The organism is Pseudodesulfovibrio sp. lm2024, assembly GCF_051175575.1.
GTDB lineage: Bacteria > Desulfobacterota > Desulfovibrionia > Desulfovibrionales > Desulfovibrionaceae > Pseudodesulfovibrio > Pseudodesulfovibrio caledoniensis.
Genome location: NZ_CP195092.1, coordinates 2,594,038 through 2,709,380 on the forward strand (window position 1 = coordinate 2,594,038; position 115,343 = coordinate 2,709,380).

Consider the following 115,343-nt stretch of genomic DNA (forward strand, 5'->3'; position numbering starts at 1 on the left):
AGGGCCAGGGCGTGGAACAGGACTACGCCAAGGCCGCCGGGCTGCTCGAACAGTCCGCCGCGTTGGGCCAGGAGGACGCACGGCTCATGCTCGGCTTGTTCCATCTCTACGGCGACGGCGTGCCGCGCGACCTTGCGAGGGGAGCGGCCCTGATCGCTACCGCCGCCGAAAACGGCAACGACACGGCTATGTACTACCTCGGCAACCTTTACGCCGCCGGGTTGGGGGTGGAAAAGAATCTCGACAAGGGGCTATACTGGATGCAGGAGGCCAAGAACGCGGGCTTCCCGGTCAAGGACGAGTTGCTGACCCTGGACGGCCTCGCCGCCCTGTACGAATAAGCAGCCACGCGCTTTGATGCGGTCCGTCGACCGGTCCGCGCGACGTCCGCCGCCAATGACAACCTTCCGGAGGAAGCCCATGCATGCCCCAGGACCCTTCGTCCGTCTGGCGCTCGCCCTGTTTCTGACCTGCGCCCTGGCTCCGGTCGCCCTGGCGGCCCAACCGGACAATGGCCCGGACGCCATCGGCACCGTGGCCTACCTGGCCGGAGAGGCCATGGCCGAACGGTCCGGCGGCATCCGCGAGCTGACGCAGGACGCGCCGGTCCGGACCGGGGACATCGTCGTCACGGGCGAGCGCAGCAGCATGGAGATCGTATTCAGGGACGGGTCCGTCCTTTCTCAGGGCGCGAATTCGCGCACGGTCCTCGACGACTTCGTCTATTCCGGCACACCCGCCGCCTCGAAGATACTTCTCGGGACGGCTGTGGGCACGGTGCGCTACGTGACCGGCAAGGTCGTCGAGCAGAATCCCGACGGCTTCGTCTTCGAGACATCGCTGGCGACCATCGGTATCCGGGGCACCGGCGTCTTCGCCGAGGTCGCTCCGGAACGGGAGATCGTCGGGGTGCTCTCCATGACCCCGGGCCACACCGTATCGGTGGCCACCAAGACGCAGTCCAGGACCATCGGCCGGGCCGGATACGCGGTGACCGTCACCCCGGATGGACGGATATCCGTCCCCACGCCCTTGGCCCCCGCGACCCGCTCACGGATCATCCGGTCCGCCCCCCAGACCTCCCAAGGCGAACAACCCGACGAGAGCCTGGTCAGCCGGGACGAAATGCGAAACCGCATCAAGGCGTTCGAGGCGGCCATGGACCGCGCCAAGAGCGAGCTCGGCGGCGTGGACAGCCGCCCCGACTACAACACCCTGCACGAACTCTCGCTGCAAAGGGAAGGCAAGCTGTCCGCCGAGAGCGACCTGAAGGCCCCGTCTGCGGCCATGCCGAACAGGGTCTTGAAGGCCCCGACGGAAGGCACCCTACCGGTTCCGACGAACAAACCTCTGCCGAGGCCCAACCGTTTTTAAGCAATAGGAAAAAAGGGCGGCCGGGATCATCCCGGCCGCCCTTTTCTGATTCATTGGCGAAGATCAGGCGCATGCCACCCAGGCAAGCCCACGGAAGAAACCAGTCCGTGCCAGGTCGGCGAAACGACGGGAACCTGGGCAGAGGCCAGACCAGCCCCTGTGAAACGGGCGGTCGACCACGGCCGCCCTCCTACCGCTTCAGGAACTCGCGGAAGGCCAGGACGCAGGCGTAGATGTCGGCCTTGGCGGACAGCTCGAAGGGGGAGTGCATGGACAGGACGGGTACGCCCACGTCGATGACGTCCATGCCGTACACGGCCAGGAACTTGGCCACGGTGCCGCCGCCGCCCGCGTCCACCTTGCCCAGCTCGGACATGTGCCACGGGATGCCCGCATTATCGAAGATGGAACGCAGCCAGCCGATGAAGTCCGGGTGGGCGTCGTTGGCCCCGACCTTGCCGCGATGGCCGGTGAACTTGTTGAAGCACGGGCCGTACCCCAGGCGGGCGGCGTTGAGCGGCTCGTACACGTCCTTGTGGTCCGGGTCCATGGCCGCGGACACGTCGGCGGACAGGGCCGAGCCGTTCATCAGCACCGAGGACAGGCGCGCGCCCGGCTCCCAGGCGTCCACCAACTCCTCCATGCAGTACTCGAAGAAATAGGACTTGGCGCCCGTGGCCCCCTCGGAGCCGATCTCCTCCTTGTCCCAGAAGAGCACGATCTGGCAGAACTCGGGCTCGGGCTCGGCCAGCAGGGCCTCGAGCGCGCAGAACACGCTGGACCGGTCGTCCTGGCCGTAGCCGCCGATGAGGGCCTCGTCCAGGCCGACATAGCGGGCCGGTCCGGCGGGCACGGCCTGCATCTCGGCGCTGAGGAAGTCGGCCTCCTCGATGCCGTAGCGTTTATTCAGAATCTCCAGGACCTTGCGCTTGACCGGCTCCTTGGCCTTGTCCTTGTCGTCCTTGGGGGCCGGGACCGGGGACTGGCCCAGGATGACGTTGAGCTTCTCGGCCTCGAAGGCGTCCTCCACTTTCTTGGTCACTTCCTTGTAGGCCAGGTGCGGCAGCAGGTCGGTGATGGTGAAAACCGGTTCGTCGGCCGCCTCGCCGATGCACACGGAGACCGCTTCGCCGGATTTCTTGACCACGGTGCCGTGCAGGGCCAACGGGATGGTCAGCCACTGGTACTTACGGATGCCGCCGTAGTAGTGGGTCTTGGCCAGGCAGATGTCCAGGTCCTCGTAGAGCGGGCGCTGCTTGAGGTCCAGGCGCGGGCAGTCGGCGTGGGCCCCGACCAGGCGGAACCCCTCGGACAGGGGGCGCTTGCCCTTGCGGGCCAGGAAACAGGTCTTGTTGCGGTTGAAGCGGTACGCCAGCGGGGCCTTGAGGTCGTCCACGAAACCGGCGGCCTCGACCCGGGCGCGCACGTAGTCCATCACCAGCCGCTCGGTCTTGCATTCGCTTAAGAATTTCAGGTAGTCGGCGGCCATGGCGTCCATGGCCTTGAGGTGCTTCTTGGAGGCGTATGCCTCCCAGGCGGACTTGGGCTCGTATTCCAGTTGCAGCTTGCTCATGATTTCCTTCCTATGCGGTCAGCGCGTCCACGGCCTGCTTGAGGGCATGGGCGGCCAGCTTGAGTTCGGAGGACCCCAGGGTGCGCGGGTCCAGCAGAAATTCGTCGTCCTCGATGCGCGCCACCAGCGGCGGATCGGTGTCCAGCAGAGCGTCGCGCAACTCTTCCACGGCCAGACCGGCCACGGCCACGGTGACCATGGTGCCGGGCAGGTCGTACTCGGGGAAGGCCCCTCCGCCCACGCGGGAGACGCCCTTCTTCAAGCCCACCACGGCCCGCTCGCCCAGCGCCTCGCGCACGGCCTCGGCCAGCCGCCGGGCCTTGGACTTCAACGCCTCGGGGGAGGCCGTAATCATGTTCAGGGTGGGGATTTTGCGCCGGGCCTCGGTCATGTCGAGGTACAGCCGCAGGGTCGCCTCCAGGGCGGCCAGGGTCATCTTGTCGATGCGCACGGCCCGGTTGATGGGGTTCTTCTTGATGCGGTCGATGTATTCCTTGCGGCCCACGATGACGCCCGCTTGGGGCCCGCCCAGGACCTTGTCGCCCGAGAACGAGACCACGTCCGCACCCTGGGCCACCACCTGCTGCACCGTGGGTTCGCCGAGCAGCCCCTCCCCTTCCAGGGAGTAGAGGGAGCCGGAGCCCAGGTCCTCGATGACCGGCAGATTGTAGCGGTCGCCCAGCACGCGCATCTCGGCCAGGGAGACCTCCTTGGTGAAGCCGACCACGCGGAAATTGGAGGTGTGCACGCGCATGAGCGCGCCGGTCTCGTCGCCGATGGCGTTCTCGTAGTCGTGCACGTGGGTCCGGTTGGTGGCCCCAACCTCGCGCAGGGTCGCCCCGGACTTGGCCATCACGTCCGGGATGCGGAAGGAGCCGCCGATCTCGACCAGCTGGCCCCGTGAGACGATGACCTCGCGCCCCTTGGCCAGGGTCTCGAGCATGATGAACACGGCGGCCGCGTTGTTGTTGACCACCAGGGCGGCCTCGGCCCCGGTGATGTCGCACAGGATTTTCTCCACGTGAGAGTAGCGGCTGCCGCGCTTGCCCGTGGCCAGGTCGAACTCGCAGTTGGAGTAATGGCCGCACGCCTCGGCCACGGCCTCGATGGCGGACTTGGCCAGCAGGGAACGGCCCAGGTTGGTGTGCACGACCACGCCCGTGGCGTTGAGCACCCGGCGGAAATGGGGCCGGGCCTTGGAACGGACATAGGCGGTCAGCCGGGGGGCCAGGGCCGCGACCGATAACTCCTCGGGCTTGTCGAACGCGCCCGCGCGGATTTCCTCGCGGCAGATATCCAGAAACTCGTTGACCAGATTCTTGACCAGCGGCCGGGGCAGCTCGCCGATCCCCTCCGCCTTGGTCAGGACGGAAAGTACCTCGTCCACCGAAGGCAGGTGCCTGAAAAGATTGCTCATGCGTATTCCAGTGTTAGGCGGTGAGAAAACGAGGATACAGAATATAGAACTCCGCAAGCAAATACAAGGACCCGCAGACCAGTGTCGGTCCCTCCACATCTGGCCCCTGCCTCAGCGCCGCCTCCATGGATTCCGACGTCACGGCCCGCCCGCCGATGGCCTCGGCTATAGCCCGGTTGTCGGCCGCCCGCTCGCCCTCCATGGCCGGGACCAGGATGGGCCCGTCGGTCAGGGTGCGGATGAGCGGCAACATGTCGGTCAGGTTCTTGTCGCGCAGGCAGGCGAAGATCACCTTGCCCGGCCGGATGTTGTCCGCCCGCAGGGCCGCGTTCAGGGCGGCCAGGGCGTGGGCGTTGTGCGCCCCGTCCAGGATGATCGTACGGCCGTCCAGCTCGACGCTCTGCAACCGGCCCGGCAGGAAGGCGCTCTCCAGGCCGAAGACCTCGGTGGCGTGGTCGGTGCGCAAGGCCCGGCTCGCCGCGAACCAGCGCCACCCGGCCAATGCCAGACGGGCGTTGGCGGTCTGGTGGATGCCCTTGAGCCCCAGCTTGATCCCGTCCACGGGCCCGGCAGCGTCCACGGCATAGACCAACCGCGCCCCGACCTTTTCGGCCCGGTTCTGCAGCTGGATCATGGCCTCTGGATCCTGGGGGCCGGTCAAGGCCACCCCGCCCTCGTGGATGGCGCCCGCCTTGTCCCGGGCGATGTCGGTCAGCGTGGGACCGAGGATCTTCTCATGGTCCAACCCCATGGGCGTGAACAGGGTCAGCCCGGGGCGGAACACGTTGGTCGCGTCGTAGCGTCCGCCCAGCCCCGCCTCCATCACGGCCAGGTCCACCCCGGCGCGCTCAAAAGCGAGCATGGCCAGGCAGGTCTGGAATTCGAAATAGGTCAGTTCTCCGCCGCCGGGCACGGACAGAATCTCGTTGGCCAGGTCCACCCAGTCCTCGCGGGAGAGCATGCGCCGGTTGACCTGAATGCGCTCGCGCGGGGAGACGAAATGGGGCGAGGAGAAAGTGCCGACCTTCTGTCCGTGGGCGCGCGCCAGGGAGGTCAGGAAGGCGGATGTGGAGCCCTTGCCGTTGGTGCCGACCACGTGGACCACGGGCAACGCGGGCAGGCCGTGGGCGTTCCAGAAAGCCTCCATGCGGCCCAGGGTCAGGTCCATGTGGAAAAGGCCCAGCCGGTCCATGTAGGCGGTCAGTTCGGTGTAGTTGCTGAAGCGTGTCACGAGGGGCTTCCTATCAGGAATGCGGCCGGGATGGAACTCCCCTGAGGCCGTCCATCCCGGTATACCCGAGAATCCCCTTTCCGCCAGCGCGTTATAATCTGCAATTCCCCTATGGTGCAAAGGGAAGCAAATATGGTAGTCGCTGTAGCTGTCCACATTGCAAGGAGAAGCAAATGCTCAGAAAAATGACCATCAAGGTACGTATCTTATTGTTGATATGTTGTATCGTCGTCTTCACCGCCGGGTTCACCCTGGCCTTTCTGGACGGCGTGAACAAAGTGAAGGACGTGGGTGTCGACTTCGCCACCAAGGCCATGCTCGAAGGCGAGAACAGCAAGATCGAAGTCGCCACCAAGGCCATGGCCGAGAGCATCAGCGCGGCCATCGCCGATGTACCCGACGAGAACGCCAAGATCGAAATCATCCGCAAGCTGATCGACAAAATCCGCTTCGAAAGCGACCAGTCCGGCTATTTCTTCGTCTACAACAAGACGACCAACGTGTCCCTGCCCCCGAACCATTCGCTGCAAGGCAAGGACCTGGGCCATCTCAAGGACCCCAACGGCGTGCAGCTGGTCGTTGAACTGAACAAGCTGGCCCATAACGGCGGCGGCTTTCTGACCTACATCTGGCCCAAGCCCGGCAAAGGCGACCAGCCCAAGCTCTCCTACGCCACGCTCATCCCCGGCACCGACATGTGGATCGGCACCGGCGTCTACCTCGACAACGTGAACGACAAGAAGCTGGAGATCACCAACCAGATCGAGGAGATCGTCTCCCGCTACGTGTGGATCATCAGCAGCGCCATCCTCGGCGTCTTCGCCCTGCTCATCCTGCCCTTCTGTCTGCTCATTGTCCGGTCCATCATCCAGCCGCTGCACGAAGCCCTGGAGCTGGCCGACCATGTGGCGGCGGGCGACCTGACCCGCGACATCTCCTCCGAGTACAACGACGAACCCGGCAGGCTGACCGCCTCCCTGGGCGTCATGGTCCGCCGCCTGCGCCAGATCGTGGGCCAGGCCAAGGAGGGCGCGGACCAGGTGGCCTCGGGCAGCACCGAGGTGACCAGCTCGGCCACCTCCCTGGCCGACGGCGCCAACCGCCAGGCCGCGTCCGTGGAGGAGGTCTCCGCCTCCATGGAAGAGATGATCGGCCAGATCAGCCGGAACACGGAAAACGCCACCCAGACCGAGCGCATGGCCCACCAGACGGCCCTGGACGCGCAAAAGGGCGGCGACACCGTCATGGAAGCGGTCCACTCCATCAAGAACATCGCCGAGAAGATCTCGATCATCGAGGAGATCGCCAGACAGACCAACCTGCTGGCCCTGAACGCGGCCATCGAGGCGGCCCGCGCGGGCGAGGCGGGCAAGGGATTCGCCGTGGTCGCGGCCGAGGTGCGCAAGCTGGCCGAACGCAGCGGCGCGGCGGCGGCCGAGATCGGCGAGCTGTCCACCACCACCCTGGCCAAGGCGGACGAGGCCGGGGCCATGCTGACCCGCATGGTGCCCGACATCCGCAAGACCGCCGACCTGGTCCAGGAGATTTCGGCGGCCAGCACAGAGCAGAACGCCGGAGCCCAGGAGATCAACCGGGCCATCCAGGAGCTGGACAGCGTCATCCAGCAGAACGCCGGGGCCTCGGAAGAACTGGCGGCCACGGCCAAGGAGTTCACCACCCAGGCTGGCCAGCTCCAGCAGGCCATGCAGTACTTCACCATCGACTCCCGGTCCGTATCCCGGCCCAGGCCCAAGGCCGACCGCCCCAAGACCACCCAGACCAGGGTCTCCCGGCCCGCGCAGGCCCAACTGCCGCCCGCGAAACCGCAGGCGCACGACACGGGGCTCGACCTGGACATGGACTCCATGGAGGACAAGGACTTCGAACGGTTCTAGTCCGCTACGCTGAACAAAACAAAGGGCGCACCGCTACGGCGGCGCGCCCTTTTTCATGATACGGAAGCAGACCGGTTCAGATGAACGTCAGCAGCCAGTACCACAGGGGGCGGGTCAGGATGGAGAGCGGCACGCCTATGCCGAGCATGGTCGCGGCCAGGTTCGGGCGCGCGCCGTAGGTCATGGCGATGATCCCGCCGGAGATCATCGGCCCCATGCCCGCCTCGAAGATCGTCACTTTGGTGGCCGTGTCCGTCTGGCCCAGCACCCAGACGTAGAGGATCAGGATGAGCACCGGGGCCGCGACCAGCTTGTAGCCCAGTCCCACGGCCAGCTCCCGGCCCACGCCCGCTATGGACTTGAAGCGCAGGGTCAGGCCCACGGACAACAGGGCCAGGGGACTCAGGGTGGACCCCAGGCGCGAGAGCATCCCGGTGAGCCACTGCGGATACGGCACGGCGTGCAGGGCGAAGCCCAGGACGATGGCGATGAGCGGGGGAAAGAGCAGGACCTTGCGGACCAGTTCGCGGCGGCTCACGTCCCGGCCCGAGACCCCGGCGGCCAGGACGATGCCGGGCACGGCCAGGACCATGAAGGACCCCGCCGTGTCGCAGAGCATGCCCACGCCGAGATACTCCGGCCCGTAAAAGGCCTCGATCATGGGCAGCCCCACGAAGGAGGTGTTGCCCAACCCGCCGGTCAGGGCCAGGCAGACCACGGTCTTGCGGTCCCAGCCCATGCGCCGGCCGAGGGAGGCGAACAGGGTGTAGCCCACGCCGAAGACGACCCAGGCCATGGCCGCGGGCGGAATCAGCTCCGGCCCGATAGGCAGGTCGTGCGCGTACAGCAGGGCCAGGGCGGGCAGGGACATGTGGATGATGACCGCGTTGAGCGCGGCCGGGCCGTGTTCATCGATAATCCCCGCGACCCGCAGCCCCACGCCCAGCGCGAAACAGATGCCCAACAGCAGAAAATTGTCCATTGATTACTCCGGATGTGCCCCTGTCGATACCGGGATTTAACGGTAATTTCAAGATGTTCGCCCCGCTCCGACAGGCCCGGCCGATTGTTCTCGCATTTCCCCGCAAAAAATGCTTGCCAACCGACCGCAGGGCATATATACCCCTTTTCGCCTGAACGTGCCGAAGTGGTGGAATTGGTAGACACGCATGGTTCAGGACCATGTGGTTTTACGACCGTGGAAGTTCGAGTCTTCTCTTCGGCACCAGTAAAGAACAAGGGTTGCGGCTAACTAGCTGCAACCCTTTTTCTTTTGTATACGGCAAGTTACGTGATCGTCTTCTTCTCGGCGTAATTTGACCCCAAGGGGTTAAAGTGATGGGTCAAAGTACCCGGAATCGTCTGCCGTCGGAGACCTCACATGCCGCAAATCGCACGTTCCCCGAACCACCTCTACCGGAAGGGCTCAATCTATTACTTTCGCCACGTCATCCCGCACGACCTGCGGGACTCGTTGGGCCGCTCCGAAGTCAGGATGTCTCTCCAGACAGGCTATCTGGCCGAAGCAAGGCTCAAGGCCCGAATATTGGCCTCGGGCGTAAAACGAATACTGACCAAGATGAGGAACGGTGAACTCCCCATGGATGATTTCGACCAGATAAAAGTGTTCATGAATGACTGGCTCAAGCGTAAGCCCCCACCTTAGGACCAGCTAGTAGTAGAGACTTCCCGCCGATTTTTGGCAGGGGGGCCCCCTGCCCTCTGGGCTGCAAATTCCATTGGCGTTCAACTGGTTTGCCTCAGGGGTTTCCTGAACACCAAATTGAGCGTAAAAACAGCCCCGCAGGATATGTCCGATGGTAAGGGAAAAGACGAGACCGGGTCGCGATTAAACAGCAAAGGCTAGGGAATCTTTTCGGTTCCAGTCCCTCCATAGCAGATTGATAACGGACTTTCCGCCAAGCAGACGGTCCCAATCGGGCTTTGTCTGCAGTCAGCAGCACTGGGCTCATTCTGCCATTCAATTCAATGATGCGAAGCTGACAAGCTTGCGCTGTTCCTCATCCCACAAATTCAGTTTCAACGACCTCAGACTTTTTAAGAAGGTCAATGCCTGGACCTTCTGCATATCCGGGATAGCGTCATAGCATTCCTGAAGTCTGTAATTCGGGATTCTTGGCAAGACATGATGCACATGATGCAGGCCAATATTCCCCGTGAACCATTGCAGGACCTTGGGAAGCTTGTAATAGGAACTTCCGTCCATGGCGGCTCTCGCAGGATCCCACTCGTCCTGGTGCGCCCAGTAGACACCCTCGAATTGATGCTGCACATAGAACAGCCACACCCCGGCCGCACCCGCAATAAGCATTATTGGAACCTGAATTATCAGATAGGTCTTGAAGCCAATGGTCAGACTGGCCAGGGCAACAATCATCACGATTGCCACATTGGTGACCGTGGCGCTAAAGCGCTCTTGTCTTCCTTCCCAGTTGTACAAGAATCGCTGGGTAATCAAAAATGAATACCCTGGACCAATCCCCAAAAAGATGAGTGGGTTGCGGTAAAGGCGATAGGCCAGGCGCTTGGCCGGAGAGAGTGCCAGATACTCGTTTACGGTCAGCGTCCACAGGTCGCCCACCCCTCTTTTGTCCAGATTCGCATAAGTGCCATGATGAACCATATGGTTGTGCTGCCAATAGGTAAACGGAGTGAACGTCAAAAAGCCTGAAAAATATCCGAGGATGGTATTGGCCCGACGCGAGGCGAAGAACGAACCATGGGTGCAGTCATGGAATATGATGAAAATGCGAACCAACACCAGGGCTGCCAGAATGAGAAGCGGAACGATCACGAAAAAAGACGCTCCACTCTTCAGCAGATATATGAGGAGTCCCCAAATACCGAAATAGGGCAGATAGGTGTCGACAATCTGCCATACGGCCCGGCCGTTATCCGGTTTTGCGTAGGGCTTCAGCAGGCTGCGCAGCTCCGTAATCGAAAGCTCATTGGTATCATTCACGCCACTTCGCCCTCCCCTGAATTAAAGCACTGTTACTATAGTAACCATATACGACGCGGATACTTCCATCAAGAGAGGGCGCACTGTTCGGCCGGTGTGTCCGGTCCGGAACCACTCCTCGACACAAGGCCGCCCGCCAAAACAAATGCGCTTTACACGGACCAACCATGTTTCACGCGGGCGTCAACATCAGCTCTTGCCTATCCCTTCCCTTATCCGTCTTTGCGAGGCACAAGATAAGGCAGCAGGCGGTCGGTCTCTTTCTTGACCACGCTGTAGCACTCGCAAGACAACGCCTCAAGTTGAGGCCGGTCCAGCACCGTGATGCGGCCGCGGCTGTACTCGATGACGCCGAGCTTATGCAGCCTGCCTGCGGCTGCGGTGACGCCTTCACGGCGCACGCCGAGCATGTTGGCGATGAGTTCCTGGGTCATGACCAGGTTGTTGTCCGACAGGCGGTCCAGCGAAAGCAGCAGCCAGCGGCAGAGCTGCTGGTCGATGGAGTGGTGACGATTGCACACCGCCGTCTGGGCCATCTGCGTGATCAGGGATTGGAGGTAGTGCAATACCAGCTCCGTCATCTGGGAATGGCGGTTGCACTCGTCCATGAACCTCTGGCCCGGCAGCTTGAACGCCCATCCGGCGCTCTGAACCACGGACCGGCTCGTGGTACTTCCCCCGCCCATGAACAGGGAGACGCCAACGAACCCTTCGTTGCCCACCACCGATATCTCGGCCGAGCCACCGTCCTCCATCACGTAGAGCAAGGACACGATGGAATCCGTGGGGAAATATACCTGGGTCACGGCTTCCCCGGGCTCGTACAAGACCTCGCCCAAAGCCAACTCCACCAACTCGAGGTCAGGAGACAGACGGTCCTGGACCTTCCCTGGCAAGGCGGCCAAAAGATGATTTTGCTTCAGCGTAGGCGCTGATTGCATGCGTGCCTCCTTTGATATCTTGGGAATTCGCATGGATTATTATGAGTATTACCGCCACCATAGTCTATTGCACAGAGGCTAACAAGCCTTCGGCTCAGATTTATCTCCATCTGAATCTAAAGAATTGTTTAACCCAAATCGAACGAAGATGATCCGGTAAAGCCCGGCTCCGGGGAAAAACGGTCACCGGGTCTTTGCGGTCCCCACTCCACTCCCGAGCTTTCATTGAGAGTATAGGGCCGGTATCTGATACTTTCCGGGACCTAATCCGACGGCTTCTCGACCCGTGGCTTTGCCTGCCAACGCTTTTCCAATTCATTCAAGTGGTTGCTGTGTGTCAGAATCACGATCTCGTCGCCGACTTGCAGTACCGTCTCCTCATTTGCATGGGCAAATTTATCTTCACGATAATAACAAATGACGCGGGCATCCTCAGGCAGTTTCAGCTTTTCGACGACAACGGCTTCTTCTTCCGTGGCCGTGAACATGAAAAATCGGGCCTCGTCCTTGAGAACCGCCGACAACTCAACACTTTCGCTGCCGCCGACCATGTCCTCCAGGTAACGGCTGATGGTTCGAGACGGAATTATCGTGTCCTTCAACCCCAACTCCTGGCAGATGTCCTCAAGTTGTTCATCCCGGATACTCGTCACTACTCGCTTGAATTTCAGTGAACGACCGACAAGGCTGGCAATGACGTTTGCTTGATCGCTATCGGTCAAGCAAAACAGGATGTCGGTCTGTTCCGGATTCACCTCACGCAGGATATCGGGGCGGCTGCCATCACCTAACAGAAAGCTGCAATCCATCTCTTCAGACAAATCGTCAATTTTTGTTTTGTCAGTCTCAATGATGATGACTTCGTGGCCCTTCTCGATGAGCGCCTTTGCTGTTCCGATGCTGACGTCACCGGCTCCAATAAATACAGTTCTCATATTCCCTCCAGTCTTCTGCCAATCCATGTTCCGGGGTACAGCATTACCAGCCACGCTATGATTTCAAGTCTTCCCATCAACATATCGACGCACAAGACTCCCTTGAGCAGGGAGGGTAATGCCGCGCTTGTCAGCCCCACGGAAAGCCCTGCTGTTCCGGTTGCTGAGGCCACTTCGAACAACGAGTCGAGCGGGTCGTAACCCATTGCCACAAACAGCAACCAGGACATCGCTACGATCAAGATGAACAGCAGGATAAGGAGCAGAGCCATACGTATCTCCTTGTCCTGCAATCGGCGACCGGCAAGCCTCGGTTCGATAATGGTGTGTTTCGTCAGGCCGGTTCGAAGGAGAAGCAATCGAAATACACTCACCACAATCAGCAAGCGGAGCAGCTTGAATCCGCCGGAGGTCGACCCTACACCGCCGCCGACGAGCATGGAGAAAATCAAGATTAGCTTCGATCCCGGGTCAAGCTGTTCACATGGCATCGAGGAAAACCCTGCAGTTGTCTGTGCGGAAAAAGCGAGCAGAGGCGCATGCCGGAATACCTCTGACCAATCCATGCCAGCGTTCAGCCGCATGGTAGCGCCCACCATCAGCGAAGCCATTATGGGAATCAGTACAAGGAGTTTGAATTGCAGATAATCCACGGGCACATGTCGTTTTCTCGTTGCCATTCGGTAATAGAGTGCCAATGGAGTCGCTCCGGCAAGGCAGAGCAGGGTGATCCATACCTGTGGAAGCCAGCCGAAGGTCGCAAGACTGCCGTCATATGGGGCAAAGCCTCCGGTTGAGACCGCCGCGAAAGTATACAGGACAGCCTTCCAAAAACCGATTCCAACCATCAGTGATCCGATGATACCCAACGCGGTTAACGCTCCATAGATTTTCAGGATTCGTTGCGCGTAGGCCCGAGTGCCACCGACCAAATCATCAGTTTCGGCCTCTGTAACAGCCAACCCTTTCGCCACCAGACCCGACTGCATAATGAGCGCTAAAGAGAGGACGACAACACCCAGCCCGCCATACCATTGCATCCAGGCACGGGCGAAAAGAAACGTCTTTGATGCCCCGGCGAGCGTGGCCTTCGTGCTCAGACCCGTAGTCGTCACACCTGAAATGGCTTCAAAGAGGGCATCCAGAAATCCGAACCCCGCGCCCATCATCGGGTAGGACATCACGAGCGGAGTGAAGAGAAACATGAGCGCGACCACAACCATGCCTTCATTGGCCTGGATTCGGGATGGAGCCCGCAGCCGGACCTGACCGATCCCAAGGGCTGCAAGCCCGCCGATCACAAGGACATACCGCAGGCTGATGGACGTCTCTCCAAAGTACAGCGAGACCGCCAACGGCACCAACGACAGCGTCGCAAGCACAAGACATAGTTGACCGAAATATTTGAAGACCACACGAAACCGCACGGCATATCTCAGTCCTGTTGCCTGGTTAGCCATAAGAGAATCCTCTCTCCGCGGTGATTGTGATCAGTGGCGTTATTATACCGCTCCTTTCAATTTAATCAAAGAATAGTCGCGATATTCATCTGTTATTACATCCCTGAGCCTCCTAGCTGCCTGTTTCCCAGCTCAAACAGCCCCACTTTCAGCAGATTGAGTTATCTGGCCGTTGAAAAAGTCATAACAAGCAGACCGTTCAAAAATGGTGAGGTGCTAGGCGTGGAAAAAAGTTTAAGGCCGAAGAGTAATTCCGGTACGTGAGGGGTTGAAGTTTTTTAAGCAACGACGCAGATCGTCGTTTTTCAACAGCCTGTTATCAGAAGCGTCACGGCAAGCCTCCCCCTTCTAATAGAACCGGGTAATAGGGGTGAAGTGGATCCCCCCGTGAGAATCGTAATGGAGTGGGGTTTGAGAATGGACAGCAGATCATCGAGGCCCTCCAGCCCGTGCGGCTGAACTCGGCGCTTGAGCTCGTAAAACTGGCAACGGTGCAGGTCTCGCCGCATGCACGTCTCGCTGACATTGCCCTGGCTCTAGGCCAATTCTATGACGCTCAGCCTCTGCTTGGCAACTTTCTTCTGCTGCCTTCATCGGGGGCCTCCCTTGTGGACGGAGCCCCCCGATTCGTGTCCAAAGACGAGACTGGTGAGACTCCTCATTTCTTCCGTGACAAGAAGTCCTCGATCAGGGAAGGGAATTCCCGCGTATTGATGGGTTTGGCGATGTAGCCGTCAAAACCCATCTGGAGCAGCCTTTCCTGATCGCCCTTCATGGCGAAGGAGGTCAGTGCAAGGACCTGCAGAGTCTTTGTACGCGGATTATTCCTCAAAACACTTAACGCCTTTTCGCCGTCCAGCACAGACATTTGAATATCCATGAGAACGAGGTCCGGCATGCTTTCCTGTGCCATGCGTATTCCGGTCATGCCGTCCGGGGCTTCGAGAATGTCGTGCCCATTGTAGCTCAGGATGTCCTTCACCAAAAGCCGATTGTCGGCATTGTCCTCAACAAGCAGAATCTTGGCCATAATAATCAATCCTCACTGCTGATTACAGCGTCAGTCAGGCATTCTCCCGCCTAGACGGGATGCGAAACGAGAACGTGCTGCCCTTGCCGAGTTCGCTGGCGACCTTGATGTGGCCGCCGTGGGCCTGTACCAGCCGCTTGGTCAGCACCAGCCCAAGGCCGGTGCCCTGGTGCTTCTTTTCCAACGGCGACTCAAGTTGCGTGAACTCGCAAAACAATTTTGAAATGTCGGCCTCGGAAATGCCGATGCCGGAATCCTGGACCTCGACCTCCAGCCACCCCGCTTTGGACTGATAAGGCCTGACGTGCAGGGCAACAGAGCCTCCGTCGGCTGTGAATTTCAAGGCATTGGAAAGCAGGTTGAACAGAATTTGCTTGAGCTTGTGCTCATCTGCCTCCATATCATTCGGCGTCTCTGGTGCAACATCCAGGCTGAACTGTATGCTATGTTTGAGAGCCTTCTCGCTCAACATGGACATGCTGTGCGACAGGACATCCTGCAGGCTGAACTCGCTCGGCTCCAGCTCCATCTTCCCGGCCTCGATCTTGGCCAGATCCAAGATGTCGTCAATGAGCACAAGCAGGTGTTGTCCGGCCTTGCGGATGGTTTCCACGTACTTGAGTTGTTTGGAGCCAAGCTCGCCGTAGAGCTGGTCCTGGAGCACCTCGGCAAAACCGATAATTGAATTGAGCGGAGTCCTGAGCTCATGGGACATGTTGGCGAGAAACTCGGACTTGGCTCTGCTGGACGCTTCCGACGCCTTCATGAGTGACTGCTGAAGCTGTTCCGCCTTTTTGCGCTCACCAATGTCGCGCGCATCGGCGAACACTCCCTGCGGCCTCCTATCCCGATCGTAGAAGATGGTAGCATTGATCGACACCTCGGTCTTCCTGCCTTCCAGGTCGAGCACGGTGAGCTCGTAATTGGTGATGCTTCCTTCGGCCAGAACCTTGTTGATGGCAGCATCGGCCAGTGCTGGATCGGTGAAGTAGCTCCTGAACGGCGCGCCGATCAACTCGTCGCGGGTGCGGCCTGTGATCTCTCCCATCTGCTTGTTGACGTCGGTGACGATGCCTTGCGGGTCTGTGGCCATGAGCCCGTCGATATTGGATTCGATGAGCGAACGTGTGTAGAATTGCTGGTCGCGCAGTTTCTGATCCAGTTTCGTCCGCTCATTTTCGATTTGCTTGCGCGAAGTGTTGTCGGTGCAGATCAACAGGTAGCCGATGATGCCCCTCTGGACATCGCGCAACGCGGTAACCGACACCACGGCCGGGAACCGGCTGCCGTCCTTACGGATGTATGTCAGTTCGTAGATATCCTCGATACCGCGCGAGGCTTTGAACACCAAGGCTTCGAAGCCGGGAGAGATCGGCGTGTCGAGCTCCATGGAGAGCGACTCGGCGCGCGCTATTAATTCCTTCGGATCGGAAATTTCGGCAGGAGTGATCTTGGCCACCACCTCTGCGGCGGTATAGCCCAGCATGCGTTCGGCACCGACATTGAAGATTTGGATGACACCCTTGGCGTCGGTGGCGATGCTGGAGAAATTGACGCTGTTGAAAATGGCGTCCTGCAAAGTCTTTGCCGTAAGAATGGCTTCCTGCTGCTGGTCTTCGGAAAGGACGTCTGGCTTGCAGGATCCATCTTTAATTGTTGATAACTTGCTATTTGTATTGGACATGTGCCGCTCCACTGGGGTCGTGCTAAACGTGCTTTATCAGGACGGGTGCGGTGCTTGTCTTCAAAGGATTATTACACATTGAATTATGCAACCACCTGCACTTTATCATAAAAATCGTCACTTAGGCTGTTGAAAGTATCGTCAAATCGCGACGCAATTGACGCAAAGGCCGCGAGCAGGGTTGGACTGAAGTGCTTGGGCTGGGTCCTGCCATCGCCCTTTGTCAGTATTTGCACCGTGGTCGCGTGGTCAAAGGCTGCCTTGTAGACTCTGGCATTGCGCAGAGCGTCATACTGGTCGGCCAGCTTGGTGATGTGACCGGCCAGGGGAATGGCATCACCAACGAGGGCGTTCGGATAGCCTGTGCCGTCCCAGTTCTCGTGGTGAGTGAGAGCGATGGTCTTGGCCATGCGCAGCCGAGGGTGGCCTCCCAGGATCATGGCTCCATACTGTGTGTGCTTCTTCATGAACGAGAACTCGGCCTTGTTGAGTGGTTCCGGCTTGATCAGGATGTTCAGGGGCACATGGAGCTTGCCCACATCGTGGGTCAGGGCGTGCACCTTGATGTCGCGACAGAACGCTTCTGACTGCTTGAGCTCCGTGGCCAGGATCGAAGCATAAGTACCAACCCGCAGAATGTGGTTGCCAGTGTCCTCGTCGTTGGCCTCAGAGGCCCGAGCCAGGGCATGCAAGCTGTAGGTGAATCCCCCCTCAATCTCATGGATATTCTCCAGTGTCGATTTGACGAACAGTGTGTGCATGACCAGTGTGTTCAGGACATCGGCGTCGTGTCTCGTGATCTCCCGGCTATAGTTCATGGTGAAGATGCACAGGCTGGAGCTCAGGTAACATAAAAGATTGTCCACAAGTATGGAGGACATCCGCAGCTGGTTGACAAGATTTTTCATCTTCGAGTTATTATTCAGATTCTCTGCGTCGTAGGAAACGATCCTGGCCTTGTTGTCCGGCGGAAGATGGAGATGAATCTGGAGGTCCATGTCAAGTGGGATGCTCTTGATGCCCGCAGGCTCGTTTTCAAAACGTGTCCACTCCCAGCCATCCTGCTCAAGCGGTATTCCGACAACGCACATGCCCGGGTGGCCGTCACCAGAACCCGGGCCGGGCATGACCTGCTTGATGATCTTGTCGATGGCGAAGCCAAGGTTGAACTGCCCGCTCTCAAAGCTCTTCACCGCCATTTTACCGAAGGTCGTGAGTTTGTTGATGTCGTCGTAGGCGCGGGCGAGATTGACGTTCAATTCCCTCACCTTCAGAAGCATCTTGATCCTGGCCAGCACTTCGGTCTGGTCAAAGGGCTTGGAGATGAAGTCCTCGGCTCCGGCTTCAATGCTTTTGATCCGGTCGTCCTTTGATTTCAGAGAGGTGATCATAACCACGGGGATGAGCATGAACCGCTTATCAGCCTTGATGGTTCGGCACACGTTGTAGCCGTCGAGCCCGGGCATCATGACATCGAGAAGCACCAAGTCTACCGGGTGTTTTGCCAATAGCTCCAGCGCCTTGTGTCCGCTTTCGCACAGAAGCACATCATACCCTCTGGGCGAGAGAGTGGCGTCGAGGAGATCAAGGTTCATGTCCTCGTCATCAACGCATAAAATTAGCTTTTTGGTGCGCATGATACCCTGCCCAATTAGTTGACCAAGAGGCTGACCGGTTGTTTTTCCTGACCAGCAAAAACGTAGGGACCCGGCATGATGACAATGAGGGAAAAAGCTTGTGACGTCCGTGCGCTGTCGCACATAGGTCTTGCCGTATTTGTGCCGTGGCGGAGCGCAAGGAAGTGATTATCGCCGTATTTTAAACCCCTTGTTCATATATCAGCATCAGGACGTCAAAAAGAAATATTTCAGTGCATAGCCGTTGTGGGCGCGGTATCGGCGGGAATCCGGGAACACCTTCCTAGTCTTCCTGATATCTCCCTCGGCTTTGCCGGGAGTGTTATGGCTATGTTGGTTTTATAGTCGCTCAGATTAGATAAAGAAATGCCCCTACGTGCACTATCGCACAGACCGATTCCTGCCATCGAGGTATATCTCGTATCGTGAAGGTCTCACCCCAACAACAGGGAGGTCAAAACATGCTTGAGATTATCGCGATAGTATTGCTGGTCCTTTGGGCGCTCGGTCTGATTTCCTCCTATACCATAGGCGGGTTTATCCACATTTTGTTGGTTGTGGCCGTGATCATGATCCTGATCCGCCTGGTCCGTGGGCGTCGGCCGTAATTGTTTTGAATCCAAGGCAGTCCGACTGCCCGTGCGGAAACACTCCGCCATAACATCCTTAACCCTGTGACAATGAAACAACAGGAGCAATATTATGTCATATGGCGCAATATCATTGCTGATCATCATCCTGATGATTCTCAGCACCATACCGGCCTGGTCGTTCATCATGGGAATACTCTAGCGCATCAATTTCCCGTCAACGTCCACTGTGGCTTGGCAATGACCAAGCATGGCGCGCGAACACCTTGTACAACAACCTACGAAGCACACCCTCCCCCTTTGAAGCAATCGGTTGCACGGGAGATTTGCCTTCGTCAGACCTCTGGAGAGTATCGTCATGACAAAACGTAACCGCATTATCACCTTCATTCTTGTAGCCCTGATGGCCCTTACCCTGGGTTGCGCCTCCACACGGACGCACGAAGGGACGGGAGAGTATGTTGATGACAGCGTCATCACCACCAAGGTCAAGGCCATGATCTTTGATGAGCCGACCCTGAAGTCCAGCGAGATCAACGTGGAAACCTTCAAGGGTGTGGTCCAGCTCAGCGGCTTCGTCAGTTCCCAGGCCAACATCGACAAGGCCGTGGAAGTAGCTCGCAAGGTTAATGGTGTGAAGTCAGTCGATCAGAAAATGCGGGTCAAATAACGAAGGCCTGCATGCACGGCGGTCATGTTGCGGTGGCGGAATTCCAATCCGCTCCGCACCGTAACCACACATCCAATCTCCCACAGGAGGGATACTATGATCGACAAGGTTTCTTCCGGCAATACACTGGATTCTTTGATGAATACATTGGGCAGCAAGGACGGCATGGCCCGCAAAAGCGCTCGGGAATCGCTGGTAGCCATGGGCGCGCCTGCCGTCCCCTCTCTCATGAAGGCTCTGCAGGACTCCCCTTCAGACAAGGTTCGCTGGGAAGCTGCAAAGTCCCTCGGCGTCATGGGCGACAGACGGGCCATCCCCACCCTGGTGAAGGCGCTTCGCGGCGACGATGATGACGTGGTCTGGCTGGCCGCCGAGGGCTTGAAAACCTTCGGTATGGCGGCCTGGCCGGAGCTACTGGGCGCGCTGGTCGAAGAGGGCATAGAGTCGGTGGCTCTGCGCAAGGGCGCGCACCACGTCTTTCTCAATCAGCAAGAAAGCGGCTACGACGACCTGCTTGTGCCCCTTATGTCGGCCCTGGAATTGATAGCGCTGCCTGAGTCCGCGTCCCTGCTTGCGCAGAAGCTCCTGGCCCGTATGAGCGAGAATTCCTGGAGTGCTGGCTAGCATAAACCCGGCACATGAACCGGAGACGGGTTCGCGTTCCTCAACTTTTCTGTGTTCCGGCGGTCTTGATATATATCGTATCAAATAAACGTATCTACCTGGCTTTTTAACCGTAAGGGGAATTTCAAATGAAAAAAGCATTATATCTGTTGAGCCTGACTCTAGTCCTTTCGTTCGCTATCCTGGGGACTGCCACCGTGTACGCCGCATCGACGGACACGCGCATCGAGTCCGCCGCCAAGGATTCCTATGTGTTCAAAACCTACCTCAAGGACGACAACGTCAAGGTGACGTCCAAGGACGGCGCCGTGACGCTGACCGGGACCGTTGCCGAGGAATCCCACCGCTCCCTGGCCAATGACACCGTTGCAGGCCTGCCCGGTGTGAAAAGCGTGGATAACCAGCTGACCATGAAGGGCAAGCCCCCTGCTCCCGGTTCGGACGCGTGGCTCATCACCAAGGTCAAGTTCAACCTTCTGTTCAGTAAGAACGTGAATGCCGTCGGGACCAACGTCACCAGCGAAAAGGGCGTCGTCACCCTGCGCGGCGAGGCCGAGAGCCTGGCCCAGAAGGACCTGACCACCGAGTATGCCGGCGACGTCGATGGCGTCAAAAGGGTCATCAACGAGATGACTGTGCCCGGTGAAGCCAAGAAAACGTCCAAGGCCGCCGACAAGATGGAAGCCGTCGGCGACTCCGTTGACGACGCGTCCATCACCGCCATGGTCAAGGGCACCCTGTTGTACCATCGCTCGACCAGCGCCCTGAACACCAGCGTCACGACCAAGGACGGCATCGTCACCCTGAGCGGCACGGCCAAGAATGGTGCCGAAAAGAACCTGGCCGAAAAGTACGTGAGCGAAGTGCATGGCGTGAAGGGTGTGGTCAACAACATCAAGATCAGCTGAAAAGCCCAAGAGAAAGAGAATCAGGAGCAGGCCGAACGGCAGCCCACCGACCCTTCCCCCAACGGGGCGGCGTCGCAAGATAACGGGTGGATGGTCATGTTGCTCCAGATTCTCATGGGTTCGGCCGGTAAAGGCGGTGGAGTTTAGATCGGGATGACGCCCGAGCACTCCACCGCCCCGTTCCCGCCAACACTTTAACAAAGGAGAGATCATGTCTCTTGGATTGATAGTCCTCATCATTTTGGTGCTTGCATTGTTGGGAATCATCCCTGTCTGGCCGCACAGCCGCTCCTGGGGCTATTGGCCCAGCAGCGGGCTGGGGCTCATCGCGATCATCCTCGTCGTCCTGCTGCTGACCGGCAGATTGTAGACGGCGCCATCATCTTTAATCGACGGGAGAAAATCATGAAACCGAGTACGAAAGATAAAGTTGAAGGCAAGCTGCACCAGGCTTCCGGCAAGGTGAAGGAAGTCATCGGCAAGGCCATCGACAACCACGAGATGCAGATCAAGGGCAAGGCGGAGAAGCTTGCCGGAAAGATTCAGGCCGGAGTGGGCGAGGTCGAAGAGACCGCGGGCAACTAGGATAAACTCCGCTAGTGGAATTTGATCAGGGGCCGGGATGGAAATGCTCTGTCATTTCACCCAGGGGTCTCGGCTTTCCCCTCTGTCTTCCGCGCCGGTGCTTGTGTCGGTTGAGAACATGAAAAAATATATCGGTCCCTGCCAGGATCGGTCGTAATCATTCAAACTAGGAGAAGTCTATGTCTTCCGAAAAAGGTGAAATCTATAAATGTAACGTCTGTGGTGCAGAGATTAAAGTGAAGGAAGGCGGCGAAGGCGATCTCGTCTGCTGTGATCAACCCATGGAGAAACAATAACCGCTCAATTATCAGCCAATAAAAAAGGGGCTCGTGACCTGGCACAGCCCCTTTTCTGACAAGCAGCATGATTCAGGTCTTTGTGACCCGCAAACGGATGAAACAGGGCATGGACGGGACCTCGGCGTCCAGTGTGGGCCTGGGTACGATCTTCGGCTTCAATTTCCAGTTCGTGCAGCTTTGCCGCCCTATCCACCGCGCGTTCACTCTTTGCGAAGGGTGCTGGTCTGGTGCCCGCCCTAGCGTTCATACCGGCCTCCACTCATCTGGTTGTGGAACTCGGTATCATCAGTCTTTTCCTTTCCTGGCAGTTCGTGGTCGGTGATTATATCGGCGGCGTCCTGCTCATCCTGTTTATGAAGATTGTGGTACGTTGACCCTGCCGAAAGGATTCGAGGAGCAGTGGGACTACTCCTATGGCTACAGGTCGGCATCCGGCGGTTGTTCGGGCCTTCCCCCATTCATGAAAGACTCTGCCGCCGGCGTGCTTGCCCCTGAAACCGGCACCCGCACCTCGGCCCAGTGCTCCTTGCGATCATCCGTCAGGGGAATGCAGCCATCCTGCTGCTGGATGCGGTCCAGGCTCACGCTCAACTCTCCCTTCTCTTCCAAGACCTGCACAACCTGGATGTGGAATACCGTTTCCCGATAGCGGTAATGCAGAGTGAACCCCTTCCAATCGGGCGGTAAACAGGGAGAAAAATGCAGTCGGTCCACCTCAAGGCTGAGGCCGAGAAGCGATTCCAGCATCAACCGATACATCCAGGCCGCAGAGCCGGTGTACCAAGTCCACCCGCCCCGACCGACATGGGGGGATACCGCGTAGACATCCGCCGCCATGACGTAGGGTTCGACCTTGTAAACCGATGCCTGTTTGGCCGTGAGTGCATGGTTCAAGGGGTTGATGATGCCGAACAAATCCCAGGCACGACGATTGTCGCCCAGCCGCGCAAAGGCCATGGCCGCCCAGATGGCTGCGTGCGTGTACTGGCCGCCGTTTTCCCGTAACCCCGGAGCATAGCCTTTAATGTAGCCGGGATTGAGCGGGGAGGTGTCGAAAGGAGGATCCAGCAACTGCACCAGCCCTTGCTCGCGGCGGACCAGGTGCTGGTCCACAGCCTCCATGGCCTGATGTGAACGTTCCGACTCTCCGGCCCCGGAGAGCACTGACCAGCTTTGGGCAATGGAGTCGATCCGGCACTCGGGGTTCGTCGAGGAACCGAGCGGCGCGCCATCGTCGAAGTAGGCGCGGCGATACCACTCGCCGTCCCAGCCATTGGCCTCGATACTGCCGCGCAGTCCCGCGGCCTCGGTGTCGCAGCGTTCGGCAAAGGGGGCGTCGCCATGGGAACGGGCAATTGCGGCAAACTCGTTGAGTACGTCGAAAAGGAAGAAGCCCAACCACACGCTCTCGCCCCTGCCGTTCCGGCCCACAAGGTCCATACCGTCGTTCCAATCGCCTGACCCCATGAGCGGCAGGCCGTGTACGCCGTAGCGAAGGCCGTGTTCGATGGCCCTGGTGCAATGCCCGTACAGGCTGGCCATCTCTTCGGATTGTCCCGGCAGGTCATAGTAGGAGTCCTCGTCCGCTTTCAGCCTCCGGCCTTGCAGGAAACCCACGGGTTCGTGCAGCACGCCGGTGTCTCCGGTGGCGCGCACATAGCGGGTCACGGCGTACGGCAGCCAGAGATAGTCGTCGGAGCAATTGGTGCGCACGCCCCGGCCCGTCGGAGGATGCCACCAGTGCTGCACGTCCCCTTCCTCGAACTGACGGCTGGCGCAGCGCAGCAAATGCTCGCGCACGAGCTCCGGCCGGGCGTGAATGAGGGCCATGACATCCTGCAACTGATCGCGAAAACCGAACGCGCCGCCGGACTGATAGGTTGCGCAACGCGCCCAGAGGCGACAGGACAGGGTCTGATACAGGATCCAACCGTTTGCCAATATATTGAACGCATGGTCCGGGGTCTCAACATGCACTGCCCCCAGGGTGTGCGTCCAGTGCTGCCAGACCTTGTCCAGGGCCATGCGCGCGGCGGTCGGTCCACGGTAGCGCTCGACCAGGCTCCTGGCGTCGGCGACGTCGCGCCCCATGCCGAGCCGGAAGACGATCTCTCGCTCCTGCCCGGCCTCCAGGTCAAAAGCCACTTGAATGGCCGCACAGGGATCAAGGGCGGCTCCCACCCTGCCGGAAAGCCGGGTACGCGTCATGGCGGCAGGGGCCTCCAACGTGCCCCCCCGGCCTATGAATTCCGCACGGTCGCCGCTCACGGTGCGTGTGGTTTCGTCAACATCGAAGAAGGCCGTCCGGCCGCTGAATTCGGTGTTGTAGGCGTTGCGGGCAAAAAGCGCCCCGCTGTTCAGATCGATTTCAGTGACCACGTGTTCGGCGGCCTTGCTGCGCAAATCTCCCAGCACCCATTCGGCATAGCCGGTGGCCGAAAGCCTGCGCGCTCTGTCCGACTCGTTGCGGACTTTCAGCACAGCGAATTTGACGGCGTCATCAAGAGCCACGTAGACCCACAGTTCACTAACGACACCGCGCTCGGTGTGCTCGAAGACACTGTATCCGAAGCCGTGACGGGTGACGTAGGACGTGGTCCCGCGGCAGGGCAACGGCGTGGGCGACCAGAAATGGCCCCGCTCCTCGTCACGGATATAAAAGGCCTCCCCCCGCGAATCGCTGACCGGATCGTTGCTCCAAGGGGTCAGGCGAAATTCATGGGCGTTCTCGCTCCAGGTGCAGCCCATGCCGCTTTCGGAGATAACGGTACCGAAATCCGAGTTGGCCAGCACGTTGATCCATGGTGTGGGCGTCCGTTGTCCGTGGGCCGTGGTGATGACGTATTCCCTGCCGTCCGTGGTAAAGCCGCCCAGGCCGTTGGAGAAGCTCAGGTCCTCTCGCGGCAGCGGCGCAACGGCGGGGAGCGCTGCACGCAGGGGGCGTGTCGGGACGAGTCGAGGCATTGTTATTCCCGCCAGGCTGTGACCACCGATTTGTTCAGCCAAGGTCCCCCGGGCGTCGGAGAGGGCGACTCGGGCCACGGCCTTGAACAGGATACGATCCTCCTCCGCTATGCGGTCCGCGGGCCGGACGAATATTCCCCCGGGCCGGTCCGTCTGGTTTGCCGTGGGGCCTCCGGCGATGAGCCCCATGATCTGGTCGTGGAGAATCTGCCGGTATCCGGCATGGTCCTCATTCCAGATCACCAGATCCACCGCCAGTCCCTTGAGCTGCCAATAGGCGTGGGCCTGCACCAGTTGGCGCACCAACTCGATGTTGGCCGCGTCCTCGATCTGCAACAGCACGATGGGCAGGTCCCCGGAAATGGAGTAGCCCCAGAGTCCGGACTGCCCACGGGTATTTTTGATGAGTACTTCCGCTTCGACCCGGAGCGCGGAATTGGCGTACAGGATCGAACCGGCCAGCCTCCCATAGAGCTGCGCCTCGGCCTCCGTGGCATTCAACTGGCGCAGCTGGACCTGGCTGTGGGTCCAGGCCAGGTCGAAAACGCGGTCGGCCATGCGCGGGTCCTGGTATTTCTCCATCAGGCCAAGGGCCCCTTGGCGGGTTTCCGAAATGCCGAAGATCATATCGACGATCACGGACTCGCCCGGATCGAGGGTGACGCGTTGACGGATGGCGGCAATGGGGTCAAGCACCGTCCCTTCACTGTTCGAGAGCGAGTCCGCGTACCCGTCGTCATCCGCTTGCAGCGCCAGGGGGGCGGCGGTGGTATTGCCGCGGCCGATGAAGCGCATGCGGTCGGTCTCGCAGGAGGCGCCCGTGTCTCCGGGGCCGCGCACGGCCATCATGTGCAGCATGAACGGCGGATTCTCGTCCTGCGAACGGGGCCTGCGGGTACAGAGGATGGCCCGGTTCCCGGGGATGATTTCGGTCTGCGCGAAGAGACTGCTGAAGCCCGGATGCAGGGCGTCCGACGCCTGCGGCGCCAGAACCACTTCCGTGTAGCTGGTCACGTCGATGGCCCGGCGCGTGCGGGCGCGGTTGGTGATGCGCAGGCGGCGCAACTCGATGTCGTCCTCGGGTGAGACGGCGATCTCGGTATGCGCGTCATAGTTCTGCTCGCGGCACTGGAATTCGGCCTTGCCTTCAGAGAAGATCGCCCCGAAATGCTTCGAGCGCCTGAGCGTCGGCTGATGGGTGGTGGCCCAGTATTCACGACTGTCCACGTCGCGCAGGTAGCAGAATGTCCCCCAGTTGTCGCGGGTGGGGTCCTCGCGCCAGCGGGTCACGGCGATGTCACCCCAGCGGCTGTAACCACCGCCGGCGTTGGTGATCATGACATGGTAACGGCCGTTGGAGAGCAGTTGCACCTCCGGGCTCGGCGTGTCGGGAGTGTCGTAGACACGCATGGGCGTGGCTGCGGCCCCGGCCGCATGGTGATGCTCGGCAAGTTCCGTGGTGTGGGCGAAAAAAGCCGCCGATTGGGGGATGCGCTCCTGAAGCAGAGGAAGTGTGGCCAGGAACCGGACGTCGGATTCGAAACGCCGCTGCATCGGACCCTCAAGCAGTGCCCCGGCCAGGGCCAGGAGAGTCATGCCCTGGTGGTGGGCCATGAAGGACCGAACCATGGCGCTTTTCTGGCCGCGCGGCAGACGGGACGGTGTGTAGTCGACAGCCTCGTACAGGCCATAACGGGCTTCGAGCCCCTCTTTCGCCAGGCGCTCCAGATTCTTGCAGGCCTTCTCCGGGGCAACAAGAAGCGCCAGAGCCGTGGCATAAGGCGCGATGACAAGATCTTCGGCCAGGCCGCGCTTGAGCCCCAGGCCGGGCACGCCAAAAGCGCGGTACTGGTAGTTCCGGTGCGCGTCTATGGCGTAGTAGCCGCATTCGGAAATTCCCCAGGGTACACCGTTTTTCCGGCCATAGTCGATCTGCCGGGCCACTGCCGCCTTGCAGGTCTGGTCAAGCAGCGTGTTCGCATAACTGGGCATGACCAGGTTGGGCATCAGGTATTCGAACATGGAACCGCTCCAGGAGAGCAGAATCGGCTCTCCTCCGGCGGAGGTCAGCAACCGCCCGAAGGCGAACCAACTCTCCTGCGGCAACTGCCCCTGGGCGATGGCCACAAAGGTGGCGAGCCGCGCCTCCGAGGCCAGCAGATCGTAGAAGCTCTGGTCCCTGCGACGTTCGTCCACATTGTAGCCGATGGCCAGCAGGTGCCGCGTCTTGTCATACAGAAATCCGTATTCCATCCGGGCCAGGGCATCACAATGCCGGGCGAGCGCGTTCAGGCGTCCCATTCTGGATTTGGCCTGCCGGCAGGCAGCACTGATCATGTCCCCCATTTCCGCTGTCTGCGCCGCTGTTGCGGCGGACCCGAACCGGGTTTCCAGCACAGCCAACCCACCCAACGTCGGAATCTCGTCCAGAAAAGCCAATTCTTCGGGGAATTCGCGGGAAGACGCCGCCCACGGGGTCAGCAGGTCCAGTTCGGCCAGGGCGTCCCCGCATTGCCCGGCAAAGGCCTGGAGCCACCAGCGGAACGAGTTGTCGGGGGCGGCGGTCTGGAAATCCCGGCTGTCGGTCACTGCCGCCACCGATATCTTCAGTCTTTCGAGGCACAACCGCGTGGCGCTCAAGGTGACGGGCGGATTGAGCGCGGCCTCGGTCACATCCCGGCGCAGTGCGTCCATCCGGGACGCGACAGCGGTTGGCAGGTCGCCAGACAGGTCGTCCTGGGCGATATCCAGGATGTCGCCCAGGCTTTCAAACAGCCGGGGAGAAAGGATATGGTCCTCGGTCAGTGCGAAAAGCCCCGCCCGCAGGGTCAGGAGATGCCCTGCCAGATTCCCGGAATCGACGGAGGAGATATAGCGCGGCGCAAGCGGCTGCAAGGTGCGGGTGTCGTACCAGTTGAAGAAATGGCCCTCGTGCCGGTCCATCCGCTCCATGCTTTCCAGAGCCCGCGAGGTCCGCTCCATCACCCGTCCGCAAGAGATGAAGCCGAAATCGAACGCGGAAAGATTCGCCAGGAGGGCCAGACCCATGTTAGTGGGCGAGGTGCGGTGCGCGATGACGGCTTCGGGCCGTTCCTGGAAGTTGTCCGGCGGCAGGTAGTTGTCCTCCGGGCCGACAAAGGTCTCGAAGAAACGCCAGGTCTTGCGGGCTATTCCGCGCAGGAACAGGGCCTGGCCTTCCGTGAGCCGTTCCTGGCGGCGGGTAAGCGGAAGACCGAGCCACCAGGCCAGGACCGGGGAGAGAAACCAGAGGCTCAACACCGGCCCGGCCGCAAGCAACGCAGGCGGGTTGGCCGCACCAAGGGCGAAGGCCGTGGCCATGGCGAGGAACGGTCCAAACCACATGTTCCCGTACGAGCCAACGAGGTCCATGCGGTTCTTGCTCCCCTCCCCGCCCGACGGCTCCCATTCAAGGAGTCCCCGATGCGTGATAAGCATCCGCCAGATGGTGCCTGCCACGGCTTTCAGGCTGTAGAAGGCCTCATGGGGCAGGCAGACCAGGGCAAAAAATGCCTGGGCGAAATGTTTGGGCAGCAGCTCCATTGCGGTGACGAGGTGCTGCCCCAGGGACAGGTTCACGGGTTTTTGCAGCGCGTTCAACACCGCAGCGATGACCGACGGCAGCAGAATGATGCCGCTCACGGCCAGGGTCCAGAACCAGGCGGAAGCCGGAACAGTCCATCCCGCCAACAGGAGCAGGATCAGCGCAAGGGCGGTCAGACTGCGCCGCAGGTTGTCCAGGATCTTCCACCGCGACAGGAGCGAGAGCGGGTTTTTCCGGCACGAGCCGTCGGCGCCGGGAACGCCGGGCAACAGCCACCGTGCGATCTGCCAATCGCCGCGAATCCAGCGCGTTCTGCGTTTCACATCCTCGGCGTAGCTGGAGGGATAATCCTCGAACAACTGCACGTCGCTCAGAAGTCCGGCCCGGGCATAGCAACCCTCCAGGAGATCATGGCTCAAGATGCGGTTTTCCGGAAAACACGCGCCAAGGATGCGCTCGAAGGCCTCGACCTCGTAGATGCCTTTGCCGATGAACGAGCCTTCGCCGAACAGGTCCTGGTATACGTCGGAGACCGCCCGGGTGTATGGGTCGATGCCGACTTCGCTGGCGCACATGCGCGCATATCGGGACCGGTTGGTTCCGGACAGGCTGGTGGTCACGCGCGGTTGGAGAATCCCGTAGCCGCCGACCACCCGCCGGGCATGCGCGTCGTAGCGGGGACGGTTCAGCGGATGGGCCATGGCCCCCACCAATTGCCGGGCGCAATCGCGGGGCAGCTGCGTGTCGGTGTCCAGGGTGATGACGTATTTCGCCCCGCGCAGCACGCTTGCGTCGCCAACAATGAGGGAAAAGGGCGCTGACAGGCCGTCGCGCAACAGGCCGTTCAAACACGCCAGCTTGCCACGCTTGCGCTCATAGCCCATCCAGATCCGCTCCTGGGAGTTGAAGCGGCGCGGCCGGTGGAACAGGTAAAAGGTGTCGCCTGTCGCGCTCGGGTACCGCCTGTTCAGCCCCTCTATGCACTGGCGGGCCAGAAGCAGCAGGGAAGCATCGTCGGGCAGTGTCTCCTGGGCCGCATCGCTGAAATCCGTAAGCAATCCGAAATGCAGGTATTTGTCTCTATTGGCCAGAAAACGGACTTCCAGGGCCTTGGCCAGGCCTTCGATGGCCGGGGCGTTGGTAATCATGGTCGGAATGACGACCAGGGCACGCTGGTCCTGCGGAATGCCCTTGGAGAAATCCAGGCGCGGCAAGACGTGCGGCGTGGTCAGCAGGGTTGCCACCCAGTTCGCCAGGGCCACCGCCAAATGGCTGGTGCATGCGAGCAGGAGCAGGCACATCAGAGCCAGCCCATACCCGTGCAGGCCATCGGCCTGCGCCCTGACCGCCAAACCTCCGGCGAAGAGCATCGACAAGAGCGGGATGCCGCCGCCATAAAGCAGCAGGGGGAACCGGCCGCCCGGCACGCACAGGCGCTCGGCAAACGAGTTGTGCGCTTGCGCAGATTGAGCAAGTCGGCCAAAGCCCTTGTCGATGAGATAGTATCCGACATGGGCTGTGAGAGAGTCTTCGCCATGAACAGTTGCGCCCTCCCGGGCCAAGTGGATGGCCCTGTGCGCGACCTCAACCTCTGAAAAAGGGCTCCTCCTGGCCATCCGCTCCACCACATGGCGATAGCGATCACGCGTGGCAAAATCCATGGCGCCATATGCCTTGGCAGGATCCTCGCCCAAAGCCTTCTCGACAAGACTCGTGGACTCGACGAATTCGCTCCAGTCCATTACGCCGAGGAAGCGCAGGCTGCCGATGCTGTTGCTCATAGAGGCCTGGTCGGCGGATTGTTGCTGGTTTTCCAGGTACACCAACTGCTCGATGGTCAGGCCGGTTCCGGACAACTGCTGCTCGATCCAGGTCAACGGCAGGGCCAGGGCCGGGCCCTTGCCGTGCAGACGGCGCGAAAGTTCGGCCACGAACGAACTCGCCAGGGGCGGATTGGAACGGGCCATGTCGGCTATGGTCAGGATCAGGTCCTGCGGTTGTTTGGCGGCAACTCTAGTCATCTGGTCGGCCCAGAATTCGGCGCGGTTGCGGTCAGCTCTATGGCGGGCGATGCGGACGGCCACCCGGCGCAGATTCTCGATGAGCGCCAGGCGCAGCATGATCGGAATGGCCCAGAGTTCGCCCAAGTTCAGAGGGACCACGGACTGATAGGCCACCACGATACTTCTCAGGCTCTCCGGGGCCACCTGTCCGTCACTGTGGGAAATGCTTTCCAGGGCGAGGTCGTACACCCTCGGGAGGCCCGCCGAAGAGCCGCCGGCCAGGCGCGGAAGCTCCCGGCTGTAGCCCTTGGGAAGGTGAAGCCCGGCGGTGCGGATCTGTTCCTCTATCACATAAAAATTGTCCAGCAGCCATTCCCCGGCAGGGGAAATCCGGCGGCCCATCTTCACGTCCTCGGTGAGTTGCGTATGGACATCGAACAGCACGGCCCGGTTTTCAGCCAGTCGCGCAAGCAGACGGTCCCTGGAGCGCCTTGCCGTCAGCTTGTGCGACTCCGCAAGAATCTTGCCGTGCTGCCCCATCTGATCGGCGTTGAACAGTGTCGAGCGCAGGGACGGCTCCTCTTCCACCCTCTTCGTGTCCCAGACTGATTCGCGCAGGCGAGACCAGACTTCGGAAAGCCTGTCGCCCATGTCCTTGTGGCTCATGCCCATATCGATATCTCCTGCCGCCGAAACAGTGGCGGGGTCGTACGGATTGAAACAGGGCTCGCCGGTGGGAGGGCCTGCGAAACCGCTTTCACGGACTGATCAATTTTCGGTGAAGGTTCGGTACGGACATGGAAGGAATTCCTACCGGCCGGGACGTCTTGACGAGTAAACACGTCCTGGAAGGCGCGAGTGTCCGAGTAGTTTAATTAATAGCGCAAATTTTAGCCCGCAGATAGGGCAACCATTGCAAATATAATCATCTGGCTAAAAAAATATCTGTAACAGCAAGTATTAATTCGCCAACTCTTAATATACGCACAAATGTCATCTCCACATCAAACAATCATATGAATCTGATTGTGAATTACTCTGAAAGTGGTATTGTATCTATGAGGTAACAAATTATGAACGCTCTTCTTGTCTATCCTGCTTATCCGGATACGTTTTGGAGTTTCAAGAGTATACTGTCCTTTGTCTCCAAAAAGGCGGCCTTTCCCCCGCTCGGCTTGCTCACCGTGGCCGCGATGCTTCCGGCGGAATGGGAAAAACGCCTGGTGGACACGAATGTCGCCCCTCTGGGCAACGCCGATCTCGAATGGGCGGACGTGGTCCTGATCAGCGCCATGATGGTGCAGCTTCCCAGCGCGAGGAAAATCATGAAGCGCGCCAGGGAAGCCGGCAAAATCGTGATCGCGGGAGGCCCGGCCTTCAGGTCGCATCTGGAGCAGTTTCCCGATGTGGATCATTTCATCATCGGTGAATCGGAAACCGTCATGCCCGAATTTCTGCGGGACTTCGAACGGGGAGTAGCCAAGAAGCAATATACGTCCTCCGAACACCCCGATTTGGACATCACGCCACTTCCGGCGTGGAACCTGCTGAGAATGAAGGATTATATCTCCATGTCGGTGCAGTATTCCCGCGGTTGCCCCTTTGATTGCGAGTTTTGCGACATCGTGGCCATGAACGGACGGCGCCCTCGTGTGAAAAATCCCGATCAGATGATGCGGGAGATCCAAAGTCTGTATGATGCCGGATGGAGGGAGTCCGTCTTTATCGTGGACGACAACTTTATCGGGAACATAGTCCGGGTGAAGGAGTTTCTGCCCAGGCTCGCCGAATGGCAGAGACTGCACGGTTACCCCTTCAAGCTCATGACCGAGGCCAGTATAAATCTGGCGCGGGACAATGAACTCATGGAGATGATGAGTGCGGCGAACTTCCACAAGGTTTTCATCGGCATTGAAACGCCCTCCACGGAAAGCCTGGTCGAATGTGGAAAAAAACAGAACGTAACCACCGATTTCAGCTCGGCGATTCGGGACATTCACCAACACGGCATGCAGGTGATGGGTGGTTTCATCGTGGGCTTCGACAACGACACCACATCGATTTTTGGGCAGCAATTCCGATTCATTCAGGAGATCGGGGTCGTGACGGCCATGATCGGGGTTCTCAATGCGATGCCGCATACGAGACTTTGGAACCGGCTCAAATCAGAGGGGAGATTGCTTGGCGAATTGAGCGGAGAGAATACCGACGCCTGCGTGAACTTCAATCCCCGCATGGGATGCGAAGCCCTGCTGGAGGGGTACCGGAAACTCGTGAGTGAGCTTTACTCTCCCAGGGAATACTATGACCGGATCAGCACATTTCTCGCTTCCTACGCGCCCACGGCAAGAGGGAAAATGGTGCGGACGGATGTTCAGGCTTTTTTGAAGAGCATGTGGGCTGTCGGGATAGCCTCACCCGCCCGCGTCCTCTACTGGAAACTGGTGCTGAGGACGCTGCTGACCAAGCCGAAAGCCCTGTCCGCCGTGGTCGAGCTTGCGATTCAAGGCTTGCATTTCTCCCGGGTGTCCCGGCGCATCATGGGTGTGTGAGAAAAACAGGGGGCACGGAGCCCCCTGTGTATGGACCGATCAACTGCCCGGAATGGGATAGATTTTCTGTTCGCTCTTGGCCGGATTCTTTTCCAATTGGCGGTAGCGGTTCCATGCGTTTTTCGACAAGCGCCCCAGGATGTCATCCAGGTCGGAGCCATGCATCAGATTGCTCAGATCCGCTTCGTTCATCAGGCGGTCCGAAAGCGTATAGCCTTCGCCCTGATCCAGGTCGAGCTGGACGTCCTGAATGTTGAAAGCGGGCAGCGTGCCGCAGACGTCCATGAGTAGATCCCGCACCGTCTGATAGAAGAATTTCTTCACGTCTTCCGTTGATTCGGCCTGGGTCAGCAACTCGCGGAACCGGCTGCGGGCTCCCTGCTCCTGCTTGGTGAATGACAATTGAGTGCTCATATGCTCTCCTTGTTGCGTTGACATTTTGCCGAAATCCGGCGGCCGAAGTGATGGCGGAAGCTGCTCGCGGAAACCCGCGCGGATCAAGCGCGTGAGTATTTGATGATGTCTTCCTTGAATTCCTCGATCGCGCCCTCCGTCAGTGAGGGGGTGAAGGTTGCAATGGCCTGGACGATGGCGTCCGTTGTCACCGGAACGTTGCTCCCGCTTTCGCATTCTTCTTCAAAGGCGTGCTGAGCGATGGTCTGAAAGAGGTATTCGATGTCGGCCGGGGTGTATTTTCCCGTCAAGGCGATGATACGCGCCAAATCGATGGCGCCTACGTTCATCTTGGACAAGAAATATTTCAGAATGGTTTCTCTTCCGCTCTCGTCGAGAGTCCCGACCGGGATGATGCAATCAAATCGCCCAGGCCGCAGCAGGGCGGCGTCCAGTTGGCGAATGTAGTTGGTCGCGCAGACGAGCAGCACCTTGCTGGTATGGCTTTTGATAAGCGGGACCTGCTTGAGAAACTCATTGGTGATGGACCTGTCTATACGACTGGCTCTGTCCCGATTGCCTGCAAGTTCTTCGAATTCGTCTATGAATATGACGACTTCTTCCAGGTCTCGCGCCTTCTCCATCACATTACGCAGGTGGGCGCCGATTTTGTCCACTCCGTCGACCATGAGCATGCTCGGCATGATTTCCACGTACCACCACGCCAGCCTTCCGGCCATCGCCTTGACGAAATGGGTTTTACCCGTGCCGGGAGGGCCGAAGAAAATGATGGTCTTGGGTGGAGTGACGCCATGCTTCCGAGAGAGTTCCTCCTCAACCAAAGGAAGAATGATCTTCTTTTGTATCAACTTCTTGGGCGGCTGGGTATCGGAGATGGTGTCCCATATGTCGCGGGTGATGGCCTGTGCGCCCATTTGCACCAGCAGCTTTTCCTGGTTGTGCGTGGCGAGTTCCTTGTCCGTACCGATATTCTCGACAAAATCGTTGCAGGCGATCTTGAAGCCGACATCCCGGTTCAATCTTTCGGATAGGACCCACTGATGCCGCCTGATTTTTTGCCAAAGATCGGTAACGACGTCCGTATCGAACTTTGCGCCGCAGGCTTCGAAAATCTTGCTGGCGCAGACCTCGGGTGCGGGTGATTCGAATGTTTTGATATCCATTGTTTGGGCTCCTGCCGCAACATCGTATTTACAATACAATTATCATGTTCAATCAATGTGCACGGTTGAAACTATAAATTGAATTCCCACCATTTTAAACGCAGACACAAAGGCCAGTGAGTATTTACATAGTACTCCATGACCTGGAATTGTCACTGCATATTTTCATAAAACAGTTGATGCGGAGCAATAATAAAATCAACCAGACTTGCCGTGAGCAATTGGCGAGTTGCCGATCCCATTCGATGTGGATTGTTTCGATCCGATGCCCCAGAGTGTTGGTAGAACAACCTAACGGGGGGGAGAGCCTCGCTCCAGATCGGCAACCGTCATCCCCCCACCCTCTTCGGCGGTCAGGACACCCGCCACGAGAGGTGGAACCGAGTCTCGACAAGCCTCGATCCGACTCGAAGAGACCTCCATGAGGCTTTACCCCTGGAGCAAAGGGCGTCGTATTCCTATTTGAGATACAAGGGCTTCCGGCGGGCCGGACTGAAGGGACGCTACCGGATGTCGCAGCGGGGGAGCGAGATGCTGACCGTGGTTTCGTCGGCCTCGGATGTGGCGAGCCCGATATGGCCGCCATGCGCCTCGGTGATGAGCCGGGCGCTGTAGGTCCCCAACCCCGTGCCGAACCGCTTGCCCGCAGTGGTGTATTTCTCGAAGAACCGGTCCCGGATTGATTCAGGCACCGCACCGGTATTGTGGATGGCAACGTGCACCGCTTCGGGATCCACTCGACAGGCGATGGTCACGCTCCCCCCGCCGGGAGAGGCCTCGATGGCATTTTTCACCAGATTCGCGAACAGGTCTTCGAAGAGAAAGCCCTCTCCGCATACCCGCGCCCTTCCGGCAACGCACTCCGCCGAAGGCTGGAGGATGATGGTCACATCGTTCTGCGCGGAGAGTATCGCCAGGGAATCCTTCACGGACTCAAGGAGTTGATGGACTTCAAGCAGTGTTTCCGTCGGCGTGTATTCACCCCTTTCCATCTCGCGCAAGGGCTCGGCGGCATCAATGAGACGGATCACTTGCCGGACGCCGAGAACGACTTGCGGGAAAACGTCCATCAAGGCAGCGTCCATGTTCCCCTCCACGAACAATTCCGCCAAGGAATACAAACTGATGAGCGGCCCCTTGATGTCGTGATGTATTATGCTTTGCACGTCCTCCCGGAACTGTTCTTCCTGTTTGCGCGCCGTAATGTCGTGTATCACGATGCGGCAAACGGGAGCGCCTTCGTCATCCGGGGCTATTGAGCCGGTCAAAAGCGCCCAGAACTCGCTCCCGTCTTTTTTCACCAGACGCAATTCGCATTCCGCCCTCGCTGTAGGCGAAGTATTGTTGAAGAGCTCTCTGCGGTGCCGGTAATAAATGTCCTGGTCCTCCTTATGGATAAACCTGGTCCAGGGCTGTCCGACCATTTCACCACGAAGCATACCGAGCAGTGTCGCGGCGGTGAGGTTGGCCTCGAGGGCCAGTCCCTTTTCGCTGACCGTGCAATACCCGACCGGGGCCATGTCATAGAGATCAAAGTAGCGCGCCCGTACGGCATCCAGTTCCGTCTGGGCCCGGCGCAATTCTTCGTTCTGCAACTCCAGCTCGATCTGATGGACCCGCAACTCGTGGAGCGCCTGCTGCGCCGCCTCGGAAGAAAGAGGGGATTTGTCCGCGGGTTCAGCCGCCTGAATTAATGCTTCGGCTTGATGTCTGAGCTTGTCTGTCATGGGGCGTCCCTCCTCGGGGCCATCCGTTGTATGGTTGCCATGGCATAGACATGACCCGCGTCGTCCGCCAGCGGGCTGGCCGTAAGCCATACATCCAAGGTCTGTCCGTCCTTGTGGACGCGACGCGTCTCATAGGGCGCCGGCATGACGCCCGCCGCGACTTGCCGGATGTTCTCCAGCTCCTGCGACTGCATATCCTCCGGAAGCATATCCCGAATGTTCATGGCCAGCGCCTCCCCTTCACTCCACCCGAAAAGGTGCTCCGCCGAGGGATTCCAGGACAGGATATCTCCCTTCGTGTCCAAGACGGCAATGGCGTCCAGCGAATCCCGCGCAACCACCGCCAGACGGATTTGGCCATGGGCCTCCCGCAGCAACTCGTGGGATTTCTTCATCTCGGTTATGTCGACAAAGGTGATGACCGCCCCTTCGATCACGTTCTCGAGGGTGCGATAGGGCTGGATACGCATCGTGTACCATTTGCCGTCCGCCGTCTGTACCTCCAGATCCTTGGGGAGCAGCGTCTCCAATACGGACCGCACGTCCCCAACCAGGTTGTCGTAACCCACCATCTTGGAGACGATGTGGCCGACGGGCCGCCCGATATCGATCGGGATCAGGTTGATGATCCGGGTGGCGGCCGGGGTGAAGCGCATAATGCACAGCTGGTGATCCACGAATATCGTGGCGATGCCCGTGCCGGAAAGCAGGTTGCTCATGTCGTTGTTGGCCTGCGACAGATCGATCAGCTTGTTCTGCAGCTCGGCATTGACGGTGGACAATTCCTCGTTGACGGATTGCAGCTCTTCCTTGGAGGTTTCCAGCTCCTCGTTCGAGGATTGCAGTTCTTCATTGATGGACTGCATTTCCTCGTTGGAGGAGTTGAGTTCCTCGTTGGACGTCTCCAGCTCCTCGATGGTGCTTTGGAGATACTCCTCGTTGGCCAACAGCTCTTGCCGCAATGTCGCGATCTCATTCTTTTCTCTGGCCAGTTTCTCTGCCCCATCCTCGACGTCCGGGAGATGGGATTTTTGCACCGCCCCGAGGTCGGCCTGCGACGTCGGCCTCAAGACCACCAGATAAAGGGGGGCGGAAAACCCGGCATGGTCGGCCGCCACCGGGCAGACCGTCAGATCGACCGAAGTGAAGGGCCCGTTGGTCTTGACCCGCAAAGCCTGGCTGCGAACGGTTTCACCGGCCGATCGCGCCTTGTGCAGGGCCGTGCTCAGCCCTCGGCGCAATCCTTCCCGCGCCATCTTGAGGATGTTGTTGGTGCCGGCTTCGCCTTGCGCGGGCTCCAGGTACTGGCCGGTGCGCCCATGGAGGTAGAGGATGTCGCCCTGGGCGTTGACCAGCACTCCCGCCGGGACGTACCGTTGCAGCAGCGTCTGCTCGGTCAATTCGCGCAACGGCAGTTTAGCGGGGGCGGCCTCCTTTACGCCTGTCGGCCGGAGGGGGGACGAGTCAAGGACCGTGGTCGACGGCAGGAAACGGCCCATGGTAGCGGAGTGCCTGCCACGCGCAGCTTCATTGCGCAGATACAATTTCGACTTGCGATCCACGGCGGTGAACAGGTCTCCAAAGTCGCCCACCGTTTCCGATGTGCCCAAAAAGAGGAAACCGCCGGGTCGCAAGGCGTAATGGAAGAGCGGGATGAGTTTTTTCTGCAACTCCCCGCCCATGTAGATGAGCAGGTTGCGGCATACGATGCAGTCGAGCCTGGAGAAGGGCGGGTCCTTGATCACATCCTGTTCCGAAAAGATCAGTATGTCGCGGAGCGTTTTGTGGATGCGGTAGGTGCCGCCATTGGCTTCAACCGAGAAAAACCGCGCCAGCCGTTGCGGTATGACGTCGGTGGCGATGCTGGCCGGATACAGCCCGCTTCGGGCCGTGGCTATGGCCTGGCTGTCAATGTCTGTGGCAAAGACCTGTACCTTGAATGTTTGTCGGGTCTTTTCCATATACTCCTGAAGGAGAATGGCGATGGAGTAAGCCTCCTCTCCGGTGGAGCATCCCGCCGACCAGATTCGGATGGAGGAATTCGGGGACTTCCCGGCAAAAAGTTTCGGGATGACTTTTTCCTCAAGCGCCTTGAACACATCGGCATCGCGGAAAAAACGGGTCACGCCGATGAGCAGGTCGCGGAAAAGAGCTTCCACCTCCATCGGGGTTTGCCGCAGGTATTGAATGTACGCATCCAGCGTGTCGATCTGATGCACGGCCATTCGGCGTTCAATGCGGCGATGAATGGTGCTCGGTTTGTACTGGGAAAAGTCGTGCCCGGTCTGAGCGCGCAGCAGGATGCAAATTTTACGCAGCGCACTGTCGGTCACGGGTGTGGGCGCCGTCCGGGGGGGCGGACCATAGGCATGGTTCGCATAGGCGATGATCCGGTCGGGCATCTCCGACGGCACCAGCTCGTAATCCACCAGGCCGGTGGCAATGGCGCTGCGCGGCATGCCGTCGTGCTCGCAGGATTCGGGCGTCTGGACAATGACCATGCCCCCTTCGCCCTTGATGGACCGCACACCGAGGGTGCCGTCGCTGCCCGTGCCGGAAAGCACGACGCCGATGGCCGATTCATGCAGGCTCTGAGCCAGGGAGCGGAAAAAATAGTCAATGGGCAGCCGCTGTCCCCGTGGAGCGATCGGTTCGATCAAGTGCAGACTGCCGTGCAGAAAGGCCATGTCGCGGTTGGGCGGAATGATGTAGATGCAGTTGGGCCGGACTTCCATGCCGTCTTCCACCTCGAACACCTTCATGCGGGTGCAGCGGCGGATGAGCTCGGCCAGCAGGCTCTTGTGCTCCGGTGCCAGATGCTGCACCAGGATGAAGGCCATCCCCGGATCGGCGTCGGCGGGCATGCCGGAAAAAAAGGCTTCGAAAGCCGCCAGACCTCCGGCCGAGGCGCCGATGCCCACGATGGGAAAGGCCGATCCGGACCCTCGCCCCGGATCGGGAACGGTTTTGTCATTCGATACGGGGGAAGTCTTTTGCAGCTGGGAATCGGTTGTGTCTTTTTTCTTTTTCATGAACCTGCCTTCTTCTTCCCCTCATACCTTGTCCGACGCCAATTGTCGCCTGATAAGACCATGTCGGATGCCGGGGCGTTGCCCTCGGGCTTCCCTCCACCAGCCTCCCCGGCTTACTACCTCAAGGCGTCTCTACAGAGGTAATACTGTTGACCACCTTCTTCACGCCGTGAACGTCATCCGCGAACTTTCCGGCCAGGTCCTTCTCGGCATAACTTCCGGCCTTGTAGTTCAGGGTGCCGGTTGAACAATGACAGAACAACGTCCTCTCGGCCATGGCGGTGATGGCGGCATCGTCCACCGCCTCTCCCAAGGCCTGCATCTTTGTGGTGCCCGTCGATTGGTCCTGCGAGGGAGCAAACAGCAAAGAGTCCGAATGGAACCAGAATCTCAACGGGTAATGCTACAGTGTGGAGCCGTGTGGGCGCGGCAAGGACGCGCGGAACGGCTATGCGTGTTTCAGCGAGTATGGAGGGCTGCGGAAGCTTAAACGGCGGGTGCCATGGAGTACGTCGATCAGGCTTTTCTGAACAGGCGCAAAATGAAAATCAGGATCACCGCGCCTACTGTCGCTGTGACTATTGCCCCGAGCAGTCCGCCCGAGTTGATCCCAAGAAGCCCGAAGACGTATCCGCCTATCACCGCCCCTAAAATACCGACGACGATATCTCCGATGAGACCGAATCCGCCTTTCATAAGCATCCCGGCCAGCCAGCCGGCAACGAGTCCTATCAATACGAACCAGAATATAGCAATCATGAAGTCCCCCTGAGATTAAAAAGATATTCAACTGGTTTCAGTTTAGCATATACAGCAACAATAAACACTATAAATTAAATTGATACAGCGAATGCACAATCGCTCCAGGAAAACTGAACCTACACGGTGGACAGAAACCGGCTTGGATCGAAACAGCGGCACAACTCCATACCATGTCCAACTCAAATCTATCGTTAAGTGACCCAAGGGAACGAACTCATCACCAGGAGCTCTGTTTTCTGAGTGCACGATTGACCCAAATCCACGAGAGGCATACCGTCTGAGACAGGACTCAGTGCCAATTCCGGCTCGTGGTCACTACTCTGGAGGAGAGCTCCCGTGGATGAAGTGTGCGAAAACTGTCGTTATTATCTCGCGGTTCAAACGAATTATAAAGAGGACGGGACGTGCAGGTTCGCGCCTCCGACCATTTCTCTGATCTCCGAACAAGCCATGGGCATCTGGCCAAAAGTGAAAAATACGGATTGGTGTGGCCAATTTTCTCCCAAAAGAAAACAGAAGAAATCCTAGTATTCCCTCAAACTGAATTTCTCCGAACCTGGAACGGCAACCCGTTACGCCATTAACAGTAGCTCAGATTGAAGGGTTCCTTGCCCCGTAACACCAAAGTACAGGCGAGTTGAGTTAACGCGAGATGCAATTTAACTTTAATCAGCTAAAATTAAACATGATTGTATTGTTTGCGTGTGCGTAAAACGGTTTCGAAAATTCACGAATGATTTCGTTTAACACCGAAATTATTCAAGGATAACTGCCCGTCTTATTTGATAAATAAAGCGGGCAATCGATTTTCAGAAGCGTGGTGGGTACTTTTAAGAAGAGTTTTACCTTCGTTTAAATTTGAGGAAACTCCCAGTTGCTGAAGCCGGGTCAAAATGGTAGGTCAACCATAAATCAGGAAGGACACGTCGAGCAGGAATAGACTAATAAAATCAAATCATTGCCGTACAGTCGAAAAATCAGGACTTCCGAGTCTTCTCTTCGGCACCAGTAAAGAACAAGGGTTGCGGCTAACTAGCTGCAACCCTTTTTCTTTTGTATACGGCAAGTTACGTGATCGTCTTCTTCTCGGCGTAATTTGGCCCCAAGGGGTCAAAGTGATGGGTCAAAGTACCCGGAATCGTCTACCGCCGGAGACGTCACATGCCCCAAATCGCGAGTTCCCCGAACCACCTTTACCGGAAGGGCTCAATCTATTACTTTCGCCACGTCATCCCGCACGACCTGCGGGACTCGTTGGGTCGCTCCGAAGTCAGGATGTCTCTCCAGACAGGATACCTGGCCGAAGCAAGGCCCAAGGCCCGAATATTGGCCTCGGGCGTGAAACGAATACTGACCAAGATGAGGAACGGCGAACTCCCCTTGGATGATTTCGACCAGACAAAAGTGTTCATGAACGGCTGGCTCAAGCGTTTCCTCAAAGAAAAATGAACACATTGCCATCAACAAGCTCACCCCGCCCAACCCCCACACGCAATATGTGCCGGGAAATACCGAAAGAATTATCGAAACGCTCAAGGCCCTGATGGTGTCCAAGGACTACGACACCATGCGGGAATACACGATCATGGCGGCTGTAGACGGGGCCTTCGGCCCACCGGATTCGCTCCCCTTGTCCGATGAGTTCGCACACGAATTCATCAAAACCCTTATCGCCTACTATCGCATCATCAGCCACCGGGCCGAAGGCGATTACACCTTTGAAAAATCCATCCTGCCGCCCGAATCAGTCGCTCCGCAGCCGACACAGGAACCCAAGCCCCAAATCCTGCTTTCCGAAGCTCTGGAACGCTACAAGGCGGACAGGATCGCCGCCAAACGCTGGAGCGAGGGCAGCGCCAAGGATATCATATCCACGCTCAACAGCCTTACCGACGTCCTCGGCGACATTCCGGTGGATGAAGTGGACCGGCAAGCTGTGCGCCATGTACGGGACACCCTGCTCCAGCTCCCCCGATTTCGGAACAGCAAACGATTCAAGGGCAAGACCATACAAGAAATGGTCGCCCTTGAACCGGACAACACGGTTGCCGTCAGCACCGTGAATAACAACCTGACCAACATCTCATCGTTTTTGACGTGGTGCGAGGATGAGCAGCTTATTCCCACCAACCCCGCTCACCGTCTGAAAATCAAAGAAGAAAAGCCGGAAACGGAACACCGATCCCCGTACACGACCAAAGACTTGGGAAACATCTTCAACGCGCCCCAATACGTCGAAGACACCTTCCTGCACCCGTCCGACTTCTGGTGCCCCATCCTTTCCCTTTTCACTGGCGCACGGCGTGAGGAGATATCCCAACTCCACGTTGAAGATGTCCGACAGGAAGACGAGATCTGGGTCCTGGACATCAACAAAAATAAGAACGTCCATGGCTTCGCCAACAAGAAGCTGAAAAACCCCAGTGCCAAGCGACTCCTCCCGCTTCATCCCTTTCTCGTTGAAACGCTGCGCTTCCCAGAATTCGCCAGACAACAAGCGACCAAGGGACACCTCCGCATCTTCCCCGAACTCGTCAAGATCAACACGAACTACGGTCACAAGCTCGGCGAGAGGTTCGGTGAATTCAAGAAATCTATCGATCTGGAGGAAGCCGAAGGGGTCAAGGATTTTCACAGCTTGCGGCACACGTTCTCCAACTTCTTCAAGCAGAAGAAGATGCAGGACGACCCGTTCGAACAGACCTTTGGCCACAAGCTCAAGAAGATGTCCGCCGAAAGATATGGGGGGCGTTTCCCGGCCTCCATGTGCTTTGAGGAAGTCATAGCCCACCTCGACTACGGGGTGGACCTGTCTCATCTGGGAAAATCGAAATACGTTCCCAAGTAGTGGCCCTCATTTGGCGATAGTCCTTCCCTTCCGTCGGCCCCAAGCCGACGGGAGGAAAGGACGGTTCCATGGGGGAGATAAATCGCCTGGGCGATTTATCTCCCCCATGGAACCTCACGCCCAAAAGGAAAACCCCGCCGAAGCGGAATCCTGTCACTGACTGCTGCCAAGGTAGGCATCGGACACGTCCCGCCTTCCTGCGGAATGTCCTGCGGTCACTTCGATTTCGTCACGAGCTTCTGCATCGAGCCGGGGCCATTCTTCCCCAGCCTTGTCATGGGCGGCCTGTTGAAAGGCTTCCGCTGAAGGGTGCTGATTGGGCGGCTGAAAGCCGGTGTGTTCGGCGTACATACGGTGGAACCTTTCATGGCGATTGCTATGCAAAGTCCACCCGCTTTCCTTTTTGGTGAACCCGCACAACCTGGCCGCATAGGACAGCTTTTCCTGCCACTTGTCCCCCATCCCTTCAGGCATAAGGGTGTGGCCCCCCGGCCTGTCGGACTGGCTGACATACGGCATTGCCCGTTCCAGGGCTTCCTGCTGCTTGTCGGACAGATTGGTCAGCGTCCTTGGCCGTCCCCCTTTTGTCCCATACCGGACGAGCAAGCTGCGGCCTTCCCTATTCCTGTCCGTAACCAGATCGACTTTGGCCGATTCTTCCCGGCGAAGGCCCAGTTCCCATTGCAGGCGAATTTGGGCGGCACACCGGGGACCATATTCATAGCCAAGCTCGTTTTCAAGCTTGTCGATTGCCCCCTGCACGAAGGCGGGGGCAACCGCTTTGCTGTTGGCGTTGGCAATGCTGCCCCGCCGGACGTCGAACACGTCATTGGTCGGACTGATGCCGGTATTCCCGTAGGCCTTGCAAAGGTTACGGGCCGCCGAAAAGATTTCGGCGATACGCCCGTCACCCTTGCCTTCTTCCTGCATTTGCCGGGCAACTGCCGCAAAATGCTTGTTCGTGACATTGGTCCATTTGCGAACCCCGCGCGGCGAAGCCGCTTGGCAAAGGCTCGGGCATTCTGCCGGACCCTGTATTGCTTCGAGCGCGGACCGGACAAGGTTGCCCTGTTCGCGCCCAGTACCAGACTGATGGATTTTGTCATGGAATTCTCCTTCCTGAAGTTCGGGGCAGTGCCCCGGGACAAAGCGAACCCACGGGTCCGCCTATGGCGCGAACGCGCCACACAACAACCGACACGGGACAAATCAATGTCCGTTTCCCACTGAAGGAAAATTCAGGAATCCATTTAATAGGGGGTGCCACCACGCAGGCTCGTTCGTCCTGTGCATAAAATGGTGGCCGGGGGGGGAATTTCGACAACGGCAGATTTGTAGATACCTGTCGTTTATCCGGCGGGGGTGCTGTGCTTCAGCCTGGCGTTTGGATGTGAAAGTGCGCCGTTTGGAAATAAAAGGCAGAGAAATGTTAGGTGTTACGGCATGTTAGTGCCTATTTAAGCGTTCATCAGTTTAGACTTCGTCAAAACTTATGAACGCGCCTTGGGTGCGTTGAACCTACTTCTGGTTACTCAACCTGACTGGTTATGCCCTGTCGTATCACCCCGGGAAATCGTCGCGCAAGGTCCGGCGCCAGGGTTTCTACCCCTGCCCGCCGACTTTCCCGCAAGCATGACGCAAGCAGCCACCACGGCAAGGCCAAGCCCTTCGGGCGGACGCTTCAGGGATGGCGATTCCGACTCCGGCTCAAGGGATGGTGGAGCACTGCGACCTTTTCGTACAATCGCATGAAAACTATCCTTCGCTAACAAACGTTAATCTTTTCTTAATCCCCGGTTCGATACTTGGGAGACATGACAATACTTAATCCTGTTTCTGTTGCCCGGTTGGCGGCTGTCATGGCCCTATCCCTTGTGCTTGTCGGATGTGCCGCTCGCATGGATCTGACAGCCAAGAAAGCGGAGATTAAAGGGATGATGCCCGGTGCGTGGCAGACGCCTGCTTCCGACTCCGAGGTGGCGAAGGATATCACCGGACTAATCGATACTCCCCAAATGCGGGCTCTCATCGCTGAGGCCCTGTCTGCCAATCCGGACCTGACGGCTACGGCCTATCGACTCAAGGCGGCAGGGTTGCTTTTAAGCATAACCTCCTCTGCCCGTCTTCCTGAAGTGACTGTGGGAGGGAGCGGGGCCAGAACCAATTCGTCGGGGCGTGAGACCGCTTCTTTCTCTGTCCGGTCAGACGTCAGATGGGAGGTTGATCTATGGCAGCGGCTGGCCGATCTCAACGATGCTGCCGCGTTGGAAGTGAAAGCCAAAAGCGGAGACTACATGCTTGCACGAAATGCTTTGGCGGCTCGGGTTGTTCGGGCCTGGATTGATCTCGCGGCCAATAGTCGGGCCGTGGCGATTGAACAACGCCGCATTAAGGCACTGGTTGATACAGAAGAGATCATTCTTGAGCGGTACAATATGGGTATTGGCAATCTGACCGATCTGGACGCGGCGCGTACCAAGTCTGAAGCTGCACGGGAAGTGCTGGCCGGACGCGAGTTGGATTTGACCAAAGCCCGCCGCGTGTTGGAACTCCTGCTCGGCCGGTATCCGTCCGGAACCATTGCCGGAGATGTGGAACTCCCCTCGGTCGCTCATCCTCTGGTCGGAATACCATCCGAAGTCTTGGCGGATCGCATTGATATTCAGGCCGCTTGGGATCGGGTTCGAAAGTCGGATTTGGACGTTGCCGCTGCCAACAAAGCGATGCTGCCGTCCTTCAAGATTACCGCCGACATTTCGAATACTTCCAAAACCATACACGATCTGACAACTGGGCAGGCCATTTGGAATCTCGTAGGGGCTTTGACTCAGCCCGTATTCATGGGAGGCCGCCTCAAGGACACGGCTGCCGCCAAATCCGAGGAGAGCAAGGCCGCATGGGAAGATTACCGCAAGGTTGTTCTCGAGGCCATGCAGGAAGTTGAGAACGGTCTGGACACTGAACGCGGGTTGGCCCACAGGCGGGAGCACTTGGAAAAGTCCCTGAGTCACGCCACGCAGAGCCGCATCAATTACGAACAACGCTACCGTGAAGGGCTTTCGGACATCATCGATTTGCTGACCGCAAAGGAAACCGAATTGAACACGGAAATCCAACTGCTGCAGGTCCGCGCCCTTCAACTGGGCAATCGCGCGCAGCTTGCGCTGGCCTCTGGCCTGAATGCCAATTTGAACACGGCAAAACTGACGACTGAGAAGTAACCATGAAAAAACATCTGCATATCATTTTAGCCTCATCGGTTTTGGGTGTGGCCATCTTCATTGCCTTTTGGCTGTTTTCCCAGCCGGTCACGGCCAGTGTGGAAAAGAAGGCCCGTATCGACATGCCGGTTTCCGTTGAGCCGGTGAAGGCCGGGACATATACTGCTTCGGTTCAGGCTTTCGGCAAGGCTGTGCCGTACTGGAAAACGGACATCGTGTCCGCTGTGTCAGGCCGCCTTGTCGAACTGGCCCCGGCGTTTGATGCCGGACGAATTGTTCCCAAGGGGGACTTGCTCGCCAAGGTGGAAGATGTGGAATACCGCTCGGCGCTTGCGGCGCGCGAAAGGGAATTGGCCGATGCAAAACTTGCGTATGTTCAGGAGCAACACCGAGTGAAGCAGGCGGAAAAAGACTGGAAACGGATGGGACAGGCCCGGCAACCCGCATCACCGTTGGTGTTGCGTAAGCCTCAACTTGAAGCGGCCCTTGCGCAGGTGAAAGCAGCCGAAGGCGCGGTTGCCAAGGCTCGGAATGACTTTCAGAACACGTTGATCGTGGCTCCTTACGATGCGGCTGTTATCGAACGCAAGGTTGCTCTGGGAACATATGTGACTGCGGGTACAGTGGTTGGCAGTGTGTACGGGGCGGATCGGGTTGAAGTGCGTTTTCCCTTGACCGAACAACAGTGCTCATTGCTCAACCTCGACGCAATGGGCGAAGAATCTCGTTTTGGTGCCAAGGTCCCCATGACCTCGGTCACGGATTCGCGCGATACATGGGTGGGCACCCTTACGGGACTGGAATTGCAAATATCCGACACAACACGTCAACGCATAGCCATCGTCATGGTGGAGAATCCGTTGGATGGTAGCCAGCCTCTTTTGCCCGGCACTTTTATGCGGGCCGAGGTCCCCGGTGCAATGGTAAAGGATACTTTTGCGGTGCCGGAAAGCTCTCTGACTCAGGCCGGTGATATTTGGTATACGGACAATGGGAACTCACTTCGTCGCATCAAACCTGAAGTCCGCTTCCGCCGAAACGGTAAAGTATTCATTCGGGCACCGGAGGACTTGAAAGCCATGAATGTCGTGGTCCGGCCATTGAATTCCTACCTGGAAGGCACTTCGGTCAGCCCCAAACAAAGCGAGCTGTCCCATGAATAAGAAAAATACGGGCGGCATGATCGCATGGTTCGTCCAGAACCCCATCGCAGCCAATTTGTTGATGTTGCTGGTGCTGTTTGGTGGCGTGTTCACATCCATGGATCGCCCCCTGCAGGCTTTTCCTCCGTTTCCGCCAAAAAAAGTAACCATCTCCACGGCATACCCCAGCAGCTCTGCCGAAGTGGTGGAAAGAGGCGTGACCGTTAAGATCGAGGAAGCGGTCAATGGTTTGACCGGCATCAAGGAGATCACCAGCACTTCGGATCGGAACGGCTCCACCGTCGTGGTAGAAACGAAACAAGGGTACTCGCTTGATAAAATGATGCGGGACGTCAAACGCAAGGTCGACGCCATTGCCACTCTGCCGAGCCTTGCCGAAAAACCGGTCATCTCGCAGGAAGAGTGGAACGAACATGTCATGTACGTCAGCATATATGGTCAGGTTAGGCATGATACGCTTCGTCAGTTGGCCGACAAGGTTCGGCAAAAGCTTCTTGCGCAGGGCAGCATCAACAAAGTCGAGTATATCGGGCGACGGGTTCGTGAGATCGCCATTGAGATTGATGAAGCCTCGTTGCAGGCATACGGATTGACCTTGCGGGACGTGGCAACGGGCATTGCCAAAGAGTCGATAAGCGATTCCGGTGGTGAACTGCGGACAAACATGTCGACCATTACCCTGCGGGCAGACCGTCAAGCATATGGTGAAGATGAATTCCGTAATATTGTCATCCTGACCACTGCGGACGGCGCGAATCTCACATTGGGCGATATAGCAACCGTCAGGGATACTTTTGAAGAAGACCTCGTCCGGACGAGGTTTCAAGGACAACCCGCTATTACACTTCAGATAGTGGACGCGGGCGGCACAGATGTGACTAAAGCGGCTATCGAGGCCCGGGAGGTGGTGCAGGGATTGGTGGACTCCGGCCAAATTCCGCAGGGGATCGGGATCAAGTCCTGGTACGATCAAAGCCAATATATTCAGGACCGTGTTTCCCTGCTCTTCAGCAATGGCTTGAGCGGTATCCTGTTCATTGTTGCCATACTGGCCCTGTTCCTCAATCTTCGTCTGGCTCTCTGGGTCTCTTTGGGCATACCCATCTCCATTGCAGGGACGCTCATCATGATGGGAGATAGTTTGCTTAACTATACCATCAACGAAATGACGACCTTCGGTTTCATCGTGGTGCTTGGTATACTGGTAGATGATGCTGTCGTCATCGGCGAGAATATCTTCACCACTCGAAAACGGGAGGGAGATACCACGGCAGCGACCATCGCAGGGGTGTCTGAAGTGGCTACGCCTGCGACCTTCGGCGTGTTGACAACGGTTGCGGCGTTTATGCCTCTGGCGTTCATCAAAGGGGAGTTCGGCCAGATTTTCGGCCAGTTTGCTGTGGTGGTCGTTGTGGCTCTCTGTTTTTCGTTGCTGGAGTCGAAGTTCATCCTGCCTGCACACTTGAACCACGTGAACGTGAATTCTACGGCAAAACCTAATGTGTTGGTGCGCCCGCTGGCAAAACTCCAGGGGTGGGTGGCCCACGGGCTCGATCTGTTCAATGAAAGAATATACGTCCCGTTCATGCAGCGGGTGTTGAATATGCCCGGAGTGGCGCTGGCTGTATTTCTCGGTTTGCTCATTTGCGTCTTTGCCCTCGTTGGCAGCGGCAGAGTGCGTTCTGTCTTTTTCCCCAACATTCCAGGGACCCTGTTGACCGCATCCATCACAATGGATCAGGAAGCTGGCGAGGCCCTGGCAATGAGTAACGCCTTGCGTATCGAGTCCGAACTTGTTCGCCTCAATGAGGAGTGGAAGGAAAAATATGGCATGGAGTCCGCACCTGTTACGGACATACAGACCAACCTCAGCAGCGCGACTTCCTTCACCGTAACCGGGAAACTCGATCTCGAGCCGGAGTCGGAGATCACGGCTGTGGACATGATCAAAGAGTGGAGCACGGCCGTTGGGCCTTTGGAAGGCGTGGATGTCTTTAACTACAACTCCACCGGCTGGGACATGGAAGATATCTCCATCAACATCAGCGGGCGTGAACAGGCTACGCTTCAGGCTGCCGCAACCAGATTGAAGGAACGGCTTCGTCAATACTCCGGCGTCAACAACGTCAGGGATGACAATAAGCCGAACCAGCCGCAGATTCGTTTTACCCTCAAGCCCGAAGCCCGCAATCTCGGCGTCACGCTCGACGATCTGACCTCGCAGTTGCGAGGAGGGTTCCAGGGGTACGAGGCGCAGCGTTTCCAACAGGGACGCGACGAGGTCAAGGTACAGGTGCGCTATCCCGCGGACCAGCGTCGGTATATCGAAGACCTGAAGCGGACGCGTATCCGTACCGCTGCCGGTGCGCTTGTTCCCTTGAGCGTGGTTGCGGAACTCGAGCCCGGCTACGCGGCGGTGGAGATTCATCGTCGTGACGGCAACCGGGTTACCACCGTAGTGGCAGATACGGACAAGACCGTGACTTCCCCCAGTCAGGTGTTGGCAGATTTGCAGGAAAAACTATTCCCTCAGCTCCGCCGGGAGTTCCCGGATATCGGTTTTGCCTTCTCCGGCGAAGTACAGGAAGAGTCCGAAGCTTCATCATCCCTGTGGGGGGCGTTTGTCCTGACCATGGGCGTGATTTATGCCTTGCTTGCCGTGCCGCTCAAGTCCTACACCAAGCCACTGTTCATAATGGCAACCATTCCGTTCGGGTTTATCGGTGCCGTCGGCGGGCATTGGCTTTTGGGCTACCCGCTTAGCCTGCTGTCTTTTTTTGGCCTTCTCGCCCTGTGCGGTGTCGTGGTGAACGACAGTCTGTTGCTTGTTACGGAGTATGGGGCACAGCGTGAACGGGGACTTGGCGTGAATGAAGCCCTCCTTGCTGCGGGTGTGCGGCGCATGCGTTCCATATTCCTGACATCCATTACCACCTTTCTGGGCTTGGTCCCGCTTCTGGCGGAATCTTCGGAGCAGGCTCAATATCTGAAGCCTGCCGCGGTTTCCATGGCTTACGGTATCCTGTTCGCCACGGTTATCACGTTGATTCTCATTCCCGCGCTCATTCGTTTCTCGGCCGACGTGAAGCGTGCGGTCATAGGCAAAAGAGAAGATCGCACGCCTGCCGTTACAGTCCCGGTGATGAGTGGGAACTAGGCCGGGGTCTGGCTTAAATCATGGCGCAATCTGCCCCAAAAAAGGTAGTAAAGCCCCATGGAGTCCATGGGGCTTTTTGCAATACGGAAGGATACTGAAATGTCTCTGACAACACTCTTGGTCGAGGACGACATGGACCTCGCCGCATCGTTGATCGATTATCTGGAGTTGGAGTCCATAAACTGTGATCATGCCTTCAATGGACTTCACGGCGTGGAACTTGCCTTGGAGAACGCCTATGACGTCATTTTACTGGACATCATGGTCCCCGGACTGGATGGCCTTGGGGTGTGCGAGAAGCTGCGCAGGGAAGGGATTGATACACCTATCCTGATGCTTACCGCGCGGGACACTCTTGATGATAAGGTCGCGGGATTCTCTGCCGGGACGGATGATTATCTCGTCAAACCGTTTGCCATGAAGGAACTCTTATTTCGCATCCGGGCTTTGGCTAAACGAAGAAGCAGTCAGGTGAAAATTTTTACGGTGGAAGATCTGGAAATTGACCTTCATGCCCATGAGGTGCGCCGAGGAGGGGCTGTTATTCATCTGACGCCTACCGAGTGGGAATTGATCAAGGAATTGGTCTCCAAGAGCCCGGAGATTGTGTCACGCCGATCCTTGGAGCGTGCTTTGTGGGGGGATGACGTACCGGAAAGCAACAGCCTGAATGTGCACCTTCACAAGTTACGGCAAAAAATAGATGGCTCTGCATCCGTGCAACTTATTCATACCGCGCCCGGAGTGGGAGTTTCATTGAGAGGCAGCGATGGATAACAAAAAAAGCATCAAGAAGACGATCATCGTGTTTGTGGTGAGTGCGAGTGGATTGCTCGTTTTTTTGTATTCTTTCTTATTGGACGATTATTTCATGACCGGATTGGATGTATCCGTTCAGTCTCGGATGCAATCTGAGGCGAGGGTTTACCAAGATGCTTACTTGGAGGATCCGGATACCCCTCTGCCGAGGTCGGCAAATTTCCGTGTTTATGTCGAGTGGGAGGGTGTCCCGGAATCGGTGCGTGAAAGATTCGTAGGAGTGGAATTGGTCGAAGGCGTTGCCGAATACAGTGAGTGGCAGGATGACGAAACGAACTATTGCATACTTCCATGGAGGCGATCTGATGGTAACATGCTCTACTTTGTGCTCGAGATTAGTGATGATTTTGCGTCGTCGAACATAGACAGAATGTTCAGATGGCGCATGTATTTCCTCGTGATATCCGGAGTGGCAATCTTTGTCGGCATGGTCGGGATGTCGTTTTTTCTGTTTCGCCGGATCGTGTTGCCTGTTGAGGGCATCAGCCGATGGGCAGGTGAGTTGGACAAGGACAATCTGGATGCGCCGGTGGATTTTACCTACCGGGAATTGAATGAACTGGCTCTTCTCTTTCGGGATACCCTTCGCCGTCAGATGGCGGGGATTGAACGCGAACACGCCTTTCTCCGCAATGCGAGTCACGAGCTTCGCACACCGGTTGCCGTGTTGCAGAACAGTCTGGAGTTGCTTGAACGCCTCGGCGCGGACGATGATTCGCGTTTCAAGACTTCGATGGGCCGCATGAACAATGCCGTGACCAACATGCGTAACTTGATTACGACTTTGCTATGGGTCAGCCGGGAGCAGTCGGATCAATTGGAAAGCAACCACGTGGAGATCGAAAGGTTGGTTTCTTCGATAATCGGTGAGAACGCCTATCTGCTTAAAGGCAAGGGAAACCGGGTCCAGCAGGACTTGGCTTCCGTGTCGTTGGATGTGCCGGAAACCCCGCTGCGTATTGTTTTGAACAACATTATCCGCAATGCGTTTCAGTACACCTTTAGCGGTGTTATTCATATCCGTCTGACCGAGAGTGAATTCTCTGTCGTGAACGACACCCATGCCGAGAATGGCGGGCGGGCCCATGAAGGCCATGGGGTCGGGCTGATGCTCATATCACAGCTTGTGGATAAGCTTGGCTGGGATTTGTTCATCGAGGAACAGGAGAAACTCTTTTCGGTCAGATTGAGTCTGAAATAAGAATACCCATGTAAAGTCCCCCCATCTTAGGGCCAACTAATAGTAGAGAGTTCCCGCCGATTGGAGATACCCTTTTTTTAGTTCCAGACCTAAGGATGTATTCCTCCAGGCCCCCCCGTCCCTTGCCTCAACCGGGTCAAAATGGTAGGTCAACGAACAGATACAAAGGATACGTCGAAACAAAATAGATAAATTAAATCAGTATTTTGCCGCACAGTCGAAAAACCAGGACTTCCGAGTCTTCTCTTCGGCACCAGAATGAAACAGGGCCGCATCCTCAAGGATGCGGCCCTTTTCTATTTTCATTTGGTCGTTCCGGCGGGGAATCCCCGCCCCGTCACAGCGCCCAGGGCATGCCCCGGCGCGCGGCAAAGGCGGTGTAGTCGTCTATCTGACCCAGGCAGACCTCCCCGGCGTCGAACTCGCGGCCGAGGAACGGGCCGTAGCCGCGCATGGTCATGTCCACGGTCCGCTCAAGGTCGAGGACGGCTTTCCACTGCAGTTCCACGGCGGCCTTGTCGCTGCACAGCTTGAGCATATCGGCCTCATGGACGCCCGGGCCGTCCACGGCCAGGGCGCGCCAGCCGCCCATGCCGCTCAGACAGTGGATGGTCTCCACCAGGGCCTCCACGGAGCAGGTGTTGTCCGCGGGCGCGAAGTTCCAGGCCCCGCCGAAACGGGCCGGGTCCCCGGCCAGGTTGACGGCCAGCCAGAGGTAGCCGCTCAGGGGCTCGAGCACGTGCTGCCACTGGCGCACCACATTGGCTCCCCGGATCTCGAGAATCCTGCCCTCGCGCACGGCCCGGACGTAATCCGGGACCAGCCGCCGGGCGCCGAAGTCGCCGCCGCCGATGACGTTGCCCGCACGGACCGTGGCCGAACCCACGCGGCCCTCGGGCCGGAAGTAGGACCGGTTCCAGGAATCGCAGACCAGTTCCATGGCCCCTTTGGAAGCGCTGTACGGATCGTGCCCGCCCAGCGGGTCGTTCTCGCGGTAGCCCCAGGGCTGGGCAAGGTTGTCGTAGCACTTGTCCGTGGAGGCGCAGACCACGGCCCGTACGGAATCGATCTTGCGCACCGCCTCCAGGACGTTGGCCGAGCCCATGACGTTGGTGCGCAGGGTCTCCACGGGGTGCTCTAGGGACTCGGGGATGAGCGCCTGGGCCGCCAGGTGGAAGACCACCTCGGGACGGCTCTCGGCCATGGCCCGTTCCAGGGCTTCGGCGTCAAGGATGTCCCCGTGGACGTGACGGATGCGGTCCGCCACGTCGGCGGCCTCGAACAGATTGGGTTCGGACGGCGGGACCAGGGAATACCCGGTAACCTCCGCGCCCAGGGAATGGAGCCACAGGGCGAGCCATGCGCCTTTGAACCCGGAATCGCCGGTCAAAAACACCTTCCGGCCTGTGTAGTAATCGGAAAACGGAATCATGATGATATGGAGGGCTGCGACCCGAAGCCCGGAGGGGTTGAAGTCGTCGCGTTCACGCGGGGAACACTGCCCTGCCGGTGATCGCCGCGGGCACAGCGGCCGGTTCTCCGGGCCGCTCGGCGGTTTCGGCAGGCCGGTCTCGATGACGAGGCCGCCCGCACGGCGGATATGCTCTCAAAAGAACTCGGCGTCAATGATACATCGGCGGCCCGGGCCGGACCGCCGGGCCTTGCGCGGCAGATGTCCCGCAATCCCGACATGCTGGGCGCAACACAAAAGGGGCACCCCTCGGGATGCCCCTGCCGCTGTCCGGGCCGGAAAGCGGGGTTTAATCCTTGGCGATCATCACGCTGGTCGCCTTGACCATGGCCTCGACCTCGTCGCCGACCTTGATGTCCATGCGCTCCACCGAGTTCTTGGTGATCACGGAGACGACCTCCACGGCCGGGGCGATCTCGATGACCACCTCGGCGTTGACCATGCCCACGATCACGCTCTTGACCTTGCCGGGGATGAGGTTTCTTGCGCTCAGTTTCATCACGAGCCTCCTTTTTGTTAGAGTTGTTGGGGTTTTCCGAAAAATAGAGGGCTGGCGAATTCGGATTTCTGGCTTTTGAGAACCGGACCTGATAAGGATGCGCGATGTTCGGTCCCCTTCTCATGGCCGTGGCGGCGATCATGGCCGCCTACGTGTTCCTGCGCCTGGACGGCGTCCCCCTGGCCGGAACACTTTCCCACAAGGCGCGTCTGCGGCTCGCCCTGGCCGCCTGGCTGGTCATCGTGTTCGCCCGCTACGTGGGCCGCGCCAACTTCGGCCAGTGGTCCCAGGTCACGGAGACCGCCGGGCTGTCCCTGCTCATATTCCTTTTCCTGACGGCCGTGCTCATGGGCGCCGTGGACCTGTTCACCGGCTTCGGGGCGCTGCTGCCCCGACTGGCCCCCAGGCTGCGCGGCCTCGCCCTGGCGGGCGGACTGATCCTGTTCGGTGCGGCCCTGTACCAGGGCATGCGCGCACCGGTCGTCACCGAATACGAAGTCGCCCTGCCCGGCCTGCCCGAAAATCTCGACGGACTGGTGCTGGCCGTGGCCTCGGACCTCCATGCGGGCACCCAGGTCGGGCCGGAATGGCTGGCGGCCCGCGCGGCCCAGATCATGGCCCTTGCGCCGGATATGATCCTGCTCCCCGGCGACACCGTGGAAGGGCACTCCCACCGGCTCGACGGACTCGTGCCCGCCCTGCGCATCCTGCGCGCGCCCCTGGGGGTGTACGCCGTGCCGGGCAACCACGAGAGCCACGGCTCCCCGGCCAAGGCTTTGGATACGTTGTCCAAGGCCGGAATCATCGTGCTGGTGGACCGTTGGGTTTCGCCCGCGCCCGGCCTGGTGGTGGCCGGTGTGGAGGACCTGCAATCCATCCCCGAAGAGCGGCGACACCTCGACCCCGTGGCCCTGGCCCTTGAAGGCCGTCCGGCCGGGGCGACCATCCTGCTCTCCCACACGCCCCGCCGCTATGAACAGGCCGCCGCCCTCGGGGCCGACCTGATGCTCTGCGCGCACACGCACGGCGGCCAGATATGGCCGTTCAACTACGTGGTCCGTCTGATCTATCCGTTGGTGGAGGGGAGGTTCGCCATCGGCCCCATGACGCTCATCGTCAGCCGAGGAGCGGGCTCGTGGGGGGTACGCATGCGGCTGTGGAAGCCCGGGGAAATACTCAAGATCATCCTGCGGGCGGGCTGAACGCGCCCGGCGTTTCGCCGTCGGACGCGTCATTGGATCACGCTCGGTCATCCGCAGCCGAGGAGCGCGCGCTCCACGGGCCTCGGCTCTTCGCCGTGCGATACGGCCGCGCCATCGCCCCGGGCCAGGCCGGACACCGCCAGATGGCGCTGGATGGCCTGCTGCTCCTTGAGCCAGTTGGGGGCGATCTTGCCGCTCTCCACGGCCAGGATGGTGTCGCCCAGGTACAGGGCCTCGTCCAGGTCGTGGGTCACGTGCAGAATGGGGATGTTCAACTCGCTCTTCAATTCCTTGAGGCAACTGCGCAGGTTGCGCCGGTTGGCCACGTCCAGGGCCGAGAACGGCTCGTCCAGGAGCAACAGCACCGGGTCGCGGGCCAGGGCCTGGCAAAAGGCGGCCCGCTGGCGTTCGCCGCCGGAGATGCCCGACGGCCTGCTCGACTCCAGGTGGCGGATGCCGAACATGGTCATCAGCTCGTCCACCCGCTCCTCGCTGGACGCGGCGAAGGCCACGTTCTTGCGGATGGTCAGGTGCGGGAACAGGGTGTAGTCCTGGAAGACCAGCCCCAGGCCACGCTTGCGGGCAGGCAGAAAGACGCGCTTCTCCGCGTCGGCCCAGACCGTGTCCCCGAAAATGATTCTCCCCCCGTCAGGCCGCTCCAGCCCGGCCAGCAGCCGGACCAGCGTCGTCTTGCCCGCGCCCGAGGGTCCGATCACCGCCGTGAGTTCGCCGGGAGCGCAGGAAAAGGAAAGGTCGAGCTCGAAGTGTTTCAGCCGTTTGGTCATTTCGACGTTGAGCATTATGCACGCCTCGCATTGATCTTGTTGATTATCAAAAGCACCGCGAAGCAGACGGGGATCAAGGCCGCCGACATGCGGAAGGCGTCGTCGAAGCGCAGGGCCTCGACCGCCTCGAAGATGGCTACCGAGGCCACCTGGGTCTGCCCGGGGATGCTGCCGCCGACCATGAGGATGACGCCGAATTCGCCGAGGCTGTGCGCGAAGACAAGGATGGAGGCGGCGGCCAGGCCGCCCAGGCAGTTGGGCAGAACGATGCGAAAGAAGGTGGACAGGGGGGACAGCCCCAGAACCGCCGCGCTCTCAAGCAGCCTCGGGTCCAGCTTCTCCAGGGAGGCCCGCAGGGGCTGGACCGCGAACGGCAGGTTGAAGACCAGCGAGGCGAGCAGGATGCCCGTGAAGCTGAAGACCAGCCGGTTGCCGGTGACGTCCTCCCACAGCCCGCCCAGGTAGCCACGCGGCCCCATGACCACCAGCAGGGCGAAGCCGAGGACCGTGGGCGGCATGACCATGGGCAGGGTGACCACCGCATCGAGCAGGCTCTTCCCCTTGAACCTCCCGAAGGCCAGCAAGCTGGCCATCGGGGAGGCCAAGATAGGGATGAGCAACATGGTCCAAATGGCCAGTTTGGCCGAGAGGATCAGTGGTGTCCAATCCATGAGCTATTTGTATCCGTACTTGAGCTTCATCGCCTGCACCTCGGGGGAGGCCAGGAATTTCACGAACTTGGCGGCGGCGTCGGCATGAGGAGCGGACTTCAGCACGCAGGCGGCCTGGACGACCGGCGGGGCCTCGTCGACCACGGTGAAGCAGCCCTTCTTGCCCACGTCGGTGAACACGGAGGAGTAGGCGCAGAAGCCCGCGTCCGCCGAACCGGTGGAGGCGAACTGGAAGGCCTGGGAGATGGACTGGCCGAAGACCAGCTTGGACTGGACCTTCTCCCAGATGCCCACGGCCTGCATGGCCTTCATGGACGAAGTGCCGTAGGGCGCGGTCTCGGTATTGGCGATGGACACGCGCTTCACGGCGTCGTTGACCACGGTGGCCTTCCAGTCGTCGCCGCAGAAATTCTTGTCGTTGGACCACAGGACCACCTGGCCCTTGGCGTAGACAAAGGGCTTCTCGGCCAGGCCGTCGGCGAACAGCTTGTTCGGGCGCTTCTCGTCGGCGGCCAGGAAGATGTCGAACGGGGCGTCGTTGACGATCTGGCCGTACAGCTTGCCGGTGGAGGCGTAGGTGGCCTGGGCCTTCAGGCCGGTGGCCTTCTCGAAGGCGGGGATGATCTCCTTCATGACCGGGGTGAAGTTGGCCGCCTGGGCGATGAACAGGTCCGCGGCGAACGCCCCCGAAGGAACGAGCAGGCAGAGGACGAGTATCAATGAGCAGATGCGTTTCATGTCGACTCCTGAGGTAGGTTTTTTGTTTGAAACGGTTTGTGGACGTGTCCCGTTCATATGAACATCCGCACACCTCGGACAAGTATGTCACGCGAACTCCTAAAGGCGTGACAAGAAGGGAAACACCCTTTTCCGTGCCCGCGCCGCGCCGCCCTGCCGAGGGTGAAAAAAAATTGAAATAATGCTTGCCAACCGCCCGGTTCTCTTATAGACATTCTCTTCCTGACCGTGCCGAAGTGGTGGAATTGGTAGACACGCATGGTTCAGGACCATGTGGTCTTACGACCGTGGAAGTTCGAGTCTTCTCTTCGGCACCAGTAAAGAACAAGGGTTGCGGCTAACCAGCTGCAACCCTTTTTCTTTTGTATACGGCAAGTTACATGATCGTCTTCTTCTCGGCGTGATTTGACCCCAAGGGGTCAAAGTGATGGGTCAAAGTACCCGGAATCGTCTGCCGTCGGAGACCTCACATGCCACAAATCGCACGTTCCCCGAACCACCTTTACCGGAAGGGCTCAATCTATTACTTTCGCCACGTCATCCCGCACGACCTGCGGGACTCGTTGGGCCGCTCCGAAGTCAGGATGTCTCTCCAGACAGGATACCTGGCCGAAGCAAGGCCCAAAGCCCGAATATTGGCCTCGGGCGTGAAACGAATACAGAAGTGGGTTCGGAAAACTGGACCAGTAGCTAAGGTGGACGTAAGAAGCCCGAAGGAGGCTTTTGATGTCCAAGCAGAGAAGAAAGTTTACCGCCGAGTTCAAGACCCGTGTCGCCCTGGACGCTCTGTCCGGCGAGCACACCCTTTCCGAGATCGCCAGCAAGTATGGCGTTCATCCCAATCAGGTTTCCCAGTGGAAAAAGCAGGCCAAAGAAGGCATTGCTGCTTCCTTCTCCGGCAAGGCCCAGAAAGTCCAGCAAAGCGATGAGGCCCGAATCAAGGATCTTCATGCCAAGATCGGCCAGCTCGCGGTGGAGAAGGATTTTTTGCAACAAGCCTTCGCCAAAATCTGAGCTGCGAGCGAAGGCGTGAAATCGTCGACACGGGCCACCCGGTGCTCAGTGTCCGGCGGCAGTGCGAAATCCTCAAGCTGCACCGCTCAACGTATTACTACCAGCCGATCGGCGAGTCCGAGTACAAACTGACGTTGATGCAACGCATCGACGAGTTGTTCATGGATCTGCCATTCTTCGGCTCCCGGCAACTACGCAACATCCTGCGAGATGAAGGACATTTCGTCGGGCGTAATCGCGTGCGTCGGCTCATGCGCAAGATGGGGCTGATGGCGATCTATCAGAAACCGAAGACGAGCCTGCCGCATCCGCAACACAAGACGTACCGGTACATGTTGCGCGGTATGGCGATAACAAGGCCGAATCAGGTGTGGTGTGCCGACATCACGTACATCCCTATGCGGCGTGGCTTCCTGTACCTTGTGGCGATCATGGACTGGCATAGTCGAGCCGTGCTGTCATGGCGTTTGTCGAACACGATGGACGCTGACTTCTGCGTGGCAGCCCTGGAAGAGGCCATGAACCGATACGGCGTGCCGGACATCTTCAACACCGACCAAGGCTCGCAATTCACGAGCTACGAGTTCACACGGACGCTCAGGCAGGCTGGAGCCAAAATCTCGATGGATGGTCGAGGCCGCTGGATGGACAACGTCATGATCGAACGTCTCTGGCGCTCGTTGAAATATGAATGCGTGTATTTGCGGGAGATCGAGACTGGAAGCGAGCTTCGCCGGACCTTGGCCTGGTGGTTTGAGTTCTATAACAACCGCCGTCCGCACAAGACCTTTGACGGCAGAAAGCCGATGGAGATATAGCAGAACCGACCCAGACCAGAGGGGGGGCCCCCTCTGCCCTGGACCGAAAGAGCGGCGTAGCTCGAAACGTGTCCACCTTAAAATCGTCGCTCAGCGGCCCGAAGAACTGAGGCCAATTCTGTGCTGGCCTGTTCCATTTGATCAACGACTACCGCTTGCAGCTTGTTTTCGATGTTAATTCTTGCATTTGGCGCAATCATGAGGCAGTTATGCAAAAAAACAATCGGACAAAAACATGATCGACAATATAAATCAAACCGTTATAAGGACTGTACCCACTTCGGTAACCTCCAAAGAATGCGGCGACACTGGCATGGCCATGGTACTCATCGCCCTGCTCATCGGCTGGTTTTCCGGTATCAGAGAATTCCATCTGGCCGCCATCATCCTGCTGGTGCTCAACATGATCTGGGCGCGGGCATACACCCTGGTCGCCAAGGCATGGCTCGGCTTTTCCCACCTGCTCGGTACTGTCATGTCCAAGGTGCTGCTCTTCATCGTCTTTTTCGGCGTGGTGACCCCTTTTGCCCTGCTGCGGCGCATGCTGAGCCATGACCCCATGCAATTGAAAAAATGGAAAAAAGGCACGGGATCGGTCTTTGAATCCCGTGATCACACCTTCACCAAAGAAGAAATCGAACTTCCCTATTAAAGGAATTAACATCATGGATTTTCTCAAAGACCTCTGGGGCTTTCTCAAGGTGCGTAAAAAATTCTGGCTGCTGCCGATCATCCTCGTGCTACTCCTGTTCGGCGTACTCATCGTATTGACCAGCGGCTCGGCCATCGCCCCCTTCATCTATACCGTGTTCTAGAGGGTTCCATGTCAGACGCCATCCTGGGCATCTCCGCCTTTTACCACGACTCCGCCGCCGTAATCCTGGTGGACGGCAAAATCGTGGCCGCCGCACAAGAGGAGCGGTTCACCCGCAAGAAGCATGATGCGGACTTTCCACACAATGCGGCCAAATACGTACTCAAGGAAGGCGGCCTGACCCTGTCCGACCTGACCGCCGTGGCTTTCTACGACAAGCCGTACCTCAAATTCGAGCGGCTCCTGGAGACCTACAACGGTTTTGCGCCCAAAGGGTTACAGAGCTTCCTGTCCGCCATCCCGGTCTGGATCAAGGAAAAGCTGTTCATGCGCAAAATGCTCGGCGACGAACTCGCTTTGCTCGGCGAGGGCAAACCCAAACTTCTCTTTCCGGAGCATCACCTCTCCCATGCGGCCAGTGCCTTCTACCCTTCCCCCTTTGAAGAGGCGGCCATCCTAACGGTGGACGGCGTGGGCGAATGGGCGACCACAACCATCGGCAAGGGTGCGGGAAAGGATATCACGGTTCTCAAGGAACTCCATTTCCCTCACTCGCTGGGCTTGCTCTATTCCTCATTCACGGCCTTTTGCGGCTTCCGGGTCAACTCCGGTGAATACAAACTTATGGGACTCGCTCCCTACGGCAACCCCACGGCAGAACACATCGACACATGGAAACAGGCTATTTATGCCGAACTGATCGATGTGCGAGAAGACGGCTCCATGCTTCTGAACATGGACTACTTCAACTACGCCACTGGGCTGACCATGTGCGAATTTTCCAAATGGGAAGCGCTCTTCGGCATTCCAGCCCGCCAGCCGGAAACCGACATTTCCCAAGCGTACATGGACCTCGCCCTTGCCATCCAGCAGGTGACCGAGGAAATCGTATTCACCCTGGCCGAGACCGCCAAGGAACTGACCGGATGCAAAAACCTGGTCATGGCTGGCGGCGTGGCCCTCAATTGCGTGGCCAATGGCAAGCTGCTGCGCCGGGGCACCTTCGACGATATCTGGATTCAACCCGCTGCCGGTGACGCAGGTGGCGCACTGGGCGCGGCTCTGGCCGGTCGCCACATCTGGCAGGGCAAGAAACGCTTGGTCGATCCCGACGATTCCATGCAAGGCTCCTATCTCGGCCCGGCATTTTCCGAAATCGACACCCAGCGCGTAGTCCGCCGCTACGGTGCGGAAGTCACCAAGTATGACGATTTCGACAAACTGACATCCGATGTGGCGGACCTGCTCAGCGAAGGGAATGCCATCGGTTGGTTCCAGGGTCGCATGGAATATGGACCGCGCGCATTGGGCGGCCGTTCCATCCTCGGCGACCCCCGCCACCCAGAGATGCAAAAGAGACTCAATCTCAAGATCAAGTACCGCGAAGGATTCCGACCGTTCGCCCCGTCCGTCATGGAAGAGGAGATCGGCACGTGGTTCGACCTTGACCGTCCTTCTCCGTACATGCTCATCGTGGCCCCTGTTGCCAAAACGCAGTGCAACCCGCTGCCTGACGGCTACGGCGCCATGGAGATGTACGACCGCCTCTATGTCCAGCGTTCGACCATCCCGGCCGTAACCCATGTAGACTATTCGGCGCGCATTCAGTCGGTCAGCAAGAAAACCAACCCACGCTACTGGTCACTCATCGACACTTTCAACACCAAGCACGGTTGCGGACTGGTGGTCAACACGAGCTTCAACGTCCGTGGCGAACCGATAGTCTGTACCCCGCATGACGCCTACACCTGCTTCATGCGAACCGAGATGGACTATCTCGTGGTGGGTGACTACCTCTTTGCCAAGAAGGACCAGCCGGAGTGGCGCGAACAGGGTGACTGGCGCGACGAATTTGAACTCGATTAGCAACTACTATGAAAAAACTGATCAACACCGTACTGGTCCTGGCCAGCATCCTGTTCACATACGGCCTCATGGAGATAGGCTTCCGCCTCTTCATGCCGCTGATGCCCATGTCCCTGTTTAACAACGAATGCCGAGAATTGCGGACCATCGGCCAAACCTCCAAGCAAGGAACAATCCCGACCACATCCTACATCGCCATCCTCGGTGACTCCTACGGTGCTGGCCAGGGAGACTGGTTCATTGACGAGCGATACAACCCAAATTCACGTTATCAAGCAACTCATGTAGTGCAGGACAAGACCGGTCGCGACGTCATCTCCCTTTCCCGCGCGGGCTCCGGCAGCTACGACGGGCTGGCCATCTACAGCATTAACACCCTACGCTACCTGAACAACGCAGGATTTGACATCCCCGCCCCAGAAATGATCGTCGTTTATTTCTACGAAGGGAATGACATCTCGGACAATCTTCGTTTCATGCGACGGCACTACGAGCAAGATTTTGACCCACAACGTCTTTTTGACGACGAATACTTTGCCTCATTTGCCGACACCATGGACCAGAAATTCTGCCAAGGCAGCTTGCCGAGGTTGCAAGACAAAATGCTAGTTGGCAATCTGCTCAGCCGTTCTATCGAAGGGATCATTTATTCAGCCACCAAACAGCGCCAACCACTTCTGCCGGGAAAACAATACAATGCAACACTCGCAGGCAAATCCATCTGGCTGCCGGACGAACTCGAAGTGGACCCGAGCCAATACACTACCGATGAGTTGAAAATAAGCACCCGCTTCTTTGAACGGGCTCTGCGCCGTGTGGCCCAGGTCTGGCCAAAGGCGCGAAGATTCATGGTCTTCATTCCCTCGCCGCTGACTACCTACGCTTACCTGGACGCAGATGCCCAAAAACGGATAACCGCCTCGAACACCCTAGAAGAAATGGTCACAGAAGCGGCTTTGGCCAACGGTTTCATTGCCATCGATTTCGCCTCGAAAGTACGAAAAGCAGCCCAAACTGAACTCCTCCACGGCCCAAGAGACTGGTCCCACTTTAATCGAAAGGGGTACGAACTTCTCGGTACAACCATAGCGTCTGTCCTGAATCAGTAGCCCATATACACGCGCTCTTGCCCTTGCCTCAACCGGGTCAAAATGCTGGGGCACTCATCAAGCAGGAAGAACACACTCAAAAGAAATTTTCAAATAAAATCAACATATTGCCACGCCGAAATCTGAAGAGTTCCGAGTTTTCTCTTCGGCACCAGAATGAAACAGGGCCGCATCCTTAAGGATGCGGCCCTGTTTCCGTTCCGGGAGGGGCTCGGGGCCATGGACAGCCGAAGGCAATTCGGATAAATGCCGACCTGTGGGGGCCGTTTTCATCCCAGCCCGGGCCAAACGCGGAGAATGCCGCCAGGCGGACCCGTGCCCCGGCCCTGGTTCCGAAGACCCTGTTGCCTGGCGCGTGAAGCCGGATCATTTCATCATTTTTTTCTAACCAAAGACACTTTTACCGTATTGTATTGTACGCAATCGGACGATACGGCCGTTGTCGTTACATTCAAATATCTTGGGGGTTCAATGTTCGCCAATTTGAGCTTGAAGGTTAAAGTGCTGGCCCTGGCTCTGCTCGGGCCGGTCATCGTCGCCCTGGTGCTGTCCGTCCACCAGGCCATCCAGATCCGCAACGACGCCGAAGCGGGCATCGTCCAACAGAGCCGCGCGCTTATCCTCATGGCCGAGGCCGCGCGGAACGAAATGGCCAAGAAGCTCAACCTGGGCATCGTCAAGCCCTTTGACCAGCTCGACACCCAGGAGAAGCTCCTTGAGGCCATTCCGGTCATAACCGCCATCAACATGGCCAAGCAGCAGGCCAAGAAGCTGCAATACAACTTCCGGGTACCCAAGATCGCCCCGCGCAACCCGATCAACAAGCCCACTCCCTTCGAGGAGCAGGTCCTGGCCGAACTCAAGGCCGGGAACCTGGCCGAGAAGGTCATCATCGAGGACAACGCGATCCACTATTTCCGCCCCATCCGGCTGACCAAGGAATGCCTCTACTGCCACGGCGACAACAAGGGCGACCGTGATCCGGTGGGCGGCATCAAGGAGGGCTGGAAGGAAGGCGAGATCCACGGCGCGTTCGAGATCTCGACCTCCCTGGACGAGGTCAACGCCAGCGTGTTCAAGGCCGAGCTCTACGCCGCCCTGGAGACCGTGGCCGTGCTCCTGGCCGTGGGCGTCCTGGTCTGGATCCTGGTCAAGCTGATCATCGTCGGCCCGCTCTTCCGCATCCGGACCTATGCCAAGGCCGTGGCCGAAGGCGACATCGAGGCCAAGCCCGAGGGGCAGTTCGCCGCCGAACTGGGCGTGGTCAAGGAGGCCATCCAGACCATGGTCGCCAACCTCAAGGCCAAGATGTTCGAGGCGGACCAGAAGAAGGACGAGGCCGAACGCGCCAAGATCGTGGCCGAGAGGGCCATGCAGGAGGCCAAGGAGCAGGAGGCGAAGACCAATACCCTGCTGACCACCATGCAGCGCATCGCGGGCGAGGCCTCGCTCATCGCCGAGCAGGTCACCTCGGCCGCCGACGAACTCTCCTCCCAGGCCGAACAGGTCAGCCGGGGCGCGGACGTCCAGCGCGACCGCACCACCCAGACCGCTACGGCCATGGAAGAGATGAACGCGACCGTCCTCGAGGTGGCCCGCAACTCCTCCAACTCCGCCGAGTCCGCGTCCAACGCCCGGACCCAGGCCCAGGAGGGGGCCAAGGTCGTGCGCGAGGCCATAGACGCCATCCGCGAAGTCCACGACCTGACCGCCACCCTGAAGCAATCCATGGGCCAGCTGGGCAACCAGACCACGGACATCGGCCAGATCATGAACGTCATCGAGGACATCGCGGACCAGACCAACCTGCTGGCGCTCAACGCGGCCATCGAGGCCGCCCGAGCGGGCGAGGCCGGTCGCGGGTTCGCCGTGGTCGCCGACGAAGTCCGCAAGCTGGCCGAAAAGACCATGGACGCCACCAAGGAGGTCGGCAACGCCATCCAGGTCATCCAGGACGCGGCCGCCGCCAACATCCGCAGCGTGGACCACGCGGCCCTGGCCGTGGAATCCGCCACCGACCTGGCCAACCGGTCCGGCGAGGCCCTGGAGTCCATCGTCCACTACGCGGACGACACCTCCGGGCAGGTCCAGTCCATCGCCACCGCGGCCGAGGAGCAGTCCGCCGCTTCCGAGGAAATCAACCGGGCCGTGGAGGACATCAACCTCATCGCCTCGGAGACCGCCGAGGGCATGAACCAATCCGCCGAAGCCATCAACGAACTGGCCCGGCTGTCCGGCCAGCTCCAGAAGCTCATCGAGGAGATGAACGCCCACTAGGAAACCCGGACCATAACGAATAAGAACGGGGGTCGCGGTTATGCGGCCCCCGTTTTTGTATTGTTATAAATCATAAACACAATGCTTTTGGCTGTTTACATCCCACCTACATACATATTAACGTCTTGTCAGTTTTGAGGAGTGTCTTTTTAATGAGATAATGGAAAAGAATCCATATCGCTCAACTACGCAAGGAGATGGCATGGCACAAAAAGTAATGCTGAAGAATCCGGAAACCGGAATTGTGAAAAAGGGGTTTGTCGGTTTCAGCTGGACCACCTTTTTCTTCGGAGGTTTCCCGGCTCTCTTCCGCGGAGATATCCTGACCGGCCTCATCGTGGTCGTGATCAACATCCTGACCATGGGGATCGGAGGCATCATCTGGGCCTTTATGTACAACAAGTCCTACACGACAAAACTGCTGGAAAAGGGGTACAAATTCGCGGACTCCGAAGGAATGACCGCCATAGCCAAGGCCAAGCTCGGCATAGCGGTCTGACCTTCTGACAGACAGCGCCAAGCCTCCTCCGGGAGGCTTTTTTATGCCCGGTGAAATGCGGGGGCGGTTGTCGTCCTGTGAACGCTTCGTTGTCGTTCACAGGCTTGCGGCCCAGACTGTTGTGGACGGGCCGCCTACCGGAAGTCCGGAAAACGCTCCCGCCAGTCGATCAGGCCGTATGGGGCGAGAAGTTCGCTAAGACGCCCCGACTCGCGCAGCGCCCTGATGCCCTTGTCGAACAGCTCGGCGTTGCGCACGGAATCCGGGCGGGCGGGCGAAAAGGCGATGTAAAGCTCGGCGTGCTCGTCGGCGTACCCCGCGTACTCAATGGACTCACGGAGGTCCATGGAGTGGGCCAGGTAACAGACGACTTTGGCGTCGTCGGCGACGATGTCCACCCGTCCCTCCATCAGCAGCATAAGATTGTGCCGGGCGGCTGCTCCCTGCCGGCCCTGTAGATGTCCTCCGTGTCATGGCTGTCGTAGAACGCTTCAATGTCCGAGGACAGCTTATATCCGGCGGGGGCTCCCAACCGCTTGCCCCGGAGCGACTCCGCCCCCCGGTACCGCCAGGGGTCGCCCTTGCGCACGAAAAAGGCGAAGAGATCCAGACCGATCTCCTCCTCGGGAATGACGAACCCCTCGGCCTCTTGCCGGACAGCGCCGATGATCGCCGTGACGTGGCCGCGACGGCCTTCCTCCACGGCGCGCTCCCAGCCCATGACCCGGTATTCCACTTCAATGCCCGCCGGTTCGAATATGGCCCGCAGGACGTCCACGGCATACCCCTCGAGCGGCTCGCCCGGACCGCAATTGAACGGACACCACTCGTCCGAGGCCACGATGATCGATTCTGCGTGGGCCGGGAAAACGGCGAAAAGCACCAATGTCAGGCAGAGGAAAAGAGCCGGAGGATTCATGGTGCGAGTATCCAACGAGGCGGTCCGAAGCGGAATTATAATCTCCATCCCAGGCGTATGCGCCCTTCTCCGCTTGTCTTCGTTCGCGTGTTTCATTATGGTTCACAAGCTGGCGAACCGACGTGCAACCCAAGGGAACCCCATGGCCATAACCGACCCGGCCGCATTGATACGGAGTCTGTCGAACAAGCAGGGGCTTGCGGCCCTGCTGGACGTGCTGCCGCTCGGCGTGGCCATCATGGACCGGGACGGCACCCTGCTTGCGGTCAACCGCAACTACGAGTCCCTGACCGGCGTGACCGGCGAGCAGGTGCAGGGCATCCGCTGCCTGCACGCCCTGCGCTCGGACTACTGCATGCGCAACTGCCCGGTGCTGGCCGGGTGGACCGACAAGCGCACCCGCACGCTGGAAGCGAACATCATCAACCGCGACCGGGAAAAGGTCAGCGTGCACCTGACCCTGGCCCCGCTGGTGGCCGAGGACGGGTCCATCCGGGGGGTCATCGAGACGTTGATGCCCGCGGCCGCGCACGCCATGGACGAGATCGTCAGCGGCGTCTCGGGACTGGGCGAACTGGTCGGACGCAGCCCGGAGGTGCGCAAGATATTCGCCATGACCCCGTCCATCGCACAGACCGATTCGCCGGTGCTGATCACCGGGGAAACGGGCACGGGCAAGGACATGCTGGCCGAGGAAATCCACAAGGAATCGGACCGGGACGGCCCCTTCGTCAAGGTCAACTGCGGCGCGCTGCCCGTGCCCCTGCTCGAGTCCGAGCTGTTCGGCCACGCCAAGAACGCCCTGCCCGGCGCGGACCACGCCAAGCCCGGCCGGTTGCGCATGGCCCACGGCGGCACGCTGTTCATCACCGAGATCGGGGATCTGCCCCTGCCCCTGCAGACCAAGCTGCTGGCCTACATGGACGACCACGCGGTCCGGCCCATAGGTTCCACCAAGGTGGTCCACACGGACGTGCGCATCATGGCGGCCAGCCACTACGACCTGGAGGACATGGTCCGGCGCAAGCGGTTTCGCCGCGACCTGCTCTACCGGCTGAACGTCATCCGGCTGCACCTGCCGCCCCTGCGCGAGCGGGGCGAGGACCTGCTCCTGCTCCAGGACCACTTCCTGAAGATGTTCCAGGTGCGCTACGGCAAGAAGGTGGACCGCTTCTCCAAGAACGTGGAGACCCTGCTGCGCTCCTACGAGTTCCCGGGCAACATCCGGGAACTGCGCAACCTCATAGAATACGCGGTCAACTTCTGCGACACCAACGTGATCCGCATGCGCCACCTGCCCGGCTACATGCTCCACGGCCCGAACCTGCCCGAGAACCTGTCCGTGCCCCCCCGGGCGTCGGAGACGGGCGCGGTCCGCGCGGCCCCGCCCGAACGCTGGGAAGACGTGCAGCGCAAGATGATCCTGGAGGCCCTGGTCAAGACCGGCGGACGCAAGTCCAAGGCGGCCGAACTGCTCGGCTGGGGCCGGTCCACCCTGTGGCGGAAGATGAAACATTTCGGCATCGAATAGGCGGACCAATGGAAAACATCCTCATCCCCCTGATGGACAACGAGCTGTCCCCCCGCTTCGACCTCGCCCCGGAGATCCTGATCATCTCCATCACCCGCGAGACCAGCGCCATGGGCACCCTGAGCGAACGGATCGTCAACCTGGAGACCCCGTCCGCCGAGGCCATGTACCGGCTGGTCATGGCCGAGAACATCCAGACCATCATCTGCGCTGGCATGGAGAACGAGGTCTACGAGTTCCTCAAGCGCAAGGGAATCAAGGTCGTGGACAACGTCTGCGGCCCGGTGGACCCCATCCTCGAAGCCTATCTGGCAGGGCAGCTCTCCTCCGGCCAAAATTATTTCTGACCCTTCGTTTTGTCCCGTTTTGTTTCATTGTGAGACGAAACGCCGTTCCAAATCAGTTCCAAAACGTTTCAATTCGTCCTTGCGAAAAGTTTCACGTGATACGCTTGACGCAAGGAACCAATTGCTATCTATAGAAACGCGGACCGAACAACCGTTTCAGGCGGCGAACTTCGTTTGCGCCGCGTCGATGGGGGTCGGCGTCGGCAGGCCGGTCCGAGGCTGCGTTTCAAATAGGACGTTTCGTTTCTTGGCGGAGCGGACGTCCCAGCTTTGCGCAAACAGTACTTCTCGGGAGGAAGAATTACATGAAAGTCAAAGAACTGATGACCCCGGTGGGCGACTATCGGACCCTGGGCAGGGACGCCTCGCTCGGCGACGCCGCCGCCGTCCTGAGTCCGGGCAGCCACCGGGACATCCTCATCGTGGACGAACAGGGCGCCTTCGCCGGTGTCCTGACCATGACCGACATCATTACCGCACTGGAGCCCAACTACAAGAAACTCTCCAAGAAAGACCTGCAGAGCGACGTCCTTTCCAACCGTTACGTCGCCGAGCAGTTCAAGGAATTCAACCTCTGGTCCGACACCCTGAACAACATCTGCGCCCGGGGCGTGGACATCAAGGTGACGGACGCCATGCACGTCCCCGAGGAAGGCCATTACATCAGTGAGGACAACGACATCGAATACGCCGTGCACATGTACATGGTCGGCACGCCCCAGCCGCTGATCGTCCGCGACAACGGCCGGGTCACCGGCGTGCTGCGCATGTCGGACGTCTTCAATGAAATCATCGGCCGCATGCACACCTGCGCCATGGCCGAGTAGGGCCGGACCAACGAGGAGACAATCATGGAGACAGCACGCACCGAAAAACCCGCCTTCGATTGGAAACGCCTGGTGTTCATGCTCACCGGCGTCCTGCTTTTCGCCATAGTCTATTCCAGCGCCCCCTGGCCCGACGCCGTCGACCCCATGGGCGAGCACTTCCCCCTGTCCCCCCAGGCCAAGGGTGCCATCGCCGTGTTCCTGCTGGCCGGAACCTGGTGGGTCTTCGAAGTGGTGCCCATCGGCATCACCTCGCTGATGATCGGCATCCTTCAGGTCATGTTCCTGATCCGTCCGGCCAAGGTGGCCTTCAAGGACTTCATGGACCCGTCGGTCCTGTTCATTTTCGCCTCCATCATGATCGGCCTGGTCTTCACCAAGACCGGCCTGACCAAGCGGCTTGCCTACAAGATGCTCGACATCGTGGGCGAACGCACCTCGATGATCTATCTCGGCGTGTTCGTGGTCACCGCCGCCCTGACTCACATCATGGCCCACACCGCCGTGGCCGCGACCATCTACCCGCTGCTGCTGGCCATCTACGCCCTGTACGGCGAAGGCGACCGGCCGACCAAGTTCGGCAAGGGGCTGTTCATCGGCATGGCCTACGTGGCCGGAGCGGGCTCCATCGTCACCCTGCTCGGCGCGGCGCGCGGCGCGGTGGCGCTCGGCTTCTTCAAGGAAATCGTCGGCGTAGACGTCGGCTTCTTCCAGCTGACCTACTACATGGCGCCCATCGGCTGGGCCATGACCTTCCTGCTCTGGGGATTCTTCATGATCGTGTGCAAGCCCGAAAAGGACCGCATACCCGGCCTGCGCGAAAAGGCCCGCGAGCTCAACGCCAAGATGGGCGGCCTGACCCGCAACGAGATCCTGGCCGCAGTCATCGTGGCCACGGTCATCATCATCATGTCCCTGCGGGCCTTTGTCCCGGCGCTCAAGGCCGTGGACAAGACCGCCATCATCCTCTGCTCCTCGGTCCTCTTCTTCATCTTCAAGATCCTGGACCTCAAGGACCTGGAGGACATTCCCTGGAACATCATCCTGCTCTTCGCCGGAGCCATGTCCATCGGCTTCTGTCTGTGGGAGACCGGCGCGGCCAAGTGGATGGCCGTCAACTGGCTGGTCATGTTCCAGGACGCCAACTGGTTCGTCTTCGTCATGTCCATCGCCTTCTTCGTGATGATCATGACAAACTTCATCATGAACGTGGCGGCCATCGCCATATCACTACCCGTGGCCCTGGTCATCGCCCCCTACCTGGGCGTGGCCCCCGAAGTCATCCTGTACGCCTCGCTGGTCATGGCAGGCATGCCCTTCCTGCTCCTGGTGGGCGCGGCGCCCAACGCCATCGCCTACGACTCCGGACAGTTCACCACCGGTGAATTCTTCGGCTGGGGCATCCCCGCATCCCTGCTGCTGATGGTCCTGGTCGGCGTCGCCGTCCTGGTCATCTGGCCGCTCATGGGCATGCCCATCACCCTGCCCGCCGGAGGCTAGGCTGCCCCGGATGCATTCCGTAGTTACCACAACGGCTGCCGCGCCCGCGCTCGGCAGCCGTTCGTGCAACAAACCTCAATCACGGTGAGCCACATGGAAAAACTCGAAGAATTGTTCGATCACATAGCGTCCCGGGTGAACGTCAACCTCAAGCCCATGGGCATCGACGTCCGCTCCATCCTGCAGAACTCCATCCCGCGCGAGCGGCATATCCTCTATTACGCGTTCTACGCTCTGACCGAGGATCACCCCATCAGCTTCAAGTTCAAGAATTCCAACCTCGCCGGGACCTACTTCCTGGGCAAGACCCTGGTGGACAGCTCGGTCCTGTACAAGTCCAACGTGCGCGGCGACGAACTCAAGCGCAAGGGCGATGTGGTCGAGTTCAACGGGGTCAAGACCAAGCTCTTCTACGACGAGGTCATCCGGATCATCAATTCCTACCTGGTCAAGACGCTGGTCCACAACAACTCCAAGAACCCCGAGACGCCCGAGGTGTTCCGCATCCTCAACTCGGCGGCCATGCACTACTCCAACATCCACGGGACCACGCTCGAAGGCGTGTATCTCGGGGCGTTCGCCACGGCCGACCTGTCGATCATGCACAACTGCGTCATCGGCGACTTCGCCTACGTCCAGGCGGGCGACCTCTCCCGGCTGACCGTGGAGCCCGGCCGCGTGTGGATCAAGTCCGGCGACCTGTTCGAATTCAACTACCTCTACCCCGAGGGGGTTATCGAGCAGTACGTCAAGCTGGACGAGAACGGGCATTTGACCGGCAAGTTCGTGGACTACGTGGACGAGTTCAAGGAAGATTTCGTGCCCATCTATTCCACGGCCCGGCCCGAGACCGACTTCAAGGTCCCGGACACGGCCTACGTCTCCCCCTACGCGGTGCTCAAGGGCCGCTGCGAGGTGGGCGAGAACGCGCTCATCGTGCAGCGCGCCCACGTGGAGGACTCGGTCATCGGCAAGGGGTCCAACGCCCAGGAGAACTGCTACATCAAGAACTCGGTCTACGAGGGGAACAACGTCACCGCGCACGGCGGCAAGGTCATCTGGGCCACCGTGGGCGAGAACGTCTTCGTGGGCTTCAATTCCTTTGTCCACGGCAGCCAGGAGTGCCCCATCACCATCGGCCGCGACTCCATCGTCATGCCCCACACGATCATCGATCCGCAGGAGTGTATCGAGATTCCGGAGAACTCGGCGGTCTGGGGATACGTCACCAAGCAGGCCGACCTCGAGACCCAGTGCATCGACCTGGACAGGCTGGCCGGACTCACGGAGCTCACCCTGGGCAACGTCACCTTCAAGGGCGACGGCAAGGCTTTCGTCGACGCGTTCAGACACCGCATCGACCACATACGCGAAGAAAACGGCGCATACTTCGACGGGTCGGACAATACCCGCGGACATGCCCAAAAAACACGGGATGCAGCCTTCAATATCCTTCAGCCCTTCCAATCGGGCCCGGAAGCTGGCATGTATCCGACAATGACCATCGGGGACTAGTTCTTACATTCGAGACAGATCCCGGCAATCCAATCATCAGGAGTAACCGAACATGCCTCAGACATTGACACAGGCCTTTAGCAGAAACTTCCTCGGCAATGCGCCCAACTGGTACAAGATGGCCATTGTGGTATTTCTGGTCATCAACCCGATCCTCATGCTGACGGTCGGACCGTTCATCGCGGGCTGGGTCCTCATCGCCGAGTTCATCTTCACCCTGGCCATGGCGCTCAAATGCTACCCGCTGCCCGCGGGCGGCCTGCTGGCCATCGAGGCGGTCATCATGGGCATGACCTCGCCCAGGACCGTCTACCATGAAGCCCTGACCAACTTCCCGGTCATTCTGCTCCTGATCTTCATGGTCGCGGGCATCTACTTCATGAAGGACTTTCTGCAATACACCTTCACCCGCATCCTCACCCGGGTGCAGTCCAAGATCGTCATCTCCCTGCTCTTCTGCTTCGCGGGCGCGTTCCTGTCCGCTTTTCTGGACGCCCTGACCGTCACCGCAGTGATCATCGCCGTGGCCTACGGGTTCTACAACGTCTACCACCGGTTCGCCTCGGGCAAGACCCCCAGCTGCTCCCACGACCTGTGCGACGACATCGCCATCAAGGAGCATGAGCGGAACGATCTCAAGGAATTCCGGGCATTTCTGCGCAACCTGATGATGCACGGCGCGGTCGGCACCGCGCTGGGCGGCGTGTGTACCCTGGTGGGCGAGCCCCAGAACCTGCTCATCGGCGAGGTCATGGGCTGGCACTTCGTGCCCTTCTTCCTGAACGTGGCCCACGTGTCCATGCCGGTCCTGGCCGTCGGCCTGCTGACCTGCGTTTTCGTGGAGAGATTCCACCTCTTCGGCTACGGCGCGCAGATGCCGGGCAACATCCGCTCCCACCTGCTCGAGACCGCCATCGAAATGGAATCCAAGCGCGGTTTCCAGGGCAAGGCCAAGCTCGTGGTCCAGGGTCTGGTCGGCGTCTGGCTGATCCTCGCCCTGGCCTTCCATCTGGCCGAGGTCGGCATCATCGGCCTGTCGGTCATCGTCATCCTGACCGCCTTCAACGGCTTCATCGACGAACACCAGCTCGGCCCGGCCTTTGAGGAGGCCCTGCCCTTCACCGCCCTGCTCGTGGTCTTCTTCGCCATCGTCGGCGTCATCCACGACCAGCACCTGTTCGCCCCGGTCATGCACTTCGTGCTCGCACTGGAGGGCCAGACCCAGCTCGCCGCCTACTACGCGGCCAACGGGGTGCTTTCCATGATCTCGGACAACGTGTTCGTGGCCACGGTGTACATCTCCGAGACCAAGATGCACTTCGAGCAGCTCCTGGCCACCGTGCCGGGCGTAACCGACGCCGTGGGCCTCATGGACAAGTTGACCGACCCGCTCCTGGTGCGCGCCGACGTCATCGCCTCCCTGCCCGCCGGCATCCAGGACCAGGTCTCCAAGATGATGACCCACTTCGACCACCTGGCCGTGGCCATCAACACCGGCACCAACATCCCGTCCGTGGCCACGCCCAACGGACAGGCCGCCTTCCTGTTCCTGCTGACCTCGGCGCTGGCCCCGGTCATCCGCCTGTCCTACGGCCGCATGGTCGTCCTGGCCCTGCCCTACACCATCACCATGTCCATCACCGGCCTGGCGGCCACCTACTTCTTCTCCTGGTAGCCGCCGACCCGACGACAATACGAAAGGCCCCGCGCTGTTTGCGCGGGGCCTTTCTTTTTCCTCTTCCCGAAGACGCGAACGTCGGTCCGATTGGCCGGACTCCACCTGACAGGGACCGCCTGAAAAAAAGCGCACCCGCCACCATGGTGGCGAGTGCGCCGGGGTCGTCCTTTTTTTCGGACACGGCAGACCGTTCGGGCTGAAACGCCCGGCACGGCGTGAACGTTAGGCGTCCAGCTTGGGCGAGTTGTCCAGATGCTCCTTGCACAGCCAGACGATGGACTGGCTCTCGGTATCGAAGTGGGGGCTGACGCCGCGAGTCGCGCCGCAGACCGCGCAGCGGTACTCGTTCTCGCACTTCGGGTAGCACTCGATGGAATTGAGCATCTGGTTGAAACGGCTGATGATCGGGAACATCGGATGGTCCGCGTGCCGTTTGCGGTCCTTGCTGTTCAACTTGCCGTTGTCGTTTACCTTGACGGTAATCATCCGGGAACGGTTGATCAGGCCTTCCTTCTTGTTCATGACCACTTTGGTGGGTTCTTCCCAGCGGCAGATGATCCGCTTCCGTTCCTGGTCAAAACGCATGGACATGGCATCCTCCTTGGCGCGGCCTTCCTTCCCTCTCAGGCCGCGTGGGTTAGGATTCACCCCTCGTGTACGGGTCCGGCGGAATACGCCCGGCCGGACCTTCTTAAATCACGTAATCAACTGCCTTGCGGCCCGAGGCCACCTTCTTCACGAAGGCGACGCAGGCCTGATGTTCAGGGTGATCCTGATAGTGGTTCAGGGCATCCACGTCGTCGTGCTCGGAGCACAGAATCACATGGCACTCGGGGTCCGCGGCCACGATGTCCGCGCTGACCTCGATGTGCAGAAGTCCCTCGATGCGCCCCTTGAGCGCCTCCAGGATCTCCTTCATCTTCGCGCCGTTCTCCTTTGCCGTCTGGCCTTCGGCCTCATCCTTCAAAGTCCACATGACGATGTGTCTGACCACTGGAACTCTCCTTGAAATGTAACAATTCAGACTGTATAGACAAAACGGCGTGCGATAGACACTTGTTTACACAAATCAGGATAATCACAGTTTACCATTTTGTCACCCCAATTCTCGGAAATATATCATTCCCTTGACCGTTTTTCCGGGAGATGGTGACGCTGCCCGGAGTGCGCCGCCTTGACTTCGCGAGGCAAAGGTCCAACCTTTGCATACGTCTCGGCAACGCCATTTTGCTGGATTTTCCTTATGCACGAGAAATGCCAAAAGAGCCAACATGCGTAAAATACTCTATCTGATCCTGCTGCTTTCCTGCCTGAGCATCCTGCCCGCCAGGCCGGTGCTCGGCGCGGTCGAGAAACCCAAGAAAAGCGTCCTCTGCCTGAACTCCTACCACCACGGCTACCAGTGGTCCGACGCCATCATGCGCGGCATCCGTTCTGTCCTGGAGAACAGCAAATACAAGATCGACCTCCAGATCGAATACATGGACGCCAAGCGGTACAACTACGAGGACGTCACCAGCATGCTCCTGTGGTTGTACAGGGAGAAGTTCAATAACGAAAAGTTCGACCTGATCATGACCTCGGACAACGACGCCTACTCCTTCGCCACCCAGTACCGGGACATCCTCTTTCCGGGCGTCCCTCTGGTGTACTGCGGCGTGAACTTCCTGAACACCGACGACACGGATTCGGACAACGCCACCGGCGTCATCGAGAACTTCGACCTGTCCAAGACCCTGGACGTGGCTCTGCGCCTGCATCCGGGCAAGCGGCGCATCGCCGTGGTCGGCGACTCCTCCACAGCGGGGGCGGCCATCAAGCGCCAGGTCCAGAACCAGCTGGCGCGCTACAAGACGCCGCTGGACGCCGAGTACTGGACCGACATGTCCCTCAAGAACGTGCTCGACCGGGTGGCCAATCTGCCCGACGACACCTTTCTCTTCTTCATCCCCTACTACCAGGTCATCGACGGCCGTTTCCTGACCGCCGAGGAGGCCATGCAGGCCATCTACGACCGGTCCCCGGTGCCCATCTACACGGCCTGGGAATTCCTGGCGGGCAACGGCGCGGTGGGCGGCAACATGCTCTCCGGCTATCTCCATGGCCAGCGGGCCGCCGAGATCGCCCTCGAGATCCTGGACGGCAAAAGTCCGGACGCCATCCCCGTGTTCCGCGAGACCACCGGCCAGTACATCTTCGACTACAAGGTCATGCAGCGCCTCCACCTGAACATGGACCTGCTGCCCAAGGGAAGCCAGATCATCAACGCGCCCAAGGCGTTCTACGAGCTCTCCAAGGAAGTCTTCTGGACGATCATGGTCAGCTTCGTCCTGCTGGTCATGGTCCTCATCTTCCTGACCGTGACCATGCTCGAACGGCGCAAGGTGGAACGCAAGATCAAGGACCAGCTCGCCTTCCAGGAGACACTCATGGACACGGTCCCGCAGTTGGTGTCCTGGCAGGACGCGGAAGGACACTATCTCGGCACCAACCGGGCGTTCGCCGAGTTCTTCGGGCTGGGTGAGGGAGAAAGCATGGCCAACAGGACGACACAGGACGTCATCCAGGACCTGGACTACGCGTCCTGGGCCTCGGGCGCGGACAAGTCCGTCATCCGCATGGGCCAGGCCTTCCGCAAGGAGCGGCGCAAGCTGGCCGACGCGGAGGGCAACCCGGCCTGGATCGAGGTCACCAAGGTGCCCATCAACGACCGCTCGGGCCAGATCGTGGGCGTGCTCTCCATGGCCGACAACATCACCACCGAGCTGAACCTGGAAAAGCAGCTGCTGCAATCCCAGAAGATGGAGGCCATCGGCACGCTGGCCGGCGGTATCGCCCATGATTTCAATAATATCCTGACCAGCATCATCAACTCCACGGAACTGGCCGTGGGCGACCTCGACCCGGAATCCATGACCACCAGGGACCTGGAGCGGGTGCTCAAGGCGGCCCGGCGCGGCGGCCGGGTGGTCAAGCAGATCCTGGCCTTCAGCCGCCCCTCCACCGAGGGATTCCGGCCCACGGACGTGGGCGCGGTCATCACCGAGGCCATCGGGCTGCTGGAATCGTCCATGCCCCGCAAGATCGAGGTCCGCTCCAGCATCAAGGAGAACCTGTCCTGCGTGCACGCGGACCCGACCCAAATCCACCAGGTGGTCATGAACCTGTGCACCAACGCCTTCCACGCCCTGCGCCGCACGGGCGGGACCATCGAGGTCCGCCTGGACCAGTCCGAAATCTCGGGCGAGGACGCGGAGATTCTCGGCCTGTATCCGGGCGAGTACGTCCGCCTCGTGGTCGAGGACAACGGGCCGGGCATCCCCCAGAACATCGTGGACAAGATATTCGACCCGTTCTTCACCACCAAGGACAAGACCGAGGGCACCGGGCTGGGACTGGCTGTCGTCCACGGCATCGTGCGCAGCCACAAGGGCGGCCTGCTGGTGGGCCCGCGCGAGGGCGGCGGCACGACCTTCTCCATCTATCTGCCCAAGGGCGACGAGGGACTGTGCAGCGATGTGGCCCTGGCCGGGGTGCCCCATAACCTGGGCGCGCATATCCTCTTTGTGGAGGACGACACCGACCAGCTCCAGACCACCCCGCGCCTGCTCGAGACCATGGGCTATGTGGTCGAGGGACAGGAGAGCCCGCTGTCGGCCCTGCGCCGGGTCAACGACATGCCCGACGAATTCGACCTGGTCATCACCGACTACGACATGCCCGGCATGAGCGGGACCCAGCTGGCCCGGCGGCTTGCGGTCATCAAGCCGGAGCTGCCCGTGATCCTCATTTCCGGGCGTGAAGACGCGGTATCCGCGGCCTCGGACTTGCCGAATATCCGACTCGTGGTTATCAAGCCCTATGACAAACAGGATTTGTCCCGCGCCATCAGCACGGTGCTGAGCGAAGAAAAACAAGGGGAGTGACGTGGCGGAGATACTGATCATAGATGACGACCTCGATGTCTGCGAGACCATGGAGAGCCTGATCACCAGGCTGACCCATGAGTGCGTCTCCGCCCACACCCTGGACTCCGGGCTGCGGACGATGCGCAAGAAGGCCTTCGACGTGATCTTTCTCGACGTCCGGCTACCCGACGGCAACGGGCTGGACATCCTGCCCGACATCATGGCCCTGCCCGACCCGCCGGAGGTCATCATCCTGACCGGCAAGGGCGACCCGGACGGCGCGGAGCTGGCCATCCGCGGCGGGGTCTGGGACTACCTGCTCAAGCCGTCCAGCATCCGCGAGATATCCCTGACCCTGGGCCGGGCGCTCAAGTACCACGAGGAAAAGCGCGGCCGCGACGGCGACCGGAACCTGGAGCTGAACGGCGTGGTCGGGGAGAGCCCGATCATCAAGGTCAGCTTCAATCTCCTGTCCCAGGCGGCCCGGTCCGAGACCAACGTGCTCATCACCGGCGAAACCGGCACGGGCAAGGAGCTGTTCGCCTCCACCATCCACGCCAACTCCAAGCGCAAGTCCGGCAACTTCGTGGTCGTGGACTGCGCCGGGCTGACCGAATCCCTGCTGGAGTCCACCCTGTACGGCCACCGCAAGGGGGCCTTCACCGGGGCCCAGAGCGACCGCATCGGGCTGGTCAAGCTGGCCGACGGCGGCACCCTGTTCCTGGACGAGGTGGGCGAAATGCCCCTGTCCATGCAAAAAGCGTTTCTGCGCGTCCTGCAGGAGCGCACCTTCCGCCCGGTGGGCGACACCCGCGAGCAGACCAGCGACTTCCGCCTGGTGGCGGCCACCAACCGGGACCTGGACGAGATGGTCGAAAAAGGAACATTCCGGTCCGACTTGCTGTACCGTCTCAAGACAATGCACATCCACCTGCCGCCCCTCAGGGAGCGGCCCGAGGACATCAAGTCCCTGTGCACCTACCGGGTCAGCCAGCTCTGCCGCCAGTACAGCATGCCGCCCAAGTCCTTCGGCTCGGACTTCAACCCCGCACTGGAGAGCTACGACTGGCCCGGCAACGTGCGCGAGCTGTTCAACATCCTGGAGCGGGCCGTGGTCACCTCGGGCAACGAGAAGACCCTGTACGCCATGCACCTGCCGCGCGAGCTGCGCATCCAGATCGCCAAGGCCCAGATCGAGCGCATGACCAACGCCGTCCCCGAGGAGGAACCGTCCGCCCCCTACACCGAGCCTGTCCGAAAAATCGGACAGGACATCTTCGAGGACATTTTCGAACAGGAACTGCCCACCCTGCGGGACTTCAAGAGCACGGCCGAGAAGGTCTACCTGGGCGAACTGATCCGCCAGTGCGACGGCGACCTGTCCCGCATCCTTGAGGTCTCCAAGCTCTCCCGCTCCCACTTCTACGGCCTGCTCAAGAAGTACGGCCTGTCCCTCTAGGAGATTCCATGGCCGACTTCGATTCCTATTGCGCCTTCTGCGCCGCGCGCGACAAGGATGACGTGGACCGCGTCTATCATGACACCCGGTACGGCTTCCCGGTCACGGACGACACCGAACTCTTCGCCCTGCTGGTCCTGGAGATCAACCAGGCCGGGCTGAGCTGGCGGACGATCCTCAACAAGGAGCCCAACTTCCGCAAGGCCTACGACGGATTCGACATCCCCACCGTGGCCGCCTACGGGGACTCGGACCGGGCCCGGCTTTTGGCCGACGCGGGCATTATCCGAAACAAGCTCAAGGTCAACGCGGCCATCCACAACGCGAACGCCATCCTTGACCTGCAGCGGGAGCACGGCTCGTTCAAGGATTGGCTGGACGCCCATCATCCCCTGGACAAGGCGGAATGGGTCAAGCTCTTCAAGAAGCGCTTCAAGTTCGTGGGCGGCGAGATCGTCGGCGAGTTCCTCATGAGTTCCGGCTACCTGAAAGGAGCGCACGAGGACTCCTGCCCGGTCCATAAAAAGGTACTCGCGGCCGGTCCGGCCTGGGCCAGGGGCACCGCGCGATGACCGGCGAATAGCCCCGTATTCCGGCAAGTCCCGGCCTGTCTATTTTTTCGGACAGGCCGTTTTTCTTGTCCGTTTTCGTCCCATTCGGGCACAAAGGTCCATGGTTCGGGACTTTATAATGTCCGCCGCTTCCGTTCCGTCCTATTTTTCAGACTGCCCTATACCCTGAACCGCCCTCTTCAACCTGCTCCCCACTCCAACTCTCCGAAATTTCTGTTGATTTAAAAATTCACAAAGTTGGCACGGAAGTTGAGTAGGGACCGTGTCATCAAATGAACGGGTCCGCTCGGCGGACGCCAAGAAATTCAGACGACCCACCAATAGGAGAAGAATCGAATGTCCAAGATGAAAACGATGGATGGCAACACCGCCGCCGCATGGGTGGCCTATGCCATGAGTGAAACCGCCGCCATCTACCCCATCACGCCCTCGTCCACCATGGGCGAGATCGCCGATGAATGGGCCGCTCAAGGCCGAAAGAATATTTTCGGGCAGACCCTTGAGGTCCGCCAGCTGCAGTCCGAGGCCGGCGCTGCGGGTGCCGTGCACGGCGCCCTGGCCGGCGGCGCGCTGACCACGACCTTCACCGCCTCCCAGGGCCTGCTCCTGATGATCCCGAACATGTACAAGATCGCGGGCGAACTGCTGCCCTGCGTGTTCCACGTGTCGGCCCGCGCTCTCGCGGCCCACGCCCTGTCCATCTTCGGCGACCACCAGGACGTCATGGCCTGCCGCCAGACCGGCTTCGCCATGCTCGCCGCCGCTTCCGTCCAGGAGGTCATGGACCTCTCCCTGGTGGCCCACCTGTCCACCATCGAGGCCAGCGTGCCCTTCGTCTCCTTCTTCGACGGTTTCCGGACCTCCCACGAGATCCAGAAGATCGAGACCATCGACTACGACGACATGAAGCCCCTGCTGAACATGGACAAGGTGGCCGCCTTCCGCAAGCGCTCCATGAACCCGGAACACCCGGACGTTCGCGGCACCGCCCAGAACCCGGACATCTACTTCCAGGGCCGTGAGGCTTCCAACTCCCACTACGACGCCATTCCGGCCATCGTCGAGGAGTACATGAACAAGGTCTCCGCCCTGACCGGCCGCAACTACAAGCCGTTCGACTACGTGGGCGCCGCCGACGCCGAGCGCGTGATCATCTCCATGGGCTCCTCCTGCGAGACCATCGAGGAAGTGGTCAACCGCATGGTCGCCGAAGGCGAGAAGGTCGGCCTGATCAAGGTCCGCCTGTACCGCCCGTTCTCGGCCAAGCATTTCCTGGCCGTTCTGCCCGATACCGCCAAGTACGTGTCCGTGCTCGACCGCACCAAAGAGCCGGGCGCCCTGGGCGATCCCCTGTACCAGGACATCAGCACCGTGTTCCTGGAGCAGGGCAACGGCCCCGTCCTCACCGCCGGCCGCTACGGCCTGGGCTCCAAGGAGTTCACGCCGGCCATGGCCAAGGCGGTGTTCGACAACATGGCGGCGGACGCCCCCAAGACCCACTTCACCGTGGGTATCGAGGACGACGTCACCAATGCCTCCCTCGTCACGACCGGGACCCTGGACACCACCCCTGAAGGCACCGTCCAGTGCAAGTTCTGGGGTCTCGGTTCCGACGGCACGGTCGGCGCGAACAAGCAGGCCATCAAGATCATCGGCGACAACACCGACATGTACGCGCAGGGCTACTTCGCCTACGACTCCAAGAAGTCCGGCGGCATCACCATCTCCCACCTGCGCTTCGGCGAAAAGCCCATCCAGTCCACCTACCTGGTCACCGCGGCCGACTACGTGGCCTGCCACAACCCGAGCTACGTGCACCTGTACGACGTGCTCGACGGCATCAAGGACGGCGGCACCTTCGTGCTGAACTGCGCATGGACCGCCGACCAGATGGACAAGGAACTGCCCGCCGCCATGCGCCGGACCATCGCCGAGAAGAAGCTCAAGTTCTACACCGTCGACGCGGTCAAGATCGCCGGCGAAGTGGGCCTGGGCGGCCGCATCAACATGGTCATGCAGACCGCCTTCTTCAAGCTGGCCGACGTCATCCCGTTCGACCAGGCCGTGGCCCTGCTCAAGGGCGGCATCGAGGCCGCCTACGGCAAGAAGGGTCCGAAGATCGTCGAGATGAACTGCGCCGCCGTGGACAAGGCCTCCGACGCCATCGTCGAGATTCCGGTCCCGGCCGCCTGGGCGACCCTGGCCGACGACGCCAAGGCCGACGTGGACGAACCCGATTACGTCAAGAGCATCATGCGCCCGGTCCTGGCCCAGAAGGGCGACGACCTGCCGGTCTCCGTCTTCTCCGAGGACGGCACCATGCCGCTGTCCACCTCCAAGTACGAAAAACGCGGCGTGGCCATCAAGGTCCCCGAGTGGCTCATCGACAACTGCATCCAGTGCAACCAGTGCGCCTTCGTCTGTCCGCACTCCGCCCTGCGCCCGGTCCTGGTGACCGAGGACGAGATGAAGGACGCCCCGGCCTCCTTCGCCGTCCAGGACGCCAAGGGCAAGGACGTCAAGGGCCTGAAGTACCGCATGCAGGTCAACACCATGGACTGCCTGGGCTGCGGCAACTGCGCCGACATCTGCCCGGCCAAGGAAAAGGCCTTGGTCATGGAGCCCATCGCCACCCAGACCGACGCCCAGGTGCCCAACTTCGACTTCTCCGAGACCGTGTCCTACAAGGACGCCTTCAAGCGTGATTCCGTCAAGGGTTCCCAGTTCAAGCAGTCGCTCATGGAGTTCTCCGGCGCCTGCGCGGGCTGCGGCGAGACCCCGTACGTCAAGGTGCTGACCCAGCTGTTCGGCGAACGCATGATCGTCGCCAACGCCACGGGTTGCTCCTCCATCTGGGGCGCTTCGGCTCCCTCCACTCCCTACTGCACCAACCACGACGGCTTCGGCCCTGCGTGGGGCAACTCCCTGTTCGAGGACGCGGCCGAGTTCGGCTTCGGCATCGAGATGGGCGTGAACAACCGCCGCAAGACCCTGATCGCCAAGTGCGAAGAGGCCCTGTGCGGCGCTTCCGGCGACGTCAAGGCCGCCCTGGAAGGCTGGCTGGCCGCCAAGGACGACGCCGAGGCTTCCGCCGAGGCGGGCGCGACCCTGAAGGCCGCTCTCAACGGCGCCACCGACGAGAATCTGAAGGCCATCGCGGCCGACGCCGACCTGTTCACCAAGAAGTCCGTCTGGATCTTCGGCGGTGACGGCTGGGCCTACGACATCGGTTACGGCGGCGTGGACCACGTGCTGGCCTCCGGCAAGGACGTGAACATCCTGGTCATGGACACCGAGGTGTACTCCAACACCGGCGGACAGTCCTCCAAGGCCACCCCGCTCGGCTCCATCGCCAAGTTCGCCGCCGCGGGCAAGGGCACCGGCAAGAAGGACCTGGGCCGCATGGCCATGACCTACGGCTACGTCTACGTCGCTTCCGTCGCCATGGGCGCGGACAAGCAGCAGATGCTCAAGGCCTTCAAGGAGGCCGAGGCCTACAAGGGACCCTCGCTGATCATCTGCTACGCCCCGTGCATCAACCAGGGCATCAAGAAGGGCATGGGCAAAACCCAGCTCGAGCAGAAGCTGGCCGTGGCCTCCGGCTACTGGCCCCTGTACCGCTTCAACCCCGAACTCGCCGAACAGGGCAAGAACCCGTTCACCCTGGAGTCCAAGGCTCCCGACGGAACCCTCCAGGAGTTCCTGTCCGGCGAAAACCGCTACGCCATGCTCGAACGGTTCCACCCGGAACTGTCCAAGGCGTTCCGCGAGAAACTGGAGAAGGATTACGCCGATCGCTACGCCATCCTCACCTACCTGGCCGATGCCGACTACGGCAAGGCCGAGGCGGGCGAGCCTGCCGCCTGCGAGACCGGCGTATCGGCCGAAGCCCCGGGTTCCGGTGAACCCTGCGACGACGGCAGATAATAGTTAGAGGCATGTGCGGGACGGGGTTGTTGCGGAGGCTTCTGCCTGACCCGTCCCGCACATCTGTTGAAACCGTGAGGGTCGTTCCTCACACCCATGGAGGTTTTGTTTAATGTCTATTGAAGTGCTCGCGCTTATCGCGCTGCTGCCCATCCTGGTGGCGCTCGTACTCATGGTCGGCCTGCGCTGGCCCGCCACCAAAGCCATGCCCCTGGCATGGCTGACCGCCGCCGCCGGTGCCGTCCTGGCCTGGAGCCTGCCCGTGGCCTATGTCGCCGCCCTGACCCTGCAGGGTTTCGTGACCGCCATCGGCATCCTGATCATCGTCTTCGGCGCCATCCTGATTCTCCGCACCCTGCAGCATTCCGGCGGCATGGAGACCATCCAGCACGGCATGCAGAACATCACCCCTGACCGCCGCATCCAGGCGATCATCATCGGGTACATGTTCGCCGCCTTCATCGAAGGTGCCGCCGGTTTCGGCACCCCGGCCGCCCTGGCCGCCCCGCTGCTGCTCTCCCTGGGCTTCCCGCCCCTGGCCGCAGCCATCATCTGTCTGGTCTTCAACTCCTTCCCGGTCACCTTCGGCGCGGTCGGCACCCCTGTCGTCCTGGGCCTCAAGTTCCTGGCCCCCAGCGTCAACGAAGCGGTCCAGTCCGGCGCTGCTGTGAACTTCGCCAACATGGGCGACTTCAACATGCTGGTCGGCCAGTGGGCCACCCTCATGCACCTGGGCATGATCTTCATACTGCCGATCTTCATGCTCGGCTTCATCACCCGTTACTTCGGCCCCGAGCGTAGCTGGAAGCCCGGCTTCGCCGCCTGGAAGTTCTGCATTTTCGCCGCCGTGGCCTTCACCGTCCCCTACCTGATCTTCGCCTGGAACGTCGGTCCCGAGTTCCCGTCCCTGATCGGTGGCCTGATCGGCCTCGGCATCATCATCGTCGGCGCCAAGAAGGGCTTCTGCATGCCCAAGACCAACTGGGACTTCGGCGATTCCTCCAAGTGGGATCCCGAATGGACCGGTTCCGTGTCCGCCGACTCCTCCGAGTTCAAGGCCCACATGAGCCAGTTCCGCGCCTGGCTGCCCTATATCCTGATCGGCATCATCCTGGTCGTGACCCGCATCCCCGAGCTCGGCCTCAAGGGCTGGCTGGCCGCGCAGAAGATCAGCTTCGCCGGCATCCTGGGCTTCAAATCCGTCAGCGCGTCCATCGCCTACCTGTACCTGCCCGGCACCATTCCGTTCGTCCTGGTCGCCCTGCTGACCGTGCTCATCCACGGCATGCCCGCCGACAAGGTCAAACTGTCCTGGACCCAGGCCATCAAGACCATGAAGAACCCGACCATCGCCCTGTTCGCGGCGGTCGCCCTGGTCTCCATCTTCCGTGGTTCCGGCATCGCCGACACCGCACTGAACCCGAACTCCTACCCGTCCATGCCCCTGGCCATGGCCAAGGCTGTCGCCGCCATCGCCGGTAACGCCTGGCCCGCCGTGGCCTCCTTCGTGGGCGGCCTGGGCGCGTTCATCACCGGTTCCAACACCGTTTCCGACCTGCTCTTCGCCGAGTTCCAGTGGGGCGTCGCCGCCCAGCTCGAGCTCCCGCGCCAGATCATCGTGGCCGCGCAGGCTGTCGGCGGCGGCATGGGCAACATGATCTGCATCCACAACATCGTCGCCGCCTGCGCCGTTGTCGGCCTGTCCGGCATGGAAGGCGCGATTCTGAAGCGCACCGTGTGGCCCTTCCTGCTGTACGGCGTCGTGGTCGGCATCGTCGCGTCGCTGATGAGCTTCGTGTTCCTGCCCAACCTGTTCTAAAACCCGGAGATAAACAGGGAGGCGGGCGTAACGCCCGCCTCCCGTTCACCGAAAAACGAAGTGTCCGCCTGCTTCACCCCAAAACGAAACAAGCCCCGGGAAATTCCACGGGGATCATAATTTTCTTAGGAGTCGATCATGACCAAAGAAGCGATTATCAAAGAATTCGAAACCATAGCTGGTGCCGAAAATGTTATGACCGGCGAGACCGACCGTCACGCCTATTCCTATGACGCCGCTGTCCTCGACTCTGTCATGCCCGCCCTGGTGGTGCGTCCCACCACCAGCGAAGCCCTGGGCGCAGTGACCAAGCTGTGCAACGACAACGGCCTGCCCCTGACCGTTCGCGGCGCGGGCACCAACCTGTCTGGCGGCACCATCCCCCATCCCGGCGGCGTGGTGGTCCTGACCAACGGCCTGAACCGCATCCTCGAGATCAACGAGGCCGACATGTACGCCGTGGTCGAACCCGGCGTGGTCACCGCTCAGTTCGCCACCGAGGTCGCCAAGCGCGGCCTGTTCTATCCCCCGGATCCGGGCTCCCAGGCCGTGTCCACCATCGGCGGCAACGTGGCCGAGAACGCGGGCGGCCTGCGCGGCCTGAAGTACGGCGTGACCAAGGACTACGTCATGGGCGTGGACTTCTGGGACGTCAACGGCGAACTGATCAGGTCCGGCTCCCGCACCGTCAAGTGCGTCACCGGCTACAACCTGGCCGGTCTGATGGTAGCCTCCGAAGGCACGCTGGGCGTGTTCGACAAGATCATCCTGAAGCTCGTTCCCCCGGCGCAGGCCGCCAAGTCCATGATGGCGGTGTTCCCGTCCATGAAGGCCGCCTCCGAGACTGTGGCTTCGATCATCGCCAACAAGATCGTCCCGGCCACTCTGGAGATGATGGACAACTTCACCATCCGCACGGTGGAGAACTTCCGCGGCGCGGGCCTGCCCGTCGACGCCGCCGCCCTGCTGCTCATCGAGGTGGACGGCCACCCCGGCCAGGTCGCCGACGAGGCCGCCGTGGTCGAGCGCATCTGCAAGGAGAACGGCGCGACCGAACTCCACGTGGCCAAGGACGCCGCCGAGCGCGACGCCGTCTGGCAGGCTCGCCGCGACGCCCTGCCCGCCCTGGCCAACCTCAAGCCCACCTGCGTGCTCGAGGACGCCACCGTGCCCCGCTCCAAGATTCCGGCCATGATCGAGGCCCTGGAAGACATCGCCAAGAAGCTCGACCTGACCATCGGCACCTTCGGCCACGCGGGCGACGGCAACCTGCACCCGACCATCCTGACCGACAAGCGCAACAAGGAAGAATGGGAACGCGTGGAAAAGGGCATCGACATGATCTTCGACAAGGCCCTGTCCATGGGCGGCACCCTGTCCGGCGAACACGGCATCGGCCTGGCCAAGTCCAAGTACATGGCCCAGGAGACCTCCAAGGGCACCCTGGCCTACGCCCGCCGCATGAAGTCCGTTCTCGATCCCAAAGGCATCCTCAACCCCGATAAGATCATCGGCGCCGAATAGGTGAATCACCATGGCCGATATTCATAAACTCGCACAAATGTTCAAGGAACTGGACGACCAACTGGTCGGGTGCATGCGTTGCGGCATGTGCCAGGCGGTCTGTCCCATCTTCAAGCTGAGCGGCAGGGAAACCGACGTCACCCGGGGCAAGCTGGCCCTGCTCGACGGCCTGGCTTCCGAGATGCTCACCGACCCCGAGGGCGTTAACGAGAAGCTCAACCGCTGCCTGCTCTGCGGCACCTGTCAGTCCAACTGTCCGTCCGGCGTGTCCGTCATGGACATCTTCCTCAAGGCCCGCGCGATCATGACCGGCTACTTCGGCCTGTCCCCGGCCAAGAAGGCCATCTTCCGCGGCCTGCTGAAGAACCCCAAGCTGTTCAACGCCCTGACCGAGATGGGCGCCAAGTTCCAGGGTATCTTCACCAAGAAGGTGGACGACATGCTCGGCTCCTCCTGCGCCCGTTTCAACGCGCCGATCATCGCCGACCGCCACTTCAACACCCTGGCCAGCAAGCCGTTCCACAAGATCGTCCCCGAGATGGACACCCCGGCCGGAAAGTCCGGCCTGCGCGTGGCCTTCTACGTGGGCTGCGTCATCGACAAGATCTACCCCCAGGTGGGCGAGGCCATACTCAAGGTCCTCAAGCATCACGGCGTGGGTGTGTATATGCCCTCGGGCCAGGCCTGCTGCGGCATCCCGGTCCTGTCCAGCGGCGACACCCAGACCTTCGACACCCTGGTGGGCATGAACGTCGACCGTCTCAAGGACGGCGAGTTCGACTACCTGGTGACCGGCTGCGCCTCCTGTACCTCGACCATCAAGGAATTGTGGCCCCACATGTACAAGGGCGACTCCTCCCGGACCTACGACATCGGCGTGCTGGCCCGGAAAACCATGGACATCAGCCAGTTCCTGGTGGATATACTGAAAGTGGAACCCAAGGAGCTTGCAGGCGGCCGGAGTGTGACCTACCATGATCCGTGCCACTTGAAGAACTCCCTGGGCATAACGGCCCAGCCCCGGACCCTGATCAAGGCGGCCGGGTGCGACTTCAAGGAAATGACCGACGCAGGCACCTGCTGTGGCTGCGGCGGCAGCTTCAATATCGCCCACTACGACCTGTCCCGAGAGATCGGCGGCCGCAAGGCGGACAACATCATCGCGTCCAAGGCCAAAGTGGCGGCCACCAGCTGCCCGGCCTGCATGCTCCAGATCACGGACATGCTATCACAGAAAGGAGCCGACATGAGCGTCAAGCATGTCATCGAGCTCTATGCCGACTCCTTATAACGGATAACCAACGGCAAAAAACAAGGAAAAGACCATGTCCAAGAACCTGTACGTGAGCGCCACCGAGGAACGCAGCGGCAAGTCCGCCGTGGTCCTCGGAGTCATGCAGATGCTCACGAGGGAACTCCACAACGTCGCCATCTTCCGGCCCATCATCAATGATCCGGGAGAAGGGAAACAGGACCACGACATCGCTCTAATGATCGATCACTTCAAGCTGTCCATTCCCTACGAAGACACCTACGCCTTCACCCTGAAGCAGACCCGCGAGTTGATCAACTCCGGCCAGCACGCCCTTGTGCTCGAGAGCATTCTCAACAAGTACAAGGCGCTGGAGGAGCAGTACGACTTCGTGCTCTGCGAAGGAACCGATTTCAAGGGCAAGGATCCCGCCTTTGAATTCGATCTCAACGCGGACATCGCGGCCAACATCGGCGCCCCCATGCTGGTGGTCACGTCCGGCCGCGAGAAGGCTCCGGAGGAAGTGGTCAACATCACCCAGACCACCTTGGACACCCTGGCTGAAAAGGGCGTGGACTCCCTGGCCTGCATCGTCAACCGCGCGCCCGAGGGCATGACCGAGGAACTGGTCAGCCACATCGAGCGCAAGGGCAGCCAGGAGCCCATGCCCGTTTACGTCATCCCCGAGGACGAGGCCCTGGGCAAGCCCAGCATCAACGACGTGCGCCGCTGGCTCGACGCCGACGTCCTCTACGGGCATTCCGGGCTGCAGGCCCTGGTCGACAACTACGTGGTCGCGGCCATGCAGATCGGCAACTTCCTGCAGTACATAAAGCCGGGCAGCCTGATCATCACCCCGGGCGACCGCTCGGACATCATCCTGTCCAGCCTGGCCTCCCGGCTGTCCAGCTCCTACCCGGACATCGCGGGCATAGTCCTGACCGGCGGCCTGGACGTCTCGGTCAACGTGCACAAGCTCATCGAAGGCTGGACCGGCGTGCCGGTTCCGGTGCTGTCCGCCAAGGGGCACACCTACCAGACCGTGCAGGAGCTCAACAGCCTGTACGGCCGCATCGAGGCCGACGACTACCAGCGCATCGCCACCGCGCTGGGCGGTTTCGCCCAGCACGTGGACGTCAACGAACTGCGCGACCGCGTGGTCGAGAAGCGCTCCACCAAGGTCACGCCCAAGATGTTCGAGTACTCCCTCATGGACAAGGCGTCGCGCAACCCGCAACGCATCGTCCTGCCCGAGGGACCGGAGGAGCGCATCCTGCGCGCCGCCGACATCATCCTGCGCCGCGGCGCGGCCGAGATCATCCTGCTGGGCGACGAGAAGACCATCAGGACCAACGCCTCCAACTACGGCGTGGACATCTCCGACGCGCAGATCATCGACCCGTCCAACTCGGACCTGCTCGATCCGTTCGCCGAGGAGTACCTGGAGCTGCGCAAGCACAAGGGCATGATCGCCGAGCAGGCCTGGGACCGCATGGCCGACCCGACCTACTTCGGCACCATGATGGTCCACAAGGGCTTTGCCGACGGCATGGTCTCCGGCTCCATCAACACCACGGCCCACACGATCCGGCCCGCGTTCGAGTTCGTCAAGACCAAGCCCGGCCGGTCCATCGTGTCGAGCGTCTTCCTGATGTGCCTCAAGGACCGCGTCCTGGTCTACGGCGACTGCGCCGTGAACCCCAACCCCAACGCCCGCCAGCTGGCCGAGATCGCCCTGGGCTCCGCCGAGACCGCCAAGATCTTCGGCGTGGAGCCGCGCGTGGCCATGCTCAGCTACTCCACCGGCTCGTCCGGCAAGGGCGAGGACGTGGAAAAGGTCATCGAGGCCACCAAGATCGCCCGCGAACTCCTTGAAGAGCGCGGCCTGGACATCCCCCTGGAGGGACCGATCCAGTACGACGCGGCCATCGACCCGGACGTGGCCCAGGTCAAGATGCCGGACTCTGACGTGGCCGGAAAGGCCACCGTGTTCATCTTCCCGGACCTGAACACCGGCAACAACACGTACAAGGCAGTGCAGCGGGCCGCCAACGCCGTGGCCATCGGCCCGGTTCTCCAGGGCCTGAACAAGCCGGTCAACGACCTGTCCCGCGGCTGCACCGTTCCCGATATCGTCAACACAGTAGCCATCACGGCCATCCAGGCCCAGGCTGAAAAAGGTGAATAGATGAAAGTTCTCGTGATCAACTCAGGCAGCTCCTCCATCAAGTACCAGCTCATCGACATGAGCGATGAATCCGTCATGGTCACCGGCCTGGTGGAACGCATCGGCGAGGAAATGGGCAGCCTGACCAGCAAGACCTTCCCCGGCACCGACAAGGAAGTCAAAACCGAGATCGAAAAGCCCATCCCCACCCACGGGGTCGGCCTGGAGATGTCCATCGATCTCATCTGCAAGGGTGAAAACGCAGTCTGCTCCATGGACGAGATCGACGTTGTCGGCCACCGCGTGGTCGCAGGCGGCGAGAAGTTCAACGTGCCGGTGGTCATCACCGAGGACATGTGGCCCGACCTGACCGAGACCGAGCGGCTGGCTCCGCTGCACAACCCCGCCAACCTGGGCGGGGCCAAGGACGCGACCAAGCTGTTCCCGGGCGTGCCCCAGGTCCTGGTCTTCGACACGGCCTTCCATCAGACCATTCCGCCTCACGCCTTCATGTACGCCCTGCCGTACGAGTACTACGAGGAGGACCACATCCGCCGCTACGGCGCGCACGGCACCTCCCACAAGTACGTGGCCAACGAGTGCGCCCGGCTCATGGGCAAGCCCGTCGAGGAGATGAACCTGATCACCATCCACATGGGCAACGGCGCTTCCATGTCGGCCGTCAAGAACGGCCTGTGCGCCGACACCTCCATGGGGCTGACCCCGCTCGAGGGTCTGGTCATGGGCACCCGCTCCGGCGACGTGGACCCGGCCGTGCACAACTACCTGGCCGTGAACCGCGGCCTGGACATCGCCCAAATCGACAACATCCTGCACAAGGAATCCGGCCTCAAGGGGCTCTGCGGCATGAACGACATGCGCGACATCCATGCGGCCGTTGAAAAGGGCGACGAGCGCGCCAAGCTGGCCCTTGACGTCCAGACCTACCGGACCCGCAAGTACATCGGCTCCTACATGGCCGTGCTGGGCCGGGTGGACGCCATCGTCTTCACCGCCGGTATCGGCGAGAACGACGACATCGTCCGCGCCAAGACCATCGAGGGGCTGGAGCCCTTCGGCATGAAGATCGATCCCGAAGTCAACGGGGTCCGGTCCAAGGAAGCCCGCAAGATCAGCACCGCTGATTCCGACGTGGCCATCTGGGTCATCCCGACCAACGAGGAACTGGCCATTGCCCGCGAGGCCGTGGCGCTCATCAAGTAAACCGACCCGCTTGCGGAGACCCGAAAGGGCCTGGGGTCAAACATACATGGAGGTAGGTATAATGCCTTCCAAGGAAGACCTGTACCAGTTATTCGTGGAGAAGGCGGAGCTTGTGTCCGCCAAGGTGACGAGCATCGCCAATGAGGACGATGCACTCAAATATGTCATCAATCTGTGTGGCGAAAAGGAGGCCTGCCAGCTTCTGGTCAGCGGCTGCGAAGCCGGCCTGTCCGACAAGGCCGAGGCGCTCTGCGATACCAAGCAGAAAAAGGTCATCGCTGCGCCGGGCCTGAACGCCGACCTGTACAAGAAGCTGTCGGCCCAGGCCAAGAAGGCCGGGTTCGAATGTATCGACCAGGGCATGCGCGACCATCTGGCGGGCGTGGACATTGGGTTCACCTTTGCCGAGTACGGTATCGCCGACACCGGCACGCTGATGCTCGACTGCCCCAGCGAGGAGTTGCGCCTGGCCACCATGGTCAGCGAGTTCCACGTCTGCGTGCTGCCCAAGTCCAAGATCAAGGCAAACACCTATGCCGTGGAGAAGATGATGCTGACCCGGATGAACAAGACGCCGGACTATCTGGCCTTCATCACCGGTGCCAGCCGGACCGCCGATATCGAGCGCGTCCTGGCCATGGGCGTTCACGGCCCCCTTGAATTGCACATCCTGCTCCTGGAGGACTAGTAGCCATGCAGAAAGCCAACAACCTCAAAGAATACCGCGAGGAACTTCACGAAACGCTGGAAAACGATTTCCTGCGTACCACGCTGGACAACTTCGCCATTGCCTACCGTGCCGGTCGCGCCAACGCGTTCAAGGACATGGACGTCCGCGGATTGATCCAAGAGATCGCCGATTCCAAGGACGCCGCCGCCCAGAACGCCGAAGCCCTGTTCAAGGAGTTCAAGAAGAACGCCGAGGCCGCCGGTGTCCATGTGCACTTCGCCAAGGACGGCGATGAAGCCAACCGCATCATCACCAAGATCGCCAAGGACGCGGACTGCAAGAAGATCGTCAAGTCCAAGTCCATGACCGCCGAGGAGACGCTCCTCAACCACGACCTGGAAGACGCCGGACTCGAGGTCACCGAGACCGACCTGGGCGAGTGGATCATCCAGATGCGCCATGAGGGCCCGTCCCACATGGTCATGCCCGCCATCCACCTGTCCCGCTACCAGGTGGGCGACCTGTTCTCCGAAGTGACCGGCAAGAAACAGGACACCGACATCGACAAGCTGGTCAAGGTGGCCCGCCGCGAGCTGCGTCAGAAGTACGTCGAGGCCGACATGGGCATCTCCGGCGCCAACTTCGCCATCGCCGAGACCGGCGGCATCGGCATCGTCACCAACGAGGGCAACGCCCGCTTGGTGACCACCCTGCCCCGCGTCCACGTCGCCCTGATGGGCATCGACAAGCTGCTGCCCAACCTGCGGGACGCCCTGCGCATCCTCAAGGTCCTGCCGCGCAACGCCACCGGCCAGCAGCTCACCTCCTACGTGACCTGGATCACCGGCAACAACGAGTGTCTGGCGGCCGAGGACGGCAGGAAGGAAATCCACTACGTGGTCCTGGACAACGGCCGCAGCGAGCTGATCAAGGATCCGCTCTTCTCCCAGGTCAACCGGTGCGTGCGCTGCGGCGCCTGCGCCAACGTCTGCCCGGTCTACCGGTTGGTCGGCGGCCACAAGATGGGCCACATCTACATCGGCGCCATCGGCCTGATCCTGACCTACTTCTTCCACGGCAAGGACAAGGCCAAGAACCTGGTCCAGAACTGCATCAACTGCGAGGCGTGCAAGGACGTCTGCGCGGGCGGCATCGACCTGCCGCGCCTGATCAAGGAGATCCACGCGCGCATCCAGGACGAGGACGGCCATCCGCTGCCCAGCTTCCTGCTCGGCAAGGTGCTCAAGAACCGCAAGCTGTTCCACACCCTGCTGCGCACCGCCAAGTGGGGCCAGAAGCCCGTGGCCGAGAAGGACGGTTTCATCCGCCATCTGCCCATGATCTTCTCCAAGGAGCACAAGTTCCGCGCCCTGCCGACCATCGCCGAGACCCCGTTCCGCGACTGGTGGGAGGAGAACCGGCCCCAGGTGGAGAATCCCAAGTACCGCGTGGCCCTGTTCTCGGGCTGCGTCCAGGACTTCGTCTACCCGGAACAGATGCAGGCGGCCGTGGACGTGTTCGCGGCCAACGGCGTGGCCATGGAGTTCCCGGAGAAGCAGTCCTGCTGCGGCCTGCCCGTGCAGATGATGGGCGAGATGAAGGCGTCGCGCGACGTGGCCGCGCAGAACCTGCGCGCGTTCGAGCCGGACGCCTACGACTACATCGTCACCCTGTGCGCCTCCTGCGCCGCGCACCTCAAGCACAACTATCCGAAGCTGGTCATGGACAAGCCGGCGCTGAAGCTGCGCGCCGACGCGTTCTCGGCCAAGATCATCGACTACTCGTCCTTCGTTAACGACGTGCTTAAAGTTGACGCAAAAGACTTTACGCCGAGCGGCGAAAAGGCTACCTATCACGCGCCCTGCCATCTGTGCAGGGGCTTGGACGTGCACGAAGCGCCGCGCCAGCTCATCGAAAAGAGCGGCCTGGAATACGTGGAGTGCGCCGAGGAAGAGGTCTGCTGCGGTTTCGGCGGCACCTTCTCCATGAAGTTCCCGGAACTCTCGGCCGAGCTGCTCAAGAAGAAGCTCGACAACGTCGAGGCCACCGGGGCGGACACCTTGCTGACCGACTGCCCCGGCTGCATCATGCAGCTGCGCGGCGGCCTCAAGCGCCGGGGGTCCAAGGTCCAGGTCAAGCATGTGGCCGAGGTCATGTCAAAGAACAAGAAATAACCGGCTCAGCCGTAACATTTGAGGCTCTCCGAAGGTAAGGACCGCAATCCGCAGAAGCAACACACCCTGCTTCCTCCTGAACGAACCGGCCTCAAACGGGTTCTCCGCCCATCCCACGGGCGGAGAACCCTCCTTATTTACAGCCCCGGGGGAAAAACATGTTTCAGAAGACTCCCTTTTGCTTCAAATTGTCCGTCGGGCTCTACGTGGCGACCCTGCTCGTCGCGGCCGTGGCGTCCGCTGTCTGCTACTTCCTGTTCGGCGCGTCCTCCATCGGCATGCCGTTCGTGACGGCCATGATCGCCGCCTTCGCCCTGCTGGGCGTGGTCGTATTGTGGGTCCTGCACAGCGCCATGGTCCGCCCGGCCGCCATGCTCTCGGACTTCACCGGCCACATGCTCGACGGTGAATACGGCCAGGCCGACTCCGACGCCCTGGCCGCCGCCGTGCCGGGGCTGGGCGTCCAGGTGGGCGAGCTGGCCACGCGCTACAAGGAGCGCCTCGGCTTCGCCCGCTCCATTCTGCACGGGCTGCCCATCCCCTGCTGCATCGTGGACAAGGCCCAGAAGGTCACCTTCCTGAACAAGGAATGTCTCCAGATGGTCGGCGCCAAGGGCAAGCCCGAAGATTTTTACGGCATGACCCTTTCTCAGGTCATGTACAAGGACGACCGCCGGGCCAAGATCGCCGACTGCATGGAGCAGGACACCCGCAACATGAACCTGGAGGCCGTCTTCACCCACGCGGACGGCGGGAAGGTCCACGTCCTGGCCAATCTTTTTCCCCTGCACGACGTGGAGGACAAGGTCACCGGCGGCTGCTGCCTGTACCTGGACACCACCGAAGTGAAACGCCACGAACAGGAAATCCTCAGCCAGAACGAGCGCATCTCCACCGCCGCCAAGGAGGCCATGGCCGTATCCGAGCAGCTGAGCGATTCATCCAGGACCCTGGAAGGACTGGTCGTCCAGGCGCGGCAGGGCTCGCGCATGCAGACCGACCGGACCACCGAGACCGCCGCCGCCATGGAGGAGATGAACGCCGCCGTTCTCGAGGTCGCCCGTTTCGCCCAGGAGGCGGCCCGCGACGCCAGGGAGGCCAACGACCAGGCCCGCGAGGGCGAGGCCGTGGTCGGCCAGGTCATCAAGGCCATTGACGAGGTCTCGCAGCACGCCACCGGGCTCAAGCAGTCCATGGAGCAGCTGGACCACCAGGCCGAGGAGATCGGCGTGGTCCTCGGCGTCATTGAAGATATCGCGGACCAGACCAACCTGCTGGCCCTGAACGCGGCCATCGAGGCCGCCCGCGCCGGGGAGGCCGGACGGGGCTTCGCCGTGGTCGCGGACGAGGTCCGCAAGCTGGCCGAGAAGACCATGAACGCCACCAGCGAGGTACATTCAGCGGTCAAGGGCATCCAGGAAGTGGCCCGGCAGAACGTGCAGGCCACGCAGACCGCCGTGGGCTCCGTGAACCGGAGCACCGAACTGGCGGGACGCTCGGGCGAGGCCCTGGCCTCCATCCTGTCCACCACCCGGGGCACGGCCGACCAGGTCCACTCCATCGCCACCGCCGCCGAGCAGCAGTCCGCCGCCAGCGAGCAGATCAGCGCGGCCACCTCGGAGGTGACCCGTGTCTGCGAGGAGACCGACGAACTCATGGTCAAGGCGTCCAAGGCCATCGACCACCTGGCCGAACTGGCCCGGCACCTGTCCGCCGTGGTCTCCGAGATGAAATAATTCCGCCCGCCCACGCGGGATAAAGAAAAGCCCCCTTGGCTACGGCCAAGGGGGCTTTTCTCTCAAAAACAGCCTCGCAGCTACTTAACGGCGTCCTTCAGGACCTTGCCGGGCTTGAACTGAGCGACCTTGCAGGCCGGGATGTTCAGAGCGGTGCCGGTGCGGGGGTTGCGACCGGTGCGGGCCTTGCGCTCGCTCACGCTGAAAGTGCCGAAGCCGGTCAGGGTCAGTTTGTTGCCGGCGGCCAATTCTTCCTGGATGGTGTCCAGGATGGCGTTCATGGAGGCCTCGGCCTGGGCTTTGGAAGTGCCGATCTTTTCAGCGATCTTCGCTACGAGTTCAGCTTTGGTCATAAAAAAACTCCTATAGTGGTTTATTGATGCTATTTACATATGACACGCAAATACGTCTTTCGTGTCATACACTCTCGCCAGGGTTATGGGAAGCCAAAAAGCGCTGCCCACGGAAAGTTCATACACAAAACCGGGAAGCTATGCCACCACTTCGAATGAATTTCAACTGATAATATAACAGGTCGGGAATGAGCCCTTCAACGCCTCCATGACCCGCTCCGCCTTGTCCCTGGATTTGAAGCTCCCGGCCTGGACGATATGCAGGAGCTGGCCGTCGCGGTCGACCACGGAGATACTCGCGCCGCTGTAGCCCTGATCCAGCAATTGTTTGTGCACGCGCAGGGCGTTGTCGCGCAAGGCAAAGGCGCCGACCCGGACACTGTAGAGCTTGTCCGACGTATCCGCAAGCCTGGTGGGCACGATGGCCGCGTCCAGGGAGGTGACCCGGACCTTGGCCACGCCGGTCTGCACGGTGCCGAGTTTCTGGGCCGCGCCGTAGGACAGGTCCAGGATGCGTTCGTTCACGAACGGCCCACGGTCGTTGATGGTCAGGACCACGGTGCGGTTGTTCTGCAGATTGGTCACCCGCACCCGGCTGCCCAGGGGCAGGGTCTTGTGCGCGGCGGACACGCCGTACATGTTGTAGGTCTGCCCGTTGGCCGTCTTCTTGCCGTGAAAGTCCGCCCCGTACCACGAAGCCAGGCCGATCTCGTCGTAGCCAGCCGCCGACTTGAGCGGATAGTACGTCCTGCCCAGGACCGTGTACGGCTTGGTTTTCGGATCGTACTGCCCCCGTTTGGAGGGCGGCGTGGAATAGACGTGCTGCGGATAGGGATTGACCGTACCGCATCCGGCCAGGGCCAGAAGGACCGATATGATGAATAAGGTTGTCAGGTGACGCATGCTTCCTCCGTCCTGCGCGCAGGGAACGGGAGATTATCTCGACTTAGTCTAGAAAACCGTAGAGGAAGTGGCCGCAAAAAGCAATGGCCCGCCGCGCATTGCCGCACGGCGGGAGCGTCCGGTTGGCTGGCCCGGTATATCTCACGACTTTACGCCATGGCGACCACGACGCAATGAGGCCATCCTGAACCGATACGAATAGCTCAGCGACGATGCACGTAGCGTGGCTTGACCATGTTCTCGGGCTTGAGGATGTCGTCCAGCTCCTCTCGGCTGAGATAGCCCTTCTCCAGGACGATCTCGTACACCGAGCCGCCCGTCTTCATCGCTTCCTTGGCGATCTCGGCGGACTTCTCGTAGCCGATGTACGGGTTCAGGGCCGTGACCAGGCCGATGGAGTGCTCGACCATCTCGCGGCACCGCTCGCGGTTGGCGGTGATGCCCAGGACGCACTTGTCGGCCAGGGTCAGGCAGGCACGCCGCAGCATGTTCATGGACTGGAAAAGGGAATAGCCGATGATCGGCTCCATGACGTTGAGCTCCAGCTGTCCGGCCTCGCAGGCCATGGTCACGGTCATGTCGTGGCCAACCACGGTGAAGGCCACCTGGTTGACCACCTCGGGGATGACCGGATTGACCTTGCCCGGCATGATCGAGGAGCCGGGCTGCATGGGCGGCAGGTTGATCTCGTTCACCCCGCAGCGCGGCCCGCTGGAGAGCAGGCGCAGGTCGTTGCATATCTTGGACAGTTTCACGGCGGCGCGCTTGAGCACCCCGGACAGCTGGACGTAGGCGCCGGTGTCCTGGGTGGCCTCCACCAGATCCGGGGAGGAGACCAGCTGCAGGGTGGTCAGCCGGACCAGTTTTTCCGTGACCGTGCGGGCGTAGTCCGGGTGGGAGTTGAGCCCGGTGCCGATGGCCGTTGCCCCCATGTTGATCTCATGGACCAGGGCCTGCGCCTCGTCCATCCGCTGGATGTCCTCGCCGATGGTCACGGCCCAGGCGGAAAACTCCTGGCCGAGGGTCATGGGCACCGCGTCCTGCAGCTGTGTGCGGCCCATCTTGATGACGTCGCCGAACTCCTCGCCCTTGCGTTTGAAAGCCTTGCGCAGGTAGGCCATGGCGTCGATGAGCTCGCGGATATCCAGGATCAGGGCGATGTTCAGGGCGGACGGGTACACGTCGTTGGTGGACTGGGACATGTTCACGTGGTTCAGGGGGTGGAGGTGCTCGTACTCCCCCCTGGCGTGGCCCAGATACTCCAGGGCGCGGTTGCAGACGACCTCGTTGGCGTTCATGTTGGCCGAGGTGCCCGCCCCGCCCTGGACCACGTCGACCACGAACTGGTCATGCAGCCTGCCGTCCAGGATGTCCTCGCAGGCCCGGCAGATGGCTCGGCACTTGTCCTCGTCCAGCAACCCCAGGGATGCGTTGGCCTCGGCCGCGGCCATCTTGACGTAGGCCAGGGCGTTGATCATCCGGGGGTAGTGGGACATGGGGATGCCCGAAATATGGAAATTGTCCAGGGCGCGCCGGGTCTGGACGCCATAGTAGGCGTCCTCGGGCACGGCCACTTCGCCGAGACTGTCGTGTTCAATCCGCATTTTGGTCATGGATTTCCTCCTTTAATGAAAACGGTGCGCGGACCAGTACTCCACGTCCGGACTGATTTGCAGCATGCCGGTCTCCTGGGCCAGCTCCACCAGCAACACGCAGGTGAACACGCCCACCAACAGCCAGCCCAGCCGCCGGGTCCGGGTGCCGGACGCGCCCTGGCGCACGAGCAGGATGCCCGGCAGGATGCCGAACAGGGTGCCCACGCCGAACCCGCCGACCACATTCAGGGCCTCGAGAAAGATGTCCGGGTAGAGGGCGCCGATGCCCACGGGCGGCAGGAAGGTCAGCAGCCAGATCACCGATCGGCTGCGCACCCGCCCGCCCGCCACGTCCTTGAGAAAGGCGGTCAGGGCAACGCCCGTGGCGATGTACGAGGTGGTCATGGCCACCACCGCAAACCCGATGGAGGCTTCCACGAACAGGGGCGACCTGATGAGCTGGTCAAGGGGCACGGTGGCGGGCACCCCGGCCTTGAAGGCGGCTATGATGGACACGCCGTCCGCCGCTTCCATGGGCAGGGTGACCATGACGGCCACGGTCCACAACAGGGTCATGAACGCGCCGATGCCCGACCCGAGCCAGATGGCCCTGGTGACGGCCTTGCGGTCGTGGTTGAGCGTCCGGCACATAGTCGGGACCACGTTGTGGAAGTTGAAGGCCGTGACCAGGATGGGCAGTCCCGAAGTGAAGAAGGTCAGGTCCCCGGCGGCCAGGTCCGCCCGGCGGAAATGGGGCACGACCAGGACCAGCAAGACCCCGAACAGGAGCCACATGGCGGTCATGAGCAGGGCGTTCGATCGGCGCAGCACACCGCTGCCGAAGGAAGCCAGGAGCGTGGCCGCGCAGAAATAGATCAACAGCCATCCCCACTGGGGGAGGCCCAGGCCGAAGGAACTGGCCGCCACCGAGGCGACCCCGGCCAGATAGGCGGTCAGCAGACCGTAGAGGATGACCAGGTTGGCGGCCACGGAGAGCCACTTGCCGCAGGGCCCGAGCACGGCCTGGAAAAAGGTCGGCAGGTCGGCGTTTTCATTTTCCTTGAGGAACGGCTGGCGTGCGATGATCAGGCCGGTGGAGGTCATCACCGCCCACATGGCCAGGGCTCCCAGCACGGCGGGCAACAACCCGGACGGCCCGAGGTTGACGGGCAGCGCCAGGATGCCCGCTCCGACCATGTTTCCGGTGACGATAAGCGCCGTGGTCACCATCCTGCCGGTGGAAGGCGCGCCGCCATCCCCCGGCCTGCCCGAGCCTCCGGGAACGCTCCTGCCGCTCGTCATGCCTTTCCTCTCTCTCCCGGTCGGCGCAAAGGGGTTTTGCAGCGTCATTTCCGACCATTTTTCCGGGTTATTATTACCATTGCAATATACACCCATTCATGTAAAGCAGCGGCATGTTTTCGCCCGCCGCCATCCTGGGGAAGGTCCGATTCCTGCTGCCCGCCGCCGTCCTCGCCTCGTTTCTTCTCGCCTCGCCCCCCGGCCGGGCCGGAACCGGCGAGCCGGTGACCGTGACCGCCAACCAGGACATCATCAATTCCTACAACGAAATCCTGGCCCACTTCGACGGCGATCCCCTCAGCGTCACGCCGGACCTCCCGGCCGGACGGTATGACCGGACCGCCATCGAACTGGTCATCATCGCCCGGGCCTTGATCGTGGGCGGACTGAACCGGCCGGTCGTGTTCGTCAAGACGAGCAACGCCCGGCGCGCAGTGGAGGAGGTCCTCTGCGGCAACGCGGTCATGACCGGCCAGCAGCTCGACACCTCGGTCCTCAACGACAAGCAGAACATCGAGGACCTCTACCTCAGCGATCCCGTAACCCCTGTCGGAGAATTTCACAAGCTATTCTACTGTCTTCCGGAGAACAAAAAGGTGCTGGCCGCACGCAGTGTGGCGGAACTGAACCGCGCCGGGCGCGGCATCATCGGCACGGTCTGGGACAACGACAGGAAGGTGCTCGCCGACATGGGCGTGACCGATGTGATCCAGGCTCCCACATTTTCGTGCCTGATCAAGATGATCCTGGCGGGCCGTGCGGACTGGATTCCCATGGAGGCCAGCAACCATCCCGCCATGGAGCGGTTCATGGGAGGCCACCGGTTCGTCCCGGTGCCGGGCATTCGCTTCTCGCTCATCGAGAGCCGCCATTTCATGGTATCGCGCCACCATCCCGACGGCGAGGTGGTTTTCAACGCCCTGCAGGCCGGGCTCAAAAAACTCCGCCGCCGGGGATTCATCCGGGCCATGCTCGACGCCACGGGCTTCCACGAGACCGACCGCCTGGGCTGGAAGACCCTGAACCAGGACGCAATCGACCGCCGCCGGGCCGAGGCCGCCCCCGCGCCATAAACCATGCCGCGCGGGTGCATCGGCCGTTTTTTCCCGGCCGACGCCAAATCTCCACTTGCCAGCCGAACCGCTTTCGGTTAACCGCTTCCCTGCGCACTTGCGCCTATTACTTATTATTGGAGAAACCATGAGCAATAAAGTAAACAACAACGGACTTCGCAATATCGCCATCATCGCCCACGTCGACCATGGCAAAACCACCCTGGTGGACGCCATGTTCAAGCAGTCGGGCCTTTTCCGCGAAGGCCAGGACGTGGACGATCGCATCATGGACTCCATGGACCTGGAGCGGGAGCGCGGCATCACCATCGCCGCCAAGAACTGCTCCGTCTCCTGGAAGGGCACCAAGATCAACATCATCGACACCCCGGGCCACGCCGACTTCGGCGGGGAGGTGGAGCGCTCCCTGTCCATGGCCGACGGCGCCATCCTGCTGGTGGACGCCTCCGAAGGTCCCCTGCCCCAGACCCGCTTCGTGCTCAAGAAGGCCCTGGAGCAGAAACTTTCCCTGATGGTGGTCATCAACAAGGTCGACCGCCAGGACGCCCGCCCGGCTGAAGTGCTCAACGAGATCTACGACCTGTTCATCGACCTGGACGCGAACGAAGATCAGCTCGACTTTCCCCTGCTCTACGCCATCGGCCGCGACGGCATCGCCATGGAGTCCCCGGACGAACGCGGCGAGAACCTGCACATCCTCCTCGACATGATCGTGGACCACGTGCCCGGCCCGGTGCATGACCCGGACGAGCCCTTCCAGATGCTCGTCTCCGACCTGTCCTACTCCGACTACGTGGGCCGTCTGGCCATCGGCAAGGTCCACCACGGCGTGGCCAAGTCCAACGACCAGCTTCTGTGCATCGCCGACGGCGGCCGGACCGTGCCCCTCAAGGTGACCAAGCTGCAGACCTACGACGGCCTCCAGGTGGTCCCCACCGACACCTGCGAACCCGGCGACATCGTCGTCATCGCGGGTATCGAGGACGTGCACATCGGCGACACCATCTGCACCAAGGAAGACCCCAAGGCCCTGCCGCGCATCACCGTGGACGAGCCCACCGTGTCCATGCGCTTCGGCATCAACACCTCGCCCCTGGCCGGCCAGGAAGGCAAGCTGGTCCAGACCAACAAGATCCGCGAGCGGCTGCACAAGGAAACCCTGCTCAACGTGGCCATTCAGGTGGAGGACACCGAGGGCCGCGACGCCTACCTGGTCAAGGGACGCGGCGAGTTCCAGATGGCCATCCTGGTGGAGCAGATGCGCCGCGAAGGATTCGAGCTCTCCGTGGGCCGCCCCGAGGTCATTTTCAAGTACGAGGACGGCCAGAAGACGGAGCCCATCGAGCACCTGTACGTGGACTGCGACGAGAGCTTCATGGGCATCGTCACCGAGAAGATCCAGATCCGCAAGGGCCGCATGACCAACATGGTCAACCACGGCACCGGCCGGGTCCGCCTGGAGTTCTCGGTCCCGTCCCGTGCGCTGATCGGCTACCGCGACGAATTCCTGACCGACACCAAGGGCACCGGCATCATGAACTCCTACCTCGAGGGGTACGGCGAATACCGGGGCGAGTTCACCTCCCGGTACACCGGCTCCCTGGTGGCCGACCGCACGGGCAAGGCCGTGGCCTACGGCCTGTTCAACCTGGAGCCGCGCGGCCGCATCTTCGTGGTCCCCGGCGACCCGGTCTACGAGGGCATGATCATCGGCGAACACAACCGGGAGAACGACATCAACGTCAACCCGGCCAAGGAAAAGAAGCTGACCAACATGCGCGCCTCGGGCAAGGACGAAGCCGTCATCCTGACCCCGGTCAAACCCATGACCCTGGAATACGCCCTGAACTTCATCAAGGACGACGAGCAGGTCGAGGTCACCCCCCTGTCCATCCGCCTGCGCAAGATAGAGCTCTCGGCTCTGGTGCGGCATCGTGAGGAAGGAAAGAAAAAGAAGGCCTAGGGAAACGGCTATAAATAGCACAATACCAACAGGAAAGGCTGCGTTTCGGCGCAGCCTTTTTTGGTGCCTGAACCTTGGATAGAGGGAGCCTGATATCGCACCTTAATAGTATGAATTGACTGAACAATTGACACGTTGTTCCGCGATGAGCATAATCCGGCACAGTCTGGAAAAATACGTATCCCCTCTTTCAAGGAGTAAGGAAAATGTCCCATCGCTTCACCGCTTTCATCGCCTTCCTGGCCCTGGCGCTGCTCACGCTGGCGGGCACGGCCCAGGCGGAGCCGTCCGGCAAACTGATCATCTTCCACGCGGGCAGCCTGTCCGTGCCCTTCGCCGCCATCGAAAAGAATTTCGAAGCCAAGTATCCCAAGGTGGACGTCCTGCGCGAGGCGGGCGGCTCCACCAAGATGGCCCGGCTGATCTCCGAGGTGGGCAAGCCCGCCGACATCATGGCCTCGGCCGACTACGTGGTCATCGACAAGAGCCTGATCCCCAAATTCGCCTCATGGAACGTGCGCTTCGCCTCCAACCAGATGGTCCTGTGCTACACGGACAAGTCCAAGTTCGCCGATGAGATCAACTCCGACAACTGGGCCGACATCCTCCTGCGCAAGGGCGTGGTCTGGGGCCATTCCGACCCCAACCTCGACCCCGCGGGCTACCGTTCCCTGATGGTCCTGCAACTGGCCGAGAAGTTCTACAAGCGCGACGGCCTGTATGACCAGTTCCTGGCCAACCGGCCCGAGAAGAACATCCGGCCCAAGTCCGTGGAGCTCGTCTCCCTGCTCGAATCCGGGCACATGGACTACGCCTGGGAATACCTGTCCGTGGCCGTGCAGCACCATCTCAAGTACGTCACCCTGGACAACCACCTGAACCTCGGCGACTCGGCCCTGAACGACTTCTACGCCAACGCCAAGGTCAAGGTCACCGGCAAGAAGCCCGGCACCTTCATCGACCGCGTGGGCAAGTCCATCACCTACGGCATCACCAAGATCGACAAGGGGCCGAACCCCGAGGCGGCCGACGCCTTCCTGGCCTACCTGTTCGATCCCGAGGGCGGCCTGAAGATTCTCAAGGAAATGGGCCAGCCTCCGTTCGTCCCGGTGCGCACCACCGAGGCGGGCATGGCCAAGATGCCCGAAGTCCTCAAGCCCCTGGTGACCGTCGGCCAGTAACCCATGCCCGAAACGACCCTCCGGGGAGGGAGCGGCTTCATGCGCTCCCTCCCCGGCCGCATATTCCACGGGTGGATGCTCGCCTCGGCGGCACTGGTGCTGCTGTTCATCGGCCTGCCCATGCTGACCACCCTGGCCAGCCCCACCTGGGACGTCTTTGTCGAGACCCTGGGCGACGCCGATGTCATGAACTCGATCTGGCTGTCCATGTCCACCTCGGCCATGGCCGCGCTCATCGCCTTCGTCTTCGGCACCCCGCTCGCCTTTCTCCTGGCGCGCCACGAATTTCCCGGCAAGAAGGTGGTTGAGAGCCTGGTGGACCTGCCGATCATGATCCCCCACCCGGTTGTGGGCATCGCCCTGCTCGGCCTGACCAGCCCGAACACCGCCTTCGGCCGATTGCTCCAGACCATGGGCATCGAGATCATGGGCACGACCACCGGTATCGTGGCCGTACTGGTCTTCGTGGGCGTGCCGTTCTACGTCAACGCCGCCAAGTCGGGCATGGAGTCCATTCCCCGGCGGCTGGAGAACGTCTCGCGCTCGCTCGGGGCCGGGGCCGGGGCCACATTTTTCCGCGTCACCCTGCCGCTCTGCTGGCGCTACATGCTGGTCGGCATGATCATGTGCATGGCCCGCGCCCTGTCCGAATTCGGGGCCATCATCATCGTGGCCTACCACCCCATGGTCGCCCCGGTGCTCATGTACGAGCGGTTCACGGCCTACGGCCTGCAATACTCCCAGCCCGTGGCCGTCATCCTCATCATGGTCAGTCTGGTCTTCTTCCTGCTCCTGCGTTCCCTGTCGCTGCCCAAGGGGAACAACTCGTGATCCGCCTGACCGACCTGACCATCCGTTTTTCCGGTTTCACCCTGGACCACGTCTCCCTGCACGTCCGTCCCGGAGAATTCTTCGCCCTCATGGGCTCCACGGGCTCGGGAAAGACCCTGGTCCTGGAGTCCGTGGCCGGGCTGATCAAGCTCGACGAGGGGTCCGTGGTCATCGGCGGCCGCGACGTGACCCGGCTCGCCCCGGAGGAGCGCAAGGTCAGCCTGGTCTACCAGGACCACGCCCTGTTCCCGCACCTGAGCGTGCTGCAAAACGTCATGTACGGCCAGCGCTACCACGGCATCGGCAAGGAGGAAGGCAGGCGCGAGGCCCGTAAGCTGCTCGAGGCCTTAAGCCTGTCGCGGCTGGAGAACCGGCGGCCCGAGCACCTGTCCGGCGGCGAAAAACAGCGCACGGCCCTGGCCCGCGCCCTGGCCTGCCGCCCGGACGTGGTCCTGCTGGACGAACCCCTGTCCTCCCTGGACCCGCAATTTCGCGGCGAACTCAGACGGACCCTGAAGAACGTGCACGAGACCACCGGGACGACCTTCCTGATGGTCACCCACGACTTCACGGACGCCATGATCCTGGCCGAGCGCGGCGCGGTCATCAAGGACGGCCGCCTGCACCAGCAGGACACGGTGGCCAACATCTTCCGCCGCCCGGCCACGCCGTTCACCGCCTCCTTCGTGGGCATGACCAACGTGTTCCCGGCCAGCTACGCGCAAGGGTGCTGCACCTTCGCGGGCCACGCCTTCGAGGGGCTGCCCGAACTCCCCGTGTGGGCGCAGGGCTTCGCGGCCCTGCGGCCGGAAGACGTGTTCGTGGGGAGCGCCGGGGATTTCCCGGAGGACTGGCACGTACTGCGGGGGACCGTGGAACGGCTGGAGCGCGAGGGGTTCACCTGGACCGCCGTGGTGCGCTGCGGCGACCAGACCGTGACCGCCCTGGTGGACCGCCACATGGTCCTCAACAGGGGACTGGAAAGCGGCTCCGAGGTGACCGTCGGCTTTGCCGGGGAGCACCTCCACCACATGCCCGAAGTGGATTAGCCCCGGCTCTGCACCGAGATGTAGAGCATCAGCCCACCCATGGTCAGCGCGATGCCGAGCCAGCCCAAGAGGCCGGGCAGGACGTGCCCCAGCAAAACAGCCTCGCCCGCCAGGGAAAAGACCACTTCCATGGACTGCGTGCAGTCGGCGGCGGCCAGCTCGGCCGTGGATCCGGCGGTGTTGCGGGCCACCAGGAACAGGCTGGTGGCGACCACGCCCGAACAGGCGGCCACGATCGCCGTCTGGATCAGCTGGCCCGTGGACGGGAGCGGCGGCGCGGTGACCGCGATGAGCGCGAACCACAGCGGCAGCGAGCCGATGGTCAGCAGCAGCACGCGGCAAAAGGGATCGTCCATGGCCGGGTGGTCGATATGCGGCAGAAAACTCTTCTCGCCCCGCCGCGCCTCCCAGACCAGCTGGTTGCCGAAGGGGTAGGCGAAGGCCGCAACCAGCACGGGCAGCGCGCCCAGCAGGACCTCGCGCAGGCCGGATTCCGTGGCCTGCTCCAGGTTGATCAGGACCACGCCCGCGAAGATGAGCGCGGTCAGGGCCAGCGCCTTAAGCGGCACCCTGCGCCCGAAGCCGAGCAGGACCAGCGGCGCGGCCAGGATGGTGGTCTGCCAGGTGGCCGCCACCACCCAGCCCGGCGCGAACACCGAGCTGAAGGTGATCAAGGCGTAGAACACGCCGAAGCCGACCGAACCGGCCACGGTCCAGAAGCCCCAGTGGCGCAGGAAGAGCCGGACCGAGTCCGCGGCCAGCCGTCCCTTGCCCGTGGCCGCCAGCCAGCCGAAGAGCATGACCAGCATCCAGAAATAGCGCAGGGATGCGGACCAGACCCAGTGCCCGCCTTCCAGGCTCATGGCCCGGTTAAGCACGAAGGTGGAGGAGAAAAAGAGCGCGGCGAGCACGCCCAGGAGGATGATGCGAAACATGTACGGAACCGCTTAGAGAAAGAAGAGGTAGATGGCCGCGCTGGCCATGATCACGCCGAACAGGATCAGCTCCGGAACCACGTAGAGGTCGCCGGAGTCGAAACCCAGCTCCCTCTCGAGACGGTAGTACCGCCAGCCCGCGAAGAGCACCAGCACCGGGCCGCCCACAAAGGCGGACTTGCCGAGCACGGCCAGCTCCGAGATCACCCGCGCGGGCACTTCGGCCTTTTGCAGGGCCACGAAAGTGTCGACCTTTTCCAGCAGGAAGCCGAAGGTCATGAAGGCCAGGGCCGTCCGGCACCAGGCCAGGAAGGTCCGCCGATTGGCCAGCCGGGTCCGCTTCACGGCCATGTCGCAGCGCTGGCGGGCCAGAACGTTGCGTTCGCGCGCCAGTTCGGTGCGCAGGTCCTCGGAACTCTTGTCGGTCATCTGTCGCCTCCGCTGCCCGAACTACCAGATTCTTTGCCGAATGTCCCGGCCGCAGCGTTGACTTTGTCGCCTCAACCGGTACTATCATCATAGTTGTTACACAGATACGGGGCCAGAATCGACCATGAGAGTACCCTTCGTCAAGCAATCGACCCGCGACTATTACCGCGCATGCCGCGAGAACGGCATGTCCCTCTTCGAATTCATCCACGGCTACGTCTACGGCCGGTGGTGCTACCACTACATCGGTCTGGCCGGGGACAAGGACCCGTGGTGGCGCTGGCTGTGGGTCCCGCTGGTCTTCATCATCGACCGCGTCCACCCGTTCAAGGAGACCGACGCGCACCGCTCGGGCGACCCGAACCAGACCAAGGCCACCTGGAGCGACGCCTACCACGGAAAGGCCATGCCGCTGGGCGAGGCCACCAAACTGATCCGTCTGAACCGCCCGGTGAACACCGCCCTGCCCGAGACCGTGCTGCCCTACACCCGGGCGCGCGACATCATCCTGGGCAACCCGGAAAAGATCGTCCTACTGGACTGCCCCTGCCGCGCGGGCATGAAGAACCCGTGCACGCCCACCGAGGTCTGCCTGCTCATCGGCGACCCGTTCGCCTCGTTCATGCTCGAACACCACCCGGACAAGACGCGGCTGATTTCGGCGGACGAAGCCGTGGCCATCGTCAAAGCCGAGCAGGCGCGCGGTCACGTGTCCCACGCCTTTTTCAAGGACATCGCCATCGGCAAGTTCTACGCCATCTGCAACTGCTGCTCCTGCTGCTGCGGGGCCATGAAGGCCCACGCCATGGGCATCCCCATGGTCTGCTCCTCGGGCTACCTGGCCCAGGTGGACACCGGGCTGTGCACCCGATGCGGGACCTGCGCCCGGAAGTGCCAGTTCAAGGCTGTCGGCTTCAACAAGGAAGGCGCGTTCATCCGCGAGGATCGCTGCATGGGCTGCGGCGTGTGCACGCTTTCCTGTAGCAAGGACGCCATCACCTTGCGGTTGGCCCCTGAAAAGGGAGAGCCCCTTCTTGTTGAAAAGCTGACGTAGGGCGCGGGGGGCGGCTTCCGATAGCGGGCCATCTGCGCAATAAATAAAAGCCGGACCGCGAGTGCGCTCGCGGTCCGGCTTTTCATGTCGTGCAGCCCGGCGTCAGGCCAGGGTGATGGTCAGGGGGATGATGTGGAGTTCGCGTGAAATTTCGCGGGTGTTGCCGAGCTTCCAGTCCGCGGACGGGGCTCCGGCGGCCCGGGCCACGGCTTGGGCGATGCCGTTCAGGTTGATGACCGGGTGCCGGGAGAAGACCTGGGGCAGGCCGTAGGTCAGGTTGCAGGCCAGGCATTTGCCGGGGCGCTGCAAGAGTTTGAGTTCGAAATCCAGGTCCTGGCCCCGGTTTCCGGAAAAGGCCAGACAGATGTCGTAGCTGCCTTCCTCGGCGTCGCCGAACAGGGCCTCGAAAAAGGCCTCGGTCCGCTCGGGCGGGAAGATGGTCTGCAAGGTGTCCTCGGTAAAGATCTGGCCGTATGGGCTCATGAACGGTCCCCCAAAAAACGTATGGTTTAGCTGTATCGTCTACTCGGGCAAGGGCAGGTATTTACCTAAAAACCCCGCACCGGGCAAGGCAATCCGGCGCGCATTTACCGAGCTCGTTAGACGTACAGGAAAAAGAGGGCCACGCCCGAGGCCAGAAAAACCAGGCACGGGGCCACCACCTTGCGCCAGGTCCGGCCCAGGTCGCACTGGAAGTACTCACAGGTCAGAATGAAGCAGATGTGGATGGGCGAGATCATCACGCCGGTGAAGCCGCAGAAGGTGGCCAGGACGATGTACGGCACGGTCTGATCCTGCATGCCCAGCGAGGAAAGCACACCGAGCAGCAGCGGAAAGGTGGCGCCCACGAAGGCCACGTTGATGCCCGCGACCATGCCCACCAGGAACGGCAGGAAGGCGGCCGAGGCGAACAGGGCCGCGTCGCCGCCCGCCACGCGGGCCATTTCCGTGACCACGCCCGCGGCCTGGAGGATGTCCTTGAAGACGAAGATGGCGCAGATGACCGAGATCATGGACCACAGGGACCGCTTGGTCAGCACCTGACGCAGAAAGCTCGCCCCGAGCTGGGTGTTCTGGGCCATGACGCAGACCACGGCGGCGGCCAGGGCCGCGACCACGCCGAACTCGAAGGGGATGGACGGGGCCAGGGCCGCGATGGCGGTTTCCAGCCCGATGGCCCCGACGATGGCGATGAGCAGGGGCATGCCCTCGCGCAGGGCGGCGGATTTGCTGCGCGTGGTCAGGGGCATGGGCACGGTCAGGTCCTTGGCCCCGAGCACGCCGGGCCGCAAAAAGAAAAACCAGCCGGTCAACAGCATGATCGGGGTGCCGGGCCAGGTGTAGGAGACGAGGTCGATGATCTGGAGGTCGGCCAGGGCCAGGGTCAGGATGATGCCCGGATACAGCGGCCAGACCAGCTCCCAGATGTGGCGGAACCAGTAGTTGAGCACGGCCCGGTCCGAATTGGAAATGCGCATGTCCTCGGACACGGTCTTGATCATGGGCGCGGAAAAGACCGCGCCGCCGGGCATGGGCAGCAGCCCGATGAGCGCCGGGAAAAAGACAAGCCGGAGCCTCGGGCTGGTCAGAAAGCCGGACAGCGCCTCCATGAGCCGCTTGGACTGGCCGGACCGCTCCATGGCGTCGCTCAGAATGAGGATGAGGCCGACAATGGCCGCCAGAAACAGGAACTTGTCCTGGGTCAGGGCCAGGACGCCGGTCTTGGCGATGGGCAGGGGCGCCATGCCGAAGAGCAGCCCCATGGCCACCCCGCCCGCCAGGATGGACAGCCCCAGGCCGACGCGCAGGCGCATGCCGGCCAGCATGAGCAGGAAGGAAAAGAGGACCTTGAGAAAGGGAGCGAGGGTGACGAGCAGCGAGTCCATGCGAAAATCCTTGTGGGTAGAAGCGGAGACGATGTCGGGGACCAGCCCAGCTTCCGTCCTTCGGGGTCAAAATGCAAGCAAAAGCCGCAGGCTCCGGCCGGGAACGACGAGACGGCGAGTGCCTGCGGCCCCTTGCCCGGACCGGCGCATTGCGTTACAGAGTAGGTCGCAGGCAAGCCTATCACCAAGCAGAGACATGGAAATACGAGCATGAACAAGAAACAGATACGAGCCCATATTTTCGCCACCATCATCAACAAGGTCGAGGAGCAGGACGAAACCCGCCGCCTGGAGGCCCTGAACGAATTCCTGGCCGTGACCGGCACCTCGGGCAACGCCCCGGAGCAGATAGCCAGCCTGATCCCGCCCATCATGCACGACCTCTACGAGAAGTGGATCACCATGTTCATCGACCGGCTGCTCGAGACGGTGGACGTGGCGAACATCGAACTGCTGTGCGACGGGTCCGACGACAACAACGCCGCCCTGGTCCTGGCCTACGTCATGTTCCTGGAGTCCGCGCGCATGGAGAAGCAGATCGACGAGGACCTGCGCCAGCACGGCATGAAGAGCTCTGGACAGGACGACCTGGGCGACGTGGCCGCCAGCTACATCCGCACCCAGATGGCCAAGATCGCCCAGCAGATGGGCGACGACGAGCCCAAGGGCCACTGCTAGCCGCCCGCCCAGGACGCGAAAACGCCCCGCCACCATATGGTGACGGGGCGTTTTCGCGTCCTGGGCGGCGGAGATCAACCCACGGCGTCACCGGATTCGGCGATGGCCTTTTCCACGGCCAGGGCGATGTCCTCGTCCGGGTCGGGCTGGTGGGTCTCGATGAGCCCCAGCTGCAGGTTCAGTTCGCGCATGACCTTCACGGCGGACGGGTTGAAATAGCGGGACCATACGCCCGGGGTCTTTTCGGGCCGCCCGAGCCGGACCAGGGTCAGCCCAAGATAGAGAAAGGCGTCCTGGTAGTTCTGGTCGATGCGCAGGGTACGCTCGAACTCGAGCTTGGCCTGGCGGTACATGCCGAGCTTATAGGAACAGACCCCGAGGCGGTAGCGCACGTCCGCGTCGTTCTTGTCCAGTTCGAGGCACTCCTTGTATTTGAGGCGCGCCTCTTCCCAGTTGTTGTCCACGTACAGCGCGTTGGCCGCCTTGACCACCTCGATGCCCCCGGCGGTGGAAGCCACGGGCTGTTCGTCCTCCTTCTTGATGCGGCGCACGGCCCCGAACAGGAAGTTGCGGCGGGATTTGTCGATCTTTTTTTCGGCCATGTTTCCTCCGGCCCGCAGAATACCTGTTTCGCCCGCATCGTCAAGACGGCAACCGGTTGCCTTTTCAGGCGGTTCATGGAAGATTCCTGCCCATGGACGAATTCTACGGCCGGACCGGCACGGTCCTCCATATCGACCTGACCACGGGCACGGCCATTCCCGAACATCCCGGCGAGGCGGTCTACGAACTTTTTCTCGGCGGTCGAGGGCTGGCCGGGCGGTACCTGCACCCCTTCGCCGACCGCGAATGCGGCGACCCCGACCTGCCCCTGCTCCTCTTCACCGGCCCGCTGACCGGCACCGAATCGCCCACCTCGGGGCGAGGCACGATCCTGTCCCGCTCGCCCCTGACCGGGGCCGTATGCGACGGGTCCATCGGCGGCGGCCTGCCCACCCGGCTGAAAAAGGCCGGGTACGACGGGCTGGTCATCACCGGCCGCGCTCCCGCGCCGTGCGGCATCGAGATCGACGACAACGACGTGCGCGTGGTCGAGACCTCCCTGTGGGGCCGGGACACGGACGCGGTCCTGCACGAGCTGGAGCAACGGCTGCCCGAAGACACCTCCCTGGCCTGCATCGGCCCGGCTGCCGAAAACGGCTCGCTCATCGCCTCGGTGGCCGTGGACCATCGCCACGGCGGGGTGCGCGGCGGCCTGGGCCTGGTCTGGGCGGCCAAGAATCTCAAATACCTGACCGTGCGCGGCACCGGCGAGGTCCGGGTCCACGACCCGGCGGCCCTTGCCGAGGCGCGCGAGGCCATCGTGCGGCTGACCATGGCCTCGCCCGTGCTCATGGGCGGCCACGGCTTCTCGCGCCGGGGCACAGGCGCCCTGTTCGATCTGATCAACTCACGGCGCATGCTGCCCACGGACAATTTTCAAAAGACCTGGTTCGACCAGGGAGCCGAGGTCAACGCCTCGGCCCTGGCCAGGCTGTACAAGCCCCGCGACCACGGCTGCCTCGGCTGCCACATCCACTGCCGCAAGATCGCCCTGGATGGACGCAGCCTGCCCGGATTCGAAACCATGGCCCACTTCACCGCCAACGTCGGCAACGCCGACCCGGAGGCGGCCATGGAAGCGGCGGACCTGTGCGGCAGGCTCGGCCTGGACCCGATCTCGGCAGCGGCCACCCTGGCCTGCCTGCGCGAGATCACCGGCAAGGACTACACGGACAAGACCCTGCTCTCGAACCTGCGCGCCATGGCCGAGGGCGGCGACCTGTCCGCAGGGGCCCTCAACCTGGCCCAGGCGTGCGGCCGCCCGGAAACGGCCATGACGGTCAAGGGGCTGGAACTGCCTGCATTCGACCCGCGCGGCGGCTACGGACTGGCCCTGGCCTACGCCGTATCCACCCGGGGCGGCTGCCACCAGCGGGCCTACCCCATCAGCCACGAAGTGCTGCGCAAACCCGTGGCCACGGACCGCTTCACCTTCAGCGGCAAGGCCCGGATCATCAAGCTGGCCGAGGACGCCATCGCCGCCTGCGACTCCATGAACGCCTGCCGCCTGATCTTCCTGGCCGCCGGGCTCGAGGAATACGCCAAGGCGCTTACCGCGGTCACCGGACAGGACTGGTCGGTCCAGTCCCTGCTCGAGGTCGGCGAACGGACCACGGTGAACGAACGGCGCATGAACGCGGAAAACGGCTTCGGCGCGGCCGACGACGACCTGCCCGAACGGTTCTTCACCGAGCCCGGCACCTCGGGCGGCGGCGTGGAGATTCCGCCCATCGACCGCGAGGAATTTCTGGCCGCCCGGCGCAACTACTATACCGTACGCGGCCTGGACGAAAACGGCGACCCCACCTCGGAAACACTGCAACGACTGGGGCTGGACCAATGAGGACGCTGTGCGATAAATACGCGACCAAACTGGCGGCGCAAGGGCTGGCCCAGGCAGAGGGAAAGGACGCGCCGCTCGTCGGCGGCCTGGACGCGGAGCTGGTCTGGAACCGCGAGGACCCGCGCACGGACGAGCTCTCCGGGCTGTTCTCGCGCCTGTCCATCAATTCCCTGGTCTTTGTCCGCCCGGCCGAGCCGTACCGGACCATCCTGGACTTCCTGGCCGCGCGCAACCCGCTCTCCATCCGACCCGAGGACACCGAGACCCGCACCTTCCTGCACGACATCCCGGTCTGCCAAGAGTTCACCGCCGAGGCCATGGCCGCGCACCTCAAGCGGCGCAAGGTCATCGTCATCCCGGGCCAGGGCGTGGCCGCCTGCGGCACGGTCAGCCCGGAGCAGGGGTTCGTGTCCGTCTCCTCGGCCGTCTTCGCCACCTTCGTGCTCTTCTTTTCGGACTACCTGAACCGCGCCCGGAGCGTTGACCTGGACGACGAATACGTTGACGTCTTCTCCCGCGTGGTCCGGCTCCTGCCCGAGCCGCGCACGGACCTGCCCGGTCTTGCGCCGGGGCCTTTCAACGACGAGGAAGCCGTGGTCGGGGCCATGGCGGAAGCGGGCCGCAAGGTCGTGGGCTTCGGTTTGGTCGATTCGTTTTTCGGCAACATATCCTACAAGCTGGACGAGACCGTCTACATCTCGCAGACCGGCAGCTCCCTGGACGAACTCG

At 60.8% G+C, this 115,343-nt stretch carries 91 protein-coding genes, 2 tRNA genes and 2 pseudogenes (2 of these 95 only partly in view); 58 read left to right on the forward strand and 37 right to left on the reverse strand.

Annotated elements, in window-relative coordinates; translation table 11 throughout:
• Both ACR42D_RS12405 and ACR42D_RS12410 read left to right on the forward strand, forming a co-directional pair.
• On the forward strand, positions 1-341 hold the 3' portion of the coding sequence (locus ACR42D_RS12405; RefSeq protein ID WP_484567105.1) for a tetratricopeptide repeat protein. The gene continues 199 nt to the left of window position 1, outside the view; the window shows 341 of its 540 coding nt (coding positions 200-540); its start codon lies off the left edge, out of view; it ends in the stop codon at positions 339-341.
• 79 nt (positions 342-420) lie between these two features.
• A complete protein-coding gene (locus tag ACR42D_RS12410; protein ID WP_484567106.1) occupies positions 421-1,374 on the forward strand; it encodes a FecR family protein in 954 nt (317 codons plus the stop codon).
• Between the two features lie 190 nt (positions 1,375-1,564).
• On the opposite strand, the gene ACR42D_RS12415 is transcribed toward ACR42D_RS12410, so the two are convergent.
• Genes ACR42D_RS12415 through ACR42D_RS12425 form a run of 3 tightly spaced genes read right to left on the reverse strand, consistent with a single transcriptional unit; the run spans position 1,565 to position 5,595 of the window.
• A complete protein-coding gene (locus ACR42D_RS12415) occupies positions 1,565-2,947 on the reverse strand; it encodes an aminopeptidase (RefSeq protein ID WP_484567107.1) in 1,383 nt (460 codons plus the stop codon).
• A 10-nt stretch (positions 2,948-2,957) separates the two neighbouring features.
• Positions 2,958-4,364, reverse strand: a complete 1,407-nt coding sequence (gene selA / locus ACR42D_RS12420; RefSeq protein ID WP_484567108.1) for an L-seryl-tRNA(Sec) selenium transferase — start codon at positions 4,362-4,364, stop codon at positions 2,958-2,960.
• 13 nt (positions 4,365-4,377) lie between these two features.
• Complete coding sequence (locus ACR42D_RS12425) at positions 4,378-5,595, reverse strand: bifunctional folylpolyglutamate synthase/dihydrofolate synthase (protein ID WP_484567109.1); 1,218 nt, start codon at positions 5,593-5,595, stop codon at positions 4,378-4,380.
• Positions 5,596-5,768: 173 nt separating this feature from the next.
• On the opposite strand from ACR42D_RS12425, the gene ACR42D_RS12430 reads away from it, so the two are divergent.
• Positions 5,769-7,490 carry a methyl-accepting chemotaxis protein gene (locus tag ACR42D_RS12430; RefSeq protein WP_484567110.1) on the forward strand — a complete coding sequence of 574 codons (1,722 nt, stop codon included), beginning with the start codon at positions 5,769-5,771 and terminating at the stop codon, positions 7,488-7,490.
• 76 nt (positions 7,491-7,566) lie between these two features.
• Here the strand turns inward: ACR42D_RS12430 and ACR42D_RS12435 are convergent, their stop codons facing one another.
• A complete protein-coding gene (locus ACR42D_RS12435) occupies positions 7,567-8,472 on the reverse strand; it encodes an AEC family transporter (protein WP_484567111.1) in 906 nt (301 codons plus the stop codon).
• A gap of 159 nt (positions 8,473-8,631) precedes the next feature.
• On the opposite strand from ACR42D_RS12435, the gene ACR42D_RS12440 reads away from it, so the two are divergent.
• Both ACR42D_RS12440 and ACR42D_RS12445 read left to right on the forward strand, forming a co-directional pair.
• A tRNA-Leu gene (locus tag ACR42D_RS12440) sits at positions 8,632-8,718 on the forward strand.
• Between the two features lie 153 nt (positions 8,719-8,871).
• Entirely contained in the window at positions 8,872-9,156 is a 285-nt protein-coding gene (locus ACR42D_RS12445; protein WP_484567112.1) for a DUF6538 domain-containing protein, read from the forward strand.
• 315 nt (positions 9,157-9,471) lie between these two features.
• Here the strand turns inward: ACR42D_RS12445 and ACR42D_RS12450 are convergent, their stop codons facing one another.
• The 7 genes from ACR42D_RS12450 to ACR42D_RS12480 all read right to left on the reverse strand — a co-directional run bounded on the left by ACR42D_RS12450 (position 9,472) and on the right by ACR42D_RS12480 (position 18,160).
• Entirely contained in the window at positions 9,472-10,473 is a 1,002-nt protein-coding gene (locus tag ACR42D_RS12450) for a fatty acid desaturase (RefSeq protein WP_484567113.1), read from the reverse strand.
• 212 nt (positions 10,474-10,685) lie between these two features.
• Complete coding sequence (locus ACR42D_RS12455) at positions 10,686-11,414, reverse strand: Crp/Fnr family transcriptional regulator (RefSeq protein WP_484567114.1); 729 nt, start codon at positions 11,412-11,414, stop codon at positions 10,686-10,688.
• Between the two features lie 263 nt (positions 11,415-11,677).
• Complete coding sequence (locus tag ACR42D_RS12460; RefSeq protein ID WP_484567115.1) at positions 11,678-12,349, reverse strand: potassium channel family protein; 672 nt, start codon at positions 12,347-12,349, stop codon at positions 11,678-11,680.
• The gene (locus tag ACR42D_RS12465; protein ID WP_484567116.1) at positions 12,346-13,809 is read right to left on the reverse strand and encodes a TrkH family potassium uptake protein; all 1,464 of its coding nucleotides are present in this window, start codon (positions 13,807-13,809) and stop codon (positions 12,346-12,348) included. The genes ACR42D_RS12460 and ACR42D_RS12465 overlap by 4 nt, the downstream gene beginning before the upstream one ends.
• 658 nt (positions 13,810-14,467) lie before the next feature.
• Positions 14,468-14,839: a response regulator gene (locus tag ACR42D_RS12470; protein WP_484567117.1), complete on the reverse strand. Its 372-nt coding sequence runs from the start codon at positions 14,837-14,839 to the stop codon at positions 14,468-14,470.
• Positions 14,840-14,873: 34 nt separating this feature from the next.
• Positions 14,874-16,523, reverse strand: a complete 1,650-nt coding sequence (locus ACR42D_RS12475) for a PAS domain-containing sensor histidine kinase (protein WP_484567118.1) — start codon at positions 16,521-16,523, stop codon at positions 14,874-14,876.
• 83 nt (positions 16,524-16,606) lie between these two features.
• Positions 16,607-18,160 (reverse strand): response regulator, encoded by a 1,554-nt coding sequence (locus ACR42D_RS12480; protein WP_484567119.1) that lies wholly within the window; start codon positions 18,158-18,160, stop codon positions 16,607-16,609.
• A gap of 461 nt (positions 18,161-18,621) precedes the next feature.
• Here ACR42D_RS12480 and ACR42D_RS12485 point away from each other — a divergent pair, with 461 nt between their 5' ends.
• From ACR42D_RS12485 to ACR42D_RS12520, 8 genes are all read left to right on the forward strand, one after another.
• Complete coding sequence (locus tag ACR42D_RS12485; RefSeq protein WP_484567120.1) at positions 18,622-18,768, forward strand: lmo0937 family membrane protein; 147 nt, start codon at positions 18,622-18,624, stop codon at positions 18,766-18,768.
• A 340-nt stretch (positions 18,769-19,108) separates the two neighbouring features.
• Positions 19,109-19,420: a BON domain-containing protein gene (locus ACR42D_RS12490; RefSeq protein WP_484567121.1), complete on the forward strand. Its 312-nt coding sequence runs from the start codon at positions 19,109-19,111 to the stop codon at positions 19,418-19,420.
• 96 nt (positions 19,421-19,516) lie between these two features.
• The gene (locus ACR42D_RS12495) at positions 19,517-20,044 is read left to right on the forward strand and encodes a HEAT repeat domain-containing protein (RefSeq protein WP_484567122.1); all 528 of its coding nucleotides are present in this window, start codon (positions 19,517-19,519) and stop codon (positions 20,042-20,044) included.
• A 128-nt stretch (positions 20,045-20,172) separates the two neighbouring features.
• Positions 20,173-20,952 carry a BON domain-containing protein gene (locus ACR42D_RS12500; protein WP_484567123.1) on the forward strand — a complete coding sequence of 260 codons (780 nt, stop codon included), beginning with the start codon at positions 20,173-20,175 and terminating at the stop codon, positions 20,950-20,952.
• A gap of 211 nt (positions 20,953-21,163) precedes the next feature.
• Entirely contained in the window at positions 21,164-21,322 is a 159-nt protein-coding gene (locus tag ACR42D_RS12505) for a DUF3309 family protein (protein ID WP_484567124.1), read from the forward strand.
• Positions 21,323-21,357: 35 nt separating this feature from the next.
• On the forward strand, positions 21,358-21,537 hold the full coding sequence (locus tag ACR42D_RS12510; protein ID WP_484567125.1) for a CsbD family protein: 180 nt from the start codon (positions 21,358-21,360) through the stop codon (positions 21,535-21,537).
• A 179-nt stretch (positions 21,538-21,716) separates the two neighbouring features.
• Positions 21,717-21,833 carry a desulfoferrodoxin FeS4 iron-binding domain-containing protein gene (locus tag ACR42D_RS12515; RefSeq protein ID WP_484567126.1) on the forward strand — a complete coding sequence of 39 codons (117 nt, stop codon included), beginning with the start codon at positions 21,717-21,719 and terminating at the stop codon, positions 21,831-21,833.
• 131 nt (positions 21,834-21,964) lie between these two features.
• A complete protein-coding gene (locus ACR42D_RS12520; protein ID WP_484567127.1) occupies positions 21,965-22,210 on the forward strand; it encodes a permease in 246 nt (81 codons plus the stop codon).
• A 43-nt stretch (positions 22,211-22,253) separates the two neighbouring features.
• Here the strand turns inward: ACR42D_RS12520 and ACR42D_RS12525 are convergent, their stop codons facing one another.
• Complete coding sequence (locus ACR42D_RS12525; protein ID WP_484567128.1) at positions 22,254-31,037, reverse strand: glycoside hydrolase family 94 protein; 8,784 nt, start codon at positions 31,035-31,037, stop codon at positions 22,254-22,256.
• Positions 31,038-31,438: 401 nt separating this feature from the next.
• On the opposite strand from ACR42D_RS12525, the gene ACR42D_RS12530 reads away from it, so the two are divergent.
• A complete protein-coding gene (locus tag ACR42D_RS12530) occupies positions 31,439-32,917 on the forward strand; it encodes a B12-binding domain-containing radical SAM protein (RefSeq protein WP_484567129.1) in 1,479 nt (492 codons plus the stop codon).
• Positions 32,918-32,956: 39 nt separating this feature from the next.
• Here ACR42D_RS12530 and ACR42D_RS12535 read toward each other — a convergent pair whose 3' ends face one another.
• From ACR42D_RS12535 to ACR42D_RS12560, 6 genes are all read right to left on the reverse strand, one after another.
• Positions 32,957-33,331 carry a hypothetical protein gene (locus tag ACR42D_RS12535; RefSeq protein WP_484567130.1) on the reverse strand — a complete coding sequence of 125 codons (375 nt, stop codon included), beginning with the start codon at positions 33,329-33,331 and terminating at the stop codon, positions 32,957-32,959.
• Positions 33,332-33,414: 83 nt separating this feature from the next.
• Positions 33,415-34,494, reverse strand: a complete 1,080-nt coding sequence (locus ACR42D_RS12540) for an ATP-binding protein (protein ID WP_484567131.1) — start codon at positions 34,492-34,494, stop codon at positions 33,415-33,417.
• Between the two features lie 503 nt (positions 34,495-34,997).
• Positions 34,998-36,221: a PAS domain S-box protein gene (locus ACR42D_RS12545; protein WP_484567132.1), complete on the reverse strand. Its 1,224-nt coding sequence runs from the start codon at positions 36,219-36,221 to the stop codon at positions 34,998-35,000.
• Complete coding sequence (locus ACR42D_RS12550) at positions 36,218-39,253, reverse strand: chemotaxis protein CheB (protein WP_484567133.1); 3,036 nt, start codon at positions 39,251-39,253, stop codon at positions 36,218-36,220. Before ACR42D_RS12550 ends, ACR42D_RS12545 begins: the two co-directional genes overlap by 4 nt.
• Before the next feature lie 121 nt (positions 39,254-39,374).
• Positions 39,375-39,554 (reverse strand): hypothetical protein, encoded by a 180-nt coding sequence (locus ACR42D_RS12555; protein ID WP_484567134.1) that lies wholly within the window; start codon positions 39,552-39,554, stop codon positions 39,375-39,377.
• A 215-nt stretch (positions 39,555-39,769) separates the two neighbouring features.
• Positions 39,770-40,012 (reverse strand): GlsB/YeaQ/YmgE family stress response membrane protein, encoded by a 243-nt coding sequence (locus tag ACR42D_RS12560; protein ID WP_484567135.1) that lies wholly within the window; start codon positions 40,010-40,012, stop codon positions 39,770-39,772.
• A 1,164-nt stretch (positions 40,013-41,176) separates the two neighbouring features.
• Here ACR42D_RS12560 and ACR42D_RS12565 point away from each other — a divergent pair.
• Both ACR42D_RS12565 and ACR42D_RS12570 read left to right on the forward strand, forming a co-directional pair.
• Positions 41,177-41,464, forward strand: coding sequence for a DUF6538 domain-containing protein (locus ACR42D_RS12565; RefSeq protein ID WP_484567136.1), 288 nt, complete (start codon positions 41,177-41,179; stop codon positions 41,462-41,464).
• A gap of 118 nt (positions 41,465-41,582) precedes the next feature.
• Positions 41,583-42,863: a site-specific integrase gene (locus ACR42D_RS12570; protein ID WP_484567137.1), complete on the forward strand. Its 1,281-nt coding sequence runs from the start codon at positions 41,583-41,585 to the stop codon at positions 42,861-42,863.
• A 153-nt stretch (positions 42,864-43,016) separates the two neighbouring features.
• On the opposite strand, the pseudogene ACR42D_RS12575 reads toward ACR42D_RS12570, so the two are convergent.
• Positions 43,017-43,969, reverse strand: a pseudogene (locus ACR42D_RS12575) (integrase domain-containing protein).
• 792 nt (positions 43,970-44,761) lie between these two features.
• On the opposite strand from ACR42D_RS12575, the gene ACR42D_RS12580 reads away from it, so the two are divergent.
• The 5 genes from ACR42D_RS12580 to ACR42D_RS12600 all read left to right on the forward strand — a co-directional run bounded on the left by ACR42D_RS12580 (position 44,762) and on the right by ACR42D_RS12600 (position 52,424).
• Complete coding sequence (locus ACR42D_RS12580) at positions 44,762-46,084, forward strand: TolC family protein (protein WP_484567138.1); 1,323 nt, start codon at positions 44,762-44,764, stop codon at positions 46,082-46,084.
• A 2-nt stretch (positions 46,085-46,086) separates the two neighbouring features.
• Positions 46,087-47,247, forward strand: a complete 1,161-nt coding sequence (locus ACR42D_RS12585; RefSeq protein ID WP_484567139.1) for an efflux RND transporter periplasmic adaptor subunit — start codon at positions 46,087-46,089, stop codon at positions 47,245-47,247.
• The gene (locus ACR42D_RS12590) at positions 47,240-50,404 is read left to right on the forward strand and encodes an efflux RND transporter permease subunit (RefSeq protein WP_484567140.1); all 3,165 of its coding nucleotides are present in this window, start codon (positions 47,240-47,242) and stop codon (positions 50,402-50,404) included. Before ACR42D_RS12585 ends, ACR42D_RS12590 begins: the two co-directional genes overlap by 8 nt.
• 99 nt (positions 50,405-50,503) lie before the next feature.
• Positions 50,504-51,181 (forward strand): response regulator transcription factor, encoded by a 678-nt coding sequence (locus ACR42D_RS12595; protein WP_066800096.1) that lies wholly within the window; start codon positions 50,504-50,506, stop codon positions 51,179-51,181.
• The gene (locus ACR42D_RS12600; RefSeq protein WP_484567141.1) at positions 51,174-52,424 is read left to right on the forward strand and encodes a sensor histidine kinase; all 1,251 of its coding nucleotides are present in this window, start codon (positions 51,174-51,176) and stop codon (positions 52,422-52,424) included. The genes ACR42D_RS12595 and ACR42D_RS12600 overlap by 8 nt, the downstream gene beginning before the upstream one ends.
• 337 nt (positions 52,425-52,761) lie before the next feature.
• Here the strand turns inward: ACR42D_RS12600 and rfbG are convergent, their stop codons facing one another.
• Together rfbG and ACR42D_RS12610 are read right to left on the reverse strand one after the other, a co-directional pair.
• Positions 52,762-53,856 (reverse strand): CDP-glucose 4,6-dehydratase, encoded by a 1,095-nt coding sequence (rfbG, locus tag ACR42D_RS12605; protein ID WP_484567142.1) that lies wholly within the window; start codon positions 53,854-53,856, stop codon positions 52,762-52,764.
• A 328-nt stretch (positions 53,857-54,184) separates the two neighbouring features.
• Positions 54,185-54,394 (reverse strand): TOBE domain-containing protein, encoded by a 210-nt coding sequence (locus tag ACR42D_RS12610; protein WP_484567143.1) that lies wholly within the window; start codon positions 54,392-54,394, stop codon positions 54,185-54,187.
• 104 nt (positions 54,395-54,498) lie between these two features.
• Here ACR42D_RS12610 and ACR42D_RS12615 point away from each other — a divergent pair, with 104 nt between their 5' ends.
• The gene (locus tag ACR42D_RS12615; RefSeq protein ID WP_484567144.1) at positions 54,499-55,596 is read left to right on the forward strand and encodes a metallophosphoesterase; all 1,098 of its coding nucleotides are present in this window, start codon (positions 54,499-54,501) and stop codon (positions 55,594-55,596) included.
• A 47-nt stretch (positions 55,597-55,643) separates the two neighbouring features.
• Here the strand turns inward: ACR42D_RS12615 and ACR42D_RS12620 are convergent, their stop codons facing one another.
• Genes ACR42D_RS12620 through modA form a run of 3 tightly spaced genes read right to left on the reverse strand, consistent with a single transcriptional unit; the run spans position 55,644 to position 57,790 of the window.
• The gene (locus ACR42D_RS12620; protein ID WP_484567145.1) at positions 55,644-56,396 is read right to left on the reverse strand and encodes an ATP-binding cassette domain-containing protein; all 753 of its coding nucleotides are present in this window, start codon (positions 56,394-56,396) and stop codon (positions 55,644-55,646) included.
• Positions 56,396-57,052 carry a molybdate ABC transporter permease subunit gene (gene modB / locus ACR42D_RS12625; RefSeq protein ID WP_484567146.1) on the reverse strand — a complete coding sequence of 219 codons (657 nt, stop codon included), beginning with the start codon at positions 57,050-57,052 and terminating at the stop codon, positions 56,396-56,398. The genes ACR42D_RS12620 and modB overlap by 1 nt, the downstream gene beginning before the upstream one ends.
• 3 nt (positions 57,053-57,055) lie before the next feature.
• Positions 57,056-57,790, reverse strand: a complete 735-nt coding sequence (gene modA / locus ACR42D_RS12630; protein ID WP_484567147.1) for a molybdate ABC transporter substrate-binding protein — start codon at positions 57,788-57,790, stop codon at positions 57,056-57,058.
• A 230-nt stretch (positions 57,791-58,020) separates the two neighbouring features.
• Here modA and ACR42D_RS12635 point away from each other — a divergent pair.
• From ACR42D_RS12635 to ACR42D_RS12675, 9 genes and pseudogenes are all read left to right on the forward strand, one after another.
• A tRNA-Leu gene (locus tag ACR42D_RS12635) sits at positions 58,021-58,107 on the forward strand.
• A 153-nt stretch (positions 58,108-58,260) separates the two neighbouring features.
• A pseudogene (locus ACR42D_RS12640) lies at positions 58,261-58,431 on the forward strand (DUF6538 domain-containing protein); the annotation flags it as partial.
• 85 nt (positions 58,432-58,516) lie between these two features.
• Positions 58,517-59,622, forward strand: a protein-coding gene (locus ACR42D_RS12645) for an IS3 family transposase (RefSeq protein ID WP_484567148.1) whose coding sequence is annotated in 2 segments (ribosomal slippage) — positions 58,517-58,792 and positions 58,795-59,622 — 1,104 coding nt in all. Because the reading frame shifts where the segments join, the coding sequence is not laid out codon by codon here.
• 235 nt (positions 59,623-59,857) lie between these two features.
• Positions 59,858-60,274 (forward strand): SxtJ family membrane protein, encoded by a 417-nt coding sequence (locus ACR42D_RS12650; protein ID WP_484567149.1) that lies wholly within the window; start codon positions 59,858-59,860, stop codon positions 60,272-60,274.
• Between the two features lie 13 nt (positions 60,275-60,287).
• Positions 60,288-60,437 carry a DUF5989 family protein gene (locus tag ACR42D_RS12655; protein ID WP_484567150.1) on the forward strand — a complete coding sequence of 50 codons (150 nt, stop codon included), beginning with the start codon at positions 60,288-60,290 and terminating at the stop codon, positions 60,435-60,437.
• An 8-nt stretch (positions 60,438-60,445) separates the two neighbouring features.
• Entirely contained in the window at positions 60,446-62,302 is a 1,857-nt protein-coding gene (locus tag ACR42D_RS12660; RefSeq protein WP_484567151.1) for a carbamoyltransferase family protein, read from the forward strand.
• An 8-nt stretch (positions 62,303-62,310) separates the two neighbouring features.
• Positions 62,311-63,411 (forward strand): SGNH/GDSL hydrolase family protein, encoded by a 1,101-nt coding sequence (locus ACR42D_RS12665; RefSeq protein WP_484567152.1) that lies wholly within the window; start codon positions 62,311-62,313, stop codon positions 63,409-63,411.
• A 471-nt stretch (positions 63,412-63,882) separates the two neighbouring features.
• On the forward strand, positions 63,883-65,688 hold the full coding sequence (locus ACR42D_RS12670) for a methyl-accepting chemotaxis protein (protein WP_484567153.1): 1,806 nt from the start codon (positions 63,883-63,885) through the stop codon (positions 65,686-65,688).
• 202 nt (positions 65,689-65,890) lie between these two features.
• Positions 65,891-66,187: a hypothetical protein gene (locus tag ACR42D_RS12675; RefSeq protein ID WP_484567154.1), complete on the forward strand. Its 297-nt coding sequence runs from the start codon at positions 65,891-65,893 to the stop codon at positions 66,185-66,187.
• 134 nt (positions 66,188-66,321) lie between these two features.
• Here ACR42D_RS12675 and ACR42D_RS12680 read toward each other — a convergent pair whose 3' ends face one another.
• Together ACR42D_RS12680 and ACR42D_RS12685 are read right to left on the reverse strand one after the other, a co-directional pair.
• A complete protein-coding gene (locus ACR42D_RS12680; RefSeq protein ID WP_484567155.1) occupies positions 66,322-66,606 on the reverse strand; it encodes a hypothetical protein in 285 nt (94 codons plus the stop codon).
• Positions 66,597-67,106: a substrate-binding periplasmic protein gene (locus tag ACR42D_RS12685; RefSeq protein ID WP_484567156.1), complete on the reverse strand. Its 510-nt coding sequence runs from the start codon at positions 67,104-67,106 to the stop codon at positions 66,597-66,599. The genes ACR42D_RS12680 and ACR42D_RS12685 overlap by 10 nt, the downstream gene beginning before the upstream one ends.
• A gap of 142 nt (positions 67,107-67,248) precedes the next feature.
• On the opposite strand from ACR42D_RS12685, the gene ACR42D_RS12690 reads away from it, so the two are divergent.
• From ACR42D_RS12690 to nhaB, 6 genes are all read left to right on the forward strand, one after another.
• Entirely contained in the window at positions 67,249-68,637 is a 1,389-nt protein-coding gene (locus ACR42D_RS12690; RefSeq protein ID WP_484567157.1) for a sigma-54 interaction domain-containing protein, read from the forward strand.
• 8 nt (positions 68,638-68,645) lie between these two features.
• Complete coding sequence (locus ACR42D_RS12695; protein ID WP_484567158.1) at positions 68,646-68,984, forward strand: NifB/NifX family molybdenum-iron cluster-binding protein; 339 nt, start codon at positions 68,646-68,648, stop codon at positions 68,982-68,984.
• 305 nt (positions 68,985-69,289) lie between these two features.
• Positions 69,290-69,811 (forward strand): CBS domain-containing protein, encoded by a 522-nt coding sequence (locus ACR42D_RS12700; RefSeq protein ID WP_484567159.1) that lies wholly within the window; start codon positions 69,290-69,292, stop codon positions 69,809-69,811.
• Between the two features lie 24 nt (positions 69,812-69,835).
• A complete protein-coding gene (locus ACR42D_RS12705; protein ID WP_484567160.1) occupies positions 69,836-71,311 on the forward strand; it encodes an SLC13 family permease in 1,476 nt (491 codons plus the stop codon).
• A 93-nt stretch (positions 71,312-71,404) separates the two neighbouring features.
• Complete coding sequence (locus ACR42D_RS12710; RefSeq protein ID WP_484567161.1) at positions 71,405-72,826, forward strand: transferase; 1,422 nt, start codon at positions 71,405-71,407, stop codon at positions 72,824-72,826.
• A gap of 52 nt (positions 72,827-72,878) precedes the next feature.
• Positions 72,879-74,501, forward strand: a complete 1,623-nt coding sequence (nhaB, locus tag ACR42D_RS12715; protein WP_484567162.1) for a sodium/proton antiporter NhaB — start codon at positions 72,879-72,881, stop codon at positions 74,499-74,501.
• Between the two features lie 225 nt (positions 74,502-74,726).
• On the opposite strand, the gene ACR42D_RS12720 is transcribed toward nhaB, so the two are convergent.
• On the reverse strand, positions 74,727-75,095 hold the full coding sequence (locus tag ACR42D_RS12720; protein ID WP_071544159.1) for a hypothetical protein: 369 nt from the start codon (positions 75,093-75,095) through the stop codon (positions 74,727-74,729).
• 100 nt (positions 75,096-75,195) lie between these two features.
• Positions 75,196-75,498, reverse strand: coding sequence for a Dabb family protein (locus tag ACR42D_RS12725; RefSeq protein ID WP_484567163.1), 303 nt, complete (start codon positions 75,496-75,498; stop codon positions 75,196-75,198).
• A gap of 277 nt (positions 75,499-75,775) precedes the next feature.
• Between ACR42D_RS12725 and ACR42D_RS12730 the strand changes: the two genes are divergently transcribed.
• From ACR42D_RS12730 to ACR42D_RS12785, 12 genes are all read left to right on the forward strand, one after another.
• The gene (locus ACR42D_RS12730) at positions 75,776-78,430 is read left to right on the forward strand and encodes an ABC transporter substrate binding protein (protein WP_484567164.1); all 2,655 of its coding nucleotides are present in this window, start codon (positions 75,776-75,778) and stop codon (positions 78,428-78,430) included.
• A 1-nt stretch (position 78,431) separates the two neighbouring features.
• The gene (locus tag ACR42D_RS12735) at positions 78,432-79,871 is read left to right on the forward strand and encodes a sigma-54-dependent transcriptional regulator (RefSeq protein WP_484567165.1); all 1,440 of its coding nucleotides are present in this window, start codon (positions 78,432-78,434) and stop codon (positions 79,869-79,871) included.
• 8 nt (positions 79,872-79,879) lie between these two features.
• Entirely contained in the window at positions 79,880-80,443 is a 564-nt protein-coding gene (locus ACR42D_RS12740; protein WP_484567166.1) for a DNA-3-methyladenine glycosylase I, read from the forward strand.
• 336 nt (positions 80,444-80,779) lie between these two features.
• A complete protein-coding gene (gene nifJ, locus ACR42D_RS12745) occupies positions 80,780-84,370 on the forward strand; it encodes a pyruvate:ferredoxin (flavodoxin) oxidoreductase (RefSeq protein ID WP_484567167.1) in 3,591 nt (1,196 codons plus the stop codon).
• Positions 84,371-84,482: 112 nt separating this feature from the next.
• Positions 84,483-86,189 (forward strand): L-lactate permease, encoded by a 1,707-nt coding sequence (locus ACR42D_RS12750; RefSeq protein ID WP_484567168.1) that lies wholly within the window; start codon positions 84,483-84,485, stop codon positions 86,187-86,189.
• 138 nt (positions 86,190-86,327) lie between these two features.
• Entirely contained in the window at positions 86,328-87,713 is a 1,386-nt protein-coding gene (locus tag ACR42D_RS12755) for an FAD-binding oxidoreductase (protein WP_484567169.1), read from the forward strand.
• A 10-nt stretch (positions 87,714-87,723) separates the two neighbouring features.
• On the forward strand, positions 87,724-89,004 hold the full coding sequence (locus ACR42D_RS12760) for a (Fe-S)-binding protein (protein WP_484567170.1): 1,281 nt from the start codon (positions 87,724-87,726) through the stop codon (positions 89,002-89,004).
• A 34-nt stretch (positions 89,005-89,038) separates the two neighbouring features.
• Complete coding sequence (gene pta, locus ACR42D_RS12765) at positions 89,039-91,153, forward strand: phosphate acetyltransferase (protein ID WP_484567171.1); 2,115 nt, start codon at positions 89,039-89,041, stop codon at positions 91,151-91,153.
• On the forward strand, positions 91,154-92,356 hold the full coding sequence (locus ACR42D_RS12770) for an acetate/propionate family kinase (RefSeq protein WP_484567172.1): 1,203 nt from the start codon (positions 91,154-91,156) through the stop codon (positions 92,354-92,356).
• 61 nt (positions 92,357-92,417) lie between these two features.
• On the forward strand, positions 92,418-93,044 hold the full coding sequence (locus ACR42D_RS12775; protein ID WP_484567173.1) for a LutC/YkgG family protein: 627 nt from the start codon (positions 92,418-92,420) through the stop codon (positions 93,042-93,044).
• 5 nt (positions 93,045-93,049) lie between these two features.
• Positions 93,050-95,200 carry an L-lactate dehydrogenase (quinone) large subunit LdhH gene (gene ldhH, locus ACR42D_RS12780; protein WP_484567174.1) on the forward strand — a complete coding sequence of 717 codons (2,151 nt, stop codon included), beginning with the start codon at positions 93,050-93,052 and terminating at the stop codon, positions 95,198-95,200.
• Between the two features lie 158 nt (positions 95,201-95,358).
• Entirely contained in the window at positions 95,359-96,936 is a 1,578-nt protein-coding gene (locus ACR42D_RS12785; protein ID WP_484567175.1) for a methyl-accepting chemotaxis protein, read from the forward strand.
• Between the two features lie 80 nt (positions 96,937-97,016).
• On the opposite strand, the gene ACR42D_RS12790 is transcribed toward ACR42D_RS12785, so the two are convergent.
• From ACR42D_RS12790 to ACR42D_RS12805, 4 genes are all read right to left on the reverse strand, one after another.
• Complete coding sequence (locus tag ACR42D_RS12790; protein WP_071544172.1) at positions 97,017-97,289, reverse strand: HU family DNA-binding protein; 273 nt, start codon at positions 97,287-97,289, stop codon at positions 97,017-97,019.
• A 162-nt stretch (positions 97,290-97,451) separates the two neighbouring features.
• Positions 97,452-98,192 (reverse strand): septal ring lytic transglycosylase RlpA family protein, encoded by a 741-nt coding sequence (locus ACR42D_RS12795; RefSeq protein ID WP_484567176.1) that lies wholly within the window; start codon positions 98,190-98,192, stop codon positions 97,452-97,454.
• A gap of 203 nt (positions 98,193-98,395) precedes the next feature.
• Complete coding sequence (gene aspA, locus ACR42D_RS12800) at positions 98,396-99,805, reverse strand: aspartate ammonia-lyase (protein WP_484567177.1); 1,410 nt, start codon at positions 99,803-99,805, stop codon at positions 98,396-98,398.
• Between the two features lie 12 nt (positions 99,806-99,817).
• Positions 99,818-101,089 (reverse strand): aromatic amino acid transport family protein, encoded by a 1,272-nt coding sequence (locus ACR42D_RS12805; protein WP_484567178.1) that lies wholly within the window; start codon positions 101,087-101,089, stop codon positions 99,818-99,820.
• Positions 101,090-101,202: 113 nt separating this feature from the next.
• On the opposite strand from ACR42D_RS12805, the gene ACR42D_RS12810 reads away from it, so the two are divergent.
• From ACR42D_RS12810 to ACR42D_RS12830, 5 genes are all read left to right on the forward strand, one after another.
• Positions 101,203-102,162, forward strand: coding sequence for a hypothetical protein (locus tag ACR42D_RS12810; protein WP_484567179.1), 960 nt, complete (start codon positions 101,203-101,205; stop codon positions 102,160-102,162).
• A 127-nt stretch (positions 102,163-102,289) separates the two neighbouring features.
• Positions 102,290-104,125 (forward strand): translational GTPase TypA, encoded by a 1,836-nt coding sequence (gene typA, locus ACR42D_RS12815; protein ID WP_484567180.1) that lies wholly within the window; start codon positions 102,290-102,292, stop codon positions 104,123-104,125.
• Between the two features lie 206 nt (positions 104,126-104,331).
• Positions 104,332-105,306 (forward strand): tungstate ABC transporter substrate-binding protein WtpA, encoded by a 975-nt coding sequence (gene wtpA / locus ACR42D_RS12820; protein ID WP_484567181.1) that lies wholly within the window; start codon positions 104,332-104,334, stop codon positions 105,304-105,306.
• A gap of 39 nt (positions 105,307-105,345) precedes the next feature.
• On the forward strand, positions 105,346-106,137 hold the full coding sequence (locus ACR42D_RS12825; RefSeq protein ID WP_484567182.1) for an ABC transporter permease: 792 nt from the start codon (positions 105,346-105,348) through the stop codon (positions 106,135-106,137).
• Complete coding sequence (locus ACR42D_RS12830) at positions 106,134-107,186, forward strand: ABC transporter ATP-binding protein (protein WP_484567183.1); 1,053 nt, start codon at positions 106,134-106,136, stop codon at positions 107,184-107,186. The genes ACR42D_RS12825 and ACR42D_RS12830 overlap by 4 nt, the downstream gene beginning before the upstream one ends.
• Here the strand turns inward: ACR42D_RS12830 and ACR42D_RS12835 are convergent.
• Positions 107,183-108,121 carry a DMT family transporter gene (locus tag ACR42D_RS12835; RefSeq protein ID WP_484567184.1) on the reverse strand — a complete coding sequence of 313 codons (939 nt, stop codon included), beginning with the start codon at positions 108,119-108,121 and terminating at the stop codon, positions 107,183-107,185. The genes ACR42D_RS12830 and ACR42D_RS12835 overlap by 4 nt on opposite strands.
• Positions 108,122-108,133: 12 nt before the next feature.
• Positions 108,134-108,550, reverse strand: a complete 417-nt coding sequence (locus tag ACR42D_RS12840) for a YidH family protein (protein ID WP_484567185.1) — start codon at positions 108,548-108,550, stop codon at positions 108,134-108,136.
• Positions 108,551-108,674: 124 nt separating this feature from the next.
• On the opposite strand from ACR42D_RS12840, the gene ACR42D_RS12845 reads away from it, so the two are divergent.
• A complete protein-coding gene (locus tag ACR42D_RS12845) occupies positions 108,675-109,604 on the forward strand; it encodes an ATP-binding protein (RefSeq protein WP_484567186.1) in 930 nt (309 codons plus the stop codon).
• A gap of 102 nt (positions 109,605-109,706) precedes the next feature.
• Here ACR42D_RS12845 and ACR42D_RS12850 read toward each other — a convergent pair whose 3' ends face one another.
• Both ACR42D_RS12850 and ACR42D_RS12855 read right to left on the reverse strand, forming a co-directional pair.
• Positions 109,707-110,087, reverse strand: coding sequence for a pancreas/duodenum homeobox protein 1 (locus tag ACR42D_RS12850; protein WP_484567187.1), 381 nt, complete (start codon positions 110,085-110,087; stop codon positions 109,707-109,709).
• 116 nt (positions 110,088-110,203) lie between these two features.
• Positions 110,204-111,490, reverse strand: a complete 1,287-nt coding sequence (locus ACR42D_RS12855) for a DUF401 family protein (protein WP_484567188.1) — start codon at positions 111,488-111,490, stop codon at positions 110,204-110,206.
• A gap of 210 nt (positions 111,491-111,700) precedes the next feature.
• On the opposite strand from ACR42D_RS12855, the gene ACR42D_RS12860 reads away from it, so the two are divergent.
• Positions 111,701-112,168 carry a hypothetical protein gene (locus ACR42D_RS12860; protein WP_484567189.1) on the forward strand — a complete coding sequence of 156 codons (468 nt, stop codon included), beginning with the start codon at positions 111,701-111,703 and terminating at the stop codon, positions 112,166-112,168.
• 74 nt (positions 112,169-112,242) lie between these two features.
• Here ACR42D_RS12860 and ACR42D_RS12865 read toward each other — a convergent pair whose 3' ends face one another.
• Positions 112,243-112,770: a tetratricopeptide repeat protein gene (locus ACR42D_RS12865; protein WP_484567190.1), complete on the reverse strand. Its 528-nt coding sequence runs from the start codon at positions 112,768-112,770 to the stop codon at positions 112,243-112,245.
• 92 nt (positions 112,771-112,862) lie between these two features.
• On the opposite strand from ACR42D_RS12865, the gene ACR42D_RS12870 reads away from it, so the two are divergent.
• Together ACR42D_RS12870 and ACR42D_RS12875 are read left to right on the forward strand one after the other, a co-directional pair.
• A complete protein-coding gene (locus ACR42D_RS12870; protein WP_484567191.1) occupies positions 112,863-114,614 on the forward strand; it encodes an aldehyde ferredoxin oxidoreductase family protein in 1,752 nt (583 codons plus the stop codon).
• Positions 114,611-115,343: the 5' portion of a class II aldolase/adducin family protein gene (locus tag ACR42D_RS12875; RefSeq protein WP_484567192.1), read on the forward strand. 440 nt of this gene lie beyond the right edge of the window; only the first 733 of its 1,173 coding nucleotides appear in the window; it begins with the start codon at positions 114,611-114,613; its stop codon lies off the right edge, out of view. The genes ACR42D_RS12870 and ACR42D_RS12875 overlap by 4 nt, the downstream gene beginning before the upstream one ends.

Coding starts and splice junctions, on each gene's coding strand:
- ACR42D_RS12460 (WP_484567115.1), bottom strand. CDS start 12,349: ATGAGAACTGTATTTATTGGAGCCGGTGACGTCAGCATCGGAACAGCA.
- ACR42D_RS12525 (WP_484567128.1), bottom strand. CDS start 31,037: ATGGGCATGAGCCACAAGGACATGGGCGACAGGCTTTCCGAAGTCTGG.
- ACR42D_RS12750 (WP_484567168.1), top strand. CDS start 84,483: ATGTCTATTGAAGTGCTCGCGCTTATCGCGCTGCTGCCCATCCTGGTG.
- ACR42D_RS12825 (WP_484567182.1), top strand. CDS start 105,346: ATGCGCTCCCTCCCCGGCCGCATATTCCACGGGTGGATGCTCGCCTCG.
- ACR42D_RS12775 (WP_484567173.1), top strand. CDS start 92,418: ATGCCTTCCAAGGAAGACCTGTACCAGTTATTCGTGGAGAAGGCGGAG.
- ACR42D_RS12430 (WP_484567110.1), top strand. CDS start 5,769: ATGCTCAGAAAAATGACCATCAAGGTACGTATCTTATTGTTGATATGT.
- aspA (WP_484567177.1), bottom strand. CDS start 99,805: ATGACCAAAATGCGGATTGAACACGACAGTCTCGGCGAAGTGGCCGTG.
- ACR42D_RS12515 (WP_484567126.1), top strand. CDS start 21,717: ATGTCTTCCGAAAAAGGTGAAATCTATAAATGTAACGTCTGTGGTGCA.
- rfbG (WP_484567142.1), bottom strand. CDS start 53,856: ATGATTCCGTTTTCCGATTACTACACAGGCCGGAAGGTGTTTTTGACC.
- ACR42D_RS12570 (WP_484567137.1), top strand. CDS start 41,583: ATGCGGGAATACACGATCATGGCGGCTGTAGACGGGGCCTTCGGCCCA.
- ACR42D_RS12790 (WP_071544172.1), bottom strand. CDS start 97,289: ATGACCAAAGCTGAACTCGTAGCGAAGATCGCTGAAAAGATCGGCACT.
- nifJ (WP_484567167.1), top strand. CDS start 80,780: ATGTCCAAGATGAAAACGATGGATGGCAACACCGCCGCCGCATGGGTG.
- ACR42D_RS12475 (WP_484567118.1), bottom strand. CDS start 16,523: ATGTCCAATACAAATAGCAAGTTATCAACAATTAAAGATGGATCCTGC.
- ACR42D_RS12505 (WP_484567124.1), top strand. CDS start 21,164: ATGTCTCTTGGATTGATAGTCCTCATCATTTTGGTGCTTGCATTGTTG.
- ACR42D_RS12550 (WP_484567133.1), bottom strand. CDS start 39,253: ATGAAAAAGAAAAAAGACACAACCGATTCCCAGCTGCAAAAGACTTCC.
- ACR42D_RS12410 (WP_484567106.1), top strand. CDS start 421: ATGCATGCCCCAGGACCCTTCGTCCGTCTGGCGCTCGCCCTGTTTCTG.
- ACR42D_RS12510 (WP_484567125.1), top strand. CDS start 21,358: ATGAAACCGAGTACGAAAGATAAAGTTGAAGGCAAGCTGCACCAGGCT.
- ACR42D_RS12865 (WP_484567190.1), bottom strand. CDS start 112,770: ATGGCCGAAAAAAAGATCGACAAATCCCGCCGCAACTTCCTGTTCGGG.
- modA (WP_484567147.1), bottom strand. CDS start 57,790: ATGAAACGCATCTGCTCATTGATACTCGTCCTCTGCCTGCTCGTTCCT.
- ACR42D_RS12490 (WP_484567121.1), top strand. CDS start 19,109: ATGACAAAACGTAACCGCATTATCACCTTCATTCTTGTAGCCCTGATG.
- ACR42D_RS12760 (WP_484567170.1), top strand. CDS start 87,724: ATGGCCGATATTCATAAACTCGCACAAATGTTCAAGGAACTGGACGAC.
- ACR42D_RS12540 (WP_484567131.1), bottom strand. CDS start 34,494: ATGGATATCAAAACATTCGAATCACCCGCACCCGAGGTCTGCGCCAGC.
- ACR42D_RS12680 (WP_484567155.1), bottom strand. CDS start 66,606: ATGCTGCTGATGGAGGGACGGGTGGACATCGTCGCCGACGACGCCAAA.
- ACR42D_RS12700 (WP_484567159.1), top strand. CDS start 69,290: ATGAAAGTCAAAGAACTGATGACCCCGGTGGGCGACTATCGGACCCTG.
- ACR42D_RS12435 (WP_484567111.1), bottom strand. CDS start 8,472: ATGGACAATTTTCTGCTGTTGGGCATCTGTTTCGCGCTGGGCGTGGGG.
- ACR42D_RS12690 (WP_484567157.1), top strand. CDS start 67,249: ATGGCCATAACCGACCCGGCCGCATTGATACGGAGTCTGTCGAACAAG.
- ACR42D_RS12770 (WP_484567172.1), top strand. CDS start 91,154: ATGAAAGTTCTCGTGATCAACTCAGGCAGCTCCTCCATCAAGTACCAG.
- ACR42D_RS12810 (WP_484567179.1), top strand. CDS start 101,203: ATGTTTTCGCCCGCCGCCATCCTGGGGAAGGTCCGATTCCTGCTGCCC.
- ACR42D_RS12480 (WP_484567119.1), bottom strand. CDS start 18,160: ATGCGCACCAAAAAGCTAATTTTATGCGTTGATGACGAGGACATGAAC.
- ACR42D_RS12835 (WP_484567184.1), bottom strand. CDS start 108,121: ATGTTTCGCATCATCCTCCTGGGCGTGCTCGCCGCGCTCTTTTTCTCC.
- ACR42D_RS12580 (WP_484567138.1), top strand. CDS start 44,762: ATGGATCTGACAGCCAAGAAAGCGGAGATTAAAGGGATGATGCCCGGT.
- ACR42D_RS12710 (WP_484567161.1), top strand. CDS start 71,405: ATGGAAAAACTCGAAGAATTGTTCGATCACATAGCGTCCCGGGTGAAC.
- ACR42D_RS12500 (WP_484567123.1), top strand. CDS start 20,173: ATGAAAAAAGCATTATATCTGTTGAGCCTGACTCTAGTCCTTTCGTTC.
- ACR42D_RS12805 (WP_484567178.1), bottom strand. CDS start 101,089: ATGACGAGCGGCAGGAGCGTTCCCGGAGGCTCGGGCAGGCCGGGGGAT.
- nhaB (WP_484567162.1), top strand. CDS start 72,879: ATGCCTCAGACATTGACACAGGCCTTTAGCAGAAACTTCCTCGGCAAT.
- ACR42D_RS12670 (WP_484567153.1), top strand. CDS start 63,883: ATGTTCGCCAATTTGAGCTTGAAGGTTAAAGTGCTGGCCCTGGCTCTG.
- ACR42D_RS12850 (WP_484567187.1), bottom strand. CDS start 110,087: ATGAGCCCATACGGCCAGATCTTTACCGAGGACACCTTGCAGACCATC.
- ACR42D_RS12535 (WP_484567130.1), bottom strand. CDS start 33,331: ATGAGCACTCAATTGTCATTCACCAAGCAGGAGCAGGGAGCCCGCAGC.
- ACR42D_RS12655 (WP_484567150.1), top strand. CDS start 60,288: ATGGATTTTCTCAAAGACCTCTGGGGCTTTCTCAAGGTGCGTAAAAAA.
- ACR42D_RS12840 (WP_484567185.1), bottom strand. CDS start 108,550: ATGACCGACAAGAGTTCCGAGGACCTGCGCACCGAACTGGCGCGCGAA.
- ACR42D_RS12470 (WP_484567117.1), bottom strand. CDS start 14,839: ATGGCCAAGATTCTGCTTGTTGAGGACAATGCCGACAATCGGCTTTTG.
- ACR42D_RS12465 (WP_484567116.1), bottom strand. CDS start 13,809: ATGGCTAACCAGGCAACAGGACTGAGATATGCCGTGCGGTTTCGTGTG.
- ACR42D_RS12545 (WP_484567132.1), bottom strand. CDS start 36,221: ATGACAGACAAGCTCAGACATCAAGCCGAAGCATTAATTCAGGCGGCT.
- ACR42D_RS12685 (WP_484567156.1), bottom strand. CDS start 67,106: ATGAATCCTCCGGCTCTTTTCCTCTGCCTGACATTGGTGCTTTTCGCC.
- ACR42D_RS12485 (WP_484567120.1), top strand. CDS start 18,622: ATGCTTGAGATTATCGCGATAGTATTGCTGGTCCTTTGGGCGCTCGGT.
- ACR42D_RS12675 (WP_484567154.1), top strand. CDS start 65,891: ATGGCACAAAAAGTAATGCTGAAGAATCCGGAAACCGGAATTGTGAAA.
- ACR42D_RS12615 (WP_484567144.1), top strand. CDS start 54,499: ATGTTCGGTCCCCTTCTCATGGCCGTGGCGGCGATCATGGCCGCCTAC.
- ACR42D_RS12610 (WP_484567143.1), bottom strand. CDS start 54,394: ATGAAACTGAGCGCAAGAAACCTCATCCCCGGCAAGGTCAAGAGCGTG.
- ACR42D_RS12415 (WP_484567107.1), bottom strand. CDS start 2,947: ATGAGCAAGCTGCAACTGGAATACGAGCCCAAGTCCGCCTGGGAGGCA.
- ACR42D_RS12720 (WP_071544159.1), bottom strand. CDS start 75,095: ATGTCCATGCGTTTTGACCAGGAACGGAAGCGGATCATCTGCCGCTGG.
- typA (WP_484567180.1), top strand. CDS start 102,290: ATGAGCAATAAAGTAAACAACAACGGACTTCGCAATATCGCCATCATC.
- ACR42D_RS12530 (WP_484567129.1), top strand. CDS start 31,439: ATGAACGCTCTTCTTGTCTATCCTGCTTATCCGGATACGTTTTGGAGT.
- ACR42D_RS12660 (WP_484567151.1), top strand. CDS start 60,446: ATGTCAGACGCCATCCTGGGCATCTCCGCCTTTTACCACGACTCCGCC.
- ACR42D_RS12590 (WP_484567140.1), top strand. CDS start 47,240: ATGAATAAGAAAAATACGGGCGGCATGATCGCATGGTTCGTCCAGAAC.
- ACR42D_RS12795 (WP_484567176.1), bottom strand. CDS start 98,192: ATGCGTCACCTGACAACCTTATTCATCATATCGGTCCTTCTGGCCCTG.
- ACR42D_RS12620 (WP_484567145.1), bottom strand. CDS start 56,396: ATGCTCAACGTCGAAATGACCAAACGGCTGAAACACTTCGAGCTCGAC.
- ACR42D_RS12565 (WP_484567136.1), top strand. CDS start 41,177: ATGCCCCAAATCGCGAGTTCCCCGAACCACCTTTACCGGAAGGGCTCA.
- ACR42D_RS12740 (WP_484567166.1), top strand. CDS start 79,880: ATGGCCGACTTCGATTCCTATTGCGCCTTCTGCGCCGCGCGCGACAAG.
- ACR42D_RS12585 (WP_484567139.1), top strand. CDS start 46,087: ATGAAAAAACATCTGCATATCATTTTAGCCTCATCGGTTTTGGGTGTG.
- ACR42D_RS12445 (WP_484567112.1), top strand. CDS start 8,872: ATGCCGCAAATCGCACGTTCCCCGAACCACCTCTACCGGAAGGGCTCA.
- ACR42D_RS12855 (WP_484567188.1), bottom strand. CDS start 111,490: ATGGACTCGCTGCTCGTCACCCTCGCTCCCTTTCTCAAGGTCCTCTTT.
- ACR42D_RS12730 (WP_484567164.1), top strand. CDS start 75,776: ATGCGTAAAATACTCTATCTGATCCTGCTGCTTTCCTGCCTGAGCATC.
- ACR42D_RS12665 (WP_484567152.1), top strand. CDS start 62,311: ATGAAAAAACTGATCAACACCGTACTGGTCCTGGCCAGCATCCTGTTC.
- ACR42D_RS12860 (WP_484567189.1), top strand. CDS start 111,701: ATGAACAAGAAACAGATACGAGCCCATATTTTCGCCACCATCATCAAC.
- modB (WP_484567146.1), bottom strand. CDS start 57,052: ATGGATTGGACACCACTGATCCTCTCGGCCAAACTGGCCATTTGGACC.
- ACR42D_RS12560 (WP_484567135.1), bottom strand. CDS start 40,012: ATGATTGCTATATTCTGGTTCGTATTGATAGGACTCGTTGCCGGCTGG.
- ACR42D_RS12595 (WP_066800096.1), top strand. CDS start 50,504: ATGTCTCTGACAACACTCTTGGTCGAGGACGACATGGACCTCGCCGCA.
- ACR42D_RS12870 (WP_484567191.1), top strand. CDS start 112,863: ATGGACGAATTCTACGGCCGGACCGGCACGGTCCTCCATATCGACCTG.
- ACR42D_RS12650 (WP_484567149.1), top strand. CDS start 59,858: ATGATCGACAATATAAATCAAACCGTTATAAGGACTGTACCCACTTCG.
- ACR42D_RS12600 (WP_484567141.1), top strand. CDS start 51,174: ATGGATAACAAAAAAAGCATCAAGAAGACGATCATCGTGTTTGTGGTG.
- ACR42D_RS12755 (WP_484567169.1), top strand. CDS start 86,328: ATGACCAAAGAAGCGATTATCAAAGAATTCGAAACCATAGCTGGTGCC.
- ACR42D_RS12455 (WP_484567114.1), bottom strand. CDS start 11,414: ATGCAATCAGCGCCTACGCTGAAGCAAAATCATCTTTTGGCCGCCTTG.
- ACR42D_RS12785 (WP_484567175.1), top strand. CDS start 95,359: ATGTTTCAGAAGACTCCCTTTTGCTTCAAATTGTCCGTCGGGCTCTAC.
- wtpA (WP_484567181.1), top strand. CDS start 104,332: ATGTCCCATCGCTTCACCGCTTTCATCGCCTTCCTGGCCCTGGCGCTG.
- selA (WP_484567108.1), bottom strand. CDS start 4,364: ATGAGCAATCTTTTCAGGCACCTGCCTTCGGTGGACGAGGTACTTTCC.
- ACR42D_RS12695 (WP_484567158.1), top strand. CDS start 68,646: ATGGAAAACATCCTCATCCCCCTGATGGACAACGAGCTGTCCCCCCGC.
- ldhH (WP_484567174.1), top strand. CDS start 93,050: ATGCAGAAAGCCAACAACCTCAAAGAATACCGCGAGGAACTTCACGAA.
- pta (WP_484567171.1), top strand. CDS start 89,039: ATGTCCAAGAACCTGTACGTGAGCGCCACCGAGGAACGCAGCGGCAAG.
- ACR42D_RS12705 (WP_484567160.1), top strand. CDS start 69,836: ATGGAGACAGCACGCACCGAAAAACCCGCCTTCGATTGGAAACGCCTG.
- ACR42D_RS12845 (WP_484567186.1), top strand. CDS start 108,675: ATGAGAGTACCCTTCGTCAAGCAATCGACCCGCGACTATTACCGCGCA.
- ACR42D_RS12495 (WP_484567122.1), top strand. CDS start 19,517: ATGATCGACAAGGTTTCTTCCGGCAATACACTGGATTCTTTGATGAAT.